At 52.6% G+C, this 81,637-nt stretch carries 74 protein-coding genes and 1 pseudogene; 46 read left to right on the forward strand and 29 right to left on the reverse strand.

The window, feature by feature from the left end; genetic code table 11:
- Positions 1–354 precede the first annotated feature (354 nt).
- The 7 genes from EYY67_RS18870 (at position 355) to blaRAHN (ending at position 9,217) form a co-directional block, all read left to right on the forward strand.
- A complete protein-coding gene (locus EYY67_RS18870; RefSeq protein WP_131694124.1) occupies positions 355–1,266 on the forward strand; it encodes a homocysteine S-methyltransferase family protein in 912 nt (303 codons plus the stop codon).
- Between the two features lie 61 nt (positions 1,267–1,327).
- The gene (locus EYY67_RS18875) at positions 1,328–2,869 is read left to right on the forward strand and encodes an ABC transporter substrate-binding protein (protein WP_205948439.1); all 1,542 of its coding nucleotides are present in this window, start codon (positions 1,328–1,330) and stop codon (positions 2,867–2,869) included.
- Between the two features lie 94 nt (positions 2,870–2,963).
- Positions 2,964–3,902, forward strand: a complete 939-nt coding sequence (locus tag EYY67_RS18880; RefSeq protein WP_131694168.1) for an ABC transporter permease — start codon at positions 2,964–2,966, stop codon at positions 3,900–3,902.
- A gap of 18 nt (positions 3,903–3,920) precedes the next feature.
- Positions 3,921–4,745 (forward strand): ABC transporter permease, encoded by an 825-nt coding sequence (locus EYY67_RS18885; protein ID WP_131694125.1) that lies wholly within the window; start codon positions 3,921–3,923, stop codon positions 4,743–4,745.
- Positions 4,742–6,328 (forward strand): ABC transporter ATP-binding protein, encoded by a 1,587-nt coding sequence (locus EYY67_RS18890; protein WP_131694126.1) that lies wholly within the window; start codon positions 4,742–4,744, stop codon positions 6,326–6,328. The genes EYY67_RS18885 and EYY67_RS18890 overlap by 4 nt, the downstream gene beginning before the upstream one ends.
- A 204-nt stretch (positions 6,329–6,532) precedes the next feature.
- The gene (locus EYY67_RS18895; RefSeq protein ID WP_095925537.1) at positions 6,533–8,203 is read left to right on the forward strand and encodes a methyl-accepting chemotaxis protein; all 1,671 of its coding nucleotides are present in this window, start codon (positions 6,533–6,535) and stop codon (positions 8,201–8,203) included.
- A 126-nt stretch (positions 8,204–8,329) separates the two neighbouring features.
- On the forward strand, positions 8,330–9,217 hold the full coding sequence (gene blaRAHN / locus EYY67_RS18900; RefSeq protein ID WP_131694127.1) for an RAHN family extended-spectrum class A beta-lactamase: 888 nt from the start codon (positions 8,330–8,332) through the stop codon (positions 9,215–9,217).
- A gap of 48 nt (positions 9,218–9,265) precedes the next feature.
- Here the strand turns inward: blaRAHN and EYY67_RS18905 are convergent, their stop codons facing one another.
- Positions 9,266–10,255, reverse strand: a complete 990-nt coding sequence (locus EYY67_RS18905) for an aldo/keto reductase (RefSeq protein WP_131694128.1) — start codon at positions 10,253–10,255, stop codon at positions 9,266–9,268.
- Between the two features lie 321 nt (positions 10,256–10,576).
- On the opposite strand from EYY67_RS18905, the gene EYY67_RS18910 reads away from it, so the two are divergent.
- The 3 genes from EYY67_RS18910 (at position 10,577) to EYY67_RS18920 (ending at position 14,378) form a co-directional block, all read left to right on the forward strand.
- Positions 10,577–10,990 carry a hypothetical protein gene (locus EYY67_RS18910; RefSeq protein WP_242675614.1) on the forward strand — a complete coding sequence of 138 codons (414 nt, stop codon included), beginning with the start codon at positions 10,577–10,579 and terminating at the stop codon, positions 10,988–10,990.
- A gap of 514 nt (positions 10,991–11,504) precedes the next feature.
- Positions 11,505–12,887, forward strand: a complete 1,383-nt coding sequence (locus EYY67_RS18915) for a diaminobutyrate--2-oxoglutarate transaminase (RefSeq protein WP_207391101.1) — start codon at positions 11,505–11,507, stop codon at positions 12,885–12,887.
- A gap of 18 nt (positions 12,888–12,905) precedes the next feature.
- Positions 12,906–14,378 (forward strand): pyridoxal phosphate-dependent decarboxylase family protein, encoded by a 1,473-nt coding sequence (locus EYY67_RS18920; protein WP_131694129.1) that lies wholly within the window; start codon positions 12,906–12,908, stop codon positions 14,376–14,378.
- 191 nt (positions 14,379–14,569) lie between these two features.
- On the opposite strand, the gene EYY67_RS18925 is transcribed toward EYY67_RS18920, so the two are convergent.
- A complete protein-coding gene (locus EYY67_RS18925) occupies positions 14,570–15,115 on the reverse strand; it encodes a cysteine hydrolase family protein (RefSeq protein WP_119824616.1) in 546 nt (181 codons plus the stop codon).
- A 489-nt stretch (positions 15,116–15,604) separates the two neighbouring features.
- On the opposite strand from EYY67_RS18925, the gene EYY67_RS18930 reads away from it, so the two are divergent.
- Entirely contained in the window at positions 15,605–16,138 is a 534-nt protein-coding gene (locus EYY67_RS18930) for a GNAT family N-acetyltransferase (protein ID WP_131694130.1), read from the forward strand.
- A 66-nt stretch (positions 16,139–16,204) separates the two neighbouring features.
- Here the strand turns inward: EYY67_RS18930 and EYY67_RS24750 are convergent, their stop codons facing one another.
- Complete coding sequence (locus EYY67_RS24750) at positions 16,205–16,939, reverse strand: MFS transporter (RefSeq protein ID WP_242675615.1); 735 nt, start codon at positions 16,937–16,939, stop codon at positions 16,205–16,207.
- Here EYY67_RS24750 and EYY67_RS18940 point away from each other — a divergent pair.
- Positions 16,932–17,513: a substrate binding domain-containing protein gene (locus tag EYY67_RS18940; RefSeq protein ID WP_242675616.1), complete on the forward strand. Its 582-nt coding sequence runs from the start codon at positions 16,932–16,934 to the stop codon at positions 17,511–17,513. The two genes, EYY67_RS24750 and EYY67_RS18940, sit on opposite strands and share 8 nt — an antisense overlap.
- Positions 17,514–17,607: 94 nt before the next feature.
- On the opposite strand, the gene EYY67_RS18945 is transcribed toward EYY67_RS18940, so the two are convergent.
- Positions 17,608–18,357, reverse strand: a complete 750-nt coding sequence (locus EYY67_RS18945) for an IclR family transcriptional regulator (protein WP_131694132.1) — start codon at positions 18,355–18,357, stop codon at positions 17,608–17,610.
- A gap of 117 nt (positions 18,358–18,474) precedes the next feature.
- On the opposite strand from EYY67_RS18945, the gene EYY67_RS18950 reads away from it, so the two are divergent.
- Positions 18,475–19,623, forward strand: a complete 1,149-nt coding sequence (locus tag EYY67_RS18950) for an MFS transporter (protein ID WP_095925559.1) — start codon at positions 18,475–18,477, stop codon at positions 19,621–19,623.
- A 14-nt stretch (positions 19,624–19,637) separates the two neighbouring features.
- On the opposite strand, the gene EYY67_RS18955 is transcribed toward EYY67_RS18950, so the two are convergent.
- The gene (locus EYY67_RS18955; protein WP_095925560.1) at positions 19,638–20,018 is read right to left on the reverse strand and encodes a winged helix-turn-helix transcriptional regulator; all 381 of its coding nucleotides are present in this window, start codon (positions 20,016–20,018) and stop codon (positions 19,638–19,640) included.
- Between the two features lie 79 nt (positions 20,019–20,097).
- On the opposite strand from EYY67_RS18955, the gene EYY67_RS18960 reads away from it, so the two are divergent.
- The 5 genes from EYY67_RS18960 (at position 20,098) to EYY67_RS18980 (ending at position 25,307) form a co-directional block, all read left to right on the forward strand.
- Entirely contained in the window at positions 20,098–21,105 is a 1,008-nt protein-coding gene (locus EYY67_RS18960; protein ID WP_095925561.1) for a zinc-dependent alcohol dehydrogenase family protein, read from the forward strand.
- 134 nt (positions 21,106–21,239) lie between these two features.
- Positions 21,240–23,225: a CocE/NonD family hydrolase gene (locus EYY67_RS18965; protein WP_207391099.1), complete on the forward strand. Its 1,986-nt coding sequence runs from the start codon at positions 21,240–21,242 to the stop codon at positions 23,223–23,225.
- Positions 23,226–23,274: 49 nt separating this feature from the next.
- Complete coding sequence (locus tag EYY67_RS24865; protein ID WP_095925562.1) at positions 23,275–23,922, forward strand: TetR/AcrR family transcriptional regulator; 648 nt, start codon at positions 23,275–23,277, stop codon at positions 23,920–23,922.
- Between the two features lie 281 nt (positions 23,923–24,203).
- Complete coding sequence (locus EYY67_RS18975; RefSeq protein WP_131694133.1) at positions 24,204–24,773, forward strand: TetR/AcrR family transcriptional regulator; 570 nt, start codon at positions 24,204–24,206, stop codon at positions 24,771–24,773.
- Between the two features lie 57 nt (positions 24,774–24,830).
- Positions 24,831–25,307 carry a nuclear transport factor 2 family protein gene (locus EYY67_RS18980; protein ID WP_095925564.1) on the forward strand — a complete coding sequence of 159 codons (477 nt, stop codon included), beginning with the start codon at positions 24,831–24,833 and terminating at the stop codon, positions 25,305–25,307.
- 187 nt (positions 25,308–25,494) lie between these two features.
- On the opposite strand, the gene EYY67_RS24935 is transcribed toward EYY67_RS18980, so the two are convergent.
- The 11 genes from EYY67_RS24935 to EYY67_RS19030 form a co-directional block, all read right to left on the reverse strand.
- Positions 25,495–25,599 carry a hypothetical protein gene (locus EYY67_RS24935; protein ID WP_165497983.1) on the reverse strand — a complete coding sequence of 35 codons (105 nt, stop codon included), beginning with the start codon at positions 25,597–25,599 and terminating at the stop codon, positions 25,495–25,497.
- 103 nt (positions 25,600–25,702) lie between these two features.
- Positions 25,703–26,398, reverse strand: coding sequence for a DJ-1/PfpI family protein (locus EYY67_RS18985; RefSeq protein ID WP_131694134.1), 696 nt, complete (start codon positions 26,396–26,398; stop codon positions 25,703–25,705).
- A 108-nt stretch (positions 26,399–26,506) separates the two neighbouring features.
- Positions 26,507–27,784: an OprD family porin gene (locus tag EYY67_RS18990; protein WP_131694135.1), complete on the reverse strand. Its 1,278-nt coding sequence runs from the start codon at positions 27,782–27,784 to the stop codon at positions 26,507–26,509.
- A gap of 150 nt (positions 27,785–27,934) precedes the next feature.
- Positions 27,935–29,341, reverse strand: coding sequence for an FAD-binding oxidoreductase (locus EYY67_RS18995; protein WP_131694136.1), 1,407 nt, complete (start codon positions 29,339–29,341; stop codon positions 27,935–27,937).
- A 26-nt stretch (positions 29,342–29,367) separates the two neighbouring features.
- The gene (locus tag EYY67_RS19000; protein ID WP_095925567.1) at positions 29,368–30,183 is read right to left on the reverse strand and encodes an ABC transporter permease; all 816 of its coding nucleotides are present in this window, start codon (positions 30,181–30,183) and stop codon (positions 29,368–29,370) included.
- 4 nt (positions 30,184–30,187) lie between these two features.
- The gene (locus EYY67_RS19005) at positions 30,188–31,015 is read right to left on the reverse strand and encodes an ABC transporter ATP-binding protein (protein WP_131694137.1); all 828 of its coding nucleotides are present in this window, start codon (positions 31,013–31,015) and stop codon (positions 30,188–30,190) included.
- Positions 31,012–31,926, reverse strand: a complete 915-nt coding sequence (locus EYY67_RS19010; RefSeq protein WP_408637254.1) for an ABC transporter substrate-binding protein — start codon at positions 31,924–31,926, stop codon at positions 31,012–31,014. Before EYY67_RS19010 ends, EYY67_RS19005 begins: the two co-directional genes overlap by 4 nt.
- 82 nt (positions 31,927–32,008) lie before the next feature.
- Positions 32,009–32,890 carry a creatininase family protein gene (locus EYY67_RS19015; protein ID WP_095925570.1) on the reverse strand — a complete coding sequence of 294 codons (882 nt, stop codon included), beginning with the start codon at positions 32,888–32,890 and terminating at the stop codon, positions 32,009–32,011.
- A 21-nt stretch (positions 32,891–32,911) separates the two neighbouring features.
- Positions 32,912–33,382, reverse strand: a complete 471-nt coding sequence (locus EYY67_RS19020) for a RidA family protein (protein ID WP_131694138.1) — start codon at positions 33,380–33,382, stop codon at positions 32,912–32,914.
- A complete protein-coding gene (locus EYY67_RS19025; protein WP_131694139.1) occupies positions 33,372–34,652 on the reverse strand; it encodes an amidohydrolase family protein in 1,281 nt (426 codons plus the stop codon). Before EYY67_RS19025 ends, EYY67_RS19020 begins: the two co-directional genes overlap by 11 nt.
- Before the next feature lie 20 nt (positions 34,653–34,672).
- The gene (locus EYY67_RS19030; RefSeq protein WP_131694140.1) at positions 34,673–35,647 is read right to left on the reverse strand and encodes a PDR/VanB family oxidoreductase; all 975 of its coding nucleotides are present in this window, start codon (positions 35,645–35,647) and stop codon (positions 34,673–34,675) included.
- Positions 35,648–35,860: 213 nt separating this feature from the next.
- Here EYY67_RS19030 and EYY67_RS19035 point away from each other — a divergent pair, with 213 nt between their 5' ends.
- The 4 genes from EYY67_RS19035 (at position 35,861) to EYY67_RS19050 (ending at position 40,507) form a co-directional block, all read left to right on the forward strand.
- Positions 35,861–36,784 carry a LysR family transcriptional regulator gene (locus EYY67_RS19035; protein ID WP_131694141.1) on the forward strand — a complete coding sequence of 308 codons (924 nt, stop codon included), beginning with the start codon at positions 35,861–35,863 and terminating at the stop codon, positions 36,782–36,784.
- Positions 36,785–37,046: 262 nt separating this feature from the next.
- Complete coding sequence (locus EYY67_RS19040) at positions 37,047–38,036, forward strand: ABC transporter substrate-binding protein (protein WP_131694142.1); 990 nt, start codon at positions 37,047–37,049, stop codon at positions 38,034–38,036.
- An 11-nt stretch (positions 38,037–38,047) separates the two neighbouring features.
- Positions 38,048–39,475 (forward strand): amidohydrolase family protein, encoded by a 1,428-nt coding sequence (locus EYY67_RS19045; RefSeq protein WP_131694143.1) that lies wholly within the window; start codon positions 38,048–38,050, stop codon positions 39,473–39,475.
- A 27-nt stretch (positions 39,476–39,502) separates the two neighbouring features.
- Positions 39,503–40,507 (forward strand): isopenicillin N synthase family dioxygenase, encoded by a 1,005-nt coding sequence (locus EYY67_RS19050; protein WP_131694144.1) that lies wholly within the window; start codon positions 39,503–39,505, stop codon positions 40,505–40,507.
- A 58-nt stretch (positions 40,508–40,565) separates the two neighbouring features.
- On the opposite strand, the gene EYY67_RS19055 is transcribed toward EYY67_RS19050, so the two are convergent.
- Positions 40,566–40,754 (reverse strand): YjfB family protein, encoded by a 189-nt coding sequence (locus EYY67_RS19055; RefSeq protein WP_013575215.1) that lies wholly within the window; start codon positions 40,752–40,754, stop codon positions 40,566–40,568.
- A 222-nt stretch (positions 40,755–40,976) separates the two neighbouring features.
- Here EYY67_RS19055 and pstS point away from each other — a divergent pair, with 222 nt between their 5' ends.
- From pstS to EYY67_RS19070, 3 genes are all read left to right on the forward strand, one after another.
- Positions 40,977–42,023, forward strand: coding sequence for a phosphate ABC transporter substrate-binding protein PstS (gene pstS, locus EYY67_RS19060; protein ID WP_131694145.1), 1,047 nt, complete (start codon positions 40,977–40,979; stop codon positions 42,021–42,023).
- Positions 42,024–42,475: 452 nt separating this feature from the next.
- The gene (locus EYY67_RS19065) at positions 42,476–43,654 is read left to right on the forward strand and encodes an MFS transporter (protein ID WP_053142525.1); all 1,179 of its coding nucleotides are present in this window, start codon (positions 42,476–42,478) and stop codon (positions 43,652–43,654) included.
- Positions 43,655–43,777: 123 nt separating this feature from the next.
- Complete coding sequence (locus EYY67_RS19070) at positions 43,778–44,887, forward strand: alkene reductase (protein WP_131694146.1); 1,110 nt, start codon at positions 43,778–43,780, stop codon at positions 44,885–44,887.
- An 8-nt stretch (positions 44,888–44,895) separates the two neighbouring features.
- Here EYY67_RS19070 and EYY67_RS19075 read toward each other — a convergent pair whose 3' ends face one another.
- Positions 44,896–45,807 (reverse strand): LysR family transcriptional regulator, encoded by a 912-nt coding sequence (locus EYY67_RS19075; RefSeq protein ID WP_053142522.1) that lies wholly within the window; start codon positions 45,805–45,807, stop codon positions 44,896–44,898.
- Positions 45,808–45,829: 22 nt separating this feature from the next.
- Positions 45,830–46,564 (reverse strand): hypothetical protein, encoded by a 735-nt coding sequence (locus EYY67_RS19080; RefSeq protein ID WP_131694147.1) that lies wholly within the window; start codon positions 46,562–46,564, stop codon positions 45,830–45,832.
- Positions 46,565–46,784: 220 nt separating this feature from the next.
- On the opposite strand from EYY67_RS19080, the gene EYY67_RS19085 reads away from it, so the two are divergent.
- From EYY67_RS19085 to EYY67_RS19125, 10 genes and pseudogenes are all read left to right on the forward strand, one after another.
- The gene (locus EYY67_RS19085) at positions 46,785–47,780 is read left to right on the forward strand and encodes an LLM class flavin-dependent oxidoreductase (protein WP_162928615.1); all 996 of its coding nucleotides are present in this window, start codon (positions 46,785–46,787) and stop codon (positions 47,778–47,780) included.
- 5 nt (positions 47,781–47,785) lie between these two features.
- Positions 47,786–48,874, forward strand: a complete 1,089-nt coding sequence (locus tag EYY67_RS19090; RefSeq protein ID WP_119824541.1) for an alkene reductase — start codon at positions 47,786–47,788, stop codon at positions 48,872–48,874.
- Between the two features lie 152 nt (positions 48,875–49,026).
- Entirely contained in the window at positions 49,027–49,353 is a 327-nt protein-coding gene (locus EYY67_RS19095; RefSeq protein ID WP_119824539.1) for an EthD family reductase, read from the forward strand.
- A 108-nt stretch (positions 49,354–49,461) separates the two neighbouring features.
- Positions 49,462–50,415: a nuclear transport factor 2 family protein gene (locus EYY67_RS19100; RefSeq protein WP_119824537.1), complete on the forward strand. Its 954-nt coding sequence runs from the start codon at positions 49,462–49,464 to the stop codon at positions 50,413–50,415.
- A 157-nt stretch (positions 50,416–50,572) separates the two neighbouring features.
- Positions 50,573–50,865 (forward strand): annotated as a pseudogene (locus EYY67_RS24760) (IS3 family transposase); the annotation flags it as partial.
- Between the two features lie 304 nt (positions 50,866–51,169).
- Positions 51,170–52,492 (forward strand): MFS transporter, encoded by a 1,323-nt coding sequence (locus EYY67_RS19105; RefSeq protein ID WP_131694148.1) that lies wholly within the window; start codon positions 51,170–51,172, stop codon positions 52,490–52,492.
- A 17-nt stretch (positions 52,493–52,509) separates the two neighbouring features.
- A complete protein-coding gene (locus EYY67_RS19110; RefSeq protein ID WP_095925581.1) occupies positions 52,510–53,673 on the forward strand; it encodes a mandelate racemase/muconate lactonizing enzyme family protein in 1,164 nt (387 codons plus the stop codon).
- Positions 53,667–54,563: a dihydrodipicolinate synthase family protein gene (locus EYY67_RS19115; protein WP_095925582.1), complete on the forward strand. Its 897-nt coding sequence runs from the start codon at positions 53,667–53,669 to the stop codon at positions 54,561–54,563. The genes EYY67_RS19110 and EYY67_RS19115 overlap by 7 nt, the downstream gene beginning before the upstream one ends.
- Complete coding sequence (locus EYY67_RS19120) at positions 54,560–55,453, forward strand: 2-dehydro-3-deoxygalactonokinase (protein ID WP_131694149.1); 894 nt, start codon at positions 54,560–54,562, stop codon at positions 55,451–55,453. The genes EYY67_RS19115 and EYY67_RS19120 overlap by 4 nt, the downstream gene beginning before the upstream one ends.
- Positions 55,443–56,039: a bifunctional 4-hydroxy-2-oxoglutarate aldolase/2-dehydro-3-deoxy-phosphogluconate aldolase gene (locus EYY67_RS19125; RefSeq protein ID WP_095925584.1), complete on the forward strand. Its 597-nt coding sequence runs from the start codon at positions 55,443–55,445 to the stop codon at positions 56,037–56,039. Before EYY67_RS19120 ends, EYY67_RS19125 begins: the two co-directional genes overlap by 11 nt.
- Here the strand turns inward: EYY67_RS19125 and EYY67_RS19130 are convergent.
- The gene (locus tag EYY67_RS19130; RefSeq protein WP_095925585.1) at positions 56,022–56,711 is read right to left on the reverse strand and encodes a helix-turn-helix domain-containing protein; all 690 of its coding nucleotides are present in this window, start codon (positions 56,709–56,711) and stop codon (positions 56,022–56,024) included. The genes EYY67_RS19125 and EYY67_RS19130 overlap by 18 nt on opposite strands.
- 1,394 nt (positions 56,712–58,105) lie before the next feature.
- On the opposite strand from EYY67_RS19130, the gene EYY67_RS19140 reads away from it, so the two are divergent.
- Together EYY67_RS19140 and EYY67_RS19145 are read left to right on the forward strand one after the other, a co-directional pair.
- On the forward strand, positions 58,106–59,212 hold the full coding sequence (locus EYY67_RS19140; RefSeq protein ID WP_131694150.1) for a mechanosensitive ion channel family protein: 1,107 nt from the start codon (positions 58,106–58,108) through the stop codon (positions 59,210–59,212).
- 117 nt (positions 59,213–59,329) lie between these two features.
- A complete protein-coding gene (locus EYY67_RS19145; RefSeq protein ID WP_131694151.1) occupies positions 59,330–60,166 on the forward strand; it encodes an alpha/beta fold hydrolase in 837 nt (278 codons plus the stop codon).
- A gap of 59 nt (positions 60,167–60,225) precedes the next feature.
- Here the strand turns inward: EYY67_RS19145 and EYY67_RS19150 are convergent, their stop codons facing one another.
- From EYY67_RS19150 to EYY67_RS19160, 3 genes are all read right to left on the reverse strand, one after another.
- A complete protein-coding gene (locus EYY67_RS19150) occupies positions 60,226–60,615 on the reverse strand; it encodes a hypothetical protein (RefSeq protein ID WP_131694152.1) in 390 nt (129 codons plus the stop codon).
- Positions 60,616–60,986: 371 nt separating this feature from the next.
- Positions 60,987–62,309, reverse strand: a complete 1,323-nt coding sequence (locus EYY67_RS19155; protein ID WP_131694153.1) for an IS4 family transposase — start codon at positions 62,307–62,309, stop codon at positions 60,987–60,989.
- Positions 62,310–62,423: 114 nt separating this feature from the next.
- Positions 62,424–62,696, reverse strand: a complete 273-nt coding sequence (locus EYY67_RS19160; RefSeq protein WP_131694154.1) for an ElaB/YgaM/YqjD family protein — start codon at positions 62,694–62,696, stop codon at positions 62,424–62,426.
- Positions 62,697–63,079: 383 nt separating this feature from the next.
- Here EYY67_RS19160 and EYY67_RS19165 point away from each other — a divergent pair, with 383 nt between their 5' ends.
- From EYY67_RS19165 to EYY67_RS19180, 4 genes are all read left to right on the forward strand, one after another.
- Positions 63,080–63,643, forward strand: coding sequence for a fimbrial protein (locus EYY67_RS19165; RefSeq protein WP_165497978.1), 564 nt, complete (start codon positions 63,080–63,082; stop codon positions 63,641–63,643).
- A gap of 63 nt (positions 63,644–63,706) precedes the next feature.
- Entirely contained in the window at positions 63,707–64,444 is a 738-nt protein-coding gene (locus tag EYY67_RS19170) for a fimbrial biogenesis chaperone (protein ID WP_207391100.1), read from the forward strand.
- Positions 64,445–64,648: 204 nt separating this feature from the next.
- Positions 64,649–67,063: a fimbria/pilus outer membrane usher protein gene (locus tag EYY67_RS19175; protein WP_165497979.1), complete on the forward strand. Its 2,415-nt coding sequence runs from the start codon at positions 64,649–64,651 to the stop codon at positions 67,061–67,063.
- A 46-nt stretch (positions 67,064–67,109) separates the two neighbouring features.
- A complete protein-coding gene (locus EYY67_RS19180) occupies positions 67,110–68,165 on the forward strand; it encodes a fimbrial protein (protein ID WP_131694157.1) in 1,056 nt (351 codons plus the stop codon).
- 165 nt (positions 68,166–68,330) lie between these two features.
- Here the strand turns inward: EYY67_RS19180 and EYY67_RS19185 are convergent, their stop codons facing one another.
- Complete coding sequence (locus EYY67_RS19185; protein WP_131694158.1) at positions 68,331–68,951, reverse strand: response regulator transcription factor; 621 nt, start codon at positions 68,949–68,951, stop codon at positions 68,331–68,333.
- 326 nt (positions 68,952–69,277) lie between these two features.
- On the opposite strand from EYY67_RS19185, the gene EYY67_RS19190 reads away from it, so the two are divergent.
- Entirely contained in the window at positions 69,278–69,907 is a 630-nt protein-coding gene (locus EYY67_RS19190) for a response regulator transcription factor (RefSeq protein WP_131694159.1), read from the forward strand.
- 165 nt (positions 69,908–70,072) lie between these two features.
- Positions 70,073–71,989, forward strand: a complete 1,917-nt coding sequence (locus EYY67_RS19195; protein WP_165497980.1) for an ATP-binding protein — start codon at positions 70,073–70,075, stop codon at positions 71,987–71,989.
- 19 nt (positions 71,990–72,008) lie between these two features.
- Here the strand turns inward: EYY67_RS19195 and EYY67_RS19200 are convergent, their stop codons facing one another.
- The 5 genes from EYY67_RS19200 to EYY67_RS19220 form a co-directional block, all read right to left on the reverse strand.
- On the reverse strand, positions 72,009–72,554 hold the full coding sequence (locus tag EYY67_RS19200; protein WP_165497981.1) for a helix-turn-helix transcriptional regulator: 546 nt from the start codon (positions 72,552–72,554) through the stop codon (positions 72,009–72,011).
- 52 nt (positions 72,555–72,606) lie between these two features.
- Positions 72,607–73,431, reverse strand: coding sequence for an EAL domain-containing protein (locus tag EYY67_RS19205; RefSeq protein WP_165497982.1), 825 nt, complete (start codon positions 73,429–73,431; stop codon positions 72,607–72,609).
- A gap of 189 nt (positions 73,432–73,620) precedes the next feature.
- A complete protein-coding gene (gene treY, locus EYY67_RS19210) occupies positions 73,621–76,164 on the reverse strand; it encodes a malto-oligosyltrehalose synthase (protein WP_131694163.1) in 2,544 nt (847 codons plus the stop codon).
- Positions 76,161–77,948, reverse strand: coding sequence for a malto-oligosyltrehalose trehalohydrolase (gene treZ, locus EYY67_RS19215; RefSeq protein ID WP_131694164.1), 1,788 nt, complete (start codon positions 77,946–77,948; stop codon positions 76,161–76,163). The genes treY and treZ overlap by 4 nt, the downstream gene beginning before the upstream one ends.
- A gap of 144 nt (positions 77,949–78,092) precedes the next feature.
- Positions 78,093–78,284 (reverse strand): cytochrome c oxidase subunit II, encoded by a 192-nt coding sequence (locus EYY67_RS19220; RefSeq protein ID WP_095925605.1) that lies wholly within the window; start codon positions 78,282–78,284, stop codon positions 78,093–78,095.
- 296 nt (positions 78,285–78,580) lie between these two features.
- Here EYY67_RS19220 and EYY67_RS19225 point away from each other — a divergent pair, with 296 nt between their 5' ends.
- The 3 genes from EYY67_RS19225 to EYY67_RS19235 all read left to right on the forward strand — a co-directional run.
- Positions 78,581–79,687 carry an ABC transporter substrate-binding protein gene (locus EYY67_RS19225; protein ID WP_131694165.1) on the forward strand — a complete coding sequence of 369 codons (1,107 nt, stop codon included), beginning with the start codon at positions 78,581–78,583 and terminating at the stop codon, positions 79,685–79,687.
- A 374-nt stretch (positions 79,688–80,061) separates the two neighbouring features.
- Positions 80,062–80,643, forward strand: coding sequence for a fimbrial protein (locus EYY67_RS19230; protein ID WP_131694166.1), 582 nt, complete (start codon positions 80,062–80,064; stop codon positions 80,641–80,643).
- A gap of 95 nt (positions 80,644–80,738) precedes the next feature.
- The coding region (locus EYY67_RS19235; RefSeq protein WP_131694167.1) for a FimD/PapC N-terminal domain-containing protein at positions 80,739–81,637 on the forward strand (899 nt) is incomplete at its 3' end.

The raw sequence follows: 81,637 nt of genomic DNA on the forward strand, positions 1-81,637 counted from the left end.
GGGGTGGGGTATTAAGGTCAAAAACCAAATTCAAAGTGTGCTTTAACTCATTGCTTTGTATTTAAAACCCCCTCCCAGCCTCCCCCTTCGCAGGGGGAGGAGCCAAAAACCGCCCCGGTCTGGCCGCCAGACGTTGTTGAGAAAGTGCTCAGTTAGCTCCCACCCCTTCGCAGGGTGAGGAGCAAAGATAAAAACCCTTTCCCCCTTCAGGACAAGTGAGAACAATTTGCAATTAAAAACCCACTTTTTAGCCATTAAGAAATCTAGATATCTAAACGTTCGTTTTGTAGAGTGGACGCCACCTGCTGAGTTAATAATTGATTCGGTTAAGAAAAATACGATGGCGGCGACACAATGATCAGTAACATTAAAATCCTCGATGGCGGCATGGGCCGCGAACTGGCCCGGATGGGCGCTCCTTTTCGTCAGCCGGAGTGGTCTGCGCTGGCGCTGATGCAGGCACCGGAATATGTGCGTGCCGCTCATGATGCGTTTATTGCCGCCGGTTCTCAGGTGATCACCACGAACAGTTACGCCGTCGTGCCGTTCCACGTCGGGGAAGAAGTGTTTGCGGAGCAGGGCGCGGCGCTGATCGCGCTTTCCGGCAAGCTTGCGCGCGTAGCGGCGGACGCGGCACCGGCTAAGGTGCGGGTCGCGGGTTCACTGCCTCCGGTGCTGGGGTCTTATCGCCCGGATCTGTTCGAGCCGGTGGCGGCGAAAAAACTGCTGCGGGTGCTGGTGGAGAATCTGACAGATCACGTCGATGTCTGGCTGGCAGAGACCCAAAGTTCTGTCGCAGAAGTCGACGCCGTACGCGATGTGCTGGGCGATGACCCGCGTCCGCTGTGGCTCTCTTTTACCCTGCAGGACAATCTTGATGAAAGCGGCAACGCGCTGCTGCGCTCCGGTGAGTCTGTGGAACAGGCGGTCAGCGCCGCGCTGCGGATTTCTGCCGGTGCCGTGCTGTTCAATTGCAGCCGTCCGGAAGTGATGGCGACGGCGGTGAAAACCGCCCGTGACGCGCTGACGGCGCAGGGTTCTGCGCTGGATATCGGCGTGTACGCCAACGCCTTCGAGCCTTCCGACAATACGCGCGGTGCCAATGAAGGGCTGAGCAAAATGCGTCAGGACACCGATCCGGCCGGATACCTTGATTTCGCGAAAGACTGGGTGGCGCAGGGCGCGACCATGGTCGGCGGTTGCTGCGGCATCGGGCCGGAACACATTACTGCGCTGAAACAGGCTTTCGCCAAAGAGCATTCATAAAAACAATAAAACGCATATCCATTCAGAAGGTTAATCCTTCGGAGACAGGGGAAAACACATGATTGATCGTCGTTCGTTTATTAAAAGTGCGGGGGCACTTTCCGTGGCTGCGGCTACCCATTCCCTGTGGCTGGGCAATGCCTTTGCCGCAGAGGCAGAAAAACCGAAAAAGGGCGGGCATCTGGTGGTTGGCGTGGATAACGCCTCCAGCACAGACCGGCTGGATCCGGCATTCTGGTTCGAAACCTACATGTATTTCGTCGGTTCGCAGATGTTTAACAATCTGGTGGAAATCGATGAAAACGCCAAACTGGCACCGTCACTTGCCGAGTCGTGGGCTTCCACTGATGGCAGCAAAACCTGGGTGCTGAAAATCCGTCAGGGCGTGCAGTTCCACGATGGCCGCTCGCTGGGCGCGAAAGACGTGGTCTATTCCCTGAATCACCATCGCGGTGAGAAATCCACTTCGCCGGTGAAAGGCTATCTGGATGCTGTCAGTTCGATAGAAGCCACCGGCGATCACGAAGTGACGATTAAACTCACCGCGCCGGACGTCGAATTCGTCTGGCTGCTGAGCGCCGTGCATTTCGCCATTACCGCTGAAAATGAAAACTTTGATAAAGGCATCGGCACCGGCGCGTTCATTCTGGAGAAATTCCAGCCGGGCGTGACCACGCTGACTAAACGCAATCCGAATTACTGGAACAGCGAACGCGGCCATGTGGATTCCGTCGAAACGCTGGCAATGAACGACTCCACCGCCCGCGTGGCGGCGCTGGTCAGCGGGTCGGCGCAACTGATTAACCGCGTGAATCCGCGCATCGTCAGCCGCATCGAACGTATGCCGAACCTGAAACTGGTACGCGCCAAAGACAGCATGATTTACACCTTCCCCGGCCTGTCGAATCTGGCACCGTTCGATAATGTCGATGGCCGTCTGGCGCTGAAATACGCCATTGATCGCCAGAAAATTATCGACACCGTGCTCGGCGGTTACGCCAGCGTGGCGAACGACAACCCGATCTTCCCGTCGAACCGTTACTTCGCAAAAGACATCCCGCAGCGCCCGTACGATCCGGAAAAAGCGCAATTCCACTGGAAGAAATCCGGTTTCAGCGGCCCGCTGACGCTCAATGTGGCGGATGCCGGTTTCCCCGGCGCGGTCGATGCCGGTCAGCTTTATCAGCAATCCGCTGCTAAAGCGGGCATTAACCTGAATGTGGTGCGCGTGCCGGACGATGCGTTCTGGAACGACATCTGGCAGAAGAAAGCGTTTGTGTCGTCGAACTGGGCGAACCGTCCGACCGCCGACGCGCTGCTTTCGCTGGTCTTTACCAGCCAGTCTTCCTGGAATGAATCGGCGTGGCATGTGCCGGAATTTGATGCGATGGTCAAAGCCGCACGCGGCGAAGCGGACGAAGCGCGCCGTAAACAGATTTATCATGATATTCAGGTGATGCTGGTCGATCAGGGCAGCGAAATCATTCCGCTGTACGCCGATGCGCTGGACGGGTGTTCCGCCAAAATCAAAGGGTTCACGTCTGTGCCGGGCATGCCGCTGAGCGGTAACCGTGCGGCGGAGAAAGTCTGGATCGAAGGCTGAACCGGGTAAAAATATGTCTGACTTATCTGCACAACAGAAAGCGACTCAACGGCCTGCGGGCCGTTTTTCGCACTTTCGTTCTTCGCTGCTGAGCATGATTCTGGTTCGCCTGTTTTATGGCGTGCTGGTGGTGCTGGCGGTTTCCATGCTGATTTTTGCCGGTGTGCAACTGTTGCCGGGCAACGCGGCGACGGCGATCCTCGGGCAGAGCGCCACGCCGGAAGCCATCCGCGAGCTGAATCTGCAACTCGGGCTGGATCAGCCGGCGGTCAGTCGCTATCTGAGCTGGCTGACCGGCGTGCTGCACGGCGATTTCGGCACCAGTTTTTCCACCCGCGAAGCCATCAGCGGTCCGCTGTTTACCCGTCTGGGGAATACGCTGTTTCTGGCCGGATGCACCGCCGCGATTGCCGTGCCGCTGGCGCTGCTGATCGGGTTTATCTCGGTACGTTATCAGGGCAGTGTCATTGATACGCTGCTCAGCGCCATCACCCGCGCCACCGTCGCGCTGCCGGAATTCTTCTCCGGTTATCTGCTGATCCTGATTTTTGCCATTACGCTGGCATGGGCGCCGAGCAACAGCAGTATCACGGCGGAGATGCCGCTGGCCGCCCGACTCTCTGCGATTTCCCTGCCGTGCGCCACGCTGGTGCTGGCGATCCTCGGCCATATGAGCAACATGACCCGCGCCGCGCTGATTGCCGCGCAAAGTTCTGCGTATGTCGATACCGCGCTGCTGAAAGGGCTGTCGCCGTCGCGCATTTTATGGCGTCACGTATTGCCCAACGCCGTGGGGCCGATCATTAACGTCGTGGCGATCAATCTGGCTTACCTGATGGTCGGCGTGGTGATCGTCGAGAACGTGTTTGTCTATCCGGGGCTGGGACAATATATGGTCGACAGCATCAGCAAACGCGACATTCCGGTGATGCAGGATTGCGCGCTGCTGCTGGCCGGGATTTATATCCTGCTGAATTTGCTGGCGGATGTGATGGCGCTGGTCGCCAATCCGCGTTTACGCCACAACCGCTGAATTTTAGGAATTGCTGCAATGCGTGCACTCCCTGCATTAAAACCGGTTTCGGTACTCGGTCTGCTGGTACTGAGTCTGTTTATACTTATCGCCATTTTTGCGCCGTGGCTGGCACCTCACGCGCCGGATCAGACCCTCGGCATGTCATGGGATTTACCGGGGCCGGATGCGCTGCTCGGTACGGATAATCTCGGCCGCGATCTGCTTTCCCGCCTGATCTGGGGCACCCGCGTCTCTCTCGGTGTGACGGCGCTGGCGGCGCTGGTGGCCTTTGCCGTCGGCTGTACGCTCGGTTTTATTGCCGGGCTGCGCGGCGGCTGGCTGGATCAGGTGATTTCCCGCTGTAACGATATCGTGATGGCCATTCCGACGCTGATCCTGGCGCTGATCGTCCTGGCGGTTTTGCCGAAAACCCTTCTGGTGCTGACGCTGGTGCTCGGCCTGCTGGAATCCGTCCGGGTGCTGCGCGTGGCGCGGTCGCTGGCAGTGGATATCGGCGTGATGGAATTTGTCGATGTGGCGCGTCTGCGCGGTGAAAGCCTTGGCTGGATCCTCTGGCATGTGATTTTGCCGAATGCGTTGCAGACGCTGATTGCCGAATTCGGCCTGCGTTTTATCTTTATTCTGCTGTTCCTCTCGGCGCTGTCATTCCTCGGGCTGGGCATTCAGCCGCCGACCGCCGACTGGGGCGGGCTGGCGCGGGATAACAAAGATGGCATTCTGTTCGGCGTCTGGGCGGCACTGCTGCCGGGTGGCGCGATTGCGGTGCTGGCGCTGGCGGTCAATGCCGTGGCGGACTGGCTGATGAGCGGTGAACGTCGCGTGTGGGGGAAGAAAGCATGACCGGACACTTACTGAAGGTCGAAAACCTGCGCGTGGTGTCGCAGGGGAAAAATCCCCGTGTGCTGGTGGATGATGTGTCGTTCACCGTGAAACGTGGCGAAGTGCTCGGGCTGATCGGCGAATCCGGCGCAGGGAAATCCACCATCGGGCTGGCGATCCCCGGCCATTGCCGTCAGGGGATGCGTATCCACTCCGGCAGTATCCGCTTCAACGGCCAGGAACTGACCGCGCTGTCTGAGCGTCAGTTGCGACAGGTTCGCGGCAGGCATATCGCCTATGTCGCGCAGTCTGCCGGGGCGGCCTTTAACCCGGCAATCACGCTGGGCGAGCAGGTGATCGAAGCTGCGCTTAAGCACCGTATCCTTCCGCGTCAGCAGGCGCAGGCGAGGGCCATTGAATTGTTCGCCCAACTCGGTTTGCCGGATCCTCAGCAATTTTATCAGCGTTATCCGCATCAGGTTTCCGGCGGCCAGTTACAGCGCGCGATGATTGCGATGGCGTTGTGCGCGGGACCGGAGTTACTGATTTTCGATGAGCCGACCACGGCGCTGGATGTCACTACGCAGCTTGGCGTGCTGAAAGCCATCAGTGACGTGATCCGTCTTTCCGGCGTGGCGGCGATTTACATCAGTCATGATCTGGCGGTGGTCGCGCAGATCAGCGATCACATTATGGTGTTGCAGCACGGCAAAACCGTTGAGCAGGCGGAAACCGCGCAACTGCTGACGCGGCCTGAGAAGGATTACACCCGCCGCCTGTTGCACGCGCAGGGCGGGAGCAAAACCCCGCAAACCGGCGATGCGCCGGTGGCACTGGAAATCCGCCATATCAGTGCGCGCTATCATGCGCAGCCGGTGTTGCAGGATATCTCGCTGAGCCTGCCACGCGGGCGCACTCTGGCGGTGATCGGAGAATCCGGCTCGGGAAAATCGACCCTCGGCAAAGTGATTTGCGGACTGCTGGCCCCGGAGGCCGGAGACATCCGTCTGGATCAGCAGGTATTGCCCGCCAGCTTGCGCCAGCGCAGCCGCGTGCAGTTACGCGATGTGCAGCTGATCCATCAAATTCCCGATACGGCGCTGGATCCGAAGGCACGCATTTTTAACCAGATTTCCCGCGTGCTGGAATGTTTTACTTCCCTGAACCGCAGCCAGCGTGAGGCGCGGGTGCGTGGCCTGCTGGCACAGGTCGGGCTGAATGCGGACATTGCGGAACGTTTTCCTGCTGCGCTTTCCGGCGGCCAGAAACAGCGCGTATGTATCGCACGGGCGCTGGCGGCGGAACCGAAAATCATCGTCTGCGACGAACCGACTTCGGCGCTCGACCCGCTGGTCGCCCGCGATGTGCTGGCGCTGTTACGCCAGATCCAGCATGACACCGGGATTGCTTACCTGTTTATCACGCACGATTTGCAGGTGGTGCGCGAAGTGGCGGATGACGTCGCGGTGCTCAGACTGGGCGTGATTGCACGGCAGGGACCGGCAGCCACCGCGCTGGCAGAGCCTCTGGACGATTACACCCGCGAGTTGCTGCGTTCGGTGCCCGAAATGCGGGCTGGCTGGCTTGAGGACATGTTTTCCTGATCACACTCCCCCTGCGAAGGGGGAGCAAAATAGTCATCCTTCTTTACACTTTCCAAATATTCTCTTCACTAAAGATTCCCTTATTTATACCGATAACCCTTTTGAAATAAATTAATCATTAGAAAGTGGTTCCGCTATGTAATCAATATTTTGAATTATTTTTCATTGTATTTGTTTTATTGGCCAGGAAATAAGGGAAATAAAATGTTTAAACTGATCAACAATATGCGCGTCGGCGCCCGTCTGGGTGCAGCGTTCAGCCTCGTCATCTTGCTGCTGATCATCGTCAGCGTGACAGCCGTAACCAAAATAAGCAGCATTAACAGCAGCATTGAACAAATCGTCAACGATCGTTATGTGAAAGTCCGGCTGGCATTTGATGTCCGTGACGGCGTGAATGACCAGATTAAATATTTACGCGGCATTGTTATTGATACTAAAAATCCGGAGCAAAATAAGAAGCGTTATTTGCAACTGGATGACACGGTTAAACAAACCAATCTGGCGATGGATAAAATCGCCGCCATCCAGACCACTGTGACCGGCAAGCAAAAAATCAAAGCCTTGCAGGATGCGAGCGATACGTTTGAAGCGGCGAAAGAACAACTGGTCGCCTTAACCCGCGCCGGGGATATGGAAGGCGCAACGGAATATGTGCTGCGCAAACTGACCACCTCGCAAAATGCGTATCTGGATCTGGCGACCGCGTTTGCCAACTCTCAGGATCAGCAGTTGCAGGCCGAAGGCAAAAAAGCGGTGTCAGACGGGTCTGTCGCCATTCAGCTGACGCTGATTTTCTCCGCGCTGGCGATTTTAGTCGCTGCCGCGCTGGGCTTCTTCCTGACCCGTTCCATCACCCGTCCTCTGCATACTGCCGTGAAAGTGGCTGAAAATGTGGCGGCAGGGGATCTGACCACGCAGATCCAGGTGACGTCACATGACGAAACCGGTCAGCTGATGCAGGGTCTGAAAAACATGAACGAAAACCTGCTGAAAATCGTCACCGAAGTGCGTGCAGGCACCAACGCCATCACCAGCGCTTCCAGCGAAATCGCCGCCGGGAACCTGGATTTGTCTTCCCGTACTGAGCAGCAGGCCAGCTCGCTGGAAGAAACAGCGTCGGCGATGGAGCAGATGACCGCTACCGTGAAACAGAATGCCGATAACGCGCGTCAGGCCAATCAGCTGGCGGCGCAGGCTTCCCGTGTTGCAGTGCAGGGCGGTGAAGTGGTGGGCGAAGTGGTGAACACCATGGAAGGCATCAATACGTCTTCACGTAAAATTGTCGATATCATTGCGGTGATCGACGGCATCGCTTTCCAGACCAATATTCTGGCGCTGAACGCCGCCGTTGAGGCCGCGCGTGCCGGTGAGCAGGGACGTGGCTTTGCCGTGGTGGCATCGGAAGTCCGCAATCTGGCGCAACGTTCCGCCAGCGCCGCGAAAGAGATCAAAGTGCTGATCGACGATTCTGTGGCGAAAGTGGATAACGGTACGCAACTGGTCGCCAAAGCCGGGGAAACCATGGCAGAAGTGGTCTCCAGCGTGAAAAACGTCACCGATATCGTCGGTGAGATTGCCATTGCCAGCAATGAGCAAAGCACCGGCATTGAAGAGATCAACAAAGCCATCAACCAGATGGATGAAGTCACGCAGCAGAACGCCGCGTTAGTTCAGGAAGCGTCATCGGCCGCGTACTCACTCAATGAGCAGGCGGAGCGTTTATCGCAGGCGATCAGCATCTTTAAAGTCAGCGCCGGTTCGGCGACGGCGGCAGTGCGTAAAGCCGCTCAGGCCAAAACACCGGCCTTGCTGTCAAACCGTCAGGCTTTACCGGCGGGGAATGCGGATCAGGGCAACTGGGAAACGTTCTAAAATCCGGCTGAGTTTCTGAAAATAGTTCTGTATCCGTTCTAAAACCCGACAATTTTTGTCGGGTTTTTTACTTTCTGCTGCCGCTTTTGTCATAATCCCTTCGCCAATAAAAAGGAGAAGGCTTTGATGATGAAAAATACCCTGCGTAAAACGGTGCTGATGGCGGCGGCTGTGGTGCCCCTGCTTGCTTTCAGCGCGGCATCATGGGCGCAAACCGCCAGCAACATGACGTCCGTCCAGCAACAACTGGCGGCGCTGGAAAAAGACAGCGGCGGCCGTCTTGGGGTGATGCTGATCAACACGGCGGATAATTCGCAGATTGCTTACCGCGCCGATGAACGTTTTGCCATGTGCAGCACCAGTAAATTCATGGCGGCGTCCGCGATTCTCAAACAGAGCGAAACGCAAACGGAACTGCTGACCCGGCGTATCAGCCTGAAAAAATCCGATCTGGTGAATTACAACCCGATCACCGAAAAGCATCTGGACACCGGCATGACGATCGGTGAACTGGCGGCTGCCGCGTTGCAGTACAGCGACAACACCGCTATGAACAAGCTGATTGAACAGCTTGGCGGCCCGCAAAAAGTGACGGCGTATGCCCGCACACTTGGCGATAGCACCTTCCGTCTCGACCGCACGGAACCGACGCTGAACACCGCCATTCCGGGCGATGATCGCGACACCACGTCACCGCGCGCCATGGCGCTGAGTCTGCAACACGCCACGCTGGGCACGGCGCTGGCCGAACCACAACGTGCGCAACTGGTGGAGTGGATGAAGGGCAATACCACCGGCGCGATGAGCATCCGCGCCGGGCTGCCTGCGACCTGGGTGGTCGGCGATAAAACCGGCAGCGGCGATTACGGCACCACCAATGATATCGCAGTGATCTGGCCGGATAACAAGGCACCCCTGATTCTGATCACCTATTTCACCCAGCCGGAGAAAGACGCAAAATCCCGCCGCGATGTGCTGGCTTCCGCCGCAAAAATTGTCATGCAGGGATATTGATTTGCGGTGATAAAAAAAGGGTCCGCAAGGACCCTTTCTTGTTTCCGGTTAACGCCCGACCCGCGCCTGTAAGGCGGCAGGATAGCGGTCGCCCTGCACCTTGACGGTTTCCAGCGCGGTGGCGATGTTACGCAGTTCGCTGTCGGTCAGCGTTACGTCTGCCGCACCGAGATTTTCTTCCAGACGGTGCAGTTTGGTGGTGCCGGGGATCGGCACAATCCACGGTTTTTGTGCCAGCAACCAGGCCAGCGCGATTTGCGCAGGCGTCACTTTTTTGTCCTGAGCGATCTGATGCAGCATCGCGACCAGCGCCTGATTGGCCGCCAGCGCTTCCGGCGAGAAGCGGGGCACAAGGCTGCGGAAATCGTCGTTGCCGAAGGTCGAACCCGCGGCGATGGAACCGGTCAGGAAGCCTTTGCCGAGCGGGCTGAACGGCACAAAACCAATCCCCAGCTCTTCCAGCGTCGGCATGATGTCCTGCTCCGGCTCACGCCACCACATGGAATATTCACTTTGTAACGCGGTCACTGGCTGAACCGCATGCGCCCGGCGGATGGTGTGTGCGCCAGCTTCGGACAACCCGAAGTGCTTCACCTTGCCTTCGCTGATCAGATCTTTCACCGTACCGGCGACATCTTCAATCGGCACTTCCGGATCGACGCGGTGCTGATACAGCAAATCAATCACATCGGTTTTCAGGCGTTTCAGCGAGCCTTCAACGGCCTGGCGGATATGTTCCGGGCGGCTGTTGAGGATTTGCTGCTTATTATCATCACCAAAAGTGAAGCCGAATTTGGTGGCGATCACCACTCTATCGCGCAGGGGAGCCAGCGCTTCGCCGACCACTTCTTCGTTGAGATACGGACCGTAAACTTCAGCGGTATCAAAGAATGTCACGCCGCGTTCCACGGCGCTGCGGATCAGTTCGACCGCCTGTCTGGTTTCCGTGGCAGGGCCGTAACCGTGGCTCAGCCCCATACAGCCTAAACCCAGCGCAGAGACTTCAAGGCCCGATTTTCCCAGCGTACGTTTTTGCATGTGATTCTCCTCTGAAGCGTGGTTGCCGAAAAATCCTGTCATCACATAATCACAAGATGATGGGATTTCAGGATGTGCTTCACGGCAGGTATCAAGATGGCGTTAATAGTAGCCGCTGTTCTTTCATCAGATTAGAGGCTGTTATCCGCAAGACTTTATGAATTGAATTCATAAATCGCGAAGAGGGGATGGCAGGCAGGGGAGGCCGGTGGTTAAAAAGTCCTGCTTTTTAAACCACTTTTGAGAAAATAAATGCCCTGTCCGGGCTGTTATACGCTACTTTTCCTGTGGCGAGTTGTTTATGGAAATAAAGGAAGAAATATGACCAGAGCGTTTTCAGGATCGGCGCAGGCGCTGATGATGTCACTCCTGACGGGGCAGGCACTGCACTGGCAACGCGCGTGGACGCCACTGCCGTTTGCGTCTTGCGTCTGGCGGAGCGCCAGCCCGGTGCTGTTTCATAAAATACTCGAGCCGGTCTGGTGGTGTTGCCGTTGCCCGGAGCCTGCGGTGACGGTGCGAAAAAATACCGTCTACTGGCTGGCGCATCTGGTGCAGGAGCCGGGTCCGGCGGCGGATAAGTTGTGGGTGGATGCGGTGAGAACCCGTTATCAGATGCAAACCAGCCAGTCCCTTCCGCCGGAATCCGACCCGTTTCTGGTGCAGGTCTTTCAGGATTACGTGGCGCTGTATGATTTGTACCGCAGGGGCCGGATCGCGGAATCTGATATTTAAGTGAAATATCTCTGAAAGACGGGATATATAGATCATCGTCAGCAAGCATCTATTACCGGATAATAACCCGACGGGATATCCGTGTAATAGTTTTACACATCTTTATCCGGCTACTATTCAGCCATTTACTGCCCGTTTTGATTATTACGCCCTTCACTGAATACCACGGGGACTATAATAGAGAAGTGCGTTTTTCTTCCCCGCTGGCACGGCACAGTCACCGGCCAGTCTTGCTCCCTCAGCGCACGTGTTTACCCGTTGTTTTACGGGGTACATGGGCTTTTTAGTGCTTTATTAATGACCGCGTAACAGGCTTATGTCAGCACGATCGTTCATTAAATCAGCAACATATTGATTCGTATAAAAAAGAATAAACAATTCTATACAAAATAAATTATTGAGGTGGGGGCAAAAAAGCCATATATTGGCCGCGTTTTTCCCATGGCAGTCATTTTTTTAATCAAATTTATTCAATTGTGGCGTTCTAATAACCCACGGTTGTAGGAGAGATATGATGACGGATAAAGTCCGTATTGACAGTTTAGGTGCGAATTCATTAAACGGAAACAATGAAACCTATTTGGCGAGACAAGCTGAATTTGAATCGAATGTTAGGAGTTATCCACGTAAATTGCCTCTGGCAATTGCGAAGGCCAATGGCGTTTGGATCACTGATGTTGAAGATAATCAATATCTTGATTGCCTGGCTGGCGCGGGTACGCTTGCTCTTGGACATAATCATCCTGACGTGCTGCAAAGCATCCAAAATGTCATTACCAGCGGCTTGCCGTTACATACACTGGATCTGACAACTCCCCTGAAAGACCAGTTCTCTGAATATCTGCTCTCTTTATTGCCACAACAGGGCAAAGAGTATTGCCTGCAGTTCACCGGCCCGTCCGGTGCGGATGCTGTTGAAGCCGCAATGAAACTGGCGAAAAAAGTGACCGGCCGTACCGGTATCATCAGCTTCTCCGGCGGTTATCACGGTATGACGCACGCCACGCTGGCGGTGACCGGTAATCTGTCTCCGAAAGAAGCGGTTAACGGCATGATGCCGGAAGTGCAGTTCATGCCTTATCCGCATCAGTACCGCTGCCCGTTGGGCATTGGCGGTGACGCGGGCGTGAAAGCTTTAACCTATTATTTCGAAAACCTGATCAACGACGTGGAAAGCGGCGTTCGTAAACCTGCGGCTGTCATTCTGGAAGCGGTGCAGGGCGAAGGCGGCGTGAACCCGGCTCCGGCTGAGTGGTTGCAGCGCATCCGTAAAGTGACTCAGGAACACGGCATTCTGCTGATCCTTGATGAAGTGCAGGCAGGTTTCTGCCGTACCGGTAAGCAGTTCGCGTTCGAACACGCGGGTATTGAGCCGGACATCATCGTGATGTCAAAAGCCGTCGGCGGCGGTCTGCCACTGGCGGTTCTGGGTATCAAAAAACAGTTCGATGCCTGGGCACCGGGTCACCACACCGGTACATTCCGCGGCAACCAGCTGGCGATGGCGACCGGCCTGACCACCCTGAAAATCCTGAAAGACGGCAAGATCGCGGAGAAAGTGGCAGCGCAGGGCGAATGGCTGAAAGCCAGACTGGCTGACATGCAGAAACGCTATCCGGTTATCGGTCACGTGCGCGGTCTGGGTCTGATGATCGGTATCGAGATCGTCAAACCGAACGAAGCGCAGGATCACATGGGTTGCTACCCGGCTGACGGCGAACTGTCTGCGTTGTTGCAGAAAAAATGTTTCGAAGCGGGCCTGATCCTTGAACGCGGCGGCCGTAATGGTTGCGTGCTGCGCCTGTTGCCATCCCTGCTGATCACTAACGATGAGCTGGGTATTTTCCTCGACAAGTTTGAGCAGGCGCTGTTAGCGGCTGGCATCAAACCTGCCTGAGCGGAGTAAGAGACACCGATGTCCGAGTTAAACCCGATTCTGGCAGGCTCAGCGCACAGCACTGAAGCCTACCAGCAGGCCATTGCACAGAGCAGCGAAGCTGTTGTGCAGTGGCTGCAACAACCTGAGATGTATCAGGGCAAAACCGTTGCTGAACTGCGTGAACGTATTACCCTGGATTTCAATCCAAACGGTCTGGGTAACCAGGCCGCGATTGAACGCGCGATTGAGTATTTCCTGAAAGACAGCCTGTCTGTGCATCACCCGCAATGCGTGGCGCACCTGCACTGTCCGAGTCTGGTGGTCAGCCAGGCGGCGGAAGTGCTGATTAACGCCACCAACCAGAGCATGGACTCCTGGGACCAAAGCCCGTCAGCGACCATCATCGAGATGAAACTGATCGAATGGCTGCGTACTCAGGTCGGCTATCAGGCTGGCGACGCGGGCGTGTTCACCAGCGGCGGCACCCAGAGCAATCTGATGGGCCTGATGCTGGCGCGTGATGCCTTCTTCGCCCGTCAGGGGCATTCCATCCAGCAGGATGGTCTGGTCGGTAATCTGCGTAAGATTAAAGTGTTATGTTCTGAAAATGCGCACTTCTCCGTGCAGAAGAACATGGCGCTGCTCGGTCTCGGTTACCAGTGCGTAACGCTGGTGAAAACCGATGAGTTCGCCCGTATGGATCTCAACGATTTGCGCGAGAAAGTGGCGCAGGCGCAGGCCAACGGTGATCAGATTCTGGCTATCGTCGCGACTGCCGGTACCACCGATGCCGGTGCTATCGACCCGCTGCGTGCCATTGCTGAACTGGCGGCAGAGCATCAGATTTGGGTTCACGTGGATGCGGCGTGGGGCGGTGCGTTATTGCTGTCCGAAAAATACCGCCATTATCTGGACGGCATCGAGTTAGTGGATTCCATCACTCTGGACTTCCACAAACAGTTCTTCCAGACCATCAGCTGCGGCGCGTTCCTGCTCAAAGAAGAGCGTCACTATGAGCTGATGCGCTATCAGGCCGCTTACCTGAACTCTGAGTTCGACGAAGCCGCAGGCGTGCCGAATCTGGTGTCCAAATCGCTGCAAACCACCCGCCGTTTCGATGCACTGAAACTGTGGATGGGGCTGGAAGCGTTAGGTCAGAAACAGTACGCGGCGATCATCGATCACGGTGTGACGCTGGCACAGGACGTCGCGCAATATGTGACCGCTGAAGCCTCGCTGGAACTGGTGATGAAGCCACAACTGGCCAGCGTGCTGTTCCGCTATCGTCCTGCGCAACTGGCAGGCAGCAGCGATGCGGCTATCGCACTGCTGAACCAGAAAATCGGCGACGCATTGCTGGAATCTGGCCGTGCCAACGTCGGCGTGACCGAACATAACGGTGTCACCTGCCTGAAACTGACCCTGCTGAACCCGACGGTGACGCTGGAAGACGTGAAAGTGCTGCTGGCGCTGGTTGAGAAAACCGCGCAGCAACTGCTGAACCAGTAAGGTTGAGTTCTGCGCTCAGGCGCAGCGAAAAGCCGGTGATACGAAAGTGTCACCGGCTTTTTTATTGCTTGATTGGACATATTTTTTGTCGCGGATTGGCGTTTATCCTGCCCAGGGACTGAGAGACTTATTCGTGCCACAAACGGACTTTAAGCACCTTAGCCGCCCTGAGGGCGGCTCTCAATCTCAACTCATTTCTCAGAGTGAAAGGTCCAGTCATTTGCTGTTGCGAGCGACACAAACGGGCCAGCCAGAGTGACGTTGTGGTGGCTGATGATTTCATTTGCGGACAGGTAATTGTTATCCATTGTCGTGTGCGCATCTGAAATCAGCACGGTGCGGAATCCCAGTTCCGGTGCTGCCCGGCAGGTAGTGTCCACACAGAATTCTGTCTTCATCCCGGTGATAACCAGTTCCTTAACCCCTCGCTGGCTGAGCTGATGCTGCAGGTTCGTATCCCGGAAACAGTTGGGGTACTTTTTGATAAACACGACATCGTGCTCAGCGTTCACATTCATTTCGGGTATCAGTTGTGTTAACGGACTTTGCTCAGAGAAGTGAGAATCATCAGGTCCGGTGTGGCGGGCAAAAAATACGGGCACCTTAGCCTGCCTCGCTTTTTCAATCATCAGGCAGATGTTAGACAGAACCGAGTCTGCAAAATACGGTGAGGCAGGGCCACGGAAAAGTCCCTGCTGCATATCGATAACTAAAAGCGCATTTCCAGATGAAATCATGATGTATCTCCATTCAGTAAGTCATGAACGGAGAAATTTTCTTCCCCGTCCGGTTTGGCGGGGAGTGAGAGTCTGTTTTGTCAGGAGCCAGTCACAGATACGCCCACGCCGCCGAAAGTTCCGGTGGTGGTAACGGTTGTCGCTGGATGAACTGACTTAATCATTTTCTGAGTGTCTCTTATGGGTTGGGTATCAGGAACAGGAAACACAACGAATCTAAAAAAACTGCTCTTTTGTTTTAGCACTGAGGTTTATCGGATTCAACAAATATGTTTCCTGAATGTTGCCGGGCTTTGTTGGCACCCACTGACCCGCAAAGGAAAGCGATTTAAGTTGTCAGGGCTGCAACATCAGCCCTGTGACAGAAACGGAAGTTCCCGTAATGGTGACAATTTGGTAATCACGTCTTGTTTTCTACGATAAATATTCATTTAATTGCCAGACCATAATCGCTTTTTTCCTCTTAATGATTTCAGACAAGGCACATACATGATTCAGTTAAGAAAAGCTCAATACAGTGACGCCGGGGCAATTGCACATCTCCACGCAGCCGGATGGCGTGATACTTATGGAAATGTGATGTCTTCAGATTTTCTCGAAAATCATGCGCAAAATGAGCGCTTTTCCCACTGGCAGTCTCTGTTGAATCAGAGCAACCGAGATGTGGCTGTCTTTGTCGCAGAAATTGAAGAGAACATTGAAGGGTTTATATGTGTAATGCTAAAGAAGGATGCGCAATGGGGGGCGTACATTGACAGCCTGCATGTCAGTTCTGCACTGCGAGGCCAGGGTGCAGGAAAAAAATTGCTCCATCAGGCAGCAGAGTGGGTATGCAGCGAAGATGCTAAGTCACCGCTTTACCTGTGGGTTTTTGAAGATAACGTCAGGGCAACCAGTTTTTACCAAAGGCTGGGCGGAGTTATTACCGAGCATACCGTATCCGATATGCCTTCATCCGATAATGCCCCTGTATTCAGAATCAGCTGGGAAAATGCCGTTCAGCTTGTCATGAGCACCCGCTGACCCTTTCTTTAAGCCAATCTGCGCTTTTATAGAAAATCAGCATGCTGATAATAGCAGAGTCAAGATTTATGCAGATTTACTTGCGAGCAGTTCAGTCATAAAGACCAGCAGAATTGCCATTGCCAAACATGCTCCGACCACAGCGGTGGCGCTCCAGCCGCCGTGATAAAAAGTAAATGAACCCAGCGCCGAACCCACTGCACCACAAATGAAAATGACGGTCATATAAGCCGCATTTAGCCTTCCCCGCGCCCCGGTATCCAGACTCTGGATGGCTCGCTGGCCAAAGACCTGATTCGCCTGTGTTGCGGCATCGAGAATTATTGCGGCGAAGACCAAAATCATCAATGAATCTTCCGCGTGCCCCCAGCCTCTCATCAGTAGCGCAATACCCGCGCAACCTATCACTATACCGGTGCCGATTTTTGCCCCCCCACGGTCTGCAACTTTACCTGCCACGGGAGCTGAAAGTGCGCCTGCCGCTCCCGCCAGCGCAAAGGCAGCAATCCCCGCTTGGGCGAGACCAAAACGCAGATGTAGCATGGGCGGAGCGGCAGTCCAAAACATATTAAATATGCCGAACATCGTACCCTGATAGGCCGCCCGGCGTTGCAGAGTTCTGGAAGTTATCAGTAAGTTAAGCCTTACTGAAGAGGGAAGAATTTTCGCGATAGGTGCACGCCGACTGCTGGCCGAGGCCGATGAACTTGAAAGCCGCATCAAATCAGGAACACAAAAAATATCTGGCCCGATCAAGATCACCGCGCCCGTCGATTTAGGGCAAACCCGTGTTGTGCCCATTCTCGATCGGTTCCTTGCCCGTCATCCCGATGTCACCCTTGATCTCAACCTGACCGACAGTTTTGTTGATCTGGTGAGTCAGGGAGTCGATTTCGCCATACGTTATGGAACATTTTCTAACACCACACTCAAAGCCAGGCCGATTGGGGAAAATCGTCGTTTGATTTGCGGGTCTCCCGATTATTTGAACCGTAAAGGCATTCCATTACACCCCGATGATCTCTTAAATCACGAATGCATCATGATGCGCTTTACGCAGGGAATCGAGCGTACTTGGTCATTTCAAAACCATGGAGCACCCTATGCCGTCTCAGTTAACGGACAGCGGACAACCAACAATGGCCAGTTAATCAAACAGTGGGCATTGCAGGGACATGGGCTGTGTAAAAAGTCCATCTGGGATGTTGAGGATGATCTTGCTTGTGGCAGGCTCGTCGAAGTTTTGGCTGCCTACGCCCCTTCACCCACTGCATTGCATATCGTTTACTCGCCAGCCCCCGTTCAACCTCGTCGGGTAACAAAGCTGATCGATGTTATCGCGAATGAATTAGCGATATACAATGCAAATGGCTGATAAAAAGGTGTGCCAATTTCGCTCATAGCGGACCTGACATGCGCGTCCTCTTAGTGCCATAAGCGGACGTTACTGACACTCTTATATAAAATAATCAGCCTGAAATCATAGCTTCAATTTCCGCTTTGCATTTCATCAGAGATACGATGAGAAACTCCTTTTTTTCCTCAAACCGCAGGGACGGCACGGCAACGGAGACAGCATACAACTCGCTCAGAGAAGACTGTATATGAACGCTGAGGCCGCATACACCCTGCGCATGTTCTTGATAATCTACCGCATGTCCCGCCTTTCGAACTTTGGCGACTTCATTAAGAATATCTTCCACGCTGCTTAATGATTTTTGCGTCCTGATTTCAGGCGTATGGTTATAAAACGATACTATCTGCTCGTCTTCCAGACGGGCAAGCAGCGCTTTTCCCGGAGCAGTACAGTGGCCAGGGAAAGCTGTTCCAACCGGTGAAATGACACGCAACTCCTGATCGGAAGCATACTGGCTGATGAGCAGCGCATGGGCACCACGCATAACGCTGAGATCGACGGTTTCCCGCGTCCGGCGTCCCAGCATTTCCATAGGCGTACGCGCCAGAGCAACCACATCCGTATGCGCTGAAGCCGCAAGTCTTGTCAGCGCAGGACCCAGCCGGATAAAACCTGCCGTACTCAGTAAAAGTTCTTCAGCCTCCAGTGAACTGACCAGCCGGTGTACCGTCGTACGCGGCATTCCGGTATAACGCGACAAAGCGGCGATCGTCAGCCCGCGAGGATGTTCTTCAAGCGTCCGCAGCAGCAGAGCTGCCCGAACGATAACACTTGTACCTGAATCAGCAGATTTGGCCGGCATGGAGACTCCTTACTTTCAACTTACATTTTGCGCATTGACATCATCGGATAGAAGCCAGAATACTATATCCGAATGTCGGACGCTATCGTCCGAATATCGGTCATTATGGAGCGATTTATGTTACAGATAAATAAAATTGGGGGGGTTACGCTTCTGGCCGTGGCCTGCCTGACAATTATGGTGGGATGCGTAATCGTGCCGGGACTGACCAGTATTTCTGATGCGCTGAACGTGAAAGGTGCAGAGAGCTGGCTTGTTACCCTACCGTCTCTGGGAGTGGTGCTGCTTGGACCACTTGCCGGTAAATTCATGGAACGGGCGGGGCTTTACAGGGCACTGTGCCTCGGGCTTTTCCTGTACGGCTTGTTAGGTTCAGCCGGTGCATTTCTTTCCGGTTACATTACAGTCTTTGCCGATCGCTTCCTGCTGGGAGGGGCGACGGCGCTGATCATGACTGCAGGAACGGGTCTGATTTCAGTATTTTATAATGGGCCAGAACGTATGAAGATGATTGCGCGGCAGGGTATGTCGATTGAGCTGGGCGGCGTCATATTCCTGTTTATCGGTGGGTTACTTGCCGCTGCAGGGTGGCGCTGGCCGTTCGCGCTCTATTTATTTGCCTGGCTGATGCTGCTGATGGTACTGATGTTTGTTCCGCGACCTGACAACAGAGCGGAGTCTGAACAGATTAAAACGGATGTCAGCCACGGTGCCACTTCACCAGCCGTTCTGATGACCTGGGCAGCCGCGCTGATGTCCATGATTGTCTTCTTTACCGCCATTGTTGTCTTACCCCTGCACCTGCACAAAATGGGAAACACCGAGTCTCAGACGGGATATTTTCTCTCATTTGTTTCTCTGGTTGCCGTCTGTGGGGCCTGGCTGATGCCCAAGCTGGTAAGCCGTTACAGTGATTTTTCAACCTTATCCATTGCTTTCGGCTTTTACGCGCTTGCTCATCTGATCTTTGCTTTTGCGACTTCCATGCCTTTCCTTATCCCCGGGGGAATCGCACTGGGACTGGGATTCGGTTTTTCCGTTCCCCTGGTAAATCACCTTATTGTCGAACTCAGCAGTAACGCTGTGCGCGGAAGAAATCTGGCACGGCTATCAATGGCTATCTTTCTTGGGCAGTTTTTGTCCGCGTTCATGGCTTATCTTCCGGGTACCACTTCAACCGTATTTTTATCCGCTGCGGTAATCGGTGCGTTATTTTCAGTGTTTATAAAATTTCGCGCGCCGGCCAGAGTCGCACCCTATACATAACTCACCGTCCGGCTTCATGTGCCGTCAATGTGGTTACTGATCCAGTCGGTCAGCCTTTCAATATGTGCCGCAGCCTCCCGTCCCGGAGCGGTGAGCGCATATTCAGTATGAGGCGGTAAAACGGGATAAACCTTTCTGTGGACCAGAGACGCGCTTTCGAGTTCCTGCAGCGTTTTTATCAACATCCTGTCGGTAATTCCGCCCATTTTACGTTTCAGCTCCCCAAAACGATGAGTACCATCCATGAGAGTTATCAGCGTCAGGGTTCCCCACCGGCTTGTCAGGTGACTGAGCAGCCTTCTGGAAGGACACGTCGCATCAAATGTTTCTCCGTTGCGTAACCGGGTCGCCAGCACATTTTTTTTTACATCAGCAGATTCAGAGAATACAGACATTTTTGTAGGTACTTATCCTGGACGTTAAAGAAGGCTAAAGTCATAGTTTACTCTATCGGATACGGGGAAAACCTTCACGATGAAAGCTGTACTCCTTGGCAATGAAGCGGGCGTAGATAATATCGCCTTTACAGACGTTACCGATCCGGGCCAGCCAGGCAAAGGTGAAATACGCGTCCGCATTCATAATGTCTCGCTTAACTTTCACGATTACAACGTCGCTGCGGGTATCCTGCCCGCGCAGGCGGGTCGTATCCTGATGTCTGACGGCGCTGGAACCATCGAAAGCGTCGGAGAAGGCGTCACAGATTTTCAACCCGGGGATGCGGTGGTATCAACATTTTTTCCGGATTGGGACAAAGGAGAGTGCCCACTCGCCGGTTTCAGCCGAACGCCCGGAGACGGCATTGATGGCTATGCCACGGAATACGTTGTCCGTCCCGCCCGTTTCTTCACGCATTCCCCCGCAGGATGGACGCATGCCGAGGCGTCAACGCTCCCTACCGCAGCACTGACGGCCTGGCGGGCTTTGATTACCGAAGGCAATCTGCGCCCGGGGGAAGATGTTCTTATTCTGGGCACCGGGGGCGTATCCGTTTTTGCCCTGCAGCTGGCAAAAATGACCGGAGCCCGGGTCTGGGGCACGTCTTCCTCTGAAGAAAAAATGGCCTGGCTGCGTGATCAGGGTGTTGCCGGTGTAGTTAATTACCGTAAAGAGCCGCATTGGGGTAAAAAAGTCTTCGAGCTCACCGGTGGACGGGGGGTTGATCATGTCATTGAAATTGGCGGCCCCGGCACGCTGGCTCAGTCAATTGCCGCAGCGCGCATAGGCGGCCAGATTACGCTTATTGGCGTATTTACCGGCATTGCCGGAGAAGTCCCTACGGCGGCAATAATGGGCAAGCAGCTAACCGTCCGGGGCATCACCGTTGGAAGTCGTGAACATCAAAAAGAGATGATCCGCGCTTTTGAAGCCTCTGATGTACGTCCCGTTATTGATAAAGTTTTGCCGCTCGGGGAGCTGCAGGACGCATTCCGGCATCAGCTTGCCGGTAAGCACACGGGTAAAATTGTCATAGAGATTTAACAAGTCAGGCCAGCGGAAGCTGGCTTTTTTTTTGCACAAAATGCGGTCTCGTCGTGTTCCGGCACCAAGCAGATTGACTTGTAGACAATGCGCTTTAAAATTAAATCATCAACTGATGATTTATGGGGAGTGTGATGAATAAAATGAAACCAGCTGGCCTGGAAGTTTCACGACGCTCGCTACTGGCGGGTGCAGTGGGAATGGCCGTGACACATATGATGTTGCCGCGACTGGCATTTGCTCAGAGCGGCAGTACAAACGGGAATCGTATCGTGCAAAATACAAAAATTTATGGCGACAGCGCTTATCCTGTCTGGTATCGGCGTCCGCTGCCTCTTAATGCTCCCCGCGCTCGCTATCCCGGTTTTGCTCCGGGCACGACTCTGCTCAAAAAAGGGACCGTCCGGCGTGAAGGGGCAAAACCACTGCCCTGCGACATCATCTTTGAGCAGGACGTGGCTCTTAAAATGCGTGATGGAACAACCATTTATACGGATGTTTTTCGGCCGGTAGCGGAAGGAAAATACCCGGCTCTGGTAGCATGGAGTCCCTATGGAAAAGAGATAGGCGGTCAGTGGCTGGATGATATACACGAGCGCTCCGGCGTGCCGCTGGAGTGGGTCTCAGAACTTCAGAAGTTTGAAGGCCCCGATCCGGCCTTCTGGGTCAATGAAGGTTACGTTATTCTGAATCCAGATCCACGTGGGGCTTATAAATCTGAAGGTGATATCTCTTACTGGGGGCGGCAGCTGGCTGAAGACGGTTATGATTTTATTGAATGGGCCGCGCAGCAGTCATGGTCAAGTGGAAAAGTGGGTATGGCGGGGAACTCCTGGCTTGCCGTCTCGCAGTGGTTTATTGCAGCCGAGCAGCCTCCCCATCTCACGGCTATCGCGCCGTGGGAAGGGTTTGTCGATCATTTCAGAGAAACGGGTAATCGCGGAGGAATACCTGCGCCGGCATTTCCTGAAGTCATACTGAAATCTTTCGCCGGCGAGAACCTTGTCGAAGATCAGCCCCGGATGATTATGGAAAAACAGCTGATGGATGGCTACTGGGAAGACAAAAAGGCAAAGCTTGAGCGTATCAGCATCCCGGCGTACGTTGTCGCAAGCTATACCAATCACGCTCATACCCACGGATCGTTTGCCGGTTACCGTCAGATAGCTTCAGAAGAAAAATGGCTGCGGGTTAATAACACAAACGAATGGCTGGATTTTTATACGCCCGCCTATTCGCAGGAACTTCTGGCGTTTTTTGACCATTATCTCAAGGGCCAAAAAAACGGCTGGGAAAACACCCCCCGCGTGCGTATCTGCGTTCTGGATGATGGCGGTACAGATATTGTTGACCGGACTGAAGACAGTTGGCCACTGCCCCATACTCAGCTGAAAAAAATGTTTATTACTTCCGGCGCGCAGCTCAGCCCTCTGGGTCAGAACATACCGGCGTCTCTTTCCTATGACGTTTCAGGTGAAGGAAAAACGGAGCTTCACTTTACCTTCACGCAGGATACAGAGCTCACAGGCTACATGAAACTGAAGCTCTGGGTGGAAGCCCAGGGGGCTGATGATATGGAGCTTGAGATTGGCGTTGAGAAACGAAGTAAAGACGGAAAACCGTTTGAACGCCTGCTGGGAGAAGGCGTGAAAGGACCGGTGGTCGCATCAGGTCTACTGAGGGTTTCCCAGCGTGCGCTTGATCCCACGTTGTCAACTGAAACAGAGCCGTTCCACACGCACATCCGTGAAGAGAAGCTGCACGCTGGGGAGATTGTACCTGTGGAAATAGGTATCTGGCCGATGAGCATGCTTTATCATGCAGGTGAAAAACTGGTGCTGACCATTGCCGCTCACCGCCCAATACCCACAAGTATTGACATGGGGTTTGGCTCTGCCGTCATTGAACTGCCAGCTTCCGGAGGAACCTTTATGCCAGGTGAGAAAATTAAACGTATTTCCCTCGGCGGTCCGGCGTCAACGCTTCTGCCATTTGTCAGTGAACAGCAGGTAGCTACCCCGGTGAGCCGGAATGCAGGCCGGCATATCATTCATTTTGGTGGAAAATATGACAGTTATCTTCAGATCCCGGTTGTGAGTAAAATGGGCATGGTATTTTGATCAGTAAAAAGCACCGGTCCGGTCCGGTGCTTATCAAAAATGGAATCACATGAGCTCACAAGACAACAGACCTTCAGTACGGGGGCGCCGCCCCGGCGGGGCAGTTTCAGGGCGGGAAGCGCTTCTTCCCGTCGCTACACGTTTTTTTTCCCGAAACGGTTATGACGGCACATCTTTACGAAAAATCGCAGCTGAAGCCGGTGTGGATATGGCTCTGGTGGCGCGCCTTTTCGGTTCAAAATCCGATCTCTGGAATGCGGTTCTTGAACATCTGCTGGATAAGCAACGGCATCATCTTGAAGAAATCAGTGCAATTGAACACTCGTTCAGTATCAATCCTGCCGAAGGGTTTCGCCGGTTTATCCGCCACCTGACCGCTATCAGCGTGGAAATTCCAGAGTTTCCCTCGCTGCTGCTGAACGAGGCGGCGAGGGGCGACGAACGGCTTGAATACCTTCTCCTGCATCTGGTTACGCCGTTTCGTGACAGCTGCCTGCCTGTCATCAGACTGGCGATGGAGAAAGGCATCATCAGAAGTCATCAACCCTCACTGACTTTTGCTTTGATGATTTCAGCAATTTCGTTGCCTTTGATCACTCCCGGTCTGATCGATCCGGATGCCCCTCAATCCACCTCTCTTTCCTCTGATATTGCTGATGAAGCTATACGTCTGTTCGTCGTCTCTGAACATTCCTGAACCAATGACCTGTTGCATAAGTGCAGCGGTTGCGCGCTATCGGCAGTTTATAGCCCATCCAGGGCTGCTGGAATCAAGCCTCTGGTGACGGTCTGCTCCTCGCTCAATACTGCCCTATCTGGTGCCAGGGCAGTTTTGTGCCAAAAGGGTACATTTTCAAATCACGCTTTATTCATAAATGGGTACCCGTTCTTTAACCCCCAAAGACTGTATTTTTCATTTTTATACCTGTTTTTAAGAAAACTGTTGACCATGAAGAACGATCGTTCTACCTTCATCTCATGAACAAGAAGCCAACAGATACCCGCGAAAAAATCCTGACTACCGCTGAGCAATTGATTTATCGGAATGGAATTCATGCCACAGGCATGGACCTTCTGGTCAAGACCTCAGGCGTAGCAAGGAAAAGTATTTATCGCTATTTCGCGAACAAGGATGACGTGGCAGCCGCCGCGTTGAATGAACGTGATGAACGCTGGATGCACTGGTTCAGAACTGAATCTGATAAAGGTGATACTCCTCAGAAGCGCATTTTGAATATGTTCAGTGTGCTCAGGGGCTGGTTTGATTCAGAAGGCTTTCGTGGTTGTGCTTTTATAAATACAGCCGGAGAAGTTGGTGATCATAACGACCCCATTCGTCAGATAGCAAAGCTGCATAAACAAAAATTGCTGGATTACACGCTCGATCTCACGGAGCAATTAAACATTGAGCAACCTGTCGTTCTGGCCAAACAGTTGCTGATTCTGATAGAGGGCGCAATCACCATAGCCTATGTGATGGGCGATAGCAGCTCCGCCGACAGTGCAAGGGAAGTTGCGGAACGTTTGCTGGAACAGGTCTCTCCTTAAGTCCTGAGTAACACAACTGTTTCTATTTATATATCCAATTCTACGGGAGGCTTTACCATGTCCGATACACACACTCGCCAGCCACTTCCACCTTTCACTTACGAATCGGCGACTGAGAAAGTTCGGCTCGCTGAAGATGGCTGGAACAGCCGCGATGCCGAAAAAGTATCGCTGGCGTACTCAATGGAGACCAAATGGCGTAACCGAACAGAGTTTGCCAATAATCGTGAAGAAGCCAAAGAATTCCTCACACGTAAGTGGAACAAAGAACTTGAGTATCGTCTCATTAAAGAGTTGTGGACGTTCGGTAGCAACCGCATTGCTGTTCGCTACGCTTATGAATGGCGTGACGACTCAGGTAATTGGTTTCGTTCTTACGGGAATGAAAACTGGGAGTTTGAAGCAGATGGCCTGATGCACCGTCGCTTCGCCTGTATCAATGACATGCCTATCAAAGAAGGTGACCGCAAGTTTCACTGGCCCCTGGGGCGTCGCCCGGATGACCATCCGGGTCTGTCGGAGCTGGGTCTGTAAATTTGACGATTATCTCGCCAGAAGCCCAGGGCTACTGTCTTAGCTTGGGTTTTTTGACTCAAAAGCTATCCCGATTACCCCGGAAAATTCAATAAGTTAAACCCTGAGTAAAAACTATAATCAACGTTTTCATTACGTATTTCAGTGGACGTTCCCTATTCAGACCTGCACGAGACGCTTCAGCAACTCATGCAGGATGGACAAATAGGGTTACCGCATCACGTACAACTCCTGCTGCAATCTCAGCATTCTTTATTTTAAACTCACCGCTATTTATGCCTTGCTGAATAATCTGCTGAGCGGTTCAATCAGTGTGTTGCATCCATCGGTTGAACTCACAGCCAAAAGCAAAAGTTGAAAAATGAAGAGGAAAATAACCTTTTTCCGCTATGCCCTTATTTCTGAAGTCTGGCTGCTGCTTTTAAAGTTGCCTGCCGCCTTTTTTCAATAAATGGCGCAGCCTGTTCCTGTGCTTTTTTTAGCTGTTCTTCAGAGGCCGTGCGGGGTGAGCCACAGGTAAAGGGAGGTGCGGGGTCGTATTCCATATGCAGCTGAATATTCTGAGCGATATCACATCCGTAGATTTCTGACACGACGTTGAGAGCAAAATCGATACCTGAAGTCACACCTGCGCCAGTTATACGGTTTCGGTCACGAACTACACGCTCACTTACTGGCTCGGCACCTAACAAAGCGAGCTGATCCAGAGATGCCCAGTGCGTAGTGGCTTTGTATCCCTTCAGAAGCCCTGCTGCGCCCAACACAAGCGACCCGGTGCATACCGAAGTCACCAGCTTTGCATGTTGACTTTGAGTCCGGATAAACGAAAGGACTTCTTCGTCCTCCATCAGGTCAATCTGCCCTGGACCACCCGGGATACAAATGACATCCAGTTCGGGACATGCGTTGAATGTGGTTGTTGGCTGTATAGCCATACCACGATCAGAAACCACGAGGTCCAGGTTTTTCCAGATGAGATGAACCTTTGTGTTTGGCGCTCTTACGAAAACTTCATAAGGGCCGGTAAGATCAAGCTGAGTAAGAGCCGGAAACAGGAGCAGCCCGATTGATGTGCATGCAGAATCACTCATAAAATTCCTTTAACCTTAAAAGGATATAATGTCTCTCCGTGCAACAAAGGCAACCCTTTGTTGCACGGAGAGACGTGCACCTAGTCTTGCAGGCAAGCTGAGCGTTATTTAAAAATCATATTCCAGCGCCAGACGGTTTTGCCAGAAGGATTTGTCGGAGGTGGAGGTGGTTTGCACACCGGCAAAGTCGGTCAGGCTCAGCCCTTTGAGCACGCCGCCGAAACTGTAGGTACCGTACACCAGATATTCAGACTGATTGCTGCTTGAGGCACCTTTGGACGGGGTTAAATCCATAAAGGAATAACGGCTGCCCAGAGAGATGCTGTCGGTCGCGCTCCAGTTCAGATCGGTTGAATAGGCGTTGCCGCTGCCCAGATCCTGTGTGCTGGTGAAGAAGGGTTGCGCAAAGTACGGGCCGGAAGAGGTGTTATGTGCGTAAGGTGTCACCAGTGCGCCGTTGCCGTAAGCATCGCCATTGGCGGCAATATGGTTGTAATTCAGTGACCATTTCAGCACCGGCGTGAAATTCATCGCGAACTGCGCGCCGTAACTGGTGCTGTTCACGTTGCCCGCCAGCGCCTTGCCTTCGCTCACACCGCGAATAAACTGAATGCCGATCTTCGGCTGAGCAGGGCTGTCCGTCCACGACAGGAAACTGTCGGCGTACACCATTTTGGTGTAGTTGTGATACTCCTCGTACCACAACTGGCTGTTCAGTTTTTGGTTATCAAATTTAAGGGCGCGGCCGCCGCCAATCCCCCACATGCCGTTGGTGGTGCCGTCGGCGTCGGTATAAGCGGTGGTGTTCAGGAACTCATCGTCGCCCCACGGTTTATAACGGGTGATTTTGGTGGCATGCAGGAAGTTGTCGCTGTCGCCGTAGCTGCTGTCGATACCCCGGAACAGGATCGGCGTGATGCGCCAGTCATAGTCGCCGATGAACGGAATATTAATACGCTGGTCACCGGCGGTGATGCGGAAGTCCTGATAGTGGTAGCTCAGATAAGCTTCGCCCACGCCGGTCTGGTTAGAACCCAGTTCGGTGATCAGATGGTCGTCGTTGTGTGAAATTCCGCGCTGAAGAATACCGCTGACGCCCAGACTCAGGCCGTAATATTCCGCCGTGGCGTATTTCACGCTGCCGCCGTAGCTGACCGTGTCCTGAGAATAGCCCGGCACGAAATACGCGTTATGGGTGGAATAATACAGGGTGCGCAGGCTGCCGCTGACCGTGCCGCAGGTGAACATTTCGGTCAGGGAATCGGCTGCGCCTGTGCCGCAGTCAGACGTGACCGGTATGGCCGCCACCGCGTGGTTCATGAAGAACGCTTGTGACACGACAATTGCGCTTAACGTGAGCGCAAAGTTGAAGGTGTTACTTTTCATTAATCTCTTCCTGTCAAAAATGTAATAAGTTTCTCCGGCAGCAAAACTGCCGTTAATTGTTTTTATGAGGGCGCACGCAAACGGCTGCCTTCCCGTTTATTTTGTTGTTATCAATAAGCGGGGAGGATAATAGTTATTTTTATTTTACAGTCAATATTTACCCGTCAATAAAAGAGGATCGCTGTCTAATTCCAGCGTGTCGCGCATATCCCAGCCGCGCAGCTTGCCGGGGTTAAGTAACCCGCTGGGATCAAGACATTTTTTGACGGAAACAACGTCGGGCTTTATTTCTCCCTGCTTGCCGTCTTCTATCTGAAAGACATGCGGGTTATTTATCTTTACGTCATTATCACGGAAGGTCATCATTATTTCGTTCAGTCTTTCTTCGGTGGAATAACGTACTAATTGCAAACCGCTGGCAGTGATATTACCGTCATTGTCACGCAGGAATTCAATATGAGAAATAACCTCGTCGCCAAACATTTTAGCCATATCGATAATCTGCTGACGATAATGGGTATAATTAAACGCCGTTTGCAGATAGGTCAGCGTACTGTCAATTTTCAGCGCGTGCAGCGTGGTGTGGTTCCAGCAATATTCCATCAGTGAGGCATTGGCCTCGCGTGCTTCACCGGCAAACTGACGCACCGCGCTGTGCCCGCGATATTTTTCCAGCAGAGGGGCGCAAAACCCTTCGCTTTCCTGCGCAATCACGCTGATTACCGCGTGCTGACTGGCAAGATAATGTCCGTTCAGATGGCTGAAATATGATGGGATCGGCGCGGCGAACAGCGCAAGCTGCCGTTTCACCAGCCCCGGCGAGCGGGCAAAGGCGTTGGCGTAATCCAGCGCATCGGTGAAATCATCGAATACATCCAGCCGTTCAATCCACTGATGAACCGGTGCCAGCGCCAGTTCGACCTCAAGCACAATGCCGTTGCTGCCATAGGCGTGATGCAGTAACAGCGCCTGCGGAGCCGGAACGTGCAGAATGCGCGGTTCGGCTTCCATAGTCATGACCTTGACGCTGAGCACGTTGCCCGGCGCGCCGAGCGGACCGTAGTTGATCGAGCCGATGCCGCCAAAGCCGCCGCCGTACAGGCCGCCGAGGCTGGCGAGCCGGTAAGTTGACGGCATACAGCGCAGTTCCCAGCCCGCCGGACGGGTCAGGGTTTCAATCTCGGCCAGGCGGATCCCCGCCTGTGCCCGCACCACGCCATCAGCCATTTCACACACCTGATTAAACCCGGTCATATCCACCAGAATTCCGCCTTCCAGCGGGACCAGCTGGCCGTAGTTGCCGGTCGCGCCGCCGCGTAAAATCAACGGTAACTGGTGTTTAACGCAGGCCTGCACCAGTAAACTCAGCTCTTCTTCACTGCGCGGTTTGACCACAGCGTCGGCCTGTTTATCTTCCAGTTGCCGCTTCAGCACCGGGCTGAACCAGTGAAAATCGCGTGAGAGGCGTTTCACTTTGGGTGCCTGTAACGTCCAGTCGAGATCAGGGAGTGCCTGCTGTATCAGGGCAAGCGCGTGTTGACGTTGTTCACTGTCCATATTTTTCCTGCCTGAGTTGAATGAGGTTAATGAGATTGCACGGCTTCGCTTTCATGCCAGGCGCTCAGGGCGCGGCGCGAAATCCACGACATCACGCCAAACAGCGCGATACCGGTGAGTGAAATCAGCAGCAGCGCTGCAAACATCAGCGGGATGTCCAGCTGATATCCGGCCTGCAATATCTGATAGGCCAGACCGGTGTTATTGCCGCCGGTGCCCGCCACGAATTCAGCGACTACGGCACCGATCAGCGACAGGCCGCTGGAAATGCGCAGCGCGCCGAAAAAATACGGCAGGGCAGAAGGGATGCGTAAGCGGATCAGGATTTGCAGACGGCTGGCACGGTTAAGCTGGAAATAACTCAGCAGACCCGGCGATACGCTGCGCAGGCCCTGCGTGGTATTGGAAATGATTGGGAACACCGCCATCAGCGTTGAACACACCACCAGCGACAGCGTGGTGTCCTTGACCCAGATAATGATCAGCGGCGCGATGGCCACAATCGGCGTCACCTGCAAAAACACGATGTACGGGAACAGCGCGGTTTCGACAAAGCGGTTTTGCACCAGCACGAACGCCACGGCAGCGCCGATAACAATCGAGAGTAAAAACGAAATCAGGGTGATTTTCAGCGTAAACAGCAGCGACATCATCAGCGAACCGAAATTGGTCCACAGGCTTTGCAGCATCACACCCGGCGAAGGCACCAGAAACTGGGGGATTTTGAAATAACTGACCCAGCCCTGCCACAGTAAAATCACCACCACGGCGACCACGGCCGGATACAGCACCTTGCGAAACGTGGGGTTATTGATCCACGGAACGGATTTTTGAGTTTGCATACCGTTACTCCATACCTGATTGGCTGGCTTGCAGCAGGCTGTCCTGCAACTGCTTCGCATAACGTGAAAACGCCGGACTGACGCGGAAATCTTCGCTGCGCGGGAAAGGCTCAGTGATGGCGATATCTTCCACCACGCGTCCCGGACGGGCAGCCATCATGATCACCCGCTGCGACAGAAACACCGCTTCGTGGATCGAGTGCGTGACAAATACCACCGTCAGCCCCTGTTCCCGCCACAGGCGCAGCAGGTCGCTGTCGAGTTTATTGCGGGTGATTTCATCGAGTGCGCCAAAGGGTTCATCCATCAGCAACAGTTTCGGGCGCGTCACCAGCCCGCGGGCAATCGACACACGCATCTGCATGCCGCCTGACAACTCGCGCGGCAGGACGTGGGCAAACTTCCCCAGCCCGACCAGTTCAAGCGCCTCGGTGACACGGGTGTTGGCTTCGGCACGCGGCACGCCCGCCAGATCCAGCGGCAAACGCACGTTATTCTGCACATTGCTCCACGGCATCAGCGTGGCTTCCTGAAACACGAACGACAGCGGCATCTGTGTTTTTTCCCGGCTGTCGCGCCGCCACAGCACCAGCTTGCCGTCGCTGGGTTCTGTCAGCCCGGCGACCATTTTCAGCAGTGTACTTTTGCCACATCCTGACGGGCCGAGCAGGGTGACGAATTCCCCCTGGTTGATGGTCAGATTGACCGGCAAAAGGGCGCGGGTGCCGTTGCTGTAAATTTTCTCCGCCGACAGCACTTCAATAGCCGGAACCGGCGGAGGATTGGCTGAGCGGATATCGCTCATCACGGTCAGTTTCGGGGCTGAATTCATGGCATTACCTTCGCGTCTTTGATCATGTCGAGGGTATAAGTCTGCTCAAACGGCACTTTGTCCGCGTCGATCAGCTTGTTTTTCACCAGCATGTCCCAGGTCTTTTTCAGACGCGGTTCAGTGATGATGCCGATACCACCGGTCTGTGCGTCGCCGCCGGTGACCAGCTCATACTTCTTCATCTGCGCGATGCCGAAAGCAATCTGATCGGCACCCATACGCGGGTTGTCTTTGGTGATAAGCGCGTTGCCCGCCGTCGGATCCTGCAGGTATTCCTTCCAGCCCTGCATCGAGGCTTTCACGAACGCAGCCACCGCCGCCGGGCGTTTTTTAACGGTGTCGGCCATACAAATAATCGAGTTGCCGTACGGCGGGTAACCCCAGTCGCTGAGCATGTAGACGTAGAACGGTTTGCCGCCTTTTTCGACAGAGAAAGGCTCGGAGGTGACATAACCCTGTTGCACCAGATTATTGTCCGCCAGGAAGGGTTGTACGCTGAAGGTGTACGGGCGGATTTTGGCGCTCGCCAGACCCAGTTCACTCTTCGCCCACGGCCAGAAAGAGGTGTACGCCTCGGTGGCCAGCAGGAAGGTTTTGTCTTTCAGCTCCTGACCTTTCTCCACTTTGTCATGGCTGATAAACACCGTCGGCGAATGCTGGAACACCGTCGCGACGGTCACCGCATGTACGCCCGCCTGCCAGGTTTCCAGCGCCTGGCCGTTATCGCCAAGCGTGCAGTCAGCCTGTCCGGCCGCCATCAGTTGCATCACGTTGACCTGCGGGCCGCCCATTTTGATGCTGACATCCAGACCGGCGGTTTTGTACAACCCTTTGGCCTGCGCCTCGTAAAAACCGCCATGCTCCGCCTGCGCGTACCAGTTGGTCAGGAAGGTAAATTTCTCTTCCGCCATGCTGGTGGTGGAAAATCCGGCCAGCAGCACGGCCAGCAGGCTGTAAGTGAAGGGACGCTGTGTTTTCATGGTGAGAATTCCTTTATTCAGAGGCCAGAGAAGACGAAGGAGGGGTGAAGCTGGTCTGCACGAAGCCGTTCCAGTGGTGTTTTCCCCAGGTCGGTTCGCTGCGGACTTTCCATTCCATATGATGGATTTCGGTGATGGCCTGCGCCCAGCTCGCCGCCAGCGAATCGAGGATCGCGTGGCCCTGTTCAGCGGTAGCGCCGGTCGGGTCGCCGATGACGCCACTCGGGCCAAAATCATAGGACGCCCAGGCGGCGGCAGGACGACCCGATGACAGCGTCGGGCACGGGAATTCCGGCGGATAATTGGCGACCGCATGTTCGATGTGCACGCATTCGGGTGCCAGCGCCAGCATCACTGCGGTTTCGCTGTGACCGGCGTGCATCGCCATTTTTTGCTCCTGTGCGCTCAGGAACTGGTTTTCGACATTTGGCACACGGAATACGTCGTGCGGGATCATGATCATGTCGCCGTGACGCAGGCGCATTTCACGCGAGGCCATTTGCAGCACCTGCGGCTGTCCGCCGTGACCGTTGATCATCAGCAGCTTGCGAAATCCGGCACGGTACAGGGATTCGGCAATTTCTAAAACGGTCTGCAACAGCGTGTCACCGGTTAAAGTCAGCGTGCCGGGGAAATTCAGATGTTCGTCCGATTTGCCGTAAGTGATCGGAGGAATGGCGTAAGCCGGAATGTCTTTTGGCAAACGCGCCAGCGCATGACCCGCCACGCCGGAAGAGATCACGCTGTCCACCGAGCACGGCAGATGCGGCCCGTGTTGCTCAATCGCGCCGGTCGGCAGGACGATCACGGTATTGGCTTTATCGGGCAGGGCAGCAATGGCTGTCCAGCTCAGGAAAGGGAGAAATCGGTCTGCGGGAAGATAGCCGTTAATCATGCTGTGCCTCGTGGTCGGACATTATTGGGTTAAGCGGGATTGCGGTAACCAGGCCGTGGCTTCCACTTCAATCAGTACGTCGGCGCTGGGCAGCATCTCGCTGACCTGCACCACCGTGGAGACCGGCGGTTGCCCGGCGTAAAAGAGTTTTCTGACCCGGCTGTAATACGGGAAGTGATCAAGGTTGCGAAAATACTGCACCAGCTTGATCACATCGCTCATTTGCCCGCCCGCGTCTTCAATGGTGTGGCGGATGCTTTCGAGTACATACCAGCTCTGGGCGAGGATCGGCCCCTGTTTGGCGTCGGTGGAAAACTCACCGGTTTCGCCCAGCAGCAGACGCGCTTCGGCGGGAATGTCCTGAAAACCGCGCACGATGGTTGCCGTTTGCGGGTTGACGGGGATGATGCCGGAGAGAAACACGAAATCACCGGCGCGACGCCACGCGGCATATTTGGCGAGCGGTTTTCCCGCTCCCGCTTCAAGACTCATGGGATAACTCCTGATTCCAGGTACGTTGATGCGTCAGCCTGCCGTGGTGAATAACCAGGCGGGCCGCGCTGTGTAAAGGCCAGGTCAGACTGTCGCTGCCGGGAAAGATCACCAGACTGGCGTCGCTGCCGGGGGCGAGCGGCAGTCCGCCCTGATCATCACCGGTCAGGGCGGCGACATCGCAGATAAGCCGCGACTGCCGGTCAAAGACGTTATCAAGCTGAAGCGCGAACAGGGCGCAGGTCAGCGTATCCAGCGGGTCATAACTGCCTGCCGGACAAAAGGCGTCCTGCACGTTATCGCAGCCGAGCAGCAGCGGAACACCTGCCGTCTGCGCTTCTTTCAGCAGGGTGATGCCCCGCTGGCGCGGCGTACGGCCGGTCACGGCATCCTGCAACAGCAGATTGGTCATCGGCAGGGCAATCAGCGTAACGCGCTGCGCCGCCAGCACACTCAGCACGTCCCGGGCCTGTTGTTCACTGCCGGAGGCCAGCGCACAGCCATGGCTGCAACAGATGTGACCGCTGAATGTATTCTCTGTCAGGTAATCCGCCAGCCAGCTCAGACCGTGTGCCACCGGGGAAAGCTCCTCGTCGATATGCAGATCCAGATTCAGCTGCCAGCGTGAGGCGCTGCGCATCAGATGGGTCATCGCCGTCGGATCCCAGTTTGAGGAGTGGATAAATCCACCCAGCAGGCAGTGTTTCCCGCTTTCTGCGACCGCACGGGCAATGCGGTCTGCCGCGTGTTCATCAGCAAAGATACTCAGGGGTGCCAGTGCGACGCGCTCCAGCGTGACGCCCGGCTGGTCAATATCGGCCAGCTCCCGCCAGGCCAGCGGCGGAACCATATCGAACCAGTCAATGTGGGTGCGCAAATGGGTCACGCCGTTAGCCGACGCCCACGCCATGCCTTTTGCGGCGCGCTGGCGAAGATCATCGGCGGTCCAGTGCTGACGGTCCTGATGCAGCGTTTCAATGGCGGCCAGCAGACCGGGTTTCGGCGGACGGCTGCGGTGGAGGGTGAAGGTTTTATCAAGATGCGCGTGGGGTTCCGTCAGCCCCGGCAATGCCAGCGCGCCGTGCGCGTTCCACAAATCATTTTGATCTGGCTGAGCAGGCGTCACGGATGCAATTTTGCCTGCGTCAAAACGCAGATCTGCCGTAACCGGTTCGCCTGCCTGCAAAGGCCATCCGGCGGGAAGCAGCCACGCGGGCAGACGAGCGTTGGCAATGCCGTTCAGCGGTGTGGTGGGATCCGGTAGGTTCATTGTGTCGCTCCGCGTTAACATCACAGGTCGAGGACCAGAACAGGACTTTTGGATCGCGAACAGCACAGCGTTATCTGCGTATTCTCCGCTTTCTCTGCATCCGTTAGCACGCAGTCCCGGTGGTCGGGAATACCGTCTATCACATCGGTAATACAGGAGCCGCAAATACCCTGTTCGCACGACAGCATAATATCGACCCGGGCGCTTAATAAGACTTCGGCGATGGTCTGGTCGCGGCCCACTAAATAACGTTGGCCGGTAGAACTGAGCTGAATATGAAATTCATTTCCGGCGGTGTCATTATTCATTCCCGTATTGCTGAACCGCTCGAAAGATAATTGATTTTCCTGCCAGTGATGGGTCCGCATAATTTCCTGCAGGCGTTGAATAAATCCGTCCGGGCCGCAGGCCATTACCCGCGTATTCTCATCCGGCTGACATAAGCTCAGCGGTGTGTGATGGCGCAGGGAATCGTTTGCGCCGCTGTCATGTATAAAGACATTTTTCGCTAAGGCAGGCGCCGTTAAGCGCGGCAGAAACGCGATCTGCTCACTGTCTGAAACAGAGTAATGCAGTTCAAATTCAATACCCTGATGTGCAATCTGTTCCGCCATTGCCAGCAGCGGCGTGATGCCAATGCCACCGGCAAAGAACAGATATTTACCGGCGTCGGGCAACGGGAAATGATTGCGCGGAGGCGAAATGGTCAGGTTATCGCCGGGGCGGAAATGATGGTGAATATAGTGTGAGCCACCGGTCGAATTATCCGCCAGTTTTACGCAGATTTCATAATATTCGCCGTTGCTGTTTTCACTGCAAAGTGAATATTGCCGCGGGCCGGTTTCCGGAATGAAAACGTCAATGTGCGCGCCGGGTAAATAAGGCGGTAATAACCCGTTCTGCTGCGGAACAAGCTGCAATGAAATATTCCCTGTTCCGTTTATTTCCATTGATTTTATCGTGACAGGAATGGATCCGGCATCTTTCATCGTCATTTACCGTATTTGCTGAATGAGGCTTTCATAAAAAGGGGGATCCCCCGGTTTGCCGCATAACACGCTGTCTTAACGCGTATTACTGCGCAGAGTCAGCCTGATGAGCGGTGAAACGATTGTTCCCGTTGCAATGAAAGCTACGTTATTGTTATAAAACTGTTGCGTCCAGCGCTTTGATTCGCACGTCCCGTTGCATAAAAGAGAGCACTCACTATGTTCGCATTCTCCCGGTTTCTGCTGTACTTCACTGAGGTTGCCCGCCAGGGATCGTTTCGTAAGGCGTCCGAAACCCTGCACGTTGCCGCATCGTCGATTGACCGGCAGATACTGCGGGTTGAAAAAGAACTCGCCATGCCGCTGTTTGAACGGCACCCCACCGGATTGCGGCTGACGGCGGCCGGTGAGCTGTTGCTGCATGCCGCCAGTAACTGGAAAAAGGATTTTTCGCGTGTTCTGGAACAGCTCGATGATCTGCGCGGGCTGCGGCGCGGGCATGTGCGCATTGCCACCATCGACGCCATCAACCGGCAGTTTTTCTCGTCGATGCTCAAAAAGGTGCATCTCGATTACCCGAATATCTCGTTTACCCTGACGACCATGAACAACGTGGATATCCAGCAGGCGCTGATGTCGGGCGACGCCGACTTCGGGCTGATGTTAAATCCGCAAAGTTCCCGCGAGTTGCAGGTGCGCGCCTTTGCTGAAATCGAACTGGGGATTGTGGTGCCGAAAGGGCATCCGCTCGGGGACAGAAGCGGCGTGCGTTTTAATCAGTGCATGGAGTATCCGTTTATCCTGCCCGCTGCGCCCCTGATGCTGGCCGAGCCGGTGCAGGCGCTGATGAATATCAACGGTGACATGGTTCGCGAAGTCGCGGTATCCAATAACATCCACATGATCCGCTCGCTGATTAAAGAGCAAATGGGCATCGGCATTCTGTGCTGGCTCGACATCATGGATGAGGTGGAAAGCGACGAGTTGCAGTTTATTCCGCTGACCGATCCGCAACTGAAAACCTTCACACTCTCCCTGTGCGTTGCCCCTTCACGCCAGCTTTCACTGGCAGCTTCGATGATGCTCAAACAGCTGGAGATGTTATTCAGCCAGATCCAAACGCCGGGCCACCAGCGCCACTGATTTGCACCGATCTGGTGCGCAGCGCTCTGTGGTGAATCAAAGGTTGCAGAGCGCGAAGACAAGATCCCCCCGCAAAGCGCAGGGGGAGCGGCTCTGCGAAGTTGGCATCCTTTTTGTATAGATAAACGTGAGTAGAAGCGGTCAGTGCAGGCAACTGCGCGGGACATTGCTCAGCAACCATTTCGCGGTTCATTTTGAGCCGGTCAGGGGGGCTGAGCCGCATTTGCTCGTCTTCCCTCCGGCGATGATTAGGAGAGGAGCAATGAAGTCAATTTCCCGCATTCCCCTGTCTTGCTGTGTGCTGAGCACGCTGATCACTGGCGCTTTCTCACTGTCGGCGCAGGCCGATGAGAAAATCGCGCTGCTGACTTCCTGGTACGCGCAGGCTGAACAGGGCGGCTATTATCAGGCGCTGGCGACGGGCATCTACAAACGTTACGGGCTGGATGTCAGCATTCAGTCCGGCGGCCCGCAGATCAACGGCATGCAGTTGCTGTTATCAAAACGTGCCGACGTGATCATCGGTTATGACCTTCAGCTGCTCGAGTCAGTGCAGCGCGGATTTCAGGCCAAAGCCATCGCCGCCCCCTTCCAGTTCGACCCGCAGGGGTTACTGACCCACGCTTCTGTCACGTCACTCGACGGCCTGAAAGACAAAACCATTCTGGTTTCCAGCTCCGGGCAATCGACCTGGTGGCCGTGGCTTAAGGCACGTTATCAGCTCAGCGATTCTCAGGTTCGCCCGTATACCTTCAACATTCAGCCCTTTGTCGCCGACGAGAACGTGGCGCAACAGGCGTACGTCAGCTCTGAAGTTTTTCAGGCACAAAAGGCGGGCGTGAAATCGAATTTCTTCCTGTTCTCTGAGCACGGCTATCCGCCTTATGGCGGCATTCTGATCACCCGTCCTGAGCTTATCAGCGGCCGCAAAGACGCGATGGCGAAATTTGTGCAGGCGTCGATGGAAGGCTGGGTGAGTTATCTGCAAAACCCGGCGGCGGGCAACGCGCTGATCAAAAAGGATAATCCGAAGATGACGGACGACCTGCTGGCCTGGGGCGTTCAGCAAATCAAAGAGCATCACCTGATTGACGGCGGCGATGCAGCGACGCAGGGCTGGGGCACCATGACTGAAGCGCGCTGGCAGAAAACCCGTGATTTCATGGTCAGCGCCAAACTGCTGAATGCGGATACCGACTGGAAGCAGGCGTATACCACCGAATTTGTTGACCACATGCAGGTTAAACCCTGAGGAGCGTTGCGATGTCATCTGACTCTTTACTGATTAAAAATGCACACGCCATCCTGACCGGTTTACCGGGAGACGAAGCGCGTCATGCCGGGCCGGATATCCGCGTCCGTCACGGCGTGATCGAGGCGATGGGCACCCTGACGGCGCTGCCCGACGAGCGGCTGATTGATGCCCGCGATTGTGTGGTCTATCCGGCCTGGGTCAATACTCACCATCATTTGTTTCAGTCATTGCTCAAAGGCGAGCCGCAGGGGCTGAACCAAAGCCTGACCGCGTGGTTAAGCGCCACGCCTTATCGCTTTCGCGCCACGTTCGATGAATCCACTTTTCGTCTCGCGGTGCGTATCGGCCTGACCGAACTGCTGCGTTCGGGTTGCGCCACGGTGGCGGATCACAACTACCTTTACTGGCCGGATATGCCTTTCGATACGTCCGACATTCTGTTCAGTGAAGGGGAAGCGCTGGGCATGCGCATTGTCTTATGCCGCGGCGGTGCGACGCAGGGGCGGGCGATTGAAAAAGATTTGCCACAGGCACTGCGTCCGGAAAACTTCGACCATTACATGACGGACATGGAACGGCTGGTCGGGCGCTATCACGATGCGAAACCGACGTCGCTGCGCCGCGTGGTGATGGCACCGACGACATTACTGCATTCGGCACCGGGTCCGCAGCTGCGCGAAATGGCGAAACTGGCGCGCAGTTTAGGGATCCGCCTGCACAGCCATTTATCCGAAACGGTGGATTATCTCGATGCGGCACGCGCTAAGTTCGACATGACGCCGGTGCAGTTTTGCGCGGAACACGACTGGCTGGGGGACGATGTGTGGTTCGCGCATCTGGTCAAACTGCTGCCGCAGGAGATTGCGATGCTCGGACAGACACGCACCGGCATTGCGCACTGTCCGCAAAGCAACGGGCGTCTGGGCAGCGGTATCGCCGATCTGCTGGCGCTGGAACAGGCGGGCGTGCCGGTTTCGCTGGGCGTAGACGGTGCGGCATCCAACGAGGCGGCCGATATGCAAAGTGAAGCGCATGCCGCGTGGCTGTTCCAGCGTGCCCGAAAAGGCATGCTGGCGACACCGCGCTATGACGGTGGCACTTTTGAAGGCGGCGGAGACGCAGCATCCATTGAAGACGTGGTGCGCTGGGGCAGTGCGGGCGGGGCGCACATCCTCGGGCTGCAACAAAGCGGCAGCGTGCAGGTCGGTATGCTGGCGGATATCGCCATTTACCGGCTGGATGACCCGCGTTATTTCGGTTTGCATGACATGGCCATCGGCCCGGTGGCCTGCGGCGGTCGTGCCTCGCTGAAGGCGCTGATGATTAACGGCCGCGTGATCGTCGAAAACGATGTTATCCCCGGTCTCGATCTGGACGCCATGCGCCATGAGGCGATGTCAGCCGTCCGTACCCTGCAACAGCGCGCTGCGCGCTAACCCCATTGATTAAGAAGGATAAAAATAATGACGCCATCACCTCAGACACAGTCCGCTCAAACAAAAAGCTATGCATTGCAGGAACTGGAAAAAGAAGCCGGAATGGGCGCGATGGGCGAAGAGACCTTTGCCCGCGAAGTGCGCTGTATTGACCTGTCAGATTTTGAAAACCGTAAAAGTGAGATCGCCGACGAACTCTGGCGTGCAGCCGTCGAAATCGGCTTCTTTCAGGTCAGCAATCACGGTATCGCGTTGAGCGATATCCGTCAGGCCTTCAGCATGACCGAGGATTTCTTCTCGCTGCCCGACGCGGTAAAAGCGCAGTATCCGCTGGCGCGTAACGCCGGATGGGAGAATAAATCGCAGGTGCGCCCGTCGACCCGAACGCCGGATCAGAAAGAGTCCTACCAGATCACCCGTCCGCTGATGGACACGCTGTGGCCAGACGAGCAGGAATTGCCCGCGTTTAAAAACACCATGCTGGGCTTTGAATCGCAGTGCTGGCAGTTGGGCATGAAATTGCTTTCCTGTTTTGCGCTCAGGCTGGGCTTTCCTGAGCATTTTTTCGAACAGGCGCACAATCCTGATCAGCAAACCTATCAGAGCACACTGCGCATGCTGCATTACTATGCCACCGAACAATCGGAGCAGGGGATGTGGCGTGCGGGCGCGCATACGGATTTTGACTGCCTGACGCTGCTTTTCCAGCGTCCGGGGCAGGGCGGATTGCAGGTTTGTCCGGGTAAAGACAGCGAAAGCCAGCAGTGGACCAGCATCGAACCGCGCGAAGAGGTGATCACCTGCAATATCGGCGACATGCTGATGCGCTGGAGCGATGACCAGCTGCCGTCAAATTTCCATCGGGTGAGAAGCCCGCTGCCCGGCGAATATCAGGGGGCGCGCTACAGTCTGGCGTTTTTCTGTCAGGCCAATAAAGACGTCGAGATTTTGGGGCCACAGGCGAAGTATCCGGCCATCAGCGCCGAAGATTATCTGCAACAGCGTATTCAGGCGAATTTCGCCAAAGGGTAAGCGGTCATAAAAAACAAAAAGCCCGCTGAGTGTGCTCACGCGGGCTTTTTTGTCTCTGTCAGGCGGTGGTATTGATATTGCGACCGATTGCCGGATTAGCCGGTAACGCGGGGATCGCGTCAATCATGCTGGTCACTGCCGTCTGCTGACTATCCAGCGACTTTTTCAGCAGGATGTTGTTGACCTGAGTGCTGGTATCCAGGCTATTAAGGCCGGTCGCCAGCGATGCAATTTGCGAAACATCCATTTTGTTCTCCTGTTCGGTACAACATAAAAGGAACTGATTACGGCCCGGAAATCGCCATTGCATTGTTATCGGCATATCAGGCAATAACTTGAGCAATAAATGCAGTTCTGCGGCAGTCGGGCGGAGGAAGGGTGCCCCTGATATAACCGCTGGCGGATTATTGACTATATTAAGCTAAGTATCTCAGGAGAAAGAATCACATCACGCGATCAGGAGCGGAACATGAAATTCATACAGGGGACTTTTTCCTGCTTTATCGCTGTCGTTTTCTTACTGGTCATCACACCCTCATTGGCTGCTGTTAATCTGACCGGCGCGGGGGGGACTTTTCCTGCGCCGATGTATGCGAAATGGGCCGATGCTTATTTTAAAAATACCGGTAATCGGGTGAATTATCAGGGGATTGGTTCTTCCGGCGGTATAAGACAAGTTATCGCGAAAACCATCGATTTTGGTGGCACAGATATCCCCATGAGTGAAGAAGATTTGAACAGGAATGATTTGTTTCAGTTTCCGACCCTGACAGGCGGTATCGTCGTGGTTGTTAACATTCCAGGTATCGCTTCCGGGCAGCTGATTCTGGATGGTGAAACACTGGGAGACATCTATCTCGGTAAGATTAAAAGATGGAATGACCCCGCAATCGTCAGACTGAACCCCGGACTCAATTTGCCTGGCATCAATATCGCGGTAGTCAGGCGTTCTGACGGTGCGGGTTCGACGTATGTATTCACCCGTTATCTGGAAAAAGTGAACAGCAGATGGAAAGCAAACGTCGGCTCTGGTGCGACAGTCAGGTGGCCAACCGGCCTCGGGGGAAAAGGGAATGACGGTGTGGCAGCATTTGTACAACGTCTGCGCGGCTCAATAGGTTATGTCGAATACACCTATGCGAAGCCGGGTAATATGGCATACACCAGACTGGTCAATGCGGAAGGTAAAGCGATCAGCCCGAATGAAGCCTCATTCCGGGCGGCAGGCGACGGGGCTGACTGGAGCCAAAGTTTCTCTCAGGATCTCACTAATCAGAAAGGGGATAACGCGTGGCCGGTCACTTCTGCGACGTTCATTTTGATTCCCAAAAAGCCGAGAAATATCGCTAAGGGAAAAGAAATCCTGAGGTTTTTTGACTGGGCCTTTAAAAATGGCGATAACCTTGCGACAGAACTGGATTTTGCGGCACTGCCTGACCCGTTAGTAGAGAAAATCCGTACCGCCTGGCAAACCAATATTAAAGACAGCAGTGGAGAACACCCTTTATATCCTTAAGAACTGCTTCCTCACTTTACGGTTCCGGAGCGGCCGACACACATTCTTTACTTACCAGACAGACAAATAACACCTGCGCAAAGAAGCGTTGTCGGCTTCTCAATGGCGTCTTTTGGGGATGCGTTTTTTCCGGAAAATATCCCCGTCAGGCTCGATCAGATTTTTAACTTTGACAGTCCGTTCTTCGCTCATAGCGGACTATGCGTCCACGTCAGGCTGCTTTGTGCCAACAGCGGACATTGCTCATGGTCAGTTATACCAACCAACGAAGATCAGGTCTGTTGCATTGAAGAATTTATGTCAACATAGAAACGCCTGAATACGTATTTCCCCCCTTATCAAACTCAGCGATGATCCGTTCTCCGGAAAATCATCCGGGCAACAACGCATAAAAGTTACGTTTCGCTATTTAACTTTGTGAATTTCATCTGCAATGTTTCTAAGGGTATTCTATGCAAAATAAAAGCACTCTGCTTTTACTGGCGCTGTCTGTGGCTGTTTTCGGGGTAATCACCACCGAAATTGCCATCATCGGCTTACTGCCAAAACTGGTTTCTCAGCTCCACGTCACGCCCACCCAGGTCGGTTTTCTGGTCAGCATCTATGCCATTATCGTGGCCGTTACCGGGCCTTTTATCACGCTGATGCTGTCTGGCTTTAACAAGAAAACGGTTCTGCTGAGCATTCTTGTCGTCTTTATTGTGTCGAACCTGATTTATGCCACCACTGACGTGTTCAACCTGATGTTGGTGTTTCGCATTCTGCCTGCGCTGGCTCATGCCGTCTTCTTTGCCGTTGCGCTGGTTGTGGCCGCTAATTCCGTACCGAAAGAAAAAGCCGCAGGCGCTGCAGCAAAAGTGTTTGCCGGAGTGGCCATTGGGCTGGTGCTGGGTGTCCCACTCAGCTCTCTGATTGCCGAGCATTTCTCTTTATCCGCAGCGTTTTACTTTGGTGCTGCAGCGTGCGTGCTGGCCTTCCTGGGCGTCCTGTTCCTGATGCCCTCAATGCCGACCCTGCATAAGGTTTCCTTTGCCAGCCAGCTTTCCGTACTGCGGAACGGTAAGCTGTGGCTGACCATCTCAACGGTAACGTTAATTTTCGCCGCAATGTTTTCCAGCTTTAGCTATGTTGCAGATTATCTTTCACGCGTTACTCACCTGAATAACAATTACATCAGCGCCATGCTAATCCTCTTTGGTGTCTGTGGTTTTGCTGGCAACTTCGTGTTCAGCAGTTTCCTGCAAAAGAACGTAGTTAAAACCACTCTGGTTTACCCGCTGCTGTTCACCTTGCTTCTGCTTTTGGTATGGTTCTTTGGCTTTTCACCGTTGGTGATGTGCCTGCTGACCGTGTTCTGGGGCGCATTCCACTCCTCCGGCCTGGTGGTCAGTCAGACCTGGTTGATGCGTGAAGCCAGCGAAGCGCCCGAGTTTGCAAACAGCCTTTATATGTCGTTCTCCAATCTGGGAATTACCCTCGGTTCACTGACGGGCGGATGGTTTATCGCCCGCCTGGGGACGCACTCGGTGGTACTGAGCAGCGTGATCTTCACTCTGCTGGCATTTGTCAGCATTCTGATTAAACACCGCTCTGATACTAAAGCAGTACCGGTTCAGGAAGAGATGGCCTGAAAAAATAAAGACGGATCGCTGCTCTAAGTAGAATCTATGGAACCTCTGTTCGGAACAGAACGGGGGTTTTATTCCCTCTTTCAGCACCGCATTATGGAGTTCAGTTATTAAAAGGAGTCTGTAATGGAAAAGTTGTTTACTTCATACACCGTCGGCGACACGACAATTCAAACCCGTATTGTCATGGCACCGATGACCCGTTCCCGGGCCAGAGAAGGGGATATTGCCGATAACCTCACCGCTAAATATTATCGTCAGCGCGCATCAGCAGGCCTTATCGTCAGCGAAGGCTCTCAAATTTCCGTTCAGGGGCAGGGGTATCTTTTTACGCCTGGTATCTACTCTGCTGCACAGGTAGAGGGATGGAAGAAAACGACTCAGGCGGTTCATCAGGCAGGCGGCAAAATATTCATCCAGCTCTGGCATGTTGGGCGAATTTCGCATGTCAGTCTGCAAAAGAATGGCGCCGCCCCCGTCAGCTCAGTTGCCGTCAGGGCTGAAAACTCGACGTGTTATGCCCGTGATGAAAATGGCATTGCTGGACCTGTTCCGGTTTCATTCCCGCGCGCTCTTTCAGCCAAAGAGATCGGTTTGGTCATTCAGGATTATGTAAAGGCCGCTGAAAATGCTATTGAAGCGGGTTTTGACGGCGTCGAAATCCACGCGGCAAACGGCTATCTGCTTGAACAGTTTATTAATGGCGCTCTGAACACGCGCAGCGATGAATACGGTGGTGAGAGAATTGAGAACCGACTGCGATTCGTGCTTGAAGTGACTGACGCTGTATCACGGGCGATCGGTGGAGGAAAAACCGGCATACGACTTGCGCCATTTGGTCGTCTGTTTGATATGCATGCATTCAGCGGTGAAGAACAAACCTGGCTGACGCTGGCAGAAGAGCTCACGACACGCCGGCTGGCCTATGTTCACCTGAGCGATCAACAGACTTTAGGTGAACAGGCTATTCCTGAAGGATTCATTGAGAAATTCCGAAAGGCCTACAGCGGCACGCTCATTATTGCAGGGGGATTCGATAAGCAACGAGCCGAAATTTACCTGCAGGAAGGAAAAGCGGATCTCATTGCTTTTGGCAGACCCTATATTGCCAATCCTGACCTCACAGAGCGGATGAAAAACAACTGGCCGCTGAATGAAGTTAACCGGGCAACAATGTATGGTGGGGCTGAGGAAGGCTATACCGATTATCCGTTCTGGCCAGACACAACGGCATAGTCGTCCCATCAGTCAAGTAAGCCGTCTTCTGCTGCCTTTATCAACGTGTCCACAACATAACGAATTTTAGGTAACAGTTGGCGGTTTTTAGGCCAGAGCGCACTGATGGGCATTTCTCCACCGGAATGTCCGACCAGAACCTCTTTCAGCTCCCCTGATTCAAGATATTTTCCAACCAGCCATAACGGCAGTTGTGAAAGCCCACAGCCCGCCAGCGTGGCCGATAACATCGCATCTCCGTCCGCAAACTCATGGGTCGGTGGCGGCGTATACCGCGAAATCTGACCATCATTTTCTTTGAGTAGCCAGGAGATCGGCTGATTCCGGCGAAACCCCACCACACACTGATGCTGGCTCAGTTCTTCAGATGAAACGGGTTCTCCACCGTACAGTAAATAGTCAGGAGAAGCGCAGATAACCAGTTTCTGCGTGGTCAGCCTTCTGGCAACCAGCCCACTGCTGTCGGCAAGTTCACCAATGCGGATGACAAGGTCAATACCCTCCTCAATGAGGTCGACAAATCGTTCGCTGAAAGTGACGGTCAATGCGAGTTCGGGATAACGGCGTGTAATCTGCAGCAGGATCGGCAAAATACGCTGTCTGCCAAAGGCTGCGGGTAAGTCCACCCGAAGCCGCCCTGAAGGCTGGCAGATATGAGAGGTCAACTCGGCTTCTGCCTGCTCAAGAATATCCATGGCATTTTGACAACTTATCAGGAAACGCTCACCATCCGGCGTCAGGCTCAGACGCCGCGTGGATCGCAGAAACAATTTAAGTCCCAGCCTGGCTTCAAGGCGACCCACACTTTTACCCACGGCTGATTTTGTCAGCCCGAGTCTCTCAGCCGCCGCGGTAAAACTTCCCTGCTGTGCAGTAGTGACAAAGGCGGTAATTCCGCCCAGGTGATCGGTATTTCGCATGTTGAATATTCCGTTAAGTGCTTCAGGACCAGTTTGCGTGACGAATGACGAGATAGCGGCCTCCCTCTTCAGCCAGTTCCAGGCTGAGTCTTCGTTCAGTACCGTCTACAGGGAGTAACAGGGTGCTCTTCATCGCCAGAATGTCTGTCTCTTCAATACTTATCCCGTCGGGATCGGCACTGCGTAAAAATGCGGGTAAATTCTGTCGTGTATTCTCATCGGCATTCCCGGAAACGATCGTTGAAACAGCCCCAGACCTTGCGGTCAGCATAAGCTGAAAGAAACGGGCTATAAACGAATGTACCCGGTTTTCACTGAATGACTCACGGAATACCTTATCAGGGTTATGATATACGGGAGTTTTCTGCATGAAAGTAAAAAAAGCGTCCTCTCCCTCACCGAATAAGAGCGTTGTCCGGTATTCCGAAAGTGCCCCTCCCACCGTCAAATCACTTTCGACCCTCTGGTAGCCAATATCCATATTAACGGTTGCCTCGTTTTCCTGGCCGGGAATAAATTCAAAGCGCCGGATAAAGTGCGAGCCCTTTTCGTATGGCAGGCTTTTCAACCAGCTATCCATTCCGTCTTTTCCCTCGGCCAGAAGATGCGTGCCGGCATGAACCAGCCTGACGCACGGAGTGAAAATATCCAGATGCCGGCTGACCTCCTCTGTTTGTCCCTCAAAAAAAGCAAACCAGCGATGGGCAATATCACATGCCGAGTAATACCGGGCTTTCCAAATCTGCTCTTCAGTCATGGTTTTTCCTTGTCTGTCGCGTCGTGTCGCAGGTGGTTTTGGTTTGTTGACGCAGAGTAAGACATCAAAGATACCCCTAAAGAAGACACAGGATTGTAGAATCTAAGTCCGCATAGATGCGACCGAAACCCGATTTATCATCCGTGTAAAAACAATCATAGTAATTTCCGAAATGATTAATTTACCTCCGGACGACTGTTCCGGCGATGTGGAGATAATGATGAAAGAGAAAACAATCCCCCTGTCACTGCTTGACCTGGCACCCATTACCGAAGGCAATACCCTTTCTGACGCCATTACCAACAGCGTGCGGCTGGCGCAGGCGGCCGAAAAAGCCGGGTATCACCGTTTCTGGATGGCAGAGCATCACAATATGGTCGATATCGCCAGCGCGGCGACGGCGGTGATACTCAGCCATATCGGCGCAAAAACTGAAAAAATTCGTATTGGCTCGGGTGGCATTATGCTGCCAAACCATGCACCGCTTGTTGTCGCTGAGCAGTTTGGCACGCTTGAGATTATGTATCCGGGCCGCGTTGATTTAGGACTGGGCCGTGCGCCGGGCACTGACCAGGAAACATTGCAGGCGCTGCGCCGTGAAACCCGCGCCAAGGGACTCGACTTCCCCGACATGCTGGATGAACTACAGCATTTTCTTGCGCCTGCACAACGCGGACAGCGTATTACGGCCGTGCCAGGTGCGGGACTCGATATTCCGTTGTGGCTGCTGGGTTCGAGTACCTTCAGTGCACAGCTGGCGGCGCAGAAAGGTTTGCCCCTTGTTTTTGCCTCTCACTTTGCGCCCGATGCCATGCTCGCTGCCATTGATACCTATCGTTCAGGCTTCCGCCCATCAGAATCGCTTGCCGAACCGTATGTGATGATTTGCGTCAACGTCGTCGCCGCTGAAAACCAGAGCGAAGCAGACTATCTGGCGACTACCGAACTGCAGAAGTTTGTAAATCTGGGGCGGGGCGTTGAGGTGAAATTACCGAAGCCGGTAGACGATATAAATGCGCTCTGGCATCCGGTAGAGGCTCAGCGCGTACTGACTCAGCTGCGTGAATCGGTGTGGGGCACAAAAGAGACCGTCCGGACCGGCCTGAATGACCTGGTCCGCCGTACCGGTGCGGATGAAATTATGGTGAATTCGTGGATACATGATGCCGATGCAAGGATCAGGTCACATCAGCTCATCGCGGAAGCCTGGAACTGATGGCTATGAAAAAGCTATTTACCGGCTACAGGCTCGGCGATATCACGCTGAAAAACCGCTTTATCATGGCGCCCATGACGCGCTCCCGCGCACGGGACGAGCATGCTGATGCCTTAACGGCACTTTATTACGCACAACGTGCCAGCGCCGGATTAATTATTTCTGAAGGTTTACCGGTCTCTCGCGAAGGCACTGGCTATCTCTTTAATCCGGGGATCTATCTCGACAGTCATGTTGAAGCCTGGCTGCCCGTCACACAGGCCGTGCATAAGAAAGGAGGAAAAATATTTGCTCAGCTCTGGCATGTTGGACGGGTATCTCATACCAGCCTCCAGCCTGAGGGGCAGCCCCCTGTCAGCGCCGTCGCCGTTCAGGGTGGCAGCGCCTTTGCCTGGGATGAAAATGGTGAACCTGCAACGGTTACTGCAAGCCTGCCCCGCGCTCTGCTGACTGAAGAGATTAAGCAGATAGTCGCTGATTTTCGCAAGGCCGCTGCCAACGCCATTTCGGCGGGGTTTGATGGCGTGGAGGTGCATGGTGCCAATGGCTATCTCATTGAACAATTCATTAATCCTGTACTGAATACGCGCGATGACGGCTATGGCGGCGGAAGCCTGGCAAGCCGTACGCGCCTTCTTCTGGAAATTGTTGACGCCATTTCAGATGAAATTGGTACAAGCCGGACGGGCGTGCGCCTTTCCCCCTGTAATCAGCTTCAGGACATGGCTCCTTACGCCGATACCTCAGAAACCTATCTTTATATCGGTAAGGAGCTTAGCCGCAGAGGGATAGCTTATGTCCACCTGATGGCCCAGGGGCCCGTGATGTTTAACGGCCTGTTGCGCGATTTCCGAAAGGTATGGCGTGGCACGCTTATCCTCGCCGGTGGCCTTACTCCCGCTCAGGCCGCGGCACTTATCGACGATGGGCTGACCGATCTTGCGGCTTTTGGCAGTCCGTTTATCGCCAATCCAGATTTTGTTGAGCGGGTCCGCAAGGGCTGGCCACTGACTATGGCCAGGCGAAGTTCCTATTACGGCGGGGGGGAAGAAGGCTATACCGACTATCCCTTCCATGGTGAAGACCATAACTGAGGCGCAGCCAGTGAAATGTCCAGGCGCGGGCACATCAGGCAGCACTAACCTGCTGATGGTCATGTAAATGGCATTGAGTCCAGATGCACCAGATTAATCAATAACACCTTTTCAAACAATGAATTGCAGGACACTGCACACAGGAGAACACGATGACACCTTCAAACGGCTTCAAGCATGTGGGCTTTCTTATTCGTAAAAAAGGACAGAGCTTTGAAGACTTTGTTAAGCACTGGGATGAAGTACACACGGAAATCGCTCTGCGTTTGCCGGGATTACGGGGCTACGTTTTAAATCCCGTCGATCGGGAAAAATATCCGGATGCACCGGTAGATGGGTTTTCTGAATTATGGTTCGACTCCATTGAAGATGCCGTGGCCGCCTTTGACTCGCCAGTTGGTCAGGAAGCCTTCCGGGATGTGCCGAACTTTGTCGATAGTGCCGCCATTACCTACATCACCGAAATCAGAAAACGTTAGGACTTTACTCTTAGCCAGCGTTCGCGCTGGTTAACACCGGACCGTCAAAATGCCCACTTCAGACAGTGAAATATCGAAAACAGGCGCTGTACAGACAGGAGATATTCAATGATTACCCCTCTTAGCCGCTCAGATGCACTCAGTTTTATGGAAACACTTCGCAAAAGCTGGGAATCCGGCCACTGGGCCGATACGGATTGCTCTGTGGCTGAAACGGTCAAACTCAAAAGCAGCCACAAAGGCATACTTCATGGTAAATCAGCATTAATCACAGCGTTACGTGAAGATACATCCTCTGAAAAGCATCTAAATCTGGTGACCTCTAATTTTTACGCGGCTGCGGACGGAGAAGGGACCGCCATGGTAAGCGCCTATCTGTATGGTGAGGTAGCACCAGGCGCAAAATATAATCCCGTTGCCCTGTTTGGCGCAGTGTTGCGACTGACGCTGAAAGCAGAGTCTGATGGCTGGAAGCTGACCGAAGTGCTTATAAACATCGGCTGGGCGGAAGGTGATACTGATTATCTGGTTAACTGGCGTCTGCCTCCTGGGCAACAGGGGTGGCGTCCGGGAGATGCGCCACCTGTTCTGGTCAGTGAGCTGGATTCCCCCTGGCATTGCATTGCGCAGAACCAGATAAAGGCGACTGAAGAAGAGCAAATTGAGGAGTCCTATTCACGTTATTCGTGGGGGATCGACCAGAATGATTTTAGCCAGTTCCGGACCTGTTACACCTTAGATGCTTGCGGACAATTCCCTCCACTGGGACCATTAAAAGGTCTGCACAGTATTGTAGGATCGCTTAAAGAGTTTCGTCGTCACTGGCCCTGGATGCAGCATTATGGTGTCCCACTAAAAATCACCCTCAGAACAGACGGTACAACAGCTGAAATGTGGACGGGGCGCTTAATACCAGGACAGATAAAAAATAAGAATGGTGAGTGGATGTACGGTGCTCATTATCGAATTGAGCTTCGCAAAGAAGAGGGTTTGTGGAAGTTCAGCTGGAGCGAGTACGTTCCCGGCTGGTTCTCTGAAGAGAATCCTCCTTTTCTGAACTGAAACTCTTCGCGCATTCTCTGGCAATTAAGCTTTCTGGTTATGAAGGCTTAATTGCTGAGAAGTTGTTTGTTTGAGGTCCCCCCTCAACACCATACATTCCATAAACAAGGTCCGCTTTTCGCTCACAGCTGCCCTTGATCTTTGCATCGGGCTGCTTCGTGAGCATAACGGTAAAGTTGCATTGGCAGAAAGCGATCTGTGGTTGTGTTCAGATGGCTTCTCGTTCGGCTGTGATGACGACAGAAAAGGTTCGCACTGGACTGCTGCGACAGAGAAGCCATAGGGTGGGCTGCCAGTACAGGTGGTTACGACATCAGCACGGTACAGGATGTGATATTGGGTGCAATGGAAAAGCTGTTCGGTGATCCGTTACCGGAAAAATCGTTCGAGTCGCTGACGGACAACGGTTCTGCTTATGTCGTGCATGAAACCAGCAGATGCGCGACGGAATACTGAGTCCGTTAGATGACAATGACTTACATATAAAAACAGTCTGGATATAGCGGGTCAAGATCATAGGGGTTTCACCAGAGTAATCATGCCTGTCTGTTTTGGTCACTCTTAGTAATACGAGTCAGTATATTATCTCAACTGCAACTGCTTCATTATATGAAGCAAAAAATCATTTCAATTTTGATTCATCTCGCTATTCCAACAGTCCATCTCATCTCCCGAGATCTAATCAATATACTCGTCCTATACCTACTAAAAAGTCGTACCAAGACTGAGACCCTACCTACCCTCGGGAGTTGATATGGACAATACAGAGACCCAATACGCCACAGACTACAGCGGGGCTAGAGAAAAAGTGCCAGCCCGGCGCACAGCTAAAATCATGCTGTCGGCCGGTATCGGTCATTTTATTGAATGGTTTGATTTTGGACTTTACGGAACATTAGCCACCATTATTGCGAGCAATTTTTTTGCCAGTAGCGACCCGGCAATTGCACTGCTTAAATCCTTTGCTGTTTTCGGTTCTGGCTTCTTGATGCGACCGCTTGGCGGGCTGTTCTTTGGCTCGATGGGCGACCGTCTCGGACGGCGTAAAGTGCTGGTCACGGTCATTGTGATCACGTCAATTTCGACCTTTATAATGGGGCTTTTACCCACCTGGCACCAGGTAGGCATAATCGCGCCAGTCTTACTGGTATTCACCCGTCTGGTACAAGGGTTTGCCGCCGGTGGCGAAAGCTCTGGCGTGATTACTTATCTGGCGGAAAGCGCAAAGCCCCACCGCAGAGCCACCTTGACCTGCTGGAGTGAAAACTTCAGTTTTTTGGCCTTTGTCTGCGGTTCCGGGTTGGTTCTTTTTCTCACCCATACCTTAGGTGAGGAAGTGATGAACGACTGGGGATGGCGCATTCCATTTCTGCTGGCAGCGCCATTAGGTCTGGGTGGCCTGTATATGCGCCGTAACATGGAGGACTCCGCTGAGTTTCATAAACTTAAAGCCGCCGGAAAGATTGAAAAATCACCTTTGCGCACATCTCTTTCAACCTCGATGTCTGCCCTTTTGTTCTGCACAGGATTTGTGATTGTTAAAGCGGTAAGTAGCTGGGTTCTGCAATCTTTTATGCCCGGTTATCTCTCCACCTATTTGCATTACAGCCGTACCGACTCCTATTTAATTACCACCCTCGGGCTGCTCAGCGTCGCAATTTGTATGCCACTCACCGGCTATCTATCTGATCGTTGGGGACGCAGGCCACTGATGCTGATGGGATGTGGCGGATTCATGTTACTGACTTACCCGGCAATGCTGGTGATGAGTCAGGGATCAGTCGGCTCGTCCATTGCAGCGATGAGCATGCTCGGCGTCTTTGTCGCCATGTTTAATGGGGGCTGCGGCGCAGCTATGGTCGAACTGTTCCCGACCGCAATTCGTTACGGCAGTATTGCCATCGCCTATAACCTGACTGTCGCTGTCTTTGGCGGTGTAACACCATTGGCTTCAGCAAGCCTTATCACGCTAACCGGTGACCCCTTATCCCCTGCCTGGTATGTGATGATCACTGCCGCAATCTCGTTTATCGCCGTCTGGTTTGCCAAAGAAACCGCTGGAAAAAATTTGGATTAATGTGCCCAGGAGTCGCAATGAAGATAAGCCATATTGAATGTTTCCCGCTGAAAATTACGCCACAACAAGCCTATCTTGGAGGGAGTGTTGAAGGTCACAACAGCGATTATTACTATCGCCCGGAGTATCGCTGTGTCTATTCGCGAAAAATGGAAACGTGCCTGGTTAAGATCACGACCAATGAAGGGTATGTCGGTTGGGGAGAGGCGCTGGCACCGGTAGTACCTCAGGTGATCGCCGAATTAATTAACCATCTTTTTGCCCCGTTACTGATTGGCCAGTCGCCGTTCGCCAGTGGGGTACTGAACTCTAAAATGTACGATGCCATGCGCGACCGTGGCCATATTACTGGCTATCACATTGATGCTATCGCCGCGGTGGATATTGCCTTGTGGGATCTGAAAGGCAAGATCCTTCAACTCCCGGTCTATCAGTTACTCGGCGGCGCCTATCGCGAGACAATTCCTTGCTATGTCTCTGGGTTGCCCGAACCTGACCTGCCTACCCGCTGTCATCTGGCGAAGCAATGGCAAGACAAAGGTTTTAATGCCTTCAAACTGGCGTTGGGCTATGGGGTAAGGGAAGACATCGAAAACGTGAGCGGGATTCGTGAAACGTTGGGCAACGACGCTGATATTTTTCTCGATGCCCACTGGAATTACAGTGTGGCGCAAGCCGCTGAATTGGCAGCAGCCTTGCATCCATTAGGAGTCGGTTTCCTTGAAGCCCCGCTCCTGCCTGAAGATATTGCGGGTCACCGTGAATTGCGGGCGAAAAGTCCCGTCGCTATCGCGATCGGGGAAACCGAGCGCACCCGCTATCAGTTTAAGCCGTTCATCGAGCAACGCGCTGCCGATATTCTGCAACCAGATGTTGGCCGTACCGGCATCAGTGAAATGATGCACATTGCTTCCATGGCAGAAGCCTGGAATCTACAGGTTGCGCCTCATCTTAGCGTCGGCTTAGGTCCCTGCATTGCCGCTTCAATCCAGGTTGCAGCCGCGATCCCTAACCTCTTTATGCTGGAGTACCAGCCGCCGGTTTTTGCCATTGCTAATCAGCTACTCAACACACCACTGGTGTGTGAGCAGGGACATTACCAAAGACCTGAAGGCCACGGTCTGGGTATTGAAATTAATGAAGAACGTGTTCGTGAATATGTCATGGGGGCAACATGTTAAAGGGTAATGTGCCAATTCTGGCAACGGCATTTGATAAGCTAGGTAACGTTGATTTCACTTCAATTGAAAAACTGGTGCGGTTCTTGTTGAGCCAGGGTATTGACGGCCTGGCGCTGTTTGGCAATGCCTCAGAAGGCTATGCGCTAACCAGTGGAGAGAAAGAAGCGCTATTCCATTGTGTAAAACGACTGACCGGAAACTTGCCACTGGTCGCCGCTGCGGGAGGAGCCAGCTCAGCCGTTGCCATCGAGGATATTAATCGCGTTAAACAATGGGGCGCTCAGGTGGCGATGGTCAACCCACCCTCAGTGGTTAAACCCGGCCCGGATGAGATTTTCCATTTTTATCGCGACATCTGTCATGCCTGCGATATAGAGATAATGATCCAGGATGCGCCGATGATGACCGGGGTGACGATACCGGTCGCCACGCTGGTCAAACTCTGCCAGGCGTTTGCCGCGATCAAATACATTAAAGTTGAACAACCGCCGACGACTCTCAAAATCACAGCGCTCAAAAATGCCCTCGGTGATAGCGTCGGCTTGTTTGGTGGGCTGAATGCCGGCTTCTTGTATGAAGAGCTTCGACGCGGCGTGATTGGCACCATGCCTGCCTGCGAGTTCCCCGATGTGATCAATGCCATTCTGCGGGCCTTTCCGCGCAGTGAACTGGAAGCACAGGCGCAATTTTATCGCTATCTTCCCTTCCTGCGTTATGGGGTTCAACCGGGTATTGGCGTAGCCATCCACAAAACCGTTTTGCATAAAGCTGGCATTTTTGCCACGGACTACGTTCGCGAACCGGCAAAACCGATAGATGATATCACACGGGATGAACTGCAAAATCTCACTGCTGCATTGCCACTGGCAGTCTTCGGAGCGAGCCAATGAACTACATTGCCGTAGATTGGGGTACCAGTAATTTTCGCGCGCTGAGTGTACGTAATGGCGTCGTCACACGCATGGTTGAAGACACGTGCGGGGTGGGAAAATGCCAGCGCGAGCAGTTGCCTGATATTCTTCGCCAGCAATTGCTGCGCCTAAAGGATGCCTGGGACGCACAGCTCCCGGTTATTCTGTGTGGCATGATTGGCAGCAATATCGGCATTGCCGATGCCGGATACCTGGAGTTGCCACTCAGTTTTGCCGCCTTACTTGGCAAAGGTCGCGAGCTCAAGGGGGTACTCTCCAATCCTCTCACTCTGCGCCCGGGTATATGCGACCGCCGCGTTAATGAAGTGTGCCGGGGTGAGGAGATGCAACTCGCGGGTGCATTAACGTTAACCGATGCCAGCCGCTTCGCTGCGGTGGGGACGCACAGTAAATGGATAACCGTTGATCGCTCGAAACAGCAGGTTGAGAGCTTACGCACCCTCATGACCGGTGAACTTTATCATTTCGTTGTTAACCATTCAGTGGTGGGTAAAGGTCTGCCCGAACAAATAGATTCCACTTCGGCATTTATCGACGGGGTTAACACTGCGCAATCTTTTGATTACCCTGCCAGTGATATTATTACCGAGCTATTTCGTAGCCGCGGGCGATATATTCTTGGTGCCATAGAGCCACGCCATGCTGCAAGCTACCTTTCAGGTTTACTGATTGGCTACGAAATCCTGACCGGGCAGAAAGAGGGTGAAAGTATCTGCTTTATCGGCAATCGCACCTTGTTGTCACTGTATCGCCAGGCCAGCGATGTGCTATCTGTCAGTTGCACCACCCTTGAAGCTGAAACCACAATCATTGCCGGACTGAATGAGGTTTTTCGCGATGATCAATAGTGCAAAAGTCGTCGCCATTCTGCGGGGGATCACCGCAGAGGAGGCGATAGAACATGTCGCCTGTCTGCTGGAATATGGCATCAATACGGTGGAGATCACCACCAACTCCCCTGGCTGGGATCAGAGTGTGCAACAGATTAGTCGCCAGTTTGGCGAACGGGTGCGAGTGGGAGCCGGGACGGTGCTCACGCCTGAGCAGGTGGAAACCAGTGCCTTACGCGGAGCAGGGTTTATTTTAACGCCCAATCTTGATTTCCGTGTTGTCACTGCTGCAAAGCGTCATGGTCTGGATGTCTGTGCCGGCGTTTTTACCAGTAGCGAAATTTTCTCGGCCTGTGAGATGGGAGTGGATGTGCTGAAAATTTTCCCTGCTGCGGCGCTGCCGGTTAACTATCCGCAATTGATCAAGGGCCCGCTATCACAAGCAAGCCACTTCTGCGCAGTGGGTGGTGTTGATATTGAAAATGCAGCCGATTATTTACAGTATTACGACAGCGTAGGAATCGGTTCTGCACTCTACCGTTGTGGGCAAAGTGTGGTGACTACGGCTGAACGCTGCCAGCAGTTACTACAGGATGGGAAATGATTCTCTACTGATTTTCTGTGCTGCAGTCATTAAAAATTGGCGAAAACTATCAATATTGAGTTTGTCACCCTGAATATTAGACAATGCTATGGCTGCTTGCATGCCAGGAATAATACAGGCCAGTCGGTAATCTGTCTGGCTGTATACTTTTTCAAATACCTGATGTCGCCTTGCCTCTTGTATATCATTTTTCAACAAATTGTGGTCATGGACACCAATGCGAGCGACTATTTCTTCATCACTCATGGCTGAGAGTAGTTTAATGCCAATGACTGAATCATGAATCGGATAGGACTCATAATTCCCGATAGCACGGGCGATACTTTTCCCTCCACGGGTATGGATTAAATACGTCACATTCTTCCCGCTTAATATACCAACAACGATAGAAACAGAGTGACTACCAATTTCCTCTAGCATTCCCAACACTGCGCTATAAAAGGTTGAGTTATGTATCGCACGGGCAGAGAGCTGGTGGATACCCATCCCTAGACTATATTTTTTTCGTATATCTTGCTCCACCATTTCCAGTGACAATAAAGTCTGCATCAACCGAGTGACTTTTGCTGAATCCAGTTCCAAAGTCCGCCCCATCTCCCTGATACCTAAAGCACGATTTCCGGAGGACAATAATTTCAAACAACGAAATGCATCATAAACTGTGTTGTTCATCTCATACCTCAATTATGGGAAAGTGATATTTTTTCCCCCGTTTAAACAGTGCTAAATAGCTTCGCAAAATAGTAGATCACACTTAGAGGGGACTCAGCCCGGATTGTGCGATCTGGGGGCCGCTTGGAAAACGGAAAATATCCTACGCTAAGCCAGTGACTTAAGCAGGTATGACGGTCCGCTTTGTGCCAAAAGCGGAAGTCACGAACAGTAAAGTGCGTTAATCAAAGGGGTGCAGGTCAGTGAGATGGGTTGGCAAACCGGTCAGCGAATTCACCCACGAAGCATCTGAGCTGCTAGTCTAAGATATTTCATGTAAAAGCCCAGCGCTCGCCCACTGTAAAACCCAACACTCAGACCGGATGCAATCGCCAAGATTGTTAGTTGCATAAGAGATAGACTATGAGGATTAGCCATCGCCTCGGAGTACCCTAGATAATAACGCACCGCAAAATATAACAAAAAAACAATCAATACAGAAATTGTACCAGGTATGTTAATTGTATTAACTTTAGTTCCCAGACTTACAGCCGCTTTTTGAGTAAATTTGAATATTATGAGTGCGCTTATTATAAAGGACGATAACCAATATACTGACATAGTTAATGGTAGCGGATGGTGCCATATCGACCATAAAGAAAGGCTCAGGAAGATACAAGGTAACAAAATAAAGCTATGAATATCAACGTCCCTACGGTGGCGGGCTTTAAAACAGTAATATAGCGTGACAAAGAAAACGACAAATACCCAAGTAGGGGTATTCTCCAACGTTATCAACATAATAGGTCCATTTTAAGATTTAATAAAGGGGGAAGGGAAATAGTATTCTCCAAAATTAAATAAATACAAGGTCATTTGAATGAATTTGGCTATAAGTAGATAAAACGGTCATCAAGGCTTGAAACCGTCATTCGTGCCTTCCCTGGTATTCTGCAACAACTCGATCCCCAGTCATTCATTATGACCTGCTCCCCATTGCTCAAGACGCCTCGATGTAAGTATACATTCCGAACTTCCGCTGTTCGCTCATACCGAACCTTCAGCGCCACGCACTCGTCCTCTTAGTACCCATGCGGACCCCGCTCATGTCCCTGCCATGTCGGTCAAATGTGAGCCGGTCACTTCGGGCGTACAGGCACCTGTTTACACAGCGCATGAGACATAACTAACGACGTGGTCACTGAACGATGAACGGCAAGGGCATCGACCATGGCCTCAAGAACAGTCGGTTGAGAAAACGCACAACGTACGGTTAAGCCGTCCTCTCCTGTCATCCCAGCACTATCTCCGCAAGTTGATCCGTTCGCCCCTCGCGCACCGAACTGTCCTATTCTGCCGTCCTCTGAACTCTCATTTCCTATACTGGTAGTTTGTGAAAAAAACGGGGAGGGATGATGGATTTCTTATCACGCTTTGATGTCATCGCATTAGTGATGTCGCCGGTATTTTGGATCGGGGTGGCGACGATGTGTGTCGTGACGTTCGTGACCTACTGGCTGATTAACTGGTTGTTGTCGTTTCTGCGTAAGGGCGTCAGGACATGGGGAGATATGCATCCGGCGACCGACAGAATGCGGTTTATTCTCGGTGATATGCTTGACCGGACCAGCAGCCTGCTGATCTTTGTCGCGGCGTTCCTGTTCAGCCTGCGGTTCGTTAATTTACCCGATAATCTCTATAACACCATCAGTCACGCCTGGTTCCTGGTGCTGGCGTTGCAGATGGCGCTGTGGCTGGATCAGGGCGTTGTCTCGTGGCTTCGGCACATCATGCATCAGCCGGGAATGAATAAGAATCCGGTCACGCTGGTGATCACCGGACTGATATTCCGCGCGGTGGTCTGGTCGGTGATGCTGTTGTCGATTCTGGCGAATGTGGGCGTCAATATTACCGCGCTGGTCGCCAGTCTGGGGGTCGGCGGTATCGCCATTGCACTGGCTATCCAGACCATTCTCAGCGATGTCTTCGCCTCACTTTCCATCGGCTTTGATAAGCCTTTCGAAATCGGTGATTTTGTGGTGTTCAATGATGTCGCCGGGACCGTCGAACATATTGGTCTGAAAACCACCCGCATCCGCAGTTTAAGCGGGGAACAGATCGTCTGCGGCAATGCCATATTACTTCAGCAGACCTTGCACAATTACAAACGCATGCAGACCCGTCGTATCGTGTTTAATTTTGGGGTGGCGCTGAATACGCCGCCGGATAAGTTGCGCAATATTGGTGAAGCGTTGAAAGAGATTATTACCGAGATGGGCGAAACCAAATTCGACCGGGCGCATCTGCTGGGATTTGGCACTGACCGCCTTAATTTCGAAGTGGTGCATATCGTCAATACCGCTGATTACAATAAATATATGGATATTCAGCAGGAAATTAATATCCGGATTATTGAGAAGTTAATGGAGAACGGCATCGAAATGGCACTGCCAAATATGATTGTGAAAACGCCGGATGCCCGGATGCCGGGGGAGGCGCCGCAGCCTGCGGCGGAAGGGTGATGTACCGTTTTCAGGCAATTCCGCCATGCTTTGCTACGCTTTCTGAGCATTGAATTTTCTGAGCCTGACCCTGCATACCGTACTGTTTTCCCTTCAATTACCTGAGGAGTGCATACTATGCCATTTGTTAAAACCCAAGACGGCGTCAATATTTTCTTCAAAGACTGGGGTTCCAAAAGCGCACAACCTGTTGTTTTTCATCATGGCTGGCCGTTAAGCGCCGATGACTGGGATACACAAATGCTGTTCTTCCTGAAAGAAGGTTTTCGTGTGATCGCCATTGACCGCCGGGGCCACGGACGCTCAGATCAGACCAGCGAAGGCAACGATATGGATCATTACGCGTCGGATGCTTCCGCCGTGGCCGAGCATCTTGATCTGCACGATGCGGTGCATATCGGGCATTCCACCGGTGGCGGGCAGGTGGCGCGGTATGTCGCGAAATTTGGACAGCCGCAGGGCCGGGTGGCGAAGGCGGTGTTGATCAGTGCCGTGCCGCCGCTGATGGTGAAAACAGACAGTAATCCTGAGGGGACGCCGATTGAGGTGTTTGACGGTTTTCGCAGCGCGCTGGCGGCCAACCGTGCGCAGTTCTATTTAGACGTTGCCACCGGGCCGTTTTATGGGTTTAACCGCGACGGGGCGGAGGTCTCGCAGGGCACCATCAACAACTGGTGGCGTCAGGGCATGACAGGCAGCGCCAATGCGCATTACGAAGGCATTAAAGCGTTTTCAGAAACGGATCAGACAGAAGATCTTAAAGCGATCACGGTGCCGGTGCTGGTGTTGCAGGGCGATGACGATCAGGTGGTGCCGTATAAAGATGCGTCACTGCTGCAGGATAAACTGCTCGCCGACAGCACCCTGAAAATCTATCCGGGTTATCCTCACGGTATGCACACCACCCATGCGGACGTGATAAACGCTGACATTCTGGCGTTTATCCGCAGTTAATGTCTGTGTCGTGTAGGTCTTTCAGAACCCGCCCGTGGCGGGTTTTTTTGTCTTTCATATCAAATCAGCGGGCTGAGTTTTTGGTGTATCTCGTCCATCCCTTTGATGTCTTTTTCTGAATAATACACGGTATTCAGCGCGTCAAACTGTTCAAGACGGGACAGGGCGTTAAATGCCTGGGCGACATCCGTATGCGTATCAAATACCTCGTCGGTTCGGATCTTGTCTGTTCTGGCGGCTTTAATTTCCGCCCTGAGCCGGAGGATGATTAACTGATTACTGAAATACTGGTTTTCTAAATCGCCGGAGGAAATTTTTGCTGTCACGCTGACCGGTTGCTCCGAAGTGCGCGCCGGAAAAGAGAGCGCATTTATTGACTGAATTGTCTGCGCTTCGGGTGAGCTGCATCCTGTCAAAATAAATGCCAGTAAAATCATGGTTTTCTTCACGCGTATTCCTGTCTGTTCTTTGAGTTTCAATCGTTGCGACGCATTTTAACAGGGCAAAACAGGGTGGCTGAACCGCGAGTTTGTTTAAATCTGGACGTAACAACGGTTGTTTTAAAACGTGAATTACATTTTTCTGAAGCACTGACTGCACAGGCGCGGGAAGAAACAGACATGAAAAAACCCGTCAGGGGAAACGGGTTTTTGTAGGTTACGAGGGGAACTCGCGAGGTATCTGTAGGTTGCTACAGAGAGGTTCACTATACACGTCATGTGTGACGAAATTGTGTAGGAGAATTCTGTATCTCACTCAACCTGAGCGCGGGAATTGCCCTTTCTTCAGGCAATAAAAAAGGCCCGAAGGCTAATGCTGGTCACTTAAGGTGACCAGCATTGTTTTTTAAGGGATATTTCGACCTTTTTTCTCTCACTTCCCTTGCATATTCACGCTCACGCCTCGGGGGGAGTTTTAGCATCGCTGCGTTGCTGTAAAAATGCTTCAGATGACCCGGGATGGCTCCCGCTGATGCCCACGGCAGCCCGATTAACAACCGTAATATCTCCGACACTGCACCGCTAAAACTCAGCTGATAAGGCAGATAATCTCCCTTCAGGCTGAATGCCATCTTGATCATCTGGTAACGAACAAGGTTATAAGTCAGCAGGATACCCCACAGTTCCTGCCTGACCATTTCCGGCAGTTTGCTTCTCAACGCCCACCGGTTCCCCAGTAAAAACTGCTTAGCCTCCCGGTATCCTAACTCGATTTCCCAGCGATGCTTATAAAGCTCCGCCACGCTGGCGGCCGGATAACGCATCGCATCCGTCATTGACGTCACAACCTGCCGTTCAACGCCATTGACCTTCCGGCGGATAAGCCGCACGGTTATTTCTTCCGGCAGTCCTTCCCACTGTTTTCTGGCCTGCGGTGACGTTTTCAGCCGTATCAGCTCGTCCTGTTTGCCGAGCTTACACACCACCTCGTACTGCGTGTTCTTTTTCAGCGGCGTCAGCCAGTGGCGATTTTCGCCCGCATTATGCCAGTCATGTAGCAGTCCTAAAGAGTAAAAACCCTTATCAAACAGCGTAATACTGTTATCCGGCGCGCTGTCTGCCAGATGTGCCGCCAGGCGCATCTCGTTAACGTCGTAACTGTCCATCACACTGGCCCGCAGCAGGTGGCTGCTCAGTTCCATCAGGCATACCATGCGGACCTGAGGATATCCGCGTTCACCGTGCTGGTTAGAAGCCTTACCGAAGGCCTCTGCATTTTCAGGCGTGTCCTGCGTATGCCAGACTACGCCATCGACGGCATTGAGTGTCAGTCCGTGCCAGAGAGGATGTTTTACCTCTGCATGCCAGTGTTGCTGAGTGATATCAAACAGAACCCGGATGGCATCTTCACCTAACGTTTTTCTGCGGGCAATAACGGAGCTGGGTACGGTGAATGAGCGTCCGGTTCGGTCAACAATATCCATCAGATTAACGATATGACTCATAGGCTTATTGTTGAATATGGCCATAGCGATAACCAGCCAGACCATGGACTCGAGGGGGAGTTTACGCTTGCGTAGGGTGACGGTGTCAGTAAGAGAAAAAGCTTGCTGAATGAGGTCAGGAGACAGGAGGTCAGCGAGGCTTTGAACTTCATCGGGGGCAGTAAGATTGATAATACCGAGAGCTTGTGAAAGTTCCATTTAAAAAGGGTCCATGTTGAGCATGAACCCTTTTTACACGAGCCACCGGATCGGTCAACTGATCCTTAAACGATCGGCATTAGCCCGAAGGCCTTTTTATCGGTACAAGACGGTTTACTTACGACCCAGCAGTAACCCGAGCACGACACCAATTGCGCCGGCCGCGATCAGACCTGACAGGGGATTTTCTTTGATTTTCTCCGCGACGTCAGACACGACTTCACAGGCCTGAGCCGAGTATTTACGTGCTGCGCCTTTAATCTGGTGCTTAGGAGAATCAACAAAATCGCCAAATTGTTTCTGCGCTTCACCGGCAAGCTGGTTGTCTTTGTCTTCGAGCTTATCTGCCAGATGGTTTGCATCTGCATCGATATCATGTGAGGACATATCTCTATCTCCTTTAGTTAACCGTTATTAAGCGTAGTCGAGATTTTAAAATCTGGGTGTTAATACGGAATAAAAAACGGCCATGCTGTAAGAATATGTTAATAATACGGATTTCTCTTAATTAACTGCCCTGAGGAGATCGCGGTTTTTTTAGTGGGCCGTTTTATTTCAAATACAACATCAGCAGGTAATAAATAATCGCAAGTTACGTTAAATAATAATGTTGCCGTGAGATTATTCCTACAACGAATGTAATCCTCCTGACATATTTATTCACTTATTTACGTCATAGTTATTTCATCCTTCAGAGACCGCTATCCGGGTCCGACGGGAAGGAATAAAAGACGCTTATTTTAATTGATGTGCAGATGGATGATAGAATTATGAAAAAATTAAATATTGCTTTCGCAGCGACCACATTGGCGCTGATTTTGGGTCAGCAGGCATACGCGGCAGATGGCACCATTACTTTTAATGGTGAAGTTACTGACGTGACCTGTATTGTTTCTGCGGGTACAGGTGCGGATACTACTATCAAGTTGCCTACCGTTGCGGTAAGCGCATTCGGCAGCCTGGCCAATACCACCGCGGGCGCAACGCCTTTTGCTATCTCTTTGACCGGTTGTGCGAGTACGGCTGGCGCGCTGGCACAGCCAAAAAGCGTAGCGGTGTATTTCGAGCCGGGTAGCAATGTTAATGCGGACGGGCGTTTGAACAACACCGTTACGACCGGTGGCGCAACCAACGTTGATATTGCGCTCTATCAGGCTTCTGCGAATACCAAACCACTCGTATTAGGTCAGATCCCTTCTGCCGGATACTCCACTATTTCTAGCACTGCGCCTGCAACCACCATGAATTTCCTGGCGAAGTATTATTCCACAGATGTTGCTGTAACTTCCGGTTTAGTTTCTTCCAACGTCACTTATTCCATTGTTTATCCATAAGTATTGTTAGTTAACCGCGCGGGTTTATCCGCGCGGATCTGTTATTAAAAAGGATTTTGTATCATGACAAGGTTATTTCATGGCAAACGTATGCACATTGCCGTGCTGCTCTTCAGCTTTTTTATTCTCCCTGTGACCGCGCAGGCCTCTGTCGTCGTGACAGGAACCCGGGTTATTTATCCTGAATCGGCCCGTGAAGTGACCGTAAAACTCAATAACGGAGGCAGTACTCCTGCTTTAATCCAATCATGGATTGATAACGGCGACCCGAAAGCCACGCCTGACGTTGCCAGTTCACCTTTTATTCTGACACCGCCTATCGCGCGCATCGACAGCCATAAAGGTCAGGTGTTACGCATTCGTTTTGACGACGATAAAACGCTTCCACAAGATAAAGAATCTATTTATTGGTTGAATATTTTAGAGTTGCCACCTTCCGTCGAGGACGGCTCGAATAAACTTAAAATCGCTGTGCGTACACGTCTCAAGATGTTTTACCGCCCTTCAGGATTACAAGGGGATGCGGATAAAATGGCGGGGAGTCTGGAGTGGACAATGGTGCGCAGCGGAAATAAAACCACACTGGATTGTTATAATCCCGGTGCTTATTACGTGTCTTTAAATAGTGTAAAAGCGGGAGGTAAAAAAGTAGAATTAAATATGAATAATGGCACTATTGCACCAAAACAAACTCAGCATTTTGAAATGGATAACAATGCGACTCCCGGAGGTTCGATTAATTACACCACGATTAATGACTATGGTGCGGTTATGACATGGGATTCAACATTAAAAAATTAAAATAATATTCCTCTCACAAAATATCTGAGAATTTTTCCTTGGTGGAAAAAGCGCGGGTTACTTATGAATAAGCCAGTTTTTACCTTAAAAAGTCACTGCTGTATTAAATCTGACTGCCAACTTCATCCTCTGAAAGTTGCGGTTCTGATGGCGGCAGGTCTCTGGCAAATACCTTTCAGTGCTCATGCGCAATCGGGTGCCGATATGCTCATCGCTAATTTTGATAAATCTATGCTGTGGGGTCAGGGAGCTCGCAGCATAGACCTGACGCGTTATGCCGAAGGAAATCCTGTTGAACAGGGGATCCAGACGCTCGACGTGACGATTAATACGCGCCAGGCTGGCATGTTTGACATCAAATTCAACGAGGGTGATCGTCCAGGGCACGCGAGACCTTGCCTGAATACCACGTTGCTGGACAGTTTGGGTGTCAATCTTGAGAAATTAGCGACGGTCGCGGGTTCCATCAACAGCGAAGGATGTCTGGACTGGACGAAAATTCCTGACGCGACTTACGAGGTCAGCACGGGTGATCAGTCGCTGACACTCAGCGTGCCACAAATCTATATGCGCACGGATCCGCATGGTTACGTCAGCCCTTCGCGCTGGGAAAATGGGGTGACTGCCGGTTTTATCGATTATGCCCTGAATGGTTATCAAAATAGCCGGACAGGCCACACTGACCAGAGCCTGTATGCCTCGGCCAATATGGGACTTAATTTCGGAGCCTGGCGCTTGCGTCAGCGTTCTTCCCTTAATTGGAACGACGAAAGCGGTCACAAGCTCGATGCTATCAGCACCTATGTGCAGCGGGATATCGACGTGCTTCGCGCTCAGCTGACAATGGGTGACACATTCAGCGACGGAGATCTGTTTGATTCTGTTTCAGTCCGTGGCGTGCGACTTGCCTCAGATGATCGGATGTTGCCTTCTTCGCAAACGAGCTACGCGCCCGTGGTGCGCGGAATTGCGGCCACCAACGCGCGGGTCACTATCCGTCAACGCGGTTATGTCATTTACGAAGCGACGGTTCCGCCGGGAAATTTTGAGATTTCAGATTTAAGCCCTGGTACTAACAATGGCGATCTGGATGTCACGGTGACGGAAGCGAATGGTGAAGAAAAACGCTTTATCGTGCCATTTTCTTCTATTGCACGTTCACTGCGTCCCGGCGTCTCACGCTTTACCACCACAGCTGGCGTGGTCCGCAACCTTCAGTACAACAATCAGCCGCACCTTGTTCAGGGCACCTGGCAACACGGTTTAACGAACATGGTGACGCTCTACGGCGGGCTGACAGGATTTGAAGAATATAAAGCCGCCCTGGTCGGGATGGTGCTGGGTACCGAGTGGGGGGCAGTGGGGCTGGACGTTACTCAGGCCCATACCGACCTGGGACAACAGAGTTTCTCTGGCCAGTCCGTGCGTGTCAGTTATAACAAGATCCTCACGGATGTGGGCACCGACGTCACTCTGGCGGCTTACCGCTATTCAACGGATGGTTACTTCGGTCTCAGTGATGCCCTGACGGCGGTTGATCAGGTTAAGGCGCAGGGTGACGATACGGCTGACAATATCCGCCGTCTGAAAACCCGCAGTGAAGTCGTGATCAACCAGCGGCTTACCGACACGGATTATGTGTATTTCAGCGGTTCCCGGCAGGATTACTGGAATGGCAGCGGTTACGATAATCAGCTGCAGGCCGGTTATACCAGAACATGGAGCTGGGGAAATACCAACCTCAGCGTGGCTCGTGCTCAGGATCCTTATGGCAAAGACGATGACAACATTATGTTGAGTGTCTCGGTTCCCTTTGGTGCATCAGGATACCTGACCAGTTCTGTCAGTCGGGATAGTGACGGGGGCGCTAATCTGCAAACGTCCTTTAATTCCAACGCCGGAGAAAATAGTCGCCTGAGCTATGGGCTCAGTGCCGCCTACGACAGAGCCAATGACGCCACCCGTAGCAAAAGCCTGAGCAGTAATGCGCAGTACCGGACATCTTTCGGCACACTCAATGGTTCCCTCAGTGAAGGGACTGATTTCCGTCAGGTTTCAGCGGGTATGAGCGGTTCTGTGGTTGTGCATCCTATGGGCGTGACCTTCGGGCAAAGTCTGGGTGACACCATCGGGATCATCAGCGCGCCGGGAGCCAAAGGGGCTCAGGTTCTGAATGCGCAAAATGTGTCACTGGATAGCAGTGGTCAGGCCGTGGTGCCTTATCTTTCAGCCTACCAGCGAAACGAAGTGGCACTTGACCCGAAAGGGTTGTCTGACGATATCGAACTGAAAAATACCAGCCTTGAAGTCATACCTCGCAGCGGTGCCGTGATGCTTGTGCAATATGACACCCTCAACGGTCATGCCATTTTGATCCAAAGTCGTCGTGCCGATGGTACGGCGTTGCCATTTGGTGCCAGCGTTTTCGATTCTACGGGGCAGGAAGTCGGAATCGTCGGACAGGGTGGGCGTATATTTGCCCGCCTGAAAGAAAATAGCGGAAAACTGTTTATTACCCTGGGAGATAAAGAAAAACCACTTTGCATAATTCCTTATCGCTTAAATCCACAGGATGAGAATAAAAAGAATATGGTGAAAATAAATGCCGTTTGTAACTGATTACACTGGAGTTAATTCTTCTGGAAATAAAAGGTAATAAGTCATCATGAAAGATTTATTGGCTCTGAAAGTATTGCGGATCCTGCTGCTGGCACTGGCATCCTTATGGACGTTGCCCGTTATTGCAGGTGTGTCCTGTACGTCAAACCCTGCAACTGCCACTTTAACGGCCACCATTCCGGCAGTCAGCACCGTGGTTACGGTCGGCAGCCCGGGGAATCGCTATTTAACGGACTGGTTTTCTGCACCCGCATCAGGCTACAGCAGTCTCTACACAGGATGTGTTGTAGGAAATATTACTCTGCAAGGGAAAATTGCATTGCAACCCGCCGGGAGTAGCATTGATGGTTATGCCATCTTCAAAACTAACGTTGATGGGATAGGCATTATTGTTCAGGGGCGTAACCGTAACAACACGGGGCCAGCGCTAGGTACAGATTGGGTTGATATCATTACAGGAAGTACCAGCTACTGGGATGGAAGTTTTACAGCACGGCTGGTTTCAACAACAACAACCATTCAGTCAGGCTCGGTGACATTACCCGGAACAATCGGTTACTTACGCATCGTCGATAAAAATGATGTGGCGGGCAGCAGCACTATCATTCCGGTCAATCTTGTGGTCAGCGGGAGTATGACATTTACGTCGCAAACCTGCACTGTGAGCGCGAACTCTAAAAACATTGGGGTGTCCTTAGGCAAAGTGAACAGCAACGCGATCACCACCGGCGGGAGTTCTCTGGTCCATTCACCCTTCACGATTAATCTGGACTCCTGTTCTGTCACGTCAGGCTTAAGCGTCAATATGACGTTCACGGACAATAACAATCCGGCCAATACCAGTAATATCCTTTCGCTGACGAATGATGGTAAGCAGGCGACCGGTCTTGGGATCCGCATTATCAATCAGGCCACCCAGCAACCCGTTAGTTATGGTCCTGATAGCGCGGTAGTCGGAAATCCCGGGCAATTCAGGGTGACGACAACCACCGGCGGAAGTCTGTCTATTCCCTTTATGGCGACCTATATTAAATCAGGCTCAGAGCCGATTGTCGGAGGAACGGCAAATGGTGTGGCGACTTACACAATGAGTTATCAGTAAACCGGTCCTTCGAAGATTGATGACTAAAACTGGGTGATACAAAGCGTGCAAGAATAAATATTGAAGCTTAATTATTAAGGCTTCAATATTTATCTGGAGGAGATTTTAAGGATGTCACTCGGAGGTCATTAATATGACATGTGGATATGAAATATTTGCAACAACCTAAAAATTTCGCGCCACAATCCCCGAAAGTTCAATCACATTCTTGGCATTCAGTTTTTGCATTAATCGCATTTTATAGGTGCTAACCGTTTTATTACTGATTAATAAGTCTCTGGCAATTTCTTTATTGCTTACGCCACGGGCAAGGTAACGCAGAACAGTGACTTCACGGTTGGATAACAAAGTTAATAATTCCTGTTCGCGAAGTTTTGTTCCGGGGCTGTGAAAGTGAAGAGAGTCTGTTGTCGGAAAACAGCTGAACCCCATCTGTACCGCCTTGATGGCCCCAATGAGTTTGTTCAGATCGTTGTTTTTACTGACGAAGCCATTAGCCCCGACACGAATGCAGCGCGCGATGTAAATATCCGGGTTAAGGCCGGTAAGAACAATCACCTTTGCGTCAAGGTTTGAATCCTTAAGACGCTTAATCACTTCAAAACCGTCTAACCCCGGCAGGTCGATATCCAGCACGATGATGTCGGGATGCAATTTTCGCGTCAACTCCAGTGCATTGATCCCATTGTTAGTTTCCCCCACCACCCGATATTTTTCCTTTTCCAGTAATATATTCAGAGCAAGGCGGATAATGGGTTGGGCGTCTACAATAAGAATATTACACATCATGGTTCCTAAGGTTTGGATTAATTTTTCTGACCTGCTAGGACTGATATCGTCCGGTGTGAATCTTCTAAAAGAATACTGCCCTGATATCCCGCGTTAATCAGGGATAGACGTTATGTAGTAAAACCACATAAAAAATATTGATAAAACCAGTATGACAGTATTATTTGTAGGGGTATGTCAGGCTTGTCCTGAAAGCTGTAGGGCATTTCTGACGGCGCTGTCAGTTAAGTCAGAACAAGATTTCACTCATCTGCGCGGGCACTGGGTTCACAGCTATAATGTTTAAAGAAAATCTGAGCGGATCATGAAACGGGAGAAAGACGGTGAAAAGTGTTCTGATTGTCGATGACCACCCCATGATACGTTTCGCCGCCCGGTTACTGCTGGAGCAGCATGGTATGAAGGTAGTCGGTGAAACGGATAACGGTATTGAAGCCCTCAGCCTTGCCCGGACGATTCAACCGAATATCGTGATCCTTGATATCGGTATACCCAAGCTCAATGGACTGGAAGTCATCGACCGCTTACGGGCACAGAATCCCGCGATTAAAGTGCTGGTTCTGACCTCCCTCAGTCCGGCGGTATATGCGCATCGCTGTATCTTAGCGGGCGCGTCGGGCTTTGTGAGTAAAACTAATAACCTGAATGAACTGGCCAGCGCCACCAATGCTGTACTTTCCGGGTTCCGGTATTTCCCAGATACGACGAGGGTTACGCCTGACGCATTTACGGAGGCATCGCAGGAATTACCATTAATACATTCCCTTTCCGGGCGGGAAATCACTGTGCTCAAGTATTTAACCGCAGGGCTGACAAATAAAGAAATTGCCCGTGAAATGCTGATCAGTGATAAAACGGTCAGTACTTATAAATCCCGCCTTCTTGTCAAGCTGAATGCCAGAACGCTGGTAGATCTCATTGAGTTTGCCAGCAGAAACAGCGCCAGCCTTTAATGAATTTTGCATAGGATCGTAATGCCAAACCTTGAACAGTCCTTTCCCTGGGAAATCTGGCTCGCACTGGCACTGATATTATTTGTCAGCGTTGTCCTGTGGAACGGTTATCTGTTGCGACAAATACGTCTGCGTAAAAAGGCCGAAGATAAACTCGCTGAGCAGATGAACTTCCAGAAAGAATTTTTCAATATTATTCCCCATCCTGTTTATGTCCGCGATCGGGAAGGTCGATTAGTGACGGCCAACAGCTGTTTTTTTCAGGCGACGGGCGAACAGCAGGAAACTTTGCTGGGTAAGAAGATCACTGAAGTAAGCTGGTTTTCTGCAGAGGAAGGACCGTTTTATCAGACGCGGTATCTTGAGGCTTTAGCTGACGGAAAAAACATTCTGGAAGACCTCAGGTTAAAGATAAAAGACGAGTTCATTGATGCAGAAGTCTGGCTAATACCCTACAAAAATGCGCAGGGCGAAATCTCAGGCATGATAGGTGGCTGGACAGATGTCACCGAGCGTTACCGGCTATTGAACGAGGTGGAACATGCCAGACAACTGGCAGACGATGCCCGTGAACTGGCTATTCGCGCTAATCAAGCCAAAGGGATATTTCTGGCGACCATGAGCCATGAAATTCGCACACCGGTCAGTGCCGTGCTGGGAATGCTTGAACTGACACTCAGGCAAGCAGAGAAAGGGCATCTGGAAAAAGAGGCGATTGAAACCGCTTACGATTCGGCTAATTCGTTGCTGGTGTTATTGGGCGACGTTCTGGATCTGGCCAAAATTGAATCGGGACAATGGGTCTTATCCGCGCAAAGATGTAATCCCCTGCACCTCACGCAGTCAGTTATCAAAGTCTTTAGCGGGCTGGCCGGTGAAAAGAATATTTCATTAGCGTTCGTCACTGAAGGGCCTGTTGGCCACGATGTTCTGCTGGACGCCCAGCGTTTTCGGCAGGTACTCAATAATCTGATCAGCAATGCTGTAAAATTTACCGACACAGGTGGCGTCATCGTCACGTTAACGGCTGAGAAAGCTGATGAGGCGAATACCCTGCTGACTTTATGCGTGCAGGATACGGGAACAGGTATCGCGGTTGAAGATCAGGATAAGCTGTTTAAATCCTACAGCCAGCTTTACTCCGGCGCACAACAGCATCGCGGCGGCACGGGGCTGGGGCTGGTGATTTGCAAAGAAATCGTTGAGATGATGGGGGGTGACATCAAACTCACCAGCCAGGCCGGAAAAGGCACACGCATCGATGTCACACTTAAGGCTCACTGTCCTGGATCTCCGGCGGAAGAAAATACCATTTTAGCTCCGCAGAACGATGCGTCTGCCGATGGTTACCCGCTCAATGTCTTGGTGGTTGATGATCACCCTGCGAACCGTTTGCTGCTTCGAAAACAACTGGAATTCCTCGGGCATCACGTATGGCTGGCGCAGGAAGGGGAGGAAGCGTTTTCACACTGGAAAAAACAGTCATTCGACGTGGTTATCACGGACTGCAATATGCCCGGCATAAACGGTTATCAGCTAACCCGGTGGATCCGTGATTCTGAGCGTGAGCAGGGCCAGAAAACTTGCGCTATTTTGGGGCTGACGGCCAACGCGCAATACGAAGAAGTCGAACGGTGTCAGCTGGCGGGAATGGATACCTGCTTATTTAAACCGTTAAATCTGCAACAGTTACGCCAGCAACTCGAAATCCTGCACAGCGATCCTTTGCCCGTTCCCTGCTGTGACCCCGACGGACTGGAAGCACTGACCGGGGGAAATCGTTCCGCCACGGTTCAGCTCATCAATGGGATCATCAAAGCAAATCGTGACGACCTGAATAAAATCCGGCTCGCGGATGAGCAGGGGGATAGAGAAAAGGTGGCTGAAATCACTCATCGTATAAAGGGAATTGCGAATATGCTGACGGCTCAGCCCTTAGTGAGCCGGTGCGAGGAATTAGAATTGCAATGCGGCACCGCAGCAGACCTGACATCTGCAATTGCTTTACTGAGTGATGCGATGAACAATATAGATGACACTCTGAACGCCTGGGTGAGCCAATATAAGCAGAACAACGAATAGCGCGTTCAGTATCAGATGTTCATTTTACAGTGAAAAACCCCGCAAACCTGTTGAGTTCCTTCAGGTTTTTCACGCCGAATTTTCTGCACACGTAGTACCTCTGCGAATAAATAGTTTTGGCTGATCCGCCTAACTCACTGGCAATATGTCTGACACTTTTGCCTTTCAATGACTCATTAATAATGTAGTGCTGTTTATCTGAAATGACGACTGGTGGTGCTGGCAAACAGGTCACCGTATGAAGAGTTTCCAGAATATTTCCCAAAACATCTTTCACGGGTGCATGAATATCGAGGTAACTATAAATGCAGGATAAAGAAGGGCTTTTATTGTTGCCATCGCGACTCATTGCGATAATTTTTGGGTGTCCATGACATTTCATTATCCTGATAACCGGTTCTGGTATTCTTTCCGAGGCATCAATGAGGATGATATCATTTTCAGTGAACGGTATAATCCAGTCTTCATGCAGGAAGTTCATATCAGTGACATCCAGCCCCGCTGAGTTAAATAATAATTTAATACCATAATTTAAATAGTGGTTTCTGCTAATGAGATAAATCATTTTTAAACTCCCATCCAAAATGGATAAAAACAGATGAATAAATTCATGCGGTTTACATTCCGATATAACGATGAATAAACTCGCTGACCTGCATAGGCTCTGCCAGATAATCGCCCTGCAATCCATTAATTCCTGCCTTGCGTAACAGCGGCATTTGTTCGTATGTCTCTATGCCATCAGCGGTAACAGAAACACCCAACCGGGAAGAAAGGGTCATAATTGCATCGATGACATTTTCATAAACCAACTGTCCGTTAATGGCCTGGGTGAGGTCTTTATCAATCTTAAGGGCAGAAAGGCCGATGTTTTCTATATATTTCAGTGATAAGGAGCCCGCGCTAAAGTCATCAATGGCTAACCTGATGTCGTTTGCGACCAGGTGCTCAATGACCTGCATCGTCTTATCATCGAAATTCAACGCTGTTCTCTCAACCACTTCCAGCACAAGCGTGGCGGCATCCTTAAAAGTTCTGCTGAAATGAAGCGCTGCGTTGATCACGTCGTGTGAAGATATCTGCCCGGCAGTAATATTGAAGGAGAAATAAAAGTCCTCTGGCAGATAATTCATTATGTTTTCAAAAGACTTTTCAATTTCCTGAAACAGATGACAGATAATATCATCCCTGTAGCGACTGGCTTCCATTTCATGAATATATAAAACCGGCGAGTTATAATTATTCTCAGACTTCACCCGCAGTAAAATCTCACATCCTTTCAGCGTGAAACCATCCGCGCTAAAAACAGGCTGGATAAACGGATGAAATTCATCGCGCTTAATTGTTTTTTGCAAAACCCTCTCCTCAGCCACGTGCTGTAAGTTTTTTTTATTTCTGGAAATGACGTCGGCCAGCGAAAGAAGCGCGTTATAAATAATCATTACAGAGGCCCTTAACTGACGATCTGACAGAGACATTCATCTGTGAAGCTAATGACCACACAGACTTTGTTGGAAACAAGAGTATGGCAATATCGCTGAGAGAGATATGTCAGGGAGGGGCTAAAAGTTGTAGGAAATTTCTGCACTAACATTTTTTCTATCTGAAAATGCCAGCGCAGGTCGTGGGATTTATTTATCTGGATTGTTTTCAGTAAGACCGGACAAACTCAGCACTACCGGTTCATCACGCGGCCAGGTACTGAGATCTATCCTGTCGGTCGCACGGAGTTCCCTGCCACTGTGCAGGTCAGAATAGGTTCGGTTAGCCAGCGAAGCGGGCAGCAGTATCTGCATATCCCATCCGTCTTCAGTCTGATTAAAGTGAATTTTTTGCGCATCAAAAACCTGACGCGGTGCTGCGAAAATCACCGCATCGTTCCTGAAGGTTCGTGCAAATGCGATCACGTTTTTGGAGTGATCTCCCGCTGCGGTCAGCGCAACGTAATCACCCTGCAAAAACAACGCAGGTTTTTGCTGGCGGTAACGGGCGAGTACCGCAACCACATGTTGCTTCAGTTGTCCGCTTGTCCAGGCGGTTTCGTTATCCCACACCGGTTTTTCTCCCTGAATCAGCAGCCTTTCCAGCCCGGCAAAATCCGGCAGGCGGCGGTTATCCGGATCCACCAGACTGAAGTTCAGCGCTTCGCTGCCCTGATAAATATCCGGCACGCCGGGAGCCAGCATTTTCAGCGCGGTCTGCGTCAGGCTGTTGACCAGTCCGGCGTGGATAAACGGCTGTATCGCGTCATGAAAATCTTGCAGAAAACGCCGGTTATCCGGCGACAGAAGATGACGGGCATAATCGAGCACCGCTTTCTCATAGTCTTCGTTGCTGTTATCCCAGTTGGTGCGCAGCTTGGCTTCCCGCAGGGCTTTCTCCACGAAACCCTGAAAACGTTCATCCAGTGCCTGTAAACCGGCCGCATCGTCGGGATTAAGCGTCACCGGCCACGCACCGGCCAGCGCCTGATACAGCATCCAGGTCAGTGCCGGACGCGGTGCCGGACCGTCCGGCAGCATGATCACGTTTGCCTCATTCATCTTGTGCCAGCGGCTGACACACGCCGCCCAGCGTTCCGGCGCTTCGGTCAGGGTGAACAGCCGCGCACGGGCATCTTCGCCGCGTTTGGTGTCGTGGGTGGAGGTGGCGGAAAGCGCGTCCGGTTGTTCCTCAAGGCGTTTACGCATCTCGTCATGGAAGCGATCCGGGGAGAAGGTGCGCGGCAGCGGTTCGGCTCCCACTTCGTTCAGGGCCAGATCCATGTTCTGCCGGAAGAACAGCGTGTCCTCCACCGATTTCGCCATCAGCGGGCCGGTCAGTTGCTGGAAGCGGGTGCGGAATACCGTGGCCTGTGCGGACGTGGCGGGCGAGGTGCGGGCATAGAGAATGCGCGCCAGAAAACTGAGCGTCTCCGGCGCAATAAACAGCGCCGTGCTTTTGACCTTTCTGATAATCCGGCACAACAGCGCCGCATCTTCCGGCGGCAGACCCTGCGCGGTGCCGTAGGTGCGATACACCGGAAAGGCGATCAGCAGTTCCCGCAGCGCCAGCCGGACGGCGTTGTCATCCGTACTGACGCCTTCGGTGGCGGCAATCTCCAGCGCCAGTTTTTGCAGCGTGGTGAATTCGCCCTCGAAATTCTTATCGGTCATCATCAGTTTTGCCGCCCGCAATTCCTGTTGCATATCGACGGGCTGACCGACCACGTTGTCATAATGGTCGCGCAATACGGCAATGTGTTCGTCATTCACCAGCACATCGGACAGCGAGGCAATAAACTCATAACCGGTGGTGCCGGAAACCGGCCAGTCCGGCGGCAAGCGCTCGCCTTTGCCCAAAATCTTCTCCACGGTGATGTAGCAGTCTGCCCCGGCTTTTTCCCGCAGACGCATCAGATAGGCTTTGGGATCGGCGAGGCCGTCCACGTGATCGACCCGCAGCCCGTCTGCCTTGCCGGATTTCACCAGTTCCAGAATCAGCCGGTGGGTGTCGTCAAACACCGCGTCATCCTCCACGCGCACCCCGGCGAGACCGGTGATTTCAAAAAAGCGGCGATAAGAAAGTTCACGCGGCGCATCGCGCCATGACATCAGGCGGTAAGGCTGGCGGGCATGCAGTTCTGCGATGCCGGTTTTGCTCAGCGTTTTTTCATCCGCCTCCAGCGTGCCGGGGGCAACGGGATAAAAGGTGTCGAAATAGGCGAGGGCAGGCTCGCCGGTTTCAGGATCGGGGGCAAGGCGGATATCGCCTTTTGCCAGCGCGTCTTCAAAGGATTCGCCGAGAAAAGGCAGGGTCAGAGGCTGCGACCAGTCGATGTCAAAATGCCGCGCGTAACGGCTGTTTTCCCCGTGCTGCACCACATCGCGCCACCAGCGGTTTTCCAGCGAGGCCGCCATATGATTAGGCACGATATCGAGGATCAGCCCGAGTCCGGCGGCTTTCAGCGCCTGCGACAGGCGGTCAAACCCGGCCTGCCCGCCGAGCGCCGGGTCGATCTCATTGGCGTCGGTGATATCGTAACCGTGCTCAGACCCGGTGGTGGCGGTAAACACCGGCGAGGCGTACAGGTGGCTGATGCCGAGTTTTTTTAAATACGGGATCAGCGCCGTGGCGGTGTCAAACGTCAGCCCGTTACGGAACTGGAGCCGGTAGGTCGCAGTGGCTATCTTCACGTTTTAGCTCCCGGAGAAAGACGAACAATCAGCGAACCCGGCGCGGAGGTCGCAGCATCCTGCGGCCAGGCAAAAAGTGTGTCACCCGTCAGCGTCGGGAGAAGGTGATTGTCATTGCCGATATTCAGCGTCATTGACAGGGTGCCGCGCGGGAACGTCCATCTGACGGAAAGAAAACCTTCAGACGTTTGCAGGATCTCGCCGACGTCGCCCTTGGCGGGCGTCAGTAACGGCACAATATATTTCTGCCGCAGCGCCAGCAGCGTGCGGGTCAGGGACAGGGCGTGCTGGCCTTTGGGGTCAGAACATGTCTGCCAGCGGAGTGTCGATTGTTCAAAAGTGCTGAGCGCGTTCGGATCCGGCACCGCGTCCTGATCGTATCCGCTGTGCCCGGCAAATTCCCGGGCGCGACCTTCGCGCACTGCCTGCGCCAGTTCCCCTTCAAAATCGGTGAAGAACAGGAACGGCCGGGTCTCGCCATATTCTTCGCCCATAAACAGCAGCGGGATATGCGGCGATAACAGTAACGCAGCGAGCAGCAGACGGGTACGCTCCGCGCCCGCCAGCGTGATCAGCCTTTCCCCGTGCGCACGGTTGCCGATCTGATCGTGATTCTGGATGAAATCCACAAAGGCGACCGGCGGCTGTCTGTGGCTGACCGCGCCGCGTGGCTTACCGGTTTGCGGTGACATCTCGCCCTGATACGCAAACCCCTCCGCCAGCGCGCGGGCGGCCAGTTGTTCGGGATGCGTGGCGAAATCCTGATAGTAGGCATGGCTTTCGCCGGTGCTGAGCACATGGATCGCGTTATGGAAATCGTCATTCCATTCGGCGGTAAACAGCGGCACGTTGCCGTCGGCGTTGCGCGGGTGCAGAAACGTAACGTTGCGGCTGTCTTCGGTGGTCAGATGCACCGGGCGGTCGGTAATTTCTTCGCGGATACGCTCGGCGATCTCGATCAGGATATGCGGTTCTGAGACATCCTTCATCTGATCGACCGCGTCAAAACGCAGCCCGTCCAGGCGGTATTCCTGCAACCAGTAAAGCGGGGCGTCGAGAATATACTGCCGTGCGCCGTCAACCTGATAAGCGATGCCTGCGCCCCAGGCGGTCATGCGTTCGGGGTCGAAAAACGCCGGTGCCAGTCGCGGCAGATAATTGCCTTCCGGCCCGAAATGATTCAGCACGATATCCAGCACCACGGAGATGCCGACGCCGTGCGCGGCATCGACAAAGGCTTTGAACTCTTCCGGCGTGCCATAGGCTGAGTGCGGTGCGTAGAGCAACACGCCGTCATAGCCCCAGCCACGGTTGCCGCCGAACTGCGCCAGCGGCATCACTTCGATCATGGTGATGCCGGTTTCAGCCAGATACGGCAGTTTTTCTGCTGCCGCCGTAAAAGTACCTTCGGGGGTGAATGTCCCGATATGCAGCTCATAAATCACGCTTTCTTCCCACGGACGGCCTTGCCAGCGGGTGTGTTGCCATTCATATTGCGTGGAAGAGACAACCCGCGACGGGCCGTTCACCTCCGCCGTTTGCGCGCGGGAGGCCGGATCAGGCAAGGCGGTGCCATCGGCCAGCACAAACTGATATTCCTCACCGGCAGAAACGCCGGTCACCCGCGTGTCAAACCAGCCGTCCTCCGACGCGGTCATTTCCCGGTCGGTGCCGGAAAGCCTCAGTGTGATCTGTTGCTGACCGGGCGCCCAGACACGAAAATGCACCGTCCCGTCGGCCACGAATCTGGCTCCCCAGCGTGTCGCAAATGCGGTGTGTGGCATCTCTTTACCTCCCAAACAAATGAGTGAGTAAGCAGGCAGTTAGCAAACGAATAATAATGATAGACGAGGATGAGCAGGAGGGGATCTTATCTGACAGCAGGCCCCGGCAAATACCGGGGCAGTGAGAGATGCGTTGATCAGATATCAGGAAGAAGAGGTGAAAAACACGATGGATATAATGAAAGAGACCACGGTCCCGATCAGCAACATGCAGTTGTGCGGGGTGAAGAACTTCTTGTTTGCATTGCCTTTATGCGCTTTCACCAATAACCACAGCATCATGATGCCAACGATAATGAATATTACACCACCCGATAAACTCGCCACTGGCGCCATATAAGTATCCTTCTCAGCAGGTAAATTTTAATTATAGCTCAACCTGCCGGACGGGGATGTGCAGGCCGGGCGCGCCCGCGCGGATACGCCTTTGCCAGAATGTGTTTTCCCCCGGTGAAATCGCCTTTCCACGGGATATTAGCGGTCGGGAAAATATCTTGTGCTGGCGGCTGTATTTGAGCAATGATGAGGCCGCCGTAATGGGCTATTAAGCAGTCACTTAACGGCAATCAGACCGTCACAATAAAAATAATCTCTGCCACAGAGAATAATCACACAATACCTAAGGGAATTAAATGAAGTTACTTCATGGTTTACTTTTTATGTTGTCTGTCATGATGACCGGACAAGCCGCTGCCGCCAGCACCACCCTGACCGATGTCCTGGGAAATAAAATAACCTTAGATACCCCTGTTAAAAGAGCGGTATTAGGTTTCTATTTTGAAGATTATATGGCGGTCGGCGGTGAACAGGCGTTTGACCATATTGTCGGCATCTCCCGCGAGGCCTGGCATGGCAAAGTACCGGCGAACTGGGATATGTATATTAAACACCGTCCGTCCATCGCTGAAATTCCGGATATTGGCGAAATAGACCTGCACAACGTGTCACTGGAAAAGGTGATCAGCCTGAAGCCGGATGTGGTCATTCTGGCCAGCTGGCAATACGCCGCCCTGAAGTATGAAGTCACGCAACTTCAGAGCCTCAACATTCCGGTTGTCGTGCTCGATTACAACGACCAGACCGTGGAAAACCATGTTAAATCAACGGAAATCATCGGGGTATTAACCGGCCAGACTGACCGTGCGCACGAACTGGCTCAGCTTTATAAAAATAACCTTACGCTGATTGAAGACCGGATCCGACAGGCAAATCTGCCCAAACCCAAAGTCTACATTGAGTTCGGTAATAAAGGTCCGGCAGAGTATTCATTTACCTACGGTGAAAATATGTGGGGCGTGATGCTGCGTCTCGCCGGGGGCGAAAATATCGCGGCGCCGTTTGTGAAACAGTGGGGCGAAATTAATCCTGAGCAATTACTGGTCGCTAAGCCCGATGTCATTTTTATTTCCGGCAGGGAAAACAATAAAGTCGATACGGCGGCTGAGATGGGTATCGGTGTGAATGAAGCCACGGCCAGAGCGAAACTCAACGGATTTGCTCACCGCAACGGCTGGAGTTCATTACCGGCCATTCAAAATGACCGACTCTTCGGGGTTTATCAGGGGGCGTCCCGTACCCTTGTGGATTTCACCATGGTGCAGTTTATCGCGAAATCCCTTTACCCTGATTTATTTAAGGATATTGATCCGGTAAAAAACTATCACGATTATTATATAAAATACCTGCCTGTCATGCCGGTGGGGACGTTTGCGTTATCGGCCAGTGGGGATAATCACTAACATTTTTTATTATTAACCCCGCCAGAATAAATGAGCGGGAAACATCATGGCGGAGAAAATTCCTAAAAACGCCGGAATTGTCCCGATTTATGATTAATTTCCCGCTTACCTCCCGCGCTCTGCCGCACTATTTTTGTGACCTCCTTATTATCTTGTGCTGATTTTTTTCAGTTTCAGGCTAATTTTCATGATTTAAATAATATTTCCCGCCGCAATCTGGCGTAAAAATCTTAATGTTTTGGTTATGCAACTTATTATAGCGATATCAGGGAAGGTGTCAGTATATTGGTCTGGAATGAGAGGCATGTTCTCTCAGGTATAGCGAAAAATATCGCTTAACGTTTTTTTGCCAGTCAATATCTCAAGGATCTCCAATGTTTAATGGAAACACTATTCCCTCTGCTGTCGCGTTAGCCATCTTTATATCCGGTACAGCATTTGCCGCTGACGATCCCACGCCGCCGGTGGGATCCGATCAGGGTTCAGGCCGTATTCATTTCACCGGCACGGTGATTAATGCGCCTTGTTCTGTGGCCGCGGGCGATGAAGACATTAATGTCAATATGGGGCAGGTGGCGAATAAGGTGCTGGAAACCGGCAGCAAATATTCGCAGAACGTCAGTTATACCATTCATTTGCAGGACTGCGATCTGACCGCACAGACGGTCGGCACAGTGGCTTATCCTGTGGTGTCGAAAGTGGCGGTGTCCTTTAGCGGTACGCCTGACAGCAGCGCGTCGGAACTGCTGGCAAACACCGGCAGCGCAAAAGGTGCGGGCATCCGCCTGATTGACGCTAACGGCGATCTGCTGAAAGTCGGTGACACGTCTAAAGATATCAACCTGGTTACCGGCAATAATGAACTGGTGTTTGCCGCGCGTGTGGAAGCCAACGCACAACCGGTCGCGACCGGTACCCTTGTTTCTCAGGCCACCTACGCCCTGAATTACAAATAAGTCTTGTCATTATCGGGGGGAGTTTCCCCCCCTTTTTCTCTGTGCCAGTACCGGGTTTTCAATGTAATACCGTGCAAGAAACAAGTGATAATATTATGGCGTTGTTAAAGGAAGAAATATCAGCAGGGAAACGGCAGGCGGCTGGCATTATTATAATTATCTCCGGTTGCTTTATTTCCGACAGAAGCCTTGCGGTAGAATTTAACGTTAATTTCATCGATTCTGCCGATCGCAATAATGTCGATCTGTCACGATTTCAGGTAGCCCATTATATCGCGCCCGGTGAATACCTGCCGGATGTGGTGCTCAATGGCCGCACCCTCGGCGATCAAAGCCTGATTAAGTACATTCCCGCTGCAAATAACCCGGACAGCCGCCTTTGTCTGCCGCCCGCGCTGGTGGATAAATTCGACCTGACCCCGGTTGCCCGCGAGAAGCTGACGCTGTGGCATCAGGGCGAATGCACGTCGCTCGATCAGCAGAAAGAAGTGACCACCCGCTACGATCAGGAAAAACAGACCCTTAATATCAGCATTCCGCAGGCGTGGCTGACCTTTCACGATGAAAACTGGGTGCCGCCGTCGCAGTGGGATGAGGGCGTGAACGGCGCACTGCTGGATTACAACCTGCTCGGCAGCAAATACATGCCGCAGTCCGGCGACAGCACCACCAGCTTCAGCAGCTACGGCACCACCGGCGTCAACCTCGGGCCGTGGCGCGCCCGTGCCGATTATCAGTATGCTTCATCGCGCACTTCCGGCACCCCGGCCAGCGACAAATTCACCTGGACACAAACCTATGTTTACCGCGCATTACCGTCCCTTGGCGCGCGCCTGACCGGCGGACAGACCTATTTCAGTTCGGATATTTTCGACTCATTCCGCTTTCTCGGCGTGTCGCTGAACAGCGACCAGCGCATGCTGCCGCCGTCGCTGCGTGGCTACGCGCCGCAGGTGACCGGCATCGCCAAAACCAACGCCAAAGTGAGCATCAG

It is taken from the genome of Rahnella victoriana (assembly GCF_004330295.1).
In the GTDB taxonomy this organism is placed as follows: domain Bacteria; phylum Pseudomonadota; class Gammaproteobacteria; order Enterobacterales; family Enterobacteriaceae; genus Rahnella; species Rahnella victoriana.

Bases quoted from the DNA above. Each gene is read 5' to 3' on its own strand.
- EYY67_RS19010 (WP_408637254.1), bottom strand. From the start codon at position 31,926: ATGGCGGAAGAGAAATTTACCTTCCTGACCAACTGGTACGCGCAGGCG.
- EYY67_RS19145 (WP_131694151.1), top strand. From the start codon at position 59,330: ATGCCATTTGTTAAAACCCAAGACGGCGTCAATATTTTCTTCAAAGAC.
- EYY67_RS18965 (WP_207391099.1), top strand. From the start codon at position 21,240: ATGAATAAAATGAAACCAGCTGGCCTGGAAGTTTCACGACGCTCGCTA.
- EYY67_RS19230 (WP_131694166.1), top strand. From the start codon at position 80,062: ATGTTTAATGGAAACACTATTCCCTCTGCTGTCGCGTTAGCCATCTTT.
- EYY67_RS19220 (WP_095925605.1), bottom strand. From the start codon at position 78,284: ATGGCGCCAGTGGCGAGTTTATCGGGTGGTGTAATATTCATTATCGTT.
- EYY67_RS18905 (WP_131694128.1), bottom strand. From the start codon at position 10,255: ATGCAAAAACGTACGCTGGGAAAATCGGGCCTTGAAGTCTCTGCGCTG.
- EYY67_RS19000 (WP_095925567.1), bottom strand. From the start codon at position 30,183: ATGCAAACTCAAAAATCCGTTCCGTGGATCAATAACCCCACGTTTCGC.
- pstS (WP_131694145.1), top strand. From the start codon at position 40,977: ATGAAATTCATACAGGGGACTTTTTCCTGCTTTATCGCTGTCGTTTTC.
- EYY67_RS19170 (WP_207391100.1), top strand. From the start codon at position 63,707: ATGACAAGGTTATTTCATGGCAAACGTATGCACATTGCCGTGCTGCTC.
- EYY67_RS18955 (WP_095925560.1), bottom strand. From the start codon at position 20,018: ATGTCTGTATTCTCTGAATCTGCTGATGTAAAAAAAAATGTGCTGGCG.
- EYY67_RS24865 (WP_095925562.1), top strand. From the start codon at position 23,275: ATGAGCTCACAAGACAACAGACCTTCAGTACGGGGGCGCCGCCCCGGC.
- EYY67_RS19165 (WP_165497978.1), top strand. From the start codon at position 63,080: ATGAAAAAATTAAATATTGCTTTCGCAGCGACCACATTGGCGCTGATT.
- EYY67_RS19005 (WP_131694137.1), bottom strand. From the start codon at position 31,015: ATGAATTCAGCCCCGAAACTGACCGTGATGAGCGATATCCGCTCAGCC.
- EYY67_RS19180 (WP_131694157.1), top strand. From the start codon at position 67,110: ATGAAAGATTTATTGGCTCTGAAAGTATTGCGGATCCTGCTGCTGGCA.
- EYY67_RS19085 (WP_162928615.1), top strand. From the start codon at position 46,785: ATGAAAGAGAAAACAATCCCCCTGTCACTGCTTGACCTGGCACCCATT.
- EYY67_RS19125 (WP_095925584.1), top strand. From the start codon at position 55,443: ATGATCAATAGTGCAAAAGTCGTCGCCATTCTGCGGGGGATCACCGCA.
- EYY67_RS19065 (WP_053142525.1), top strand. From the start codon at position 42,476: ATGCAAAATAAAAGCACTCTGCTTTTACTGGCGCTGTCTGTGGCTGTT.
- EYY67_RS19110 (WP_095925581.1), top strand. From the start codon at position 52,510: ATGAAGATAAGCCATATTGAATGTTTCCCGCTGAAAATTACGCCACAA.
- EYY67_RS19200 (WP_165497981.1), bottom strand. From the start codon at position 72,554: ATGATTTATCTCATTAGCAGAAACCACTATTTAAATTATGGTATTAAA.
- blaRAHN (WP_131694127.1), top strand. From the start codon at position 8,330: ATGATGAAAAATACCCTGCGTAAAACGGTGCTGATGGCGGCGGCTGTG.
- EYY67_RS19105 (WP_131694148.1), top strand. From the start codon at position 51,170: ATGGACAATACAGAGACCCAATACGCCACAGACTACAGCGGGGCTAGA.
- EYY67_RS19225 (WP_131694165.1), top strand. From the start codon at position 78,581: ATGAAGTTACTTCATGGTTTACTTTTTATGTTGTCTGTCATGATGACC.
- EYY67_RS19120 (WP_131694149.1), top strand. From the start codon at position 54,560: ATGAACTACATTGCCGTAGATTGGGGTACCAGTAATTTTCGCGCGCTG.
- EYY67_RS18995 (WP_131694136.1), bottom strand. From the start codon at position 29,341: ATGGACAGTGAACAACGTCAACACGCGCTTGCCCTGATACAGCAGGCA.
- EYY67_RS19090 (WP_119824541.1), top strand. From the start codon at position 47,786: ATGAAAAAGCTATTTACCGGCTACAGGCTCGGCGATATCACGCTGAAA.
- EYY67_RS18985 (WP_131694134.1), bottom strand. From the start codon at position 26,398: ATGAGTGATTCTGCATGCACATCAATCGGGCTGCTCCTGTTTCCGGCT.
- EYY67_RS19095 (WP_119824539.1), top strand. From the start codon at position 49,027: ATGACACCTTCAAACGGCTTCAAGCATGTGGGCTTTCTTATTCGTAAA.
- EYY67_RS19130 (WP_095925585.1), bottom strand. From the start codon at position 56,711: ATGAACAACACAGTTTATGATGCATTTCGTTGTTTGAAATTATTGTCC.
- EYY67_RS19020 (WP_131694138.1), bottom strand. From the start codon at position 33,382: ATGAGTCTTGAAGCGGGAGCGGGAAAACCGCTCGCCAAATATGCCGCG.
- EYY67_RS18960 (WP_095925561.1), top strand. From the start codon at position 20,098: ATGAAAGCTGTACTCCTTGGCAATGAAGCGGGCGTAGATAATATCGCC.
- EYY67_RS19075 (WP_053142522.1), bottom strand. From the start codon at position 45,807: ATGCGAAATACCGATCACCTGGGCGGAATTACCGCCTTTGTCACTACT.
- EYY67_RS19050 (WP_131694144.1), top strand. From the start codon at position 39,503: ATGACGCCATCACCTCAGACACAGTCCGCTCAAACAAAAAGCTATGCA.
- EYY67_RS19030 (WP_131694140.1), bottom strand. From the start codon at position 35,647: ATGACGATGAAAGATGCCGGATCCATTCCTGTCACGATAAAATCAATG.
- EYY67_RS18920 (WP_131694129.1), top strand. From the start codon at position 12,906: ATGTCCGAGTTAAACCCGATTCTGGCAGGCTCAGCGCACAGCACTGAA.
- EYY67_RS19140 (WP_131694150.1), top strand. From the start codon at position 58,106: ATGGATTTCTTATCACGCTTTGATGTCATCGCATTAGTGATGTCGCCG.
- EYY67_RS18915 (WP_207391101.1), top strand. From the start codon at position 11,505: ATGACGGATAAAGTCCGTATTGACAGTTTAGGTGCGAATTCATTAAAC.
- EYY67_RS18950 (WP_095925559.1), top strand. From the start codon at position 18,475: ATGTTACAGATAAATAAAATTGGGGGGGTTACGCTTCTGGCCGTGGCC.
- EYY67_RS19080 (WP_131694147.1), bottom strand. From the start codon at position 46,564: ATGACTGAAGAGCAGATTTGGAAAGCCCGGTATTACTCGGCATGTGAT.
- EYY67_RS18910 (WP_242675614.1), top strand. From the start codon at position 10,577: ATGACCAGAGCGTTTTCAGGATCGGCGCAGGCGCTGATGATGTCACTC.
- EYY67_RS19115 (WP_095925582.1), top strand. From the start codon at position 53,667: ATGTTAAAGGGTAATGTGCCAATTCTGGCAACGGCATTTGATAAGCTA.
- EYY67_RS18885 (WP_131694125.1), top strand. From the start codon at position 3,921: ATGCGTGCACTCCCTGCATTAAAACCGGTTTCGGTACTCGGTCTGCTG.
- EYY67_RS18890 (WP_131694126.1), top strand. From the start codon at position 4,742: ATGACCGGACACTTACTGAAGGTCGAAAACCTGCGCGTGGTGTCGCAG.
- EYY67_RS18980 (WP_095925564.1), top strand. From the start codon at position 24,831: ATGTCCGATACACACACTCGCCAGCCACTTCCACCTTTCACTTACGAA.
- EYY67_RS19035 (WP_131694141.1), top strand. From the start codon at position 35,861: ATGTTCGCATTCTCCCGGTTTCTGCTGTACTTCACTGAGGTTGCCCGC.
- EYY67_RS19155 (WP_131694153.1), bottom strand. From the start codon at position 62,309: ATGGAACTTTCACAAGCTCTCGGTATTATCAATCTTACTGCCCCCGAT.
- EYY67_RS19015 (WP_095925570.1), bottom strand. From the start codon at position 32,890: ATGATTAACGGCTATCTTCCCGCAGACCGATTTCTCCCTTTCCTGAGC.
- EYY67_RS19045 (WP_131694143.1), top strand. From the start codon at position 38,048: ATGTCATCTGACTCTTTACTGATTAAAAATGCACACGCCATCCTGACC.
- EYY67_RS19195 (WP_165497980.1), top strand. From the start codon at position 70,073: ATGAACTTCCAGAAAGAATTTTTCAATATTATTCCCCATCCTGTTTAT.
- EYY67_RS18930 (WP_131694130.1), top strand. From the start codon at position 15,605: ATGATTCAGTTAAGAAAAGCTCAATACAGTGACGCCGGGGCAATTGCA.
- EYY67_RS19040 (WP_131694142.1), top strand. From the start codon at position 37,047: ATGAAGTCAATTTCCCGCATTCCCCTGTCTTGCTGTGTGCTGAGCACG.
- EYY67_RS18870 (WP_131694124.1), top strand. From the start codon at position 355: ATGATCAGTAACATTAAAATCCTCGATGGCGGCATGGGCCGCGAACTG.
- EYY67_RS19185 (WP_131694158.1), bottom strand. From the start codon at position 68,951: ATGTGTAATATTCTTATTGTAGACGCCCAACCCATTATCCGCCTTGCT.
- EYY67_RS19175 (WP_165497979.1), top strand. From the start codon at position 64,649: ATGCTCATCGCTAATTTTGATAAATCTATGCTGTGGGGTCAGGGAGCT.
- EYY67_RS18925 (WP_119824616.1), bottom strand. From the start codon at position 15,115: ATGATTTCATCTGGAAATGCGCTTTTAGTTATCGATATGCAGCAGGGA.
- EYY67_RS18895 (WP_095925537.1), top strand. From the start codon at position 6,533: ATGTTTAAACTGATCAACAATATGCGCGTCGGCGCCCGTCTGGGTGCA.
- EYY67_RS18975 (WP_131694133.1), top strand. From the start codon at position 24,204: ATGAACAAGAAGCCAACAGATACCCGCGAAAAAATCCTGACTACCGCT.
- EYY67_RS19160 (WP_131694154.1), bottom strand. From the start codon at position 62,696: ATGTCCTCACATGATATCGATGCAGATGCAAACCATCTGGCAGATAAG.
- EYY67_RS18945 (WP_131694132.1), bottom strand. From the start codon at position 18,357: ATGCCGGCCAAATCTGCTGATTCAGGTACAAGTGTTATCGTTCGGGCA.
- EYY67_RS19205 (WP_165497982.1), bottom strand. From the start codon at position 73,431: ATGATTATTTATAACGCGCTTCTTTCGCTGGCCGACGTCATTTCCAGA.
- EYY67_RS19025 (WP_131694139.1), bottom strand. From the start codon at position 34,652: ATGAACCTACCGGATCCCACCACACCGCTGAACGGCATTGCCAACGCT.
- EYY67_RS18990 (WP_131694135.1), bottom strand. From the start codon at position 27,784: ATGAAAAGTAACACCTTCAACTTTGCGCTCACGTTAAGCGCAATTGTC.
- EYY67_RS19055 (WP_013575215.1), bottom strand. From the start codon at position 40,754: ATGGATGTTTCGCAAATTGCATCGCTGGCGACCGGCCTTAATAGCCTG.
- treZ (WP_131694164.1), bottom strand. From the start codon at position 77,948: ATGCCACACACCGCATTTGCGACACGCTGGGGAGCCAGATTCGTGGCC.
- EYY67_RS24750 (WP_242675615.1), bottom strand. From the start codon at position 16,939: ATGGGCACAACACGGGTTTGCCCTAAATCGACGGGCGCGGTGATCTTG.
- EYY67_RS18880 (WP_131694168.1), top strand. From the start codon at position 2,964: ATGATTCTGGTTCGCCTGTTTTATGGCGTGCTGGTGGTGCTGGCGGTT.
- EYY67_RS19070 (WP_131694146.1), top strand. From the start codon at position 43,778: ATGGAAAAGTTGTTTACTTCATACACCGTCGGCGACACGACAATTCAA.
- EYY67_RS19100 (WP_119824537.1), top strand. From the start codon at position 49,462: ATGATTACCCCTCTTAGCCGCTCAGATGCACTCAGTTTTATGGAAACA.